This window comes from Sinorhizobium kostiense (assembly GCF_017874595.1).
Taxonomy (GTDB): domain Bacteria; phylum Pseudomonadota; class Alphaproteobacteria; order Rhizobiales; family Rhizobiaceae; genus Sinorhizobium; species Sinorhizobium kostiense.
On sequence record NZ_JAGILA010000002.1, the window covers coordinates 561,841 to 674,420 of the forward strand.

General features: G+C 62.4%; 107 protein-coding genes, 1 pseudogene and 1 riboswitch (2 of these 109 only partly in view). Of the genes and pseudogenes, 44 read left to right on the forward strand and 64 right to left on the reverse strand.

Annotated elements, in window-relative coordinates; genetic code table 11:
- Nucleotides 1-213 carry the end of a peroxiredoxin gene (locus J2Z31_RS09210; protein ID WP_209601597.1) on the forward strand. It extends 273 nt beyond the left edge of the window, so only the last 213 of its 486 coding nucleotides appear in the window; its start codon lies off the left edge, out of view; its stop codon occupies nt 211-213.
- Between the two features lie 77 nt (nt 214-290).
- On the opposite strand, the gene rnhA is transcribed toward J2Z31_RS09210, so the two are convergent.
- From rnhA to coxB, 12 genes are all read right to left on the reverse strand, one after another.
- A complete protein-coding gene (rnhA, locus tag J2Z31_RS09215; protein WP_209601598.1) occupies nt 291-752 on the reverse strand; it encodes a ribonuclease HI in 462 nt (153 codons plus the stop codon).
- Nucleotides 749-1,729: a homoserine kinase gene (locus J2Z31_RS09220; protein ID WP_209601599.1), complete on the reverse strand. Its 981-nt coding sequence runs from the start codon at nt 1,727-1,729 to the stop codon at nt 749-751. Before J2Z31_RS09220 ends, rnhA begins: the two co-directional genes overlap by 4 nt.
- Nucleotides 1,730-1,794: 65 nt before the next feature.
- Complete coding sequence (gene ispH, locus J2Z31_RS09225) at nt 1,795-2,802, reverse strand: 4-hydroxy-3-methylbut-2-enyl diphosphate reductase (protein ID WP_209601600.1); 1,008 nt, start codon at nt 2,800-2,802, stop codon at nt 1,795-1,797.
- A 3-nt stretch (nt 2,803-2,805) separates the two neighbouring features.
- Complete coding sequence (locus tag J2Z31_RS29745; protein ID WP_328243273.1) at nt 2,806-2,919, reverse strand: DUF1304 family protein; 114 nt, start codon at nt 2,917-2,919, stop codon at nt 2,806-2,808.
- Nucleotides 2,920-2,933: 14 nt separating this feature from the next.
- On the reverse strand, nt 2,934-3,716 hold the full coding sequence (locus J2Z31_RS09235; protein WP_209601601.1) for an SURF1 family protein: 783 nt from the start codon (nt 3,714-3,716) through the stop codon (nt 2,934-2,936).
- Complete coding sequence (locus tag J2Z31_RS09240; RefSeq protein ID WP_209601602.1) at nt 3,685-4,068, reverse strand: DUF983 domain-containing protein; 384 nt, start codon at nt 4,066-4,068, stop codon at nt 3,685-3,687. The genes J2Z31_RS09235 and J2Z31_RS09240 overlap by 32 nt, the downstream gene beginning before the upstream one ends.
- Nucleotides 4,069-4,321: 253 nt before the next feature.
- Nucleotides 4,322-5,197: a cytochrome c oxidase subunit 3 gene (locus J2Z31_RS09245; protein WP_209601603.1), complete on the reverse strand. Its 876-nt coding sequence runs from the start codon at nt 5,195-5,197 to the stop codon at nt 4,322-4,324.
- A gap of 61 nt (nt 5,198-5,258) precedes the next feature.
- Nucleotides 5,259-5,864 (reverse strand): cytochrome c oxidase assembly protein, encoded by a 606-nt coding sequence (locus tag J2Z31_RS09250; protein WP_209601604.1) that lies wholly within the window; start codon nt 5,862-5,864, stop codon nt 5,259-5,261.
- Between the two features lie 11 nt (nt 5,865-5,875).
- Entirely contained in the window at nt 5,876-6,016 is a 141-nt protein-coding gene (locus tag J2Z31_RS09255; RefSeq protein ID WP_209601605.1) for a hypothetical protein, read from the reverse strand.
- Nucleotides 6,016-6,972 (reverse strand): heme o synthase, encoded by a 957-nt coding sequence (locus J2Z31_RS09260; protein ID WP_209601606.1) that lies wholly within the window; start codon nt 6,970-6,972, stop codon nt 6,016-6,018. The genes J2Z31_RS09255 and J2Z31_RS09260 overlap by 1 nt, the downstream gene beginning before the upstream one ends.
- Nucleotides 6,973-7,073: 101 nt before the next feature.
- Nucleotides 7,074-8,762, reverse strand: coding sequence for a cytochrome c oxidase subunit I (ctaD, locus tag J2Z31_RS09265; RefSeq protein WP_209601607.1), 1,689 nt, complete (start codon nt 8,760-8,762; stop codon nt 7,074-7,076).
- Nucleotides 8,763-8,782: 20 nt separating this feature from the next.
- Nucleotides 8,783-9,667: a cytochrome c oxidase subunit II gene (gene coxB / locus J2Z31_RS09270; RefSeq protein WP_209601608.1), complete on the reverse strand. Its 885-nt coding sequence runs from the start codon at nt 9,665-9,667 to the stop codon at nt 8,783-8,785.
- A gap of 397 nt (nt 9,668-10,064) precedes the next feature.
- Here coxB and J2Z31_RS09275 point away from each other — a divergent pair, with 397 nt between their 5' ends.
- Nucleotides 10,065-10,595 carry an invasion associated locus B family protein gene (locus tag J2Z31_RS09275; protein WP_209601609.1) on the forward strand — a complete coding sequence of 177 codons (531 nt, stop codon included), beginning with the start codon at nt 10,065-10,067 and terminating at the stop codon, nt 10,593-10,595.
- Between the two features lie 95 nt (nt 10,596-10,690).
- On the opposite strand, the gene ribB is transcribed toward J2Z31_RS09275, so the two are convergent.
- A complete protein-coding gene (gene ribB, locus J2Z31_RS09280) occupies nt 10,691-11,791 on the reverse strand; it encodes a 3,4-dihydroxy-2-butanone-4-phosphate synthase (protein WP_209601610.1) in 1,101 nt (366 codons plus the stop codon).
- A gap of 20 nt (nt 11,792-11,811) precedes the next feature.
- Entirely contained in the window at nt 11,812-12,909 is a 1,098-nt protein-coding gene (gene aroC, locus J2Z31_RS09285; protein ID WP_209601611.1) for a chorismate synthase, read from the reverse strand.
- A 344-nt stretch (nt 12,910-13,253) separates the two neighbouring features.
- On the opposite strand from aroC, the gene J2Z31_RS09290 reads away from it, so the two are divergent.
- Nucleotides 13,254-13,514 carry a DUF1344 domain-containing protein gene (locus J2Z31_RS09290; RefSeq protein WP_209601612.1) on the forward strand — a complete coding sequence of 87 codons (261 nt, stop codon included), beginning with the start codon at nt 13,254-13,256 and terminating at the stop codon, nt 13,512-13,514.
- Nucleotides 13,515-13,553: 39 nt separating this feature from the next.
- Here J2Z31_RS09290 and J2Z31_RS09295 read toward each other — a convergent pair whose 3' ends face one another.
- From J2Z31_RS09295 to J2Z31_RS09310, 4 genes are all read right to left on the reverse strand, one after another.
- A complete protein-coding gene (locus J2Z31_RS09295) occupies nt 13,554-14,138 on the reverse strand; it encodes a histidine phosphatase family protein (RefSeq protein ID WP_209601613.1) in 585 nt (194 codons plus the stop codon).
- 60 nt (nt 14,139-14,198) lie between these two features.
- On the reverse strand, nt 14,199-15,017 hold the full coding sequence (fabI, locus tag J2Z31_RS09300) for an enoyl-ACP reductase FabI (RefSeq protein WP_209601614.1): 819 nt from the start codon (nt 15,015-15,017) through the stop codon (nt 14,199-14,201).
- Between the two features lie 198 nt (nt 15,018-15,215).
- Nucleotides 15,216-16,271, reverse strand: a complete 1,056-nt coding sequence (locus tag J2Z31_RS09305) for a DnaJ C-terminal domain-containing protein (RefSeq protein WP_209601615.1) — start codon at nt 16,269-16,271, stop codon at nt 15,216-15,218.
- Between the two features lie 196 nt (nt 16,272-16,467).
- Complete coding sequence (locus tag J2Z31_RS09310; RefSeq protein ID WP_209601616.1) at nt 16,468-16,923, reverse strand: RT0821/Lpp0805 family surface protein; 456 nt, start codon at nt 16,921-16,923, stop codon at nt 16,468-16,470.
- Between the two features lie 141 nt (nt 16,924-17,064).
- Here J2Z31_RS09310 and pdxH point away from each other — a divergent pair, with 141 nt between their 5' ends.
- Nucleotides 17,065-17,685, forward strand: coding sequence for a pyridoxamine 5'-phosphate oxidase (gene pdxH, locus J2Z31_RS09315; protein WP_209601617.1), 621 nt, complete (start codon nt 17,065-17,067; stop codon nt 17,683-17,685).
- A 14-nt stretch (nt 17,686-17,699) separates the two neighbouring features.
- On the opposite strand, the gene J2Z31_RS09320 is transcribed toward pdxH, so the two are convergent.
- On the reverse strand, nt 17,700-18,749 hold the full coding sequence (locus tag J2Z31_RS09320) for a polysaccharide deacetylase family protein (RefSeq protein WP_209601618.1): 1,050 nt from the start codon (nt 18,747-18,749) through the stop codon (nt 17,700-17,702).
- 326 nt (nt 18,750-19,075) lie between these two features.
- On the opposite strand from J2Z31_RS09320, the gene J2Z31_RS09325 reads away from it, so the two are divergent.
- Entirely contained in the window at nt 19,076-20,326 is a 1,251-nt protein-coding gene (locus J2Z31_RS09325) for a D-alanyl-D-alanine carboxypeptidase (protein WP_209601619.1), read from the forward strand.
- A 52-nt stretch (nt 20,327-20,378) separates the two neighbouring features.
- On the opposite strand, the gene tldD is transcribed toward J2Z31_RS09325, so the two are convergent.
- Together tldD and J2Z31_RS09335 are read right to left on the reverse strand one after the other, a co-directional pair.
- Nucleotides 20,379-21,794, reverse strand: coding sequence for a metalloprotease TldD (tldD, locus tag J2Z31_RS09330; RefSeq protein ID WP_209602282.1), 1,416 nt, complete (start codon nt 21,792-21,794; stop codon nt 20,379-20,381).
- A 73-nt stretch (nt 21,795-21,867) separates the two neighbouring features.
- Nucleotides 21,868-23,067 (reverse strand): winged helix-turn-helix domain-containing protein, encoded by a 1,200-nt coding sequence (locus J2Z31_RS09335; RefSeq protein WP_209601620.1) that lies wholly within the window; start codon nt 23,065-23,067, stop codon nt 21,868-21,870.
- 132 nt (nt 23,068-23,199) lie between these two features.
- Here J2Z31_RS09335 and J2Z31_RS09340 point away from each other — a divergent pair, with 132 nt between their 5' ends.
- Genes J2Z31_RS09340 through J2Z31_RS09360 form a run of 5 tightly spaced genes read left to right on the forward strand, consistent with a single transcriptional unit; the run spans nt 23,200 to nt 27,750 of the window.
- Entirely contained in the window at nt 23,200-23,880 is a 681-nt protein-coding gene (locus J2Z31_RS09340; RefSeq protein WP_209601621.1) for an energy-coupling factor ABC transporter ATP-binding protein, read from the forward strand.
- The gene (locus tag J2Z31_RS09345; protein ID WP_209601622.1) at nt 23,874-24,479 is read left to right on the forward strand and encodes an energy-coupling factor transporter transmembrane component T family protein; all 606 of its coding nucleotides are present in this window, start codon (nt 23,874-23,876) and stop codon (nt 24,477-24,479) included. The genes J2Z31_RS09340 and J2Z31_RS09345 overlap by 7 nt, the downstream gene beginning before the upstream one ends.
- A gap of 32 nt (nt 24,480-24,511) precedes the next feature.
- Nucleotides 24,512-25,075: a biotin transporter BioY gene (locus tag J2Z31_RS09350; RefSeq protein WP_209601623.1), complete on the forward strand. Its 564-nt coding sequence runs from the start codon at nt 24,512-24,514 to the stop codon at nt 25,073-25,075.
- A 4-nt stretch (nt 25,076-25,079) separates the two neighbouring features.
- Complete coding sequence (locus tag J2Z31_RS09355; RefSeq protein WP_209601624.1) at nt 25,080-26,573, forward strand: class I adenylate-forming enzyme family protein; 1,494 nt, start codon at nt 25,080-25,082, stop codon at nt 26,571-26,573.
- On the forward strand, nt 26,557-27,750 hold the full coding sequence (locus J2Z31_RS09360) for a thiolase family protein (RefSeq protein WP_209601625.1): 1,194 nt from the start codon (nt 26,557-26,559) through the stop codon (nt 27,748-27,750). The genes J2Z31_RS09355 and J2Z31_RS09360 overlap by 17 nt, the downstream gene beginning before the upstream one ends.
- Here the strand turns inward: J2Z31_RS09360 and J2Z31_RS09365 are convergent.
- Nucleotides 27,738-28,139 (reverse strand): acyl-CoA thioesterase, encoded by a 402-nt coding sequence (locus J2Z31_RS09365; RefSeq protein ID WP_209601626.1) that lies wholly within the window; start codon nt 28,137-28,139, stop codon nt 27,738-27,740. The two genes, J2Z31_RS09360 and J2Z31_RS09365, sit on opposite strands and share 13 nt — an antisense overlap.
- Before the next feature lie 14 nt (nt 28,140-28,153).
- Here J2Z31_RS09365 and J2Z31_RS09370 point away from each other — a divergent pair, with 14 nt between their 5' ends.
- The 7 genes from J2Z31_RS09370 (at nt 28,154) to J2Z31_RS09400 (ending at nt 35,729) form a co-directional block, all read left to right on the forward strand.
- Complete coding sequence (locus J2Z31_RS09370; protein WP_209601627.1) at nt 28,154-29,122, forward strand: zinc-dependent alcohol dehydrogenase family protein; 969 nt, start codon at nt 28,154-28,156, stop codon at nt 29,120-29,122.
- 63 nt (nt 29,123-29,185) lie between these two features.
- Nucleotides 29,186-30,115, forward strand: a complete 930-nt coding sequence (locus tag J2Z31_RS09375; RefSeq protein ID WP_209601628.1) for a histone deacetylase family protein — start codon at nt 29,186-29,188, stop codon at nt 30,113-30,115.
- Nucleotides 30,116-30,118: 3 nt separating this feature from the next.
- Nucleotides 30,119-30,373, forward strand: a complete 255-nt coding sequence (locus tag J2Z31_RS09380) for an exodeoxyribonuclease VII small subunit (protein WP_209601629.1) — start codon at nt 30,119-30,121, stop codon at nt 30,371-30,373.
- A 241-nt stretch (nt 30,374-30,614) separates the two neighbouring features.
- Nucleotides 30,615-31,538: a pirin family protein gene (locus J2Z31_RS09385; RefSeq protein WP_209601630.1), complete on the forward strand. Its 924-nt coding sequence runs from the start codon at nt 30,615-30,617 to the stop codon at nt 31,536-31,538.
- 168 nt (nt 31,539-31,706) lie between these two features.
- On the forward strand, nt 31,707-33,620 hold the full coding sequence (gene dxs / locus J2Z31_RS09390) for a 1-deoxy-D-xylulose-5-phosphate synthase (protein ID WP_209602283.1): 1,914 nt from the start codon (nt 31,707-31,709) through the stop codon (nt 33,618-33,620).
- A gap of 109 nt (nt 33,621-33,729) precedes the next feature.
- Complete coding sequence (locus J2Z31_RS09395) at nt 33,730-34,482, forward strand: TlyA family RNA methyltransferase (protein ID WP_209601631.1); 753 nt, start codon at nt 33,730-33,732, stop codon at nt 34,480-34,482.
- Nucleotides 34,479-35,729 (forward strand): class I SAM-dependent RNA methyltransferase, encoded by a 1,251-nt coding sequence (locus J2Z31_RS09400; protein ID WP_209601632.1) that lies wholly within the window; start codon nt 34,479-34,481, stop codon nt 35,727-35,729. The genes J2Z31_RS09395 and J2Z31_RS09400 overlap by 4 nt, the downstream gene beginning before the upstream one ends.
- Nucleotides 35,730-35,804: 75 nt before the next feature.
- On the opposite strand, the gene J2Z31_RS09405 is transcribed toward J2Z31_RS09400, so the two are convergent.
- Both J2Z31_RS09405 and J2Z31_RS09410 read right to left on the reverse strand, forming a co-directional pair.
- Nucleotides 35,805-36,557, reverse strand: a complete 753-nt coding sequence (locus J2Z31_RS09405) for a crotonase/enoyl-CoA hydratase family protein (protein ID WP_209601633.1) — start codon at nt 36,555-36,557, stop codon at nt 35,805-35,807.
- An 11-nt stretch (nt 36,558-36,568) separates the two neighbouring features.
- A complete protein-coding gene (locus J2Z31_RS09410; protein WP_209601634.1) occupies nt 36,569-38,350 on the reverse strand; it encodes an acyl-CoA dehydrogenase in 1,782 nt (593 codons plus the stop codon).
- A 301-nt stretch (nt 38,351-38,651) separates the two neighbouring features.
- Between J2Z31_RS09410 and J2Z31_RS09415 the strand changes: the two genes are divergently transcribed.
- On the forward strand, nt 38,652-39,725 hold the full coding sequence (locus tag J2Z31_RS09415) for a glycoside hydrolase family 25 protein (protein WP_209601635.1): 1,074 nt from the start codon (nt 38,652-38,654) through the stop codon (nt 39,723-39,725).
- 107 nt (nt 39,726-39,832) lie between these two features.
- On the opposite strand, the gene J2Z31_RS09420 is transcribed toward J2Z31_RS09415, so the two are convergent.
- Nucleotides 39,833-40,930: a hybrid-cluster NAD(P)-dependent oxidoreductase gene (locus tag J2Z31_RS09420; RefSeq protein ID WP_209601636.1), complete on the reverse strand. Its 1,098-nt coding sequence runs from the start codon at nt 40,928-40,930 to the stop codon at nt 39,833-39,835.
- On the reverse strand, nt 40,927-42,171 hold the full coding sequence (locus tag J2Z31_RS09425) for an aromatic ring-hydroxylating oxygenase subunit alpha (protein ID WP_209601637.1): 1,245 nt from the start codon (nt 42,169-42,171) through the stop codon (nt 40,927-40,929). Before J2Z31_RS09425 ends, J2Z31_RS09420 begins: the two co-directional genes overlap by 4 nt.
- A gap of 104 nt (nt 42,172-42,275) precedes the next feature.
- A riboswitch (cobalamin riboswitch) is annotated at nt 42,276-42,477 on the reverse strand.
- 307 nt (nt 42,478-42,784) lie between these two features.
- Here J2Z31_RS09425 and J2Z31_RS09430 point away from each other — a divergent pair.
- From J2Z31_RS09430 to J2Z31_RS09440, 3 genes are all read left to right on the forward strand, one after another.
- Nucleotides 42,785-43,381, forward strand: coding sequence for a DUF6656 family protein (locus tag J2Z31_RS09430; protein WP_209601638.1), 597 nt, complete (start codon nt 42,785-42,787; stop codon nt 43,379-43,381).
- 79 nt (nt 43,382-43,460) lie between these two features.
- Nucleotides 43,461-44,435 carry an L-threonylcarbamoyladenylate synthase gene (locus tag J2Z31_RS09435; RefSeq protein WP_209601639.1) on the forward strand — a complete coding sequence of 325 codons (975 nt, stop codon included), beginning with the start codon at nt 43,461-43,463 and terminating at the stop codon, nt 44,433-44,435.
- A gap of 16 nt (nt 44,436-44,451) precedes the next feature.
- Nucleotides 44,452-45,885: an FAD-binding oxidoreductase gene (locus J2Z31_RS09440; RefSeq protein ID WP_209601640.1), complete on the forward strand. Its 1,434-nt coding sequence runs from the start codon at nt 44,452-44,454 to the stop codon at nt 45,883-45,885.
- A 17-nt stretch (nt 45,886-45,902) separates the two neighbouring features.
- On the opposite strand, the gene J2Z31_RS09445 is transcribed toward J2Z31_RS09440, so the two are convergent.
- On the reverse strand, nt 45,903-48,212 hold the full coding sequence (locus J2Z31_RS09445) for a DUF1217 domain-containing protein (protein ID WP_209601641.1): 2,310 nt from the start codon (nt 48,210-48,212) through the stop codon (nt 45,903-45,905).
- Between the two features lie 322 nt (nt 48,213-48,534).
- Between J2Z31_RS09445 and J2Z31_RS09450 the strand changes: the two genes are divergently transcribed.
- Nucleotides 48,535-49,101 carry a DUF6101 family protein gene (locus J2Z31_RS09450; RefSeq protein WP_209601642.1) on the forward strand — a complete coding sequence of 189 codons (567 nt, stop codon included), beginning with the start codon at nt 48,535-48,537 and terminating at the stop codon, nt 49,099-49,101.
- A gap of 439 nt (nt 49,102-49,540) precedes the next feature.
- Here the strand turns inward: J2Z31_RS09450 and ubiA are convergent, their stop codons facing one another.
- Complete coding sequence (gene ubiA / locus J2Z31_RS09455; RefSeq protein WP_209601643.1) at nt 49,541-50,500, reverse strand: 4-hydroxybenzoate octaprenyltransferase; 960 nt, start codon at nt 50,498-50,500, stop codon at nt 49,541-49,543.
- 272 nt (nt 50,501-50,772) lie between these two features.
- Here ubiA and J2Z31_RS09460 point away from each other — a divergent pair, with 272 nt between their 5' ends.
- The 4 genes from J2Z31_RS09460 to J2Z31_RS09475 all read left to right on the forward strand — a co-directional run bounded on the left by J2Z31_RS09460 (nt 50,773) and on the right by J2Z31_RS09475 (nt 56,245).
- Nucleotides 50,773-51,813 carry a polyamine ABC transporter substrate-binding protein gene (locus tag J2Z31_RS09460; RefSeq protein ID WP_209601644.1) on the forward strand — a complete coding sequence of 347 codons (1,041 nt, stop codon included), beginning with the start codon at nt 50,773-50,775 and terminating at the stop codon, nt 51,811-51,813.
- Nucleotides 51,810-54,203: a putative bifunctional diguanylate cyclase/phosphodiesterase gene (locus J2Z31_RS09465; protein ID WP_209601645.1), complete on the forward strand. Its 2,394-nt coding sequence runs from the start codon at nt 51,810-51,812 to the stop codon at nt 54,201-54,203. The genes J2Z31_RS09460 and J2Z31_RS09465 overlap by 4 nt, the downstream gene beginning before the upstream one ends.
- A 181-nt stretch (nt 54,204-54,384) precedes the next feature.
- The gene (gene purD / locus J2Z31_RS09470; RefSeq protein ID WP_209601646.1) at nt 54,385-55,656 is read left to right on the forward strand and encodes a phosphoribosylamine--glycine ligase; all 1,272 of its coding nucleotides are present in this window, start codon (nt 54,385-54,387) and stop codon (nt 55,654-55,656) included.
- A gap of 100 nt (nt 55,657-55,756) precedes the next feature.
- Entirely contained in the window at nt 55,757-56,245 is a 489-nt protein-coding gene (locus J2Z31_RS09475; RefSeq protein WP_209601647.1) for a plant virulence effector HPE1-like domain-containing protein, read from the forward strand.
- Between the two features lie 144 nt (nt 56,246-56,389).
- On the opposite strand, the gene J2Z31_RS09480 is transcribed toward J2Z31_RS09475, so the two are convergent.
- The 4 genes from J2Z31_RS09480 to J2Z31_RS09495 form a co-directional block, all read right to left on the reverse strand.
- Nucleotides 56,390-56,881, reverse strand: coding sequence for a DUF523 domain-containing protein (locus J2Z31_RS09480; protein ID WP_209601648.1), 492 nt, complete (start codon nt 56,879-56,881; stop codon nt 56,390-56,392).
- A 165-nt stretch (nt 56,882-57,046) separates the two neighbouring features.
- Nucleotides 57,047-59,209 (reverse strand): glycine--tRNA ligase subunit beta, encoded by a 2,163-nt coding sequence (gene glyS, locus J2Z31_RS09485; protein ID WP_209601649.1) that lies wholly within the window; start codon nt 59,207-59,209, stop codon nt 57,047-57,049.
- Nucleotides 59,210-59,304: 95 nt separating this feature from the next.
- A complete protein-coding gene (locus J2Z31_RS09490) occupies nt 59,305-61,242 on the reverse strand; it encodes a DUF2207 domain-containing protein (RefSeq protein WP_209601650.1) in 1,938 nt (645 codons plus the stop codon).
- Nucleotides 61,243-61,279: 37 nt separating this feature from the next.
- Complete coding sequence (locus J2Z31_RS09495) at nt 61,280-61,828, reverse strand: LemA family protein (RefSeq protein ID WP_209601651.1); 549 nt, start codon at nt 61,826-61,828, stop codon at nt 61,280-61,282.
- Between the two features lie 248 nt (nt 61,829-62,076).
- Between J2Z31_RS09495 and J2Z31_RS09500 the strand changes: the two genes are divergently transcribed.
- A complete protein-coding gene (locus J2Z31_RS09500; RefSeq protein ID WP_209601652.1) occupies nt 62,077-62,268 on the forward strand; it encodes a hypothetical protein in 192 nt (63 codons plus the stop codon).
- Between the two features lie 5 nt (nt 62,269-62,273).
- On the opposite strand, the gene J2Z31_RS09505 is transcribed toward J2Z31_RS09500, so the two are convergent.
- The 5 genes from J2Z31_RS09505 to J2Z31_RS09525 form a co-directional block, all read right to left on the reverse strand.
- Nucleotides 62,274-63,236 carry a glycine--tRNA ligase subunit alpha gene (locus tag J2Z31_RS09505; RefSeq protein ID WP_209601653.1) on the reverse strand — a complete coding sequence of 321 codons (963 nt, stop codon included), beginning with the start codon at nt 63,234-63,236 and terminating at the stop codon, nt 62,274-62,276.
- A gap of 105 nt (nt 63,237-63,341) precedes the next feature.
- Entirely contained in the window at nt 63,342-63,533 is a 192-nt protein-coding gene (locus J2Z31_RS09510; RefSeq protein WP_209601654.1) for a hypothetical protein, read from the reverse strand.
- A gap of 195 nt (nt 63,534-63,728) precedes the next feature.
- Nucleotides 63,729-64,592, reverse strand: coding sequence for a S49 family peptidase (locus J2Z31_RS09515; protein WP_209601655.1), 864 nt, complete (start codon nt 64,590-64,592; stop codon nt 63,729-63,731).
- A gap of 78 nt (nt 64,593-64,670) precedes the next feature.
- Nucleotides 64,671-65,444, reverse strand: coding sequence for a tRNA1(Val) (adenine(37)-N6)-methyltransferase (locus J2Z31_RS09520; RefSeq protein WP_209601656.1), 774 nt, complete (start codon nt 65,442-65,444; stop codon nt 64,671-64,673).
- A gap of 52 nt (nt 65,445-65,496) precedes the next feature.
- Nucleotides 65,497-65,718 carry a putative signal transducing protein gene (locus tag J2Z31_RS09525; protein WP_209601657.1) on the reverse strand — a complete coding sequence of 74 codons (222 nt, stop codon included), beginning with the start codon at nt 65,716-65,718 and terminating at the stop codon, nt 65,497-65,499.
- Nucleotides 65,719-65,815: 97 nt separating this feature from the next.
- Here J2Z31_RS09525 and J2Z31_RS09530 point away from each other — a divergent pair, with 97 nt between their 5' ends.
- From J2Z31_RS09530 to moaB, 4 genes are all read left to right on the forward strand, one after another.
- The gene (locus tag J2Z31_RS09530) at nt 65,816-66,832 is read left to right on the forward strand and encodes a polyprenyl synthetase family protein (protein WP_209601658.1); all 1,017 of its coding nucleotides are present in this window, start codon (nt 65,816-65,818) and stop codon (nt 66,830-66,832) included.
- Between the two features lie 157 nt (nt 66,833-66,989).
- Nucleotides 66,990-68,822, forward strand: coding sequence for a tetratricopeptide repeat protein (locus J2Z31_RS09535; protein ID WP_209601659.1), 1,833 nt, complete (start codon nt 66,990-66,992; stop codon nt 68,820-68,822).
- Between the two features lie 7 nt (nt 68,823-68,829).
- Nucleotides 68,830-69,741 carry a 4-(cytidine 5'-diphospho)-2-C-methyl-D-erythritol kinase gene (locus J2Z31_RS09540; protein WP_209601660.1) on the forward strand — a complete coding sequence of 304 codons (912 nt, stop codon included), beginning with the start codon at nt 68,830-68,832 and terminating at the stop codon, nt 69,739-69,741.
- A gap of 6 nt (nt 69,742-69,747) precedes the next feature.
- Nucleotides 69,748-70,290, forward strand: a complete 543-nt coding sequence (gene moaB, locus J2Z31_RS09545; RefSeq protein ID WP_209601661.1) for a molybdenum cofactor biosynthesis protein B — start codon at nt 69,748-69,750, stop codon at nt 70,288-70,290.
- Between the two features lie 407 nt (nt 70,291-70,697).
- On the opposite strand, the gene J2Z31_RS09550 is transcribed toward moaB, so the two are convergent.
- Nucleotides 70,698-71,231 (reverse strand): glycosyltransferase family 2 protein, encoded by a 534-nt coding sequence (locus J2Z31_RS09550; RefSeq protein ID WP_209601662.1) that lies wholly within the window; start codon nt 71,229-71,231, stop codon nt 70,698-70,700.
- 173 nt (nt 71,232-71,404) lie between these two features.
- Here J2Z31_RS09550 and J2Z31_RS09555 point away from each other — a divergent pair, with 173 nt between their 5' ends.
- Both J2Z31_RS09555 and J2Z31_RS09560 read left to right on the forward strand, forming a co-directional pair.
- Nucleotides 71,405-72,562, forward strand: coding sequence for a PA0069 family radical SAM protein (locus tag J2Z31_RS09555; protein WP_209601663.1), 1,158 nt, complete (start codon nt 71,405-71,407; stop codon nt 72,560-72,562).
- A 136-nt stretch (nt 72,563-72,698) separates the two neighbouring features.
- Entirely contained in the window at nt 72,699-73,349 is a 651-nt protein-coding gene (locus J2Z31_RS09560; protein WP_209601664.1) for a ribonuclease HII, read from the forward strand.
- A gap of 154 nt (nt 73,350-73,503) precedes the next feature.
- On the opposite strand, the gene J2Z31_RS09565 is transcribed toward J2Z31_RS09560, so the two are convergent.
- From J2Z31_RS09565 to J2Z31_RS09615, 11 genes are all read right to left on the reverse strand, one after another.
- On the reverse strand, nt 73,504-73,989 hold the full coding sequence (locus tag J2Z31_RS09565; protein WP_209601665.1) for a F0F1 ATP synthase subunit B: 486 nt from the start codon (nt 73,987-73,989) through the stop codon (nt 73,504-73,506).
- Nucleotides 73,990-74,002: 13 nt separating this feature from the next.
- Nucleotides 74,003-74,617, reverse strand: a complete 615-nt coding sequence (locus J2Z31_RS09570) for a F0F1 ATP synthase subunit B (protein WP_209601666.1) — start codon at nt 74,615-74,617, stop codon at nt 74,003-74,005.
- Between the two features lie 71 nt (nt 74,618-74,688).
- Entirely contained in the window at nt 74,689-74,916 is a 228-nt protein-coding gene (locus J2Z31_RS09575; RefSeq protein ID WP_026612986.1) for a F0F1 ATP synthase subunit C, read from the reverse strand.
- Between the two features lie 83 nt (nt 74,917-74,999).
- Entirely contained in the window at nt 75,000-75,752 is a 753-nt protein-coding gene (locus J2Z31_RS09580; protein WP_209601667.1) for a F0F1 ATP synthase subunit A, read from the reverse strand.
- 57 nt (nt 75,753-75,809) lie between these two features.
- The gene (locus J2Z31_RS09585) at nt 75,810-76,169 is read right to left on the reverse strand and encodes an AtpZ/AtpI family protein (protein WP_209601668.1); all 360 of its coding nucleotides are present in this window, start codon (nt 76,167-76,169) and stop codon (nt 75,810-75,812) included.
- Nucleotides 76,170-76,455: 286 nt separating this feature from the next.
- The gene (locus J2Z31_RS09590; protein ID WP_209602284.1) at nt 76,456-77,598 is read right to left on the reverse strand and encodes a cell wall hydrolase; all 1,143 of its coding nucleotides are present in this window, start codon (nt 77,596-77,598) and stop codon (nt 76,456-76,458) included.
- Between the two features lie 235 nt (nt 77,599-77,833).
- On the reverse strand, nt 77,834-79,735 hold the full coding sequence (locus J2Z31_RS09595) for a potassium transporter Kup (protein ID WP_209601669.1): 1,902 nt from the start codon (nt 79,733-79,735) through the stop codon (nt 77,834-77,836).
- A gap of 408 nt (nt 79,736-80,143) precedes the next feature.
- Nucleotides 80,144-81,301 (reverse strand): iron-sulfur cluster carrier protein ApbC, encoded by a 1,158-nt coding sequence (gene apbC / locus J2Z31_RS09600; RefSeq protein WP_209601670.1) that lies wholly within the window; start codon nt 81,299-81,301, stop codon nt 80,144-80,146.
- A 468-nt stretch (nt 81,302-81,769) separates the two neighbouring features.
- A complete protein-coding gene (locus J2Z31_RS09605; RefSeq protein WP_209601671.1) occupies nt 81,770-82,543 on the reverse strand; it encodes a LuxR family transcriptional regulator in 774 nt (257 codons plus the stop codon).
- Between the two features lie 249 nt (nt 82,544-82,792).
- The gene (locus J2Z31_RS09610; RefSeq protein ID WP_209601672.1) at nt 82,793-83,533 is read right to left on the reverse strand and encodes a helix-turn-helix transcriptional regulator; all 741 of its coding nucleotides are present in this window, start codon (nt 83,531-83,533) and stop codon (nt 82,793-82,795) included.
- Nucleotides 83,534-83,836: 303 nt separating this feature from the next.
- A complete protein-coding gene (locus J2Z31_RS09615; RefSeq protein ID WP_234939395.1) occupies nt 83,837-84,655 on the reverse strand; it encodes an IclR family transcriptional regulator in 819 nt (272 codons plus the stop codon).
- 138 nt (nt 84,656-84,793) lie between these two features.
- Between J2Z31_RS09615 and J2Z31_RS09620 the strand changes: the two genes are divergently transcribed.
- From J2Z31_RS09620 to J2Z31_RS09645, 6 genes are all read left to right on the forward strand, one after another.
- Nucleotides 84,794-85,564 (forward strand): SDR family NAD(P)-dependent oxidoreductase, encoded by a 771-nt coding sequence (locus J2Z31_RS09620; protein WP_209601673.1) that lies wholly within the window; start codon nt 84,794-84,796, stop codon nt 85,562-85,564.
- Nucleotides 85,561-86,481, forward strand: a complete 921-nt coding sequence (locus tag J2Z31_RS09625) for a 2-dehydro-3-deoxygalactonokinase (RefSeq protein WP_209601674.1) — start codon at nt 85,561-85,563, stop codon at nt 86,479-86,481. The genes J2Z31_RS09620 and J2Z31_RS09625 overlap by 4 nt, the downstream gene beginning before the upstream one ends.
- Before the next feature lie 31 nt (nt 86,482-86,512).
- Entirely contained in the window at nt 86,513-87,148 is a 636-nt protein-coding gene (locus J2Z31_RS09630; RefSeq protein WP_209601675.1) for a 2-dehydro-3-deoxy-6-phosphogalactonate aldolase, read from the forward strand.
- Nucleotides 87,148-88,032, forward strand: coding sequence for an SMP-30/gluconolactonase/LRE family protein (locus J2Z31_RS09635; protein WP_209601676.1), 885 nt, complete (start codon nt 87,148-87,150; stop codon nt 88,030-88,032). Before J2Z31_RS09630 ends, J2Z31_RS09635 begins: the two co-directional genes overlap by 1 nt.
- 174 nt (nt 88,033-88,206) lie before the next feature.
- Nucleotides 88,207-89,931: an IlvD/Edd family dehydratase gene (locus tag J2Z31_RS09640; protein WP_209601677.1), complete on the forward strand. Its 1,725-nt coding sequence runs from the start codon at nt 88,207-88,209 to the stop codon at nt 89,929-89,931.
- Between the two features lie 469 nt (nt 89,932-90,400).
- Nucleotides 90,401-91,039 (forward strand): PRC-barrel domain-containing protein, encoded by a 639-nt coding sequence (locus tag J2Z31_RS09645; protein ID WP_209602286.1) that lies wholly within the window; start codon nt 90,401-90,403, stop codon nt 91,037-91,039.
- Nucleotides 91,040-91,202: 163 nt separating this feature from the next.
- On the opposite strand, the gene J2Z31_RS09650 is transcribed toward J2Z31_RS09645, so the two are convergent.
- On the reverse strand, nt 91,203-92,753 hold the full coding sequence (locus J2Z31_RS09650; RefSeq protein ID WP_209601678.1) for a trimethylamine methyltransferase family protein: 1,551 nt from the start codon (nt 92,751-92,753) through the stop codon (nt 91,203-91,205).
- A 90-nt stretch (nt 92,754-92,843) separates the two neighbouring features.
- On the opposite strand from J2Z31_RS09650, the pseudogene J2Z31_RS09655 reads away from it, so the two are divergent.
- Nucleotides 92,844-93,750, forward strand: a pseudogene (locus tag J2Z31_RS09655) (LysR substrate-binding domain-containing protein).
- Between the two features lie 22 nt (nt 93,751-93,772).
- On the opposite strand, the gene J2Z31_RS09660 reads toward J2Z31_RS09655, so the two are convergent.
- Entirely contained in the window at nt 93,773-95,107 is a 1,335-nt protein-coding gene (locus J2Z31_RS09660; RefSeq protein ID WP_209601679.1) for a putative bifunctional diguanylate cyclase/phosphodiesterase, read from the reverse strand.
- Nucleotides 95,108-95,410: 303 nt separating this feature from the next.
- Nucleotides 95,411-97,132 carry a response regulator gene (locus J2Z31_RS09665; RefSeq protein WP_209601680.1) on the reverse strand — a complete coding sequence of 574 codons (1,722 nt, stop codon included), beginning with the start codon at nt 97,130-97,132 and terminating at the stop codon, nt 95,411-95,413.
- A gap of 422 nt (nt 97,133-97,554) precedes the next feature.
- On the opposite strand from J2Z31_RS09665, the gene mutL reads away from it, so the two are divergent.
- Together mutL and J2Z31_RS09675 are read left to right on the forward strand one after the other, a co-directional pair.
- A complete protein-coding gene (gene mutL, locus J2Z31_RS09670; protein ID WP_209601681.1) occupies nt 97,555-99,372 on the forward strand; it encodes a DNA mismatch repair endonuclease MutL in 1,818 nt (605 codons plus the stop codon).
- Nucleotides 99,373-99,485: 113 nt separating this feature from the next.
- Nucleotides 99,486-99,719, forward strand: a complete 234-nt coding sequence (locus J2Z31_RS09675; RefSeq protein WP_209601682.1) for a DUF2093 domain-containing protein — start codon at nt 99,486-99,488, stop codon at nt 99,717-99,719.
- Between the two features lie 28 nt (nt 99,720-99,747).
- Here J2Z31_RS09675 and lpxK read toward each other — a convergent pair whose 3' ends face one another.
- From lpxK to J2Z31_RS09705, 6 genes are all read right to left on the reverse strand, one after another.
- Nucleotides 99,748-100,788 (reverse strand): tetraacyldisaccharide 4'-kinase, encoded by a 1,041-nt coding sequence (gene lpxK / locus J2Z31_RS09680; RefSeq protein ID WP_209601683.1) that lies wholly within the window; start codon nt 100,786-100,788, stop codon nt 99,748-99,750.
- 138 nt (nt 100,789-100,926) lie between these two features.
- Nucleotides 100,927-101,628: an HAD family hydrolase gene (locus tag J2Z31_RS09685; protein ID WP_209601684.1), complete on the reverse strand. Its 702-nt coding sequence runs from the start codon at nt 101,626-101,628 to the stop codon at nt 100,927-100,929.
- A 17-nt stretch (nt 101,629-101,645) separates the two neighbouring features.
- Complete coding sequence (gene waaA, locus J2Z31_RS09690) at nt 101,646-102,959, reverse strand: lipid IV(A) 3-deoxy-D-manno-octulosonic acid transferase (protein WP_209601685.1); 1,314 nt, start codon at nt 102,957-102,959, stop codon at nt 101,646-101,648.
- 40 nt (nt 102,960-102,999) lie between these two features.
- The gene (locus J2Z31_RS09695; RefSeq protein WP_209601686.1) at nt 103,000-103,236 is read right to left on the reverse strand and encodes a DUF4170 domain-containing protein; all 237 of its coding nucleotides are present in this window, start codon (nt 103,234-103,236) and stop codon (nt 103,000-103,002) included.
- A 58-nt stretch (nt 103,237-103,294) separates the two neighbouring features.
- Nucleotides 103,295-104,107, reverse strand: coding sequence for a 3'(2'),5'-bisphosphate nucleotidase CysQ (locus J2Z31_RS09700; RefSeq protein WP_209601687.1), 813 nt, complete (start codon nt 104,105-104,107; stop codon nt 103,295-103,297).
- A 58-nt stretch (nt 104,108-104,165) separates the two neighbouring features.
- Nucleotides 104,166-105,512, reverse strand: a complete 1,347-nt coding sequence (locus J2Z31_RS09705; RefSeq protein ID WP_209601688.1) for a TldD/PmbA family protein — start codon at nt 105,510-105,512, stop codon at nt 104,166-104,168.
- A gap of 145 nt (nt 105,513-105,657) precedes the next feature.
- Between J2Z31_RS09705 and J2Z31_RS09710 the strand changes: the two genes are divergently transcribed.
- Entirely contained in the window at nt 105,658-107,514 is a 1,857-nt protein-coding gene (locus J2Z31_RS09710) for a monovalent cation:proton antiporter-2 (CPA2) family protein (RefSeq protein WP_209601689.1), read from the forward strand.
- Between the two features lie 39 nt (nt 107,515-107,553).
- Here J2Z31_RS09710 and J2Z31_RS09715 read toward each other — a convergent pair whose 3' ends face one another.
- The 3 genes from J2Z31_RS09715 to J2Z31_RS09725 are packed head-to-tail and all read right to left on the reverse strand — an operon-like array spanning nt 107,554 to nt 110,685.
- Nucleotides 107,554-108,438, reverse strand: a complete 885-nt coding sequence (locus J2Z31_RS09715; RefSeq protein WP_209601690.1) for a patatin-like phospholipase family protein — start codon at nt 108,436-108,438, stop codon at nt 107,554-107,556.
- Nucleotides 108,439-108,486: 48 nt separating this feature from the next.
- Complete coding sequence (gene rsmD, locus J2Z31_RS09720) at nt 108,487-109,047, reverse strand: 16S rRNA (guanine(966)-N(2))-methyltransferase RsmD (protein WP_209601691.1); 561 nt, start codon at nt 109,045-109,047, stop codon at nt 108,487-108,489.
- Nucleotides 109,048-109,053: 6 nt separating this feature from the next.
- The gene (locus tag J2Z31_RS09725) at nt 109,054-110,685 is read right to left on the reverse strand and encodes a pseudouridine synthase (RefSeq protein ID WP_209601692.1); all 1,632 of its coding nucleotides are present in this window, start codon (nt 110,683-110,685) and stop codon (nt 109,054-109,056) included.
- An 88-nt stretch (nt 110,686-110,773) separates the two neighbouring features.
- Here J2Z31_RS09725 and J2Z31_RS09730 point away from each other — a divergent pair, with 88 nt between their 5' ends.
- A complete protein-coding gene (locus J2Z31_RS09730) occupies nt 110,774-111,223 on the forward strand; it encodes a nucleoside deaminase (protein WP_209601693.1) in 450 nt (149 codons plus the stop codon).
- A 3-nt stretch (nt 111,224-111,226) separates the two neighbouring features.
- Here the strand turns inward: J2Z31_RS09730 and J2Z31_RS09735 are convergent, their stop codons facing one another.
- The 3 genes from J2Z31_RS09735 to ileS all read right to left on the reverse strand — a co-directional run.
- Nucleotides 111,227-111,703: a GNAT family N-acetyltransferase gene (locus J2Z31_RS09735; protein WP_209601694.1), complete on the reverse strand. Its 477-nt coding sequence runs from the start codon at nt 111,701-111,703 to the stop codon at nt 111,227-111,229.
- Between the two features lie 3 nt (nt 111,704-111,706).
- Nucleotides 111,707-112,327 carry a hypothetical protein gene (locus J2Z31_RS09740; RefSeq protein WP_209602287.1) on the reverse strand — a complete coding sequence of 207 codons (621 nt, stop codon included), beginning with the start codon at nt 112,325-112,327 and terminating at the stop codon, nt 111,707-111,709.
- A gap of 132 nt (nt 112,328-112,459) precedes the next feature.
- Nucleotides 112,460-112,580, reverse strand: partial view of an isoleucine--tRNA ligase gene (ileS, locus tag J2Z31_RS09745; RefSeq protein ID WP_209601695.1) — the final stretch only. It continues 2,789 nt past the right edge of the window; 121 of the gene's 2,910 nt are visible here — the last part of the coding sequence; the start codon falls outside the window, past its right edge; the stop codon is at nt 112,460-112,462.

Below are 112,580 nucleotides of genomic sequence, written 5' to 3' on the forward strand. Positions count from 1 at the left end.
GGCATGGGCAAGATCCACTTCCTGGCCGACTGGAACGCCGCCTTCACCAAAGCGATCGGCATGGACATTGATCTCTCAGCCGGTACGCTTGGCGTCCGCTCCAAGCGCTACTCGATGCTGGTCGAGGACGGTGTAGTCCGGATGCTGAACGTAGAAGACGTCCCCAGTCAGGCGACCGTTTCCGGCGCGGCCGCCATGCTGGAACAGCTTTGATCTAAAGCTCGCATAAAAGCACGCGGGTGGCTGGGGATTTGCCCCTCACCCTACTGCATGTGTTCTTAGATGGATCTCTACTTCACCGCGTCCGAGCGGCGCGCCTTCTTGAACGGCTCCATGCCCTTGCGCGCGAGCTCGTCGGCGCGTTCGTTTTCCGGATGCCCGGCATGTCCCTTCACCCAGTGCCAGGTCACCTGGTGCCGGCCCCTTGCCTCGTCCAGCGCCTGCCAGAGTTCGCCGTTTTTCACCGGTTTCCGGTCGCCGGTTTTCCAGCCGTTGCGCTTCCAGCCGTGAATCCATTTGGAGATGCCGTCCATCACATATTTGCTGTCGGTGTGGAGGTCGACCTCACAGGGCTGCTTCAGCGCATTCAGCGCGGAGATGGCGGCGAGCAGTTCCATGCGGTTGTTCGTGGTCTCGGCCTCGCCCCCGAACATCTCCTTCTCCAAATCGCCATAGCGCAGAACCGCGCCCCAGCCCCCCGGCCCGGGATTGCCCGAGCAGGCTCCGTCCGTGAAGATCTCGACATGCTTCATGCGGAGGCCTCTTCACGCCTCAGGCCGTATTCGCCGCTCGAGGCGACGGCGCGATGGAAGCGAAGCTTCGCCAGGTACTCGAGCGGGTCCTTCTTGACGACCAGCGCGCCGGCGGGCGTCGTCAGCCAGTCGTAAAGGCGCGTCAGGAAAAATCGGAGTGCGGCACCACGCGAAAGCAGCGGAAGCGCCTCAACCTCTTCCGGGGTCAGCCTGCGCACGCTCTCGTAGCCGGCAAGCAGCGCCATCCCCTTGGTGATGTTGTAGGCGCCGTTTTTCTCGAAGCACCAAGAGTTGAGGCAGACGGCAATATCGTAGGCCAGGAAATCGTTGCAGGCGAAGTAGAAGTCGATGAGACCCGAAAGGCGATCGCCCAGGAAAAAGACATTGTCCGGGAAGAGGTCCGCATGGATCACCCCTGCAGGCAGGTCCGTCGGCCAGCGCGCCTCGAGATCGGCCAGTTCCGTCGCGATCTCTTCCCTCAATCCGGCCTGTACCTCATCGGCGCGTGCCTCGGAATTTTGCCAGAGCGGGCGCCAGCCGTTGACGGAAAGGGCGTTTGCACGCGTCAAGGGGAAGCCCCTGCCCGCCTCGTGCATCGATGCGAGCGCCCGACCCACCGCGCGGCAATGCTGTGCCTCCGGCCTTCTCAGCCACACTCCCTCGAGAAAGGAAATTACCGCGGCCGGACGGCCGGAGAGCGTGCCCAACAGGTCGCCATCGGCGCGCGGCAAGGGCAGCGGACAGGAGATCCCCGACTCGGCAAGATGGTGCATGAGCCCTAGAAAGAACGGCAGGTCGTCGGCGTTCACCCGCTTTTCATAAAGCGTGAGAATGTAGGAGCCCTTGGTGGTGTGAAGGAGGAAATTGGAATTCTCGACCCCTTCCGCAATGCCCTTATAGGAGGTCAGCGAGCCCACGTCGTAAGCCGCAAGGAAGCGGATCAGTTCGTCTTCCGTGATATCGGTGTAAACTGCCAAGGCTCGCTACTTTCCTGAAAAATGCACATTCAAAGGTTGGCCCGCCACCGGCGATCGTTCGTCATCTAACCGTTGACGAAGGCCATGTCGGCGTCGGTGAGTTCGACATGGCGCAGTTCCCGGTTAACGAGGAAGTTCTCATGCTCCTCCACGGTGTCGGCAAGCTCAACCTTCGCTGCATAACGCTCCCGGAATGCCTCGATGATCTCGTTGACGATCACTTCCGGTGCGGAAGCTCCGGCCGACAGTCCGACCGTCGAGATATCTCGAAGCGTGCCCCAGTCGATCTCCGAAGCACGCTGGACGAGGACGGCCTGGCGGGCGCCGGCTCTCAGCGCCACCTCGACGAGCCGCTTGGAGTTCGAAGAATTCGGCGCGCCGACGATCAGGAACAGGTCGCAGCCGGGTGCGGCCTGCTTCACGGCCTCCTGCCGATTCGTCGTCGCATAGCAGATCGAGTCGGCAGCGGGCGCCGTCAGGTTCGGGAAACGCTCGTGCAGCCGCTTGATCACGCCGGCGGTATCGTCGACCGAAAGCGTCGTCTGCGTGACGAAGCCGAGATTGTCGGGATCCGGCGGCGTGTAGGCATCGGCATCCTCCACCGTTTCGATGAGCGAGACGGCGCCGTCCGGCAACTGCCCCATCGTGCCGATGACTTCCGGGTGCCCCGCATGGCCGATCAGCACGACGTGCCGGCCTTGCCGGTGGTGACGCATCGCCTGCTTGTGGACTTTGGATACGAGCGGGCAGGTGGCATCGAGATAGAAGAGATTGCGCGCGTCCGCGTCGGCCGGCACAGATTTTGGCACGCCATGGGCGGAAAAGACGACGGGCTGCTTGCGGTGCTCGGGCGGGATCTCGTCCAGTTCCTCGACGAAGATCGCCCCCTTGGCTTCAAGTCCCTCCACGACATAGCGATTGTGCACGATCTCGTGGCGGACATAGACCGGAGCGCCGAACTCCTTGAGCGCCAGCACGACGATCTGGATTGCCCGGTCAACGCCGGCACAGAAACCGCGCGGTCCGCAGAGGCGAATGGTGAGGGGGGATTTTGCTGCCGTGAATAAGGCCATAGGTCAGGAAACCAGTGGAACGATGAGGAGCGAGAGTATCGCCGGGCTTCCCCGCACGAAGAGGATACGGGGCTTGAGCGGCCATGCGCCATATATAGCGGCAACGACCAGGCACACAAGAAAGAAGACCTTCAGGCACCTGACCCGTCGGTTCGTTTACGACGGTAGAGAAAGGCTCCGGTAACGCCTGCAAGGGTGGCGGCGAGCCCGTACCAGGTGAGTGCATACTGCAGATGGTTGTTCGGCAGGTCGAATTGCGTGACGCCGCCGATCGGCAGTCCACCCGGGTTTTGCGAAGCGTCGGCGTCGACGAAGAAAGGAACGAGCGTATCGGCGGCGATGTCTGCCGATCGTGCCATCACATCGAGATCCTTCCAGTAGAAGATGTTCTTTCCGACATCGTTGTCGGGCACGAGCGACGACGGTTTCCCGTCAAGGCGCGGACGCGCGAGACCGGTGATCGTTACGGTTCCGGCAACCTGACCCTCTGGCCGCGTCGAGGGGTCCTTCTTCTCGAAAGGCACGAACCCGCGATTGACGAAGACGGCGCGGCCGTCCACCAGCATTAGCGGCGTGTAGACGAAATAGCCAGTGCGGCCCTCATGGGTGGCGAAGAAGTGGCGCTCCTTGCCATGGTCGTAGACACCGGTCAGGTGCACCGTACGATAATCGATGTCGCCGCCAGCGGCCATGGCCTCGATCTCTTCGAGCGGGACCGGCGGGGCCGACCGCCTTTCAGCGATCGCGGCGATCAACGCTTCTTTCCAATGCAGCCGCTGCATTTGCCAGGTGCCGAGCGAGACCAGGATCGCGAAGGCGATCACGACCAGGGCGATGCCCGTCACCATGCGGAGCCTGCCGCGTGGCGCCGGCTTCCTTTTCTCAACCACGGTCGACTTCGCCCGAGCGCGCATCGTTTCGGTACTGCAGATTGATCAGCACGCCCTTCAGCACCCGCGTCAATCCAAGGCTGAAAACCGTGGCCAAGGGTATCCACAAGAGAAAGTGCAGCCAGAGCGGCGGGTTGATGTTCACCTCCATCCAGAGCGCAGCTCCGAGGACGATGAAGCCGACGATCAGGATGACGAAGACAACGGGACCATCGCCGGAATCGGCGAAGCGGTAGTCGAGCTCGCAATTGCTGCAGGCGGGCCGCACCTTCAGAAAACCGTCGAAGAGCCGGCCCTGACCGCAGCGCGGGCAAAGCCCCTTGATGCCTGTCAGGATCGGGTCGACCGGCGGGTAAAGAGCCTTGTAATCTTTCATGGTGTTCTCAATCACAGTGTTGTTGGGAGCAATACCGCAGATTTCGTCCATCTCGGCATTGGTAAACGGCTATGCAGCCGTGCGTCCGATCGAACACCTGCGTCAATCACGCCAGCCAGGCGAAGTAATCGGGCTGGCAATTGGATCTTGATCTGCGCCCGAATCGACACCCTTTGCCGTAGCCGATATCGCAGTCGAGCAAAAAAGCGGCTGCGTTGCCGCAGCCGCCCGCCAAACTCACGAGCAACCCGCCCTAGTGGGCGATCGGCGCGCCCCAGCCACCCCAGATGTAGATGGAGAAGAAGAGGAACAGCCAGACGACGTCAACGAAGTGCCAGTACCAGGCGGCCGCCTCGAAGCCGAAGTGGTGCTGCGAAGTGAACCCGCCTGCGAGCGCGCGGAACAGGCAGACCAACAGGAAGATCGTACCGACCAGAACGTGGAAACCGTGGAACCCGGTCGCCATGAAGAAGGTCGCGCCATAGATCGAGTCCTTAAAGGCAAAAGGTGCGTGCGCGTATTCGTAGCCCTGGACGAAGGAGAAGAGGACGCCGAGCAGAACGGTGAGCGTCAGACCGTAGACGAGGCCCTTGCGGTCGTTATGCAGCAGCGCGTGGTGTGCCCAGGTAACCGTGGTGCCGGACAGGAGCAGGATGACGGTGTTGTAGAGCGGCAGGTGCCAGGGATCGAGGACCTCGATGCCCTTCGGCGGCCAGACGCCACCCGTATACTCCGCGCGCGCAGCCTGGATCGCTTCGCCCGGAAACAGGCTTGCGTCGAAAAAGGCCCAGAACCAGGCGGCAAAGAACATCACTTCCGAAGCGATGAACATGATCATGCCGTAGCGCAGATGCAGCGACACGACCGGGGTGTGATGACCCTCGCGCCCTTCCTTGATCGTGTCCGACCACCAGCCGAACATGGTGTAGAGAACGATCACGAGGCCGATCAGGAAGATCCACGGATTGGCGAGTTCCAGGCCGAACATCTTGAACGAACCGCCGGCGACATAGCGCATGAGGCCGACACCGCCGAAAGCCATGACGAAGGCGCCGATGGAGGCGAGCAGCGGCCACGGGCTGGGATCGATGATGTGGTAGTCGTGATTCTTCTGATGCGCTCCGGCCATGTCAGTAATCCCCGATAGTCCTCTCTTGTCGCCGTCCGGCATAGCCGAAACGGCGCTCCTGTCAAAGTTTATTCTGATCAACTTCGCCCTTCGCCTTCACCTCTGCGACCGGCTTTGAAGGCTCTCGCGGATAGAAGGTGTAGGACAGTGTCAAAGTCTTGATATCTCTCGTCTCGACCGGCTTGACGATCTCCGGATCGACGAAGAAGACGACGGGCATCTCCATTTCCTCGCCCGGTTGAAGAGTCGTCTCGGTGAAGCAGAAGCATTCGAGCTTATTGAAGTAGGCTCCCGCCTCCATCGGCGTCACATTGAAGGTCGCCTGTCCGGTTGACGGCTTCGACGAAATGTTCTTCGCCCGGTACATGACCTGGACCGTCTCGCCGATCCGGAGGTCGACTTCGCGCTGGACCGGCTTGAACTCCCATGGCAGCCCGGCTGCGGTATTCGCGTCGAAGGTCACCCTGATCTTCTGGTCGAGGATCACGTCGGAAGCCTGCTCGACCCGCTGCGTCGTGCCGTTATAGCCCGTCACCCGGCAGAACATGTCGTAAAGCGGTACGGCAGCATAGGCCATTCCGAGCATGCCTGCCGCGAAAGCGAGGCAGGCACCGACGACGACGCCGTTGCCGCGCTTCTTTCGGGAGCTTTGCGGGGCCACAGTCATCGATCGTCCCTTCAATGCACCGTGCCGCCGCCGAACTTGATCAGCGTGACGACGTAGAAAAGAGCCACAAGCCCTGCCAGCACCACGCCAAGCGCGATGTTGCGCCCACGGCGGGACTTCTTCTGGGCTTCACTGAGTTCAACGGTTTCCATCAGACGACACCTCCGGAACCGAACCACATGCGGACGATCATGTGATCGACCAACAGGGCCGAGAAAATCGCGAAGAGATAGGCAATCGAGAAGGCGAAGAGCTTCTTGGCCGGGACCATCCGCTCGTCGTTCTCCGGCATGCGCAGCACCCCAAGCGAATACCAGAGGAACCCGAGACCCATCGCCGTGGCAAAGGCCCCATAGCCGAGACTGGCAAAGCCGAGCAAGGTGGGACAGATACCGCTCAGCGCCGTCAGCAAGGCGTAGATGACGATCTGTGTCTTCGTCGTCGCCTCGCCGCAGACGTTCGGCATCATCGGCACGCCGACAGCGCCGTAGTCACGCATCTTGAAGAGCGCCAGGGCCCAGAAATGCGCCGGCGTCCAGAGAAAGATGATGAGAAACAGGACTATGCTTTCGATCGAGACACCACCGGTCACGCAGGCCCAGCCGATCATCGGGGGAAAGGCGCCGGCAGCGCCGCCGATGACGATGTTCTGGGGCGTAGAGCGCTTCAGCCACATGGTATAGATGACCACGTAGAAGAAGATCGTGAAAGCGAGCAATCCGGCTGCGAGCCAGCTCACGGCGAGACCGAGGATCGTCACGGAAAATGCCGAGAGCGTCAGGCCGAAGGCGAGCGCTTCCTGCGGCAGGATCTTCCCGGCGGGGATAGGCCGCTTGGAAGTCCGGCTCATGACCGCGTCGATGTCGGCGTCATACCACATGTTCAGCGCGCCGGAGGCACCGGCGCCGACAGCGATGCAGAGGATCGCAATGAAGCCGATGACGGGATTGATTTGTCCTGGCGCAAGGACGAGGCCGACAAAGGCCGTAAAGATAACCAGCGACATGACGCGCGGCTTCAACAGCTCGAAATAATCGCGCGCATAGGCTTCGGACAGGCGCGGCGCGCGTTCCATGCCGAGTGCTTCGCGATTGTTTGTGAGCGCCATGTCTCGTTCCTGGTTTCGTTGCGGTCGGAAAGACCGCATCCTGCCGGTTAGCCGGCGGTGAGAAGCCGCCGAAAAGACCGGCGGCTTCTGTTCGTTGGCCGTCACCTGATCCGCGGGAGCTGTTCCCACTGGTGGAACGGCGGAGGCGAGGAGAGCTGCCATTCGAGCGTATTGGCGCCCTCGCCCCACGGATTGTCCCCAGCGACGCGCTTCCTCGCGAAGGCTTCGGCAACCCCGAAGAGGAAGATCAGCACGCCGACGGCGGCAACGTAGGAGCCGTAGGACGATACCATGTTCCAGCCGGCGTAGGCATCCGGATAGTCGATGTAGCGACGCGGCATGCCGGCGAGCCCGAGGAAGTGCTGCGGGAAAAAGATGAGGTTCACGCCGACGAACATCACCCAGAAGTGCAGCTTGCCGAGGAACTCGGAATACATATAGCCGCTCATCTTCGGGAACCAGTAGTACCAGGCCGCAAAGATGGCGAAGACGGCGCCGAGCGACAGCACGTAGTGGAAGTGGGCAACCACGTAGTAGGTGTCATGCAGCGCCCGGTCGAGGCCGGCATTGGCGAGCTGGACGCCCGTCACGCCGCCGACGGTGAAGAGGAAGATGAAGCCGATCGCCCAGACCATCGGGGTGGTGAAGCGGATCGAGCCACCCCACATCGTTGCGATCCACGAGAAGATCTTCACACCAGTCGGAACCGCGATGACCATCGTCGCGAAGACGAAGTAGCGCTGCGTTTCGAGCGACATGCCGACCGTATACATGTGATGCGCCCACACGATGAAGCCGACGGCGCCGATCGCGACCATGGCATAGGCCATGCCGAGATAGCCGAAGATCGGCTTGCGCGAGAAGGTGGAAATGATGTGGCTGACAATGCCGAAGCCCGGCAGGATCAGGATGTACACTTCGGGGTGACCGAAGAACCAGAACAGGTGCTGGAACAGGATCGGGTCGCCGCCGCCCTCGGGGGCAAAGAACGTCGTGCCGAAGTTGCGGTCGGTCAGCAGCATGGTGATGCCGCCTGCCAGAACCGGCAGCGAGAGCAAGAGCAGGAAGGCGGTGATCAGCACGGACCAGGCAAACAGCGGCATCTTGTGCAGCGTCATGCCAGGCGCGCGCATGTTGAGGATCGTGGTGATGAAGTTGATCGCGCCGAGAATCGACGATGCGCCGGCAACGTGCAGACCAAGGATCGCGAGGTCCATGGCCGGACCCGGCATGCCGGATGTCGAGAATGGCGGATAGATCGTCCAGCCGCCGCCGGCACCATAGGCGCCCGCCGGACCTTCGACGAACATCGAAAGCAGCACCAGCAGGAAGGCCGGGACGATCAGCCAGAACGAGATGTTGTTCATGCGCGGGAAGGCCATGTCCGGAGCGCCGATCATGATCGGCACCATCCAGTTTGCAAAGCCGCCGATCAGCGCCGGCATGACCATGAAGAAGATCATGATGAGCGCATGCGCGGTCGTGAAGACGTTGAACATGTGCTTGCCGCCATCGATGGCAGCATCGCCCTCGAAGCCGTAGACCATCTGCGCCAGACCGTGGAAGATCTGGATACCCGGCTCCTGCAGCTCCGCACGCATGAAGACCGACAGCGTACCGCCGATGATGCCGGCGACGATCGCGAAGATCAGGTAGAGCGTGCCGATGTCCTTGTGGTTGGTCGACAGGAACCAGCGCTGGAAGAAGGTCAGCGGCTTGTGTCCGTGGTCGGCGTGGGCATGATCGGAGTGATCATGGCGTTGATCGTGTTGAACGGCTGTTCCAGCCATGGGTCAAGCTCCCCTTCCGATTACTGTGCGGCGTTTGCGGCGACGTCAACGGTCTTTGCCGCGCCGTCGATTGACGCCATGAGCGCCCTGTTCGCTTCGCCGAGATTGGTTGCCGCGGCGGCGAGCCAGGCATCGTATTTCTCCTGCGAGACTACGCGAACGGCGATCGGCATATAGGCGTGATCCTTGCCGCAGAGCTCGGAACACTGGCCGTAATAGAGGCCTTCGCGATCAGCCTTGAACCAGGTTTCGTTAAGACGGCCAGGAACGGCGTCGATCTTCACGCCGAAGGCCGGCATGGCAAAGGCGTGGATCACGTCTGCAGCCGTGACCAGAAGGCGGACGGTCTTGCCAACCGGAACGACGACTTCGTTGTCGACGGCGAGGAGACGCGGATAAGCCCCCTTGTCTTCCTTGCCGAGGCTCGCACGATCCTCTTCCTTCAGGAGAAGGCTGTCGAAGGACAGCGGGTTTTCGCCGATCTCATATTCGTAGGACCAGTACCACTGGTTGCCCGTGGCCTTGACCGTCAGATCCGGATTTTCCGGCGGCGTCAGCTGTGCCGTCAGAAGCTGGAAGGAGGGCACGGCGAGAAACAGAAGGATAATTACCGGGCCGACGGTCCAAATGACCTCGATGAGGGTATTGTGGCTTGTCCTTGAGGGAACCGGATTGGCGCCCTCGCGGAACTTGACCACGACGACGATCAAGAGCAGGAGGACCAGGAGCGTGATCGGAACGATGAACCAAAGGGTATATTGCTCAAACCACGCAATGTTCTCCATGATGCCGGTTGCGGCCGGCTGCAGACTCGTCTGCCAGTCGACAGGCTTGTCGGCAAAGGCGCTCGAAGCAAAAAGCAGACAGGCAAGCGCTGCCAGAACTGCGTAGGCCTTGTTCTTCACAATTACGTCTCCCCAATGCGCTTGATCAGGATCAAACCCGGAACGCAGAATCCCTGCGATACTGCAGCGCTTCAAACCACAGTTTGGTGAGCGCCGCAACATCTGACCGGTAGACCCCATGCGGCATTTTTGCGCAAAGCGGGGTTTTTTCTTACAGGCGGGCTCATGCTGCACGCGGAAGCTTTCGAGCCCTGCGCCCTCACTGCCGGTGCGCCCGATCCCGCTTTGCCGGAGACGGCAGCCGAAAGTCGCCTGAAAATTAAGCGCCGACCTCCCTCTTCGCAGGAGGTGGAGCCCAATTTCGGCCATATGGCACTGGAATGTAAGTGCCCAGGGCTTTTCATTTGCGCCTCTGCGCTCAAGAATAGCCCGATTGATTCGACGTTTTGAGGTTTACATGGGCCTGTCCCTTTTCTCACGGCTGCCCGTCCTGGCCGTTCTCGGAATTGGCGCCTTCGCCTTCCCCACAGCAAGCATGGCCCAGCAGTCCGGCGGAGCGCCGGGAACGGTGAAGTCGAACCACGGCGCCTGGTCGATCGTCTGCGACAAACCGGCCGGCGCATCGACCGAGCAATGCGCGCTGATGCAGAACGTGATCGCCGAGGATCGCCCTGAGGTCGGGCTTTCCGTAGTCGTGCTCAAGACGGCGGATCGAAAAGCGAAGATCCTGCGGGTGCTTGCGCCACTCGGCGTGCTTCTGCCGAACGGCCTCGGGCTCAATGTCGACGGCAAAGACATCGGCCGCGCCTATTTCGTGCGCTGTTTCACCGACGGCTGCTATGCCGAAGTCGTGCTCGAGGACGAACTCTTGAAGACCTTCCGTGCCGGCGCGACGGCAACCTTCATCGTCTTCCAGTCACCGGAGGAAGGCATCGGTATTCCGGTCGACCTCAAGGGCTTCGGCGAGGGCTATGACGCGCTGCCGTGATCGATGACAGTCGGTTTCAGAAAGCCGCGCTCCGTCTCGGATGCGCGGCTTTTTTTCATGCCAGGCTCAAGCAGAGGGCTGTGTTGCTCTTTTCTTCAGAGGATCTCGGTCGCGGCAATGTCGATGCCGAAGCCTTCGAGGCCGACATAGTGACGCTCGCGCGATGAGATGAGCCGGATGGAGGTGATGCCGAGATCCTTAAGGATCTGGGCGCCGAGGCCGATTTCCAGCCATTCGCTCTCGCGTGCCTGCGCCTCAAGATGGGCTTCGCCCTCGTGCTTGCCCTTGCGCGCCGTCTGCGAAACACCGACGCCGACGGAACCTTCGCGCAAGTAGACGATCACGCCCCTGCCCTCCGCGGCGATGCGCCTCATGATCTCATCGATCTGGCGGTCGCTGCCGAAGACGTCGGACCCGACATTTTCCAGATGGAGGCGGACCGGAATGTCGACGCCATCGCGGATGTCGCCGAAGACGACGGCCAAATGCTGCATCGGATCCCAGGGTAGCGAATAGGCGTGGCCCTTCGCCTTGCCATAGGGCGTCTCGATGTCAAAGCAATTGCCTTTTTCGATCAGCGTTTCCTTGCGCTGCCGATAGGCGATGAGATCGGCGACGGAGACCTGCTTGAGCCCGTGCGTCTCGGCAAACGCCTCCACCTGCGGACCACGCATCACCGTGCCGTCGTCATTGACGAGTTCGCAGATGACGCCGACCGGCGGCAGGCTGGCAAGCCGGCAGAGATCGACTGCCGCCTCCGTATGGCCGGAACGCATGAGCACGCCGCCTTCGCGCGCCACCAAAGGGAAGATGTGGCCGGGCCGCACGAAATCGCTCGGCCCGACATTCGGATTGGCGAGGTTCCTGACCGTGAGCGTCCGATCGTCGGCGGAAATGCCGGTCGTGGTTCCATGCTTGAAATCGACGGAAACCGTAAAGGCGGTCGTATGGGCTGAGTCGTTCTCCGCCACCATCGCATTCAGATTGAGGCGTTTTGCCTCGTCCCGCGGCATGGGGGTGCAGACGATGCCCGAAGTATGGCGGACGATGAAGGCCATCTTTTCCGGCGTGCAATGCACGGCCGCGACGATCAGATCGCCTTCGTTCTCGCGGCCGCCGTCGTCGGTGACGACGACGATCTCGCCGGCCTCGAAGGCGCGGATGGCGTCGACGACACGCTTCTGGTCATAGGACATCTTTTTCTTCTCTCCCCAGATTACTTCAGTCGGCCCGTCTGGCCCCGGTCGCGCAAGTAGTGATCGGCGACCGTGCAAGCAAGCATGGCCTCGCCGATCGGCACGGCCCGGATCCCGACGCAGGGGTCGTGGCGGCCTTTGGTGCGCACATCGACCTCGTTGCCGTCACTGTCGATCGAGCGGCGCTCGGTCAGGATGGAAGAGGTAGGCTTGATCGCGAAGCGGGCGACGATCGGCTGACCGGTCGAAATGCCACCGAGAATGCCGCCGGCACTGTTGGAGAGGAAAACCGGTTCGCCCGCGGGGCCGATGCGCATCTCGTCGGCGTTCTCCTCGCCGCTGATCTCGGCCGCGGCGAAGCCATTGCCGATCTCCACGCCCTTGACCGCATTGATCGACATCAGGTTCGAGGCGATGTCCTGGTCAAGCTTGCCGTAGATCGGCGCACCGATGCCGGCGGGCACACCCTCGGCGACCACCTCGACGACTGCGCCGATAGACGAGCCGGCCTTGCGGATGCCATCGAGATAATCCTCCCAGACCGGAACGATCGCCGGGTCCGGAGAGAAGAATGGGTTGTTGTTCACTTCCGCCCAATCCCAATTGGCGCGGTTGATCTTGTGCTTGCCGATCTGGACGAGCGCGCCGCGCACGAGAACGCCCGGCACGACCTTGCGGGCAATGGCGCCGGCCGCGACGCGCGCGGCGGTCTCGCGCGCCGAGGAGCGACCGCCGCCGCGATAGTCGCGAATGCCGTATTTCACGTCATAGGTATAGTCGGCATGGCCGGGGCGGTACCGTTTGGCGATTTCGGAATAATCCTTGGAGCGCTGGTCGGTGTTCTCGATCAACATCGAAATAGGGGTGCCGGTGGAGACCATTGTCTCGCCGTCAGCCTCGAGCATGACACCGGACAGCACCTTGACGAGATCGTCCTCGCGGCGCTGGGTCACGAAGCGTGATTGCCCGGGCTTGCGCTTGTCGAGCCAGGCCTGAATTTCGGCGAGCGTGAAACGAAGGCCGGGCGGGCAGCCGTCCACGACGCAGCCAAGCGCCGGACCATGGCTTTCGCCCCAGGTGGTGACTCGGAAGAGATGACCGAAGCTATTGTGCGACATGACGGCTACCGATGTTGAGCCGGCGCGGGATCTGGGAGAGTTCGCACTCTCATCCCCGCCGGAGACCGCGCGAAACGCGCGCCCTCTCTTACTGCATGATTTTCAGAATCGGAACCGATTTTGAGATTGAAATCGACCCACGCTTCAAGCGGCAGCCGCATTTCCGGCAGTTTGCTTGATGGCAGATGCGTTCACCATTTGGTTCGCTTGAATTTCACCGCAGCCGCATTCACTCTCCGCCACCAGCCATGTGCAAGGCGCTGGACAGAGGCAACTTTTGCCACAATCGAGGACCAAAGGTGATTACAGGAACGATTGCAGAATTATCGAAGAAGGTAGCTAGGATGCGTTTCGTCATCGCCGCGCTCATGGCCGCAGCAGGCTTGCTCTCGCCGCTCTCCGCCGAGGCCGAAAGTGGCGACGTCGAGGCCGTGATCACCAAGATCGATACGGAGCATCTGAGTCTTTCGCTCGACGACGGCCAGAGCTATCAGGCGCCTGAGGAGTTCAATTTCGAGGGCCTGAAAGCCGGGGTCAAGGTCGTCGTCTTCTACACCGAGGTCGACGGCAAGCGCGTCATCAATGACCTCGAGGTCGTGCAATAGGCTTCCAGTGAAGCGGACCTGCACGGTGCCGCGCGTCGCTCAAAGCCAGCCGATGGAGCCGTCGACGACCTTTAGAATGCGGTCCTGTGGGATTGCCGCCGCAGCCGCCTCGTCGGGCTCCATCTCTCCGAGAAGCTTGAACAAGGCCCGGATGACGCCGCCGTGGCTCACGCAGATGGTGGGTTTGCTGACGTCCTTCAGCCAGGCCCCGACGCGCCAGGAAAGGATTTCATAACTCTCCGCGTCCGCACCGGGCGGGATGAAGTCCCATTTGGCCAGTCGCCGCGCGGCGATCCGCTCCGGGGCCTGGCGCTTCAGTTCCGGCAGCGTGAACCCCTCCCAGGAACCGAAAGAGACCTCCTTCAGCCGTTCGTCGACGCGATATTCGAGCGGATCAAGGTCCATCGCCCGCCGCAGGCGCTCCATCGTCTCACGCGTCCGACCGAGAGGGCTGCTGACAAAATCGAAGGCGGAGGCATCCCGCCCGAGCATCCTGGCCAAAGTGGCGCCGTTCTCGGTCGCCTGTCGGCGACCGGTCTCATTGAGGGGAATGTCCTTTTGCCCCTGCAGCCGGCTCTCGGCATTCCAGTCGGTTTGGCCGTGGCGAACCATGTAGATGAGCACAGCGTTCACTCCGGACACGATATGCCGTCGCTCGGCGCCGGGCGCCTGTCGGGGGACGGATCAGTCCTTCAGAACGGAGATGTCCGGCGCATCGACGGCCTTCATGCCAATCGTATGATAGCCGGAATCGACGTGGTGAACCTCGCCGGTGACGCCGCTCGAAAGGTCGGAGAGGAGATAGAGCGCCGAATTGCCGACCTCCTCGATCGAGACGGTGCGCTTCAGCGGTGCGTTGTACTCGTTCCACTTCAGGATGTAGCGGAAATCGCCGATGCCGGATGCGGCCAGCGTCTTGATCGGCCCGGCCGAAATGGCATTGACCCGAATGCCACGATTGCCGAGGTCGACCGCAAGATAGCGCACGCTCGCCTCAAGCGCCGCCTTGGCGACGCCCATGACGTTATAATGCGGCATTACCTTCTCTGCACCGTAATAGGTGAGCGTCAGCATCGAGCCGCCGTCATTCATGATACGCTCCGCGCGTGCAGCAACCGCGGTGAACGAGTAGACGGAAATGTCCATCGTTCGGGCGAAATTGTCACGGCTCGTATCCAGGTAACGGCCGGTCAATTCGTCCTTGTCGGAGAAGGCGATGGCATGCACGACGAAATCGATCTTGCCCCACTTCTCCTCGAGGGCCGAGAACACGGCATCGACGGTGGACAGGTCGGTTACGTCGCAATGGCCAGCCATGAAGGCGCCGAGCTCCTGGGCCAAGGGCTCGACTCGCTTCTTCAGGGCATCGCCCTGCCACGTCAGCCCGATCTCAGCGCCGCCCTCCGACAAAGCCTTGGCAATGCCCCATGCGATCGAGCGATTGTTTGCGACGCCCATGATGACGCCGCGCTTGCCATTCATCAGACCCGATGCCTGAGCCATGGAATGTCCCCAATACTGTCTGCCGGCACCGGCCGAGCCGGCGCCTTGTTCCCGAACATCAATGACACCGCACCAGCAGTGTAAGATGCAGCAAATTGTCGAGCTTTGCCTATGGCATAGCAGCCACAGCCGTTCAAGCGCGGCGCGGATCAGGAACTGTTAGTCCCCGTAATATTGGTTCAGTTCGTCAGAAAAGCTTCACAAATAGAGCCCGTCGCGCCGGGATCGCATGAGATCCGTGATCCTGTCGTCAGGCTTCTCACGCAGAACGAGCCGCAATTCCACGACGAGGTCGCCGTGTTCCCCGTCGGCGCCCCGCATGCCCTTTCCCGGAACGCGGATCGCCTTGTCGGAGCCCGACCAGGCCGGCACCGCGACGGCAACCGGTCCGTTCGGCGTCTCCATCTCGATCTCGCAACCGAGGACGGCATCCTGGAGCTCGAGCGGCAAGGTAGTCACAAGGTCCAGACCCTGGGTCCTGAATGGCCCGTCCTCAGCAATGCGCAAGGTCGCGACCACATCGCCGCGCGTCATGCCGGCCACTCGATAGCCCTGCTCCTTCAGTCGAATCACGTGCCCGTCGGTCGCGCCTGGCGGAATTGCGACCTTGACCGTCTCACCATCGGGAAGCACGACCGAAACCCGCGCGCGCGACATCACCTCGGCGACACTGACGGGCACGTCCACAACGAGGTCCGGAACTTTCTCCGCCGTTTTCGTAATGCGATCACGAATGCGGCGAACAAGGGCTGCGACCAACTCCGCCCCAGGTGCTGCGGAACGCCGAGGCGACGTCGGCTCCGATGTCGCGCTCTCCTGTTTCGCCTCGGTGACCGGCTCCGGCTGCGGCTCTGTCGCCGGACCAGCTTTGTCGGCCTGTCGTGTCGCCGACGCTCGTGCCCTGGACGCTGCCGCGCCGGGCTGTGGGGAAACTCCGAAAATACGGGAGACTGCCTCCTCCGCGGTTTCGGAGCCGACCGGCTCCTCGCTCGGCGCCGGTCCGCGCATTTTCTCCTTCATCGCCTCCATGCGGCGCAGTTCCGCCTCGCGCCGCGCCCAGTCGTAGCGGCTCCTGCGGACGGGATCGCGCAGGAGCTCGTAGGCCTTGCCAGCTTCTGCAAAACGTTCGGTCGCCAAAGGATCGTCCCGATTGTGATCGGGGTGGATCGCCTTTGCGACGGAGCGCCAGGCGGCCTTGATTTCCTCCTGCCCGGCATTTCGTCTCACACCGAGAATTGCATAGGGATCGCGCATGGCTTGTCACCATCTTCTTTGAGCGGCGGCGGCCTTCCCAAGGTGCGTGATTGCCAGCAAGGGAGCCCGAGTTTGAGGGCGATCATTCCGGGGAAGTTGCTAAATATCGGTTAGCCGGCGGCAGCCGTCGCCGGTCGCGAGGCCCGTTCGCCACGCCATTCCCTTGGTTTTGCGAAAACGTGGTTAACCGGCCATTTCAGCTGCGCGGGCCGAAGCTCGTGAGATACCATTCGCCGTTGTCCAATCGGCAGGTTCGGCCGTCGAACTTTGCAATGCCCTCGAAAGAGTGCCGGGTCGTGGTGAAGCGCCGGCAAAGAACGCCGGATGCATGGTCTTCCTCTATGCTGCTGATGACGCCGGCGCTGCCCGAGGCGGTATTCGCCCACGGAATGGCACTCGTGCCTCCCTGGCTGATGTCGGCGGTGGAAACGGCGTTGCGCACCGCGACGGCATCTGAAAGGCCGTCCGACGTCTTGGCGACCGGTACGGTTCCGGTCGCCACCGAGCGGTCGACGCTTGAAGTCCCGAACACACCAAGACCCGCCCCCATGCACCCCTGGAGCACGAGCATCGTCAGGCAAACCGCCGCAGGGCGCAGCCATGCGGAGGAAAAACCCTTCTTGCAATCGATCCACTTTGCTATGTCTTGCACGGCAATCCTGTCAGAGTCGCCAGAGCCCAACCGATCCCGATAAATTCGAAGGCAGGCTCTGACATCATTCGATACGGAAACACCAATCGGACTCATTCCGAACTGTTTCCGGGCCAGATACACGAGCATTGGAAGATAATAATGACGGCGAATGAGTTAACAAGCGGTGACTTCACGGAAACAAATGAGCCCTTTTCCCTTTTCGGCACATGGCTGAAAGACGCTGAGAAGAGCGAGTTGAACGATCCCAACGCCGTCGCTCTCGCGACCGTCGATCCCGACGGCATGCCCAATGTGCGCATGGTGCTGCTGAAGGGGTTCGACGAACGCGGCTTCGTCTTTTACACGAATTTCGAAAGTCGCAAAGGGTGCGAGCTACTGGCGACCCGCAAGGCCGCAATGTGTTTCCACTGGAAGTCGCTGCGCCGACAAGTGCGCCTGCGCGGCCCGGTCGAAATCGTGTCGAAGGAAGAGGCAGACGAGTATTTCAGGAGCCGGCCGCGCGGCAGCCGCATCGGCGCCTGGGCTTCCAAGCAATCTCGCCCGCTCGAGAGCCGCTTCGCCTTGGAAAAGGCCGTCGCCGAATATACGACGCGCTATGCGATCGGCGAGATTCCGCGCCCGGAATACTGGTCCGGCTTCCGCATTGTCCCGACCTCGATCGAATTCTGGCACGACCGGCCCTTCCGCCTGCATGACCGCATCGAGTTCCATCGCCCGGCGCCGGAAGGCGGCTGGATGAAGGTGCGGATGTATCCCTGAGGGAAGCGTACGGCCTATATGGCCGCAATGCGAAACGGGATTCCGGATGCAAGCGCCGAGACGTAGCGCGGGCTCTGGAAGTGCCCATTGAGCGAAATCCGCGGCAAGCCGTGCAAGTTAGGCGAGGATGACAGCGTGCCCGGCTCCGTCGTGACCGCGATCCGGAGACCGAGTTCGGCGGCGAGGCGGTGGTCCCGCGGCGAAACGGTCGACCGGAAGCCATAGGGATATGCGAAGCTCGCAGGACGACGGCCAGCGATCTGCTCGACGCGCACGATCGACGCCATGATCTCGCGCCGCGCCTCCTCCTCGCTAAGCTGCGCCAGGCCTCGGTGGCTGATCGTATGGGCGCCGAGGCTTGCAAGTGGGCTTTCGAGTAAAGCCCGGAGACCCGTCTCGTCAAGCGTAAGTCTGTCGGTGATGGCGAGCGGATCGATGCCGTGCGAGGCTACGGCATGGTTTAGCACAGCAACCGCGCGTGCCTCGTCGCCACCGTGGATATGAGCGGCGATGCGATCGAATGCCGCCTGTTTCTGCACGAGGCCTGCGGTCGCGATGGCTTCTTCCCCCGCTCCGAAGTCAAAGCGGATTTCCCGGCTTGAGGAAAGCCAATCGGCTAACGTTTCCCACCAGAGCGTGTGGGTGCGATCGACGTATCCGGCCGTGACGAAGACGGTGAAGGGAACGCGATGGCGTTCGAATATCGGAAGCGCGAATTCGAGATTGTTGCGATAGCCGTCGTCGAGCGTGAAACAGGCGAGCGGACGGGGATCGGCAGAGTTCAGATGCGCAGGCAGATCCTCGAGCGCGACGAAGCGATGGCCGTCGCGCCGCAAGGCCTGGATCGCGCTTTCAAGGAAGTCGGGTGTGATCTGCAGATGCGCGTTGGGGTCGAAGACGCGTTCGCGCCTGGGGCGGACATGGTGCAGGGTGAAGATCGCGCCGCGCCCGCGCGCGTAGGGCAGCAATCCTGAACGCGCGACAAGGTGTGCGGCTTCGAGCCCGCCGGCGATGGCGGCCCGCCTGACGTGATTGCGCACGAGCCGCCCCAAGCCCTGCTTCATCTCTTGTAACAACCCCCCACTGGATCCGATCGTTTGCTCCGAAGCACCGGCGCGCGATCGCTCCCGACAAAGACGCAGCACACGGGCGGGCGGTCCAAACCAGCGCCGCCGGCGACAGCGTATTGGCGGCGGGTTAAGCCTTGTTGAATCCCCTGCCTCTCAGCTGCACGGGCACTGAAGCGAGGAAACTCGGGCCTCTCGAATAAAAATCACCGCTTGGACCGGTTTTCGGCCGCAATGTTGCTACAATGGGGCGGACTGTCACATTATGAAACATGCGCGCCGCAGGCCGCCGTTGCTTGTTTGCGGGTCAAATGGGGGACTGGATGAAGAATTTGCGACTCGCCTTGGCCACTGCGATGGCATTCCTCGCTGCCACCGCATCGGCACTTGCCGGCAGCGCCTCTCTCGTTCTCGACGTCCAAAGCGGCCGGGTGCTTGCAGCCGAAAACGCCGACGATCTCAATCATCCGGCCTCGCTCACCAAGATGATGACCGTCTATCTCACCTTCGAAGCCCTACGACGCGGGCAGATCGGCTGGGAGACACCCGTGCCGATGTCGAAGGAGGCCGCGCGCAAACCACCGACCAAGTTGCGCGTCAAGGCGGGTGACGCGATCACCGTGAGGGAGGCGGTGAACGCGATGATCGTGTCCTCGGCCAATGACGCCGCCGCGGCCATGGCCGAAAAGCTCGGCGGTTCCGAGGCGAACTTCGCCCGAATGATGACCGCGAAGGCCCGCAGGCTCGGCATGTATCGCACGGTCTTCATCAATGCATCGGGGCTACCGGCAAGCGCACAGGTGACGACTGCGCGCGACATGTCCAGGCTCGCCGTCGCGCTGATCAGGGATTTTCCATCAGAATACCGCCTCTTCTCGACCCAGAGCTTCGCCTTCCGCGGCCGCACCATCCGCGGCCACAACAACCTCATGTATCGCTACGACGGCATGGACGGCATCAAGACCGGCTACACCAATGCTTCCGGCTTCAATCTCGTCAGCGCCGTCAGGGACGGCAATCGCCGCATTATCGGTGTGGTCCTCGGCGGGCGTACGGCAAAAAGCCGAGACAACAAGATGGCCGCCCTTCTCGACCAACATCTTGGAAGAACGTCGTCGCCGAAGGTAGCAACGATGGTCGCCGCCGCGAAGTCGAACAATACGTCCGAGGTACCGACATTGCCCGGTGTTTCGTTATCCTATGCGGGTGAAATCAAGCGGGTGGACAGGGCCGAGTCGGCGATCATGGCGGCAACCGCCACCGCGATCCCGCGGGAAAGGCCGACCCCTGTAAGCGAAGTCGCGAGCGCGGATCGGCCAACCGGCAAGTGGCAGATCCAGATTTCGACGACGCCATCGGCAGAAGGTGCGCGCCGGATTCTCATCGAAGCCCAATCCGCCGGCGGCGCGGCACTCTTAGGTGCTTCACCCTACACGGACGTGAAGGGAACCGGTTCGGCCGCGCGTTACAGGGCGCGATTCGCCGGCTTCCCCACTCGCGAGGCCGCCGCGTCTGCTTGCGACGTCCTGAAGAAGCGTTCCTACGACTGCCTGCTGCTTCCCGGCCGCAGCTAGATGTGAGCTTGCGCGAGCGTCTCTTCCGCGCAGCGGACCTGCTGACGCCGTCCTACGCCTGTGTTCCGCCGACGGTGATCTGATCCATCCGGAGATGCGGCTGGCCGACGCCAACCGGCACCCATTGCCCGCCCTTGCCGCAATTGCCGATGCCGGTGTCGAGCTTCATGTCGTCGCCGACCATCGTGACCCGTTTCATCGCCTCCGGGCCGTTGCCGATCAGCATAGCGCCCTTTACCGGCGCGCCGATTTTGCCATCCTCGATAAGGTAGGCCTCGGTGCAGCCGAACACGAACTTGCCGGAGGTGATGTCGACCTGACCGCCACCAAAGGAAACGGCATAGAGGCCCTTCTTCACCGATGCGATGATTTCCTGGGGCGTGCGGTCGCCGGCAAGCATGTAGGTGTTGGTCATGCGCGGCATCGGCACATAGGCGTAACCCTGACGGCGCCCGTTCCCCGTCGGTGTCATGCCCATGAGGCGTGCGTTCTGCCGGTCCTGCATGTAGCCGACGAGCTTGCCGTCTTCGATCAGCACGTTATAGCCCGAGGGCGTGCCCTCGTCGTCGACCGAGATTGAACCGCGCCGCGCCTCGATCGTGCCGTCGTCGACGATGGTCACGCCTTTGGCGGCCACCTGCTCGCCGAGCAGACCCGCGAAGGCGGACGTCTTCTTGCGATTGAAGTCGCCCTCCAGGCCATGGCCAACCGCTTCGTGCAACATCACGCCCGGCCAGCCGGAGGCGAGCACGACATCCATGGTGCCGGCCGGCGCGTCGATCGCGGTGAGATTGACGAGCGCCTGCCGCAATGCCTCGTCAGCGCCGCGCTGCCAGTTTTCTTCCGTGACGAGATCGCCGAAGCCGCGCCGGCCGCCCGTGCCGAAAGTTCCCGTTTCCTGCCGATCGCCCTCGCCTACCACGACCGAGATGTTGATGCGGGTCATGGGGCGCACGTCGTGAACGCGGTGCCCGTCGGCCCTCAGGATATCCACCACCTGCCAGCTTGCCGAGATCGTCGCCGTCACCTGGCGGACCTTGGGCTCCTTGGCGCGAAGATAGGCATCGATTTCCTGCAGCAACTTCACCTTTGCATCGAAGCTCGGTTCGCCGATCGGGTTCCCGTCGCCATAGAGTTTCTTGTTGGTGCGCTGCGGGGCGGCGGCGTAGGAGCCCGAATAGCCACGGGTCACCTGCCCCACCGCGTCGGCGGCCCTCTGCAGCGCAGCAAGCGACAGTTCTCCGGCATGAGCATAGCCGACCGCCTCGCCGGCAACCGCACGCAGGCCGAAGCCCTGATCGGTATTGAAGCTGCCGCCCTTCAATCGTCCATTATCGAAGGTAAGAACCTCCGCCTGCGCATGCTCCAGGAAGAGCTCGCCATCGTCGGCGCCGGAAAGCGTCTTGGAGAGAACCTTGCGGACCGTGGCCTCGTCCGCATCGAAGAGGCTTGCCAGATTGGTGTCCATGGTTCTGCTCCGCGTCATGAAGGTTTTCTGCTCCATTTAGGGAGCACGGTGCTGCAAGCCAAGAAAAAATCCGTCAGGAACCGACGTTGTTCCAGCCATCGAGCAGCTTGACCCCCTCCACCCCGGCGAAACGGGCGATCCGGTCGAGTTCGGCTTCGAGCTTCTCGATTCGCCCGGAGGAGGCCTTGATACCGGGTTCCAGCCACAGGCGCCGCACGTCAAGGCTGCCGCGCTTGCGATCGGCCTTCATGTCGATGCGGCCGATCAGCCGATCGCCTTCGAGAAGCGGAAAGACGTAATAGCCGTATTCGCGCTTCGGCTCGGGAACGAAGACCTCGATGCGGTAGAAAAAGCCGAAGAGGCGTTCCGTGCGGTTGCGGTCGCGCAGCAAGGGATCGAAGGGGCTCAGAACGCGAACGCGTGCCGGAGCATCGGGAATGTCGCCGAGAGCGTCCGGAAAGCCCGCAAATGCATAGCACGGGCGCGGCTTGCCGCCGTTGGCTGTCTCGATCGAAACATTGCAGAGTTCGTCCCGATGGGCCGCCACCCAGGCCCTGGCCTCGTCCGGCGAAACGAGATCCCAGAAGGCGGCTACCTCACCATGGGTCGCAAAACCCAGCCGCTCGAGCGCGCTGCGGCATGCCCAGTCGACGAACTGCTCATGCGTCACCTCGCCCTCGTAATGATGGGCGGGGATGACCCGCTCAGTGAGGTCATAGACCTTCTGGAAGTTCACACGGCGGGCGATCGCAAGCCGGCCCCGGCGCCACAACACCTCGAGCGCCGTCTTCGACGGATGCCAGTTCCACCACCCGCCGGACTCGTGATCCTCCTCTTTCAGGTCGCGCGCCATCACCGCGCCGTTGCTCGCGATCCGCTGATAGGTCTCGTCGCAGCCCGAGTCGAAGCCGTCCCCGCGCCACTTGCGCCAGCGCTCCCTTATCGTTTCCTCTTCCCATTTGAAGCGGTGTTTCCAATAGATGAAGAAGCGGCTCGGAATGATCGAGGCGTCGTGAGTCCAATGTTCGAAGAGTTCGCCGTCCTCTTCCAGGAGTTCGGTGAGGTGCTCGCGCCGATAGGTCTGGTTTCGGGAGAAAAGGATCTGGTGATGGGCGCGCTCGACGGTGGCGATGCTGTCGACCTGCACGAAGCCGAGATCGTGGATGAGGTGGAGCAAGCCCTCCTTGCCGAGCGAGCGATGCGGCGCGGCCGAGAGCCCCTGCTTGGCGATGAAGATGCGGCGGGCGTCGTGGTTGGAGAGGCGAATCGTCATGACGGGAAGGATAGGCTTTTATTCCCAAATTTCCAATGCCGCTCCAGCGCAGAGCCTACCGGCAAAGCCGCATTGCCCTTGTCGACCGACATGGCCTATAGAGCGATCACGAAACGTGCGAGGGCACAAGGCTTGGATATCCGCTTTACCGATTGCTCGGTCAGCTTCGGCGAACGGCTCGCGCTTCATCCCCTGACTCTTGTGCTCAGCGAGAGGCGCATCGGCGTTATCGGCCTCAACGGCTCGGGTAAGACGACCTTCGCGCGGCTGATCAACGGTCTCGTGAAGCCCACCAAGGGACGTGTCGAGGTCAACGGTCTCGACACGGTCAAGGACGACCGTGCCGTGCTCGCCGAGGCGGGCTTCATCTTCCAAAATCCGCAGCACCAACTGATCATGCCGATCGTCTCCGAGGATATCGCCTTCGGCCTCAAAAATCGCGGTCTGCCGGCCAAGGAGATTTCGCTCCGAACGGAGGCGCTGCTGGCCCGTTTCGGCATCAGCCATCTCGGCAAGCGGCGGGTGCACGAGCTTTCGGGCGGCGAAACACAACTCGTGGCAATGGCGAGCGTCCTCGTCACCGGACCGAAAATCCTGATCCTCGACGAGCCGACCAACCAGCTCGACCTGCGCAACCGCCGCATGGTCGCGGAAACGATCGATGCGCTCGACGAGGACACGATCGTCATTACCCACGATCTAGGACTGGTCGAAGGGGTCGAGCGCCTCCTGCTCTTTCACGAGGGCAAACTTATCGCCGACGGCGCTCCGAGCGAGACTATCCGGCGCTATCATGAGGTCGCCGGATGCTGACGAGCCTCTATGTCGAGGGACGGAGTTGGTTTCACCGGGTACCGGTGCGGGCGAAGCTCATCGCGCTCCTTGCCCTCAGTATTGCGCTCTTTACGACCAATTCGGTCCTCCTGCTGCTGCCGGCCTTTCTCGTCTGCGGCGGGCTCTATTTCTCGCTCGGCCTGACGCTTCGCCAGGCCTCGGCACGCATCGGCTTCATCTTCTTCACCATCCTGGTGCTCGCCGCCGTCAACCTCTTCCTCGTCCCGTTGCCGCAGGTCGTCGCTCTCGTGCTCAGGCTTATGGCGCTCGTTTTCTTCGCCGCCGCCGTCACGGCGACGACCACCATCGGCGCCTTCATGGACGAGGTGACGTTTCTTTTGAGCCCTTGCGAGCGCCTCGGATTGCTAAGGGCGGCCGATGTCAGCCTCGCACTCGGCCTTGTCCTGCGCTTCGTTCCCGATATCTTCGCGCATTACCAGGCGATCAGCGAGGCCCACCGCGCCCGCGGCTTGCCGATCCGGCCGCTGACAATCATTGGACCGTTGATCATCCTAACGCTGAAAGATGCGGATACGATCGCGGCAGCCATTGACGCCCGCGGATTTCGCCGGCAATGAATTCGCGATTCCTAATAAAAGGATAGGACCCCGTGAACACCAGAGACCTCGTCCTCATCGCGCTCTTCGCCGCAATCGTCGTGGTGCTCGGCTTTATCCCGCCGATCACGCTTGGCTTCATCCCCGTTCCGATCACGGCTCAGTCGATGGGCGTGATGCTCGCCGGCTGCATCATCGGTGCAAGGCGCGGCGCGCTCTCCTTCTTGCTTTTCGCACTGCTGGTCGCGATCGGCCTTCCGGTCTTGTCCGGCGGTCGCGGCGGACTTGCCATCTTCGCCGGCCCGTCCGGCGGTTTCATCCTCGGCTGGGTCGTCGCCGCTTACGTCACCGGCTTGCTCGCCGAGCGCATCATCCGTCCCGGGATTTCGGAAGGACGGCAGTTTATCGGCTTCTTTCTCGCTTCGGTCATCGGCGGCATCCTCGTGCTCTATGCAATCGGCGTTCCGTGGCTTTCCGCGGTCACCGGAACACCGCTCCTCGCCGCGGCAACCGGTTCGCTTGCATTCATCCCCGGCGACTTTTTGAAGGCGGCAATCGCGACGCTTGCGGCGCGCGCCGTCTACGCCGGCTATCCGCTGTTGCCGGCGCGCGCCTGAGGCGATGCCGCTTGCCAGCGCGATTGCGCTCCACGCGGGTGAGCGCCCGCATGCCCCGGCTTTCCGCATGGAAGGCCGGGTTTTCAGCTATGGCGAATTGGCCGCGCGATCCGGCCGTGTCCTGCATGCAATCGAAAGTTCGGCCGCGCGGGCGATCGAGCGGAGCGTCCTTTCCGGCCGCACGCGGCTGATCGCGCTCGAAACCGGGAACGATCCGCTGTTTGCGGCCGCCTTCATTGCCGCGACCGCCGGCGGCAATTGTGCCGCGCTCATCGACCCGCACCTGCCACAAGCGAGCCGCGAGCGTATGAAGGCGCAGTTGCGCCCCGAGATCGTGGTCCGCGCCGACGGCGATTTGCTGCACCTGGATGTGCCGTCGACTGGGCAAAGCCTCGCACTGGATGCTTTCGACGGCTCCTCACCGATCAGCGTCGGGGATGGTGACGAGCCATTCCTCGTCGTCTTCACCTCCGGAACGACCGGTGAGCCGAAGGCGATTATCCGCGACCGGCGCTCCTGGCGCGTGAGCCTCGCCACCGGCCAGGGCTTTTTCGGCATCGGGCGGGAAACGACGACCTATGCGCCCGGGCCGCTGGCGCACGGCTTGACGCTCTACGCGCTTGCCGAGTGCCTTCATGCCGGAGCCGAATTCATCGGCGCCCGGCATTTCGATCCGGCGGAAGCGCTGAACGAGATCTCAACGTTCGGTGCCCGGCGTCTCGTGCTGGTGCCGACCATGCTCAGGCGACTGTGCGAGCAGGCGGGCGATCCGACATATAGCGCAGTTGAAAAGATCACAGTCGCCGGCGCCAAGTTGACGACGGCGGACCGGGAGATGGCAGCCCGCGCTTTCCCTGGCGCCGAAGTGACGGAATATTACGGCGCATCGGAACTTGGCTTCATCACCGTCTCCCAGGCTGCCGACAAGCAAAGCCCGACCGCGGTGGGCAAGGCGTTCCCGGGCGTTCGGCTGTCGGTTCTCGACGACGAGGGAAATGCCTTGCCGGCCGGAGAAACCGGGACGATCTTTGTTGAAAGCGAGTTGATAGCGGATGGATACATCTCCGGCGACGACGGCACGGGATTTTGTCGGCGAGGCACGCTCGCGACCGTCGGCGATCTCGGTCATCTCGATCGCGATGGCACTCTGCATCTTCTCGGCCGTGCCGGCGGCATGGTGGTTTCCGGCGGCAACAATATCTACCCGTCCGAAGTGGAACTGGTGATCATGGCCGCAGCCGGCGTCGACGCGGCTCTCGTCCTAGGCCTCGATCATCCCGATCTCGGCAGCGAACTGGCGGCGATCATCCAGCCGAATGGCACCTTCGAGGAGGCTGCGCTTGCGCGCCATCTTGCTGACGCGCTGCCCCGCTACAAGCATCCGCGGAAGATCTGGCTCTGCCGGCGTATGCCGCTGACCGCCTCCGGCAAGATCGCGGCCAGGGAACTCCGGCAATGGATCGCGAAGGAGGACCCTGCCCTTGAACGCCTCGTCTGATCCGTCCCGCACACCTGTCGTCATTGCCGCCTTTCGCACGCCGATCGGGCGCGTCAATGGCAGCCTTGCGGCGGTGGAGCCCGCGAGTCTTGCCGCCCTGCTGATAGAAAGGATCATCGACGATACCGGTCTCGACCGTGCCGAAATCGACGATGTGCTTCTCGGCAATGCCGCCAACAGCGCCGGCAACCTCGCCCGTCTTGCCGCGCTCGAGGCCCGCCTGCCCGTCGCCATTCCCGGCGTGACCGTCGATCGCCAATGCGGTTCGGGGCTCGAGGCGATAGTGCTGGCAGCGCGGCAGATCCAGGCCGGGGCGGGGCGCTTCTATCTCGCAGGCGGCGCCGAAAGCGCGAGCCGCGCCCATATCCGGCTCCGGCCCCCGGTTGCGCGCGGCGACGAACTGCAGCCAGTGAAGCGCGCACGCATGGCCCCGGATTTCATTGGCGATCCGGATATGGGTGTCGCGGCCGAAAATGTCGCCGCCGCCTGTGGAGTGTCACGCGAGCGGCAGGATCGGTTCGCGCTCGAAAGCCATCGCCGCGCCATCGCCTCGGAGGCTGCGGGCCGGTTTGCCCGCGAGATCGCGCCGGTGCCGACGCCGTCCGGTGCGGTCGCCAAGGATGAATGCCCCCGCGCCAATGCCTCAGCCGAGACGCTCGCCCGGCTGAAGCCGGTTTTCGTCAAGGGCGGTACAGTCACAGCTGGCAATGCCTGTCCCATCAATGATGGCGCTGCCATGGTGCTGGTGACGAACCTCGCCGAGGCGCGCCGGCTCGGAGTTTCGTTCGCGCTCGAATTCGTCGACGCGGCGACGGCCGGGGTCGATCCCAACCTGCTCGGCCTCGGGCCCGTTCCCGCAATGGCGAGACTGCGCGGCCGCAATCCGGGGCTCCACCTCGGCGACATCGATTTCATCGAATTCAACGAAGCCTTTGCCTCGCAGGTTCTCGGCAGTCTGGACCAGCTCGAAATCGCGCCCTCGCGCGTCAATCGCGATGGCGGCGCGATCGCACTCGGCCACCCCTACGGCGCTTCCGGGGCGATCCTCGTCGTCCGGCTGTTCTCGCAGATGCTCGAGGCCGCATCAGCTAGCCAGGGCCTTGCCTTGATGGGAGTGGGGGGCGGCATGGGCATGGTGGCGCATTTCCGCAGTGTCGGGGCAGATCAGCTGGCGTAGCCGGCAAGCCAGTCTCGCGTCGGCGCCGGCAGCGGCACCGGCTGCCTGCCGGCAGGGTTGACGGCGACCCAGACGACCTCGAGTTCGGCGGCGAGCGCATCGCCGGTCTCGACACGAACGGTAAAGGTCACGGAACTGCCGCCGAGCTTGGCGACAGTGACGGTAAACCGGGCAGCATCGTCGAAGCGCAATCCGCGATGAAAGGTGCAGGCCGAGCGGCGCACCAGATAGGCCGGCTCGTTTTCAACCACCGGTCGGTGTCGCCAGAGACTGGCGAGCGCCGCCTCCGCATGCGCGTAATAGGCTGCATTGTGCATGTGGCCATGCATGTCTATATCCCGAAACGGGATGCGGATTTCCGTGACATTCTCCCGCTTGATGCCGTCCATGCCGAGATCCTCCCATGCGCTCGACCCTCGTTAGACAGTTTGGCGACCCCGAACAAGTGATCGAACTCCTGGATGCCGAACGCATCGCCCCGGCCGCCGGCGAGGTTGAGATTGAAGTCTCCCTCGCAGCGATCAATCCCTCGGACCTCATCCCCGTCACCGGCGCCTATCGGGCCCGCACCGAACTGCCCTTCGTGCCCGGCTTCGAGGGCGTCGGCGTGATCAGCCGCGTCGGCAAAGACGTCGTCGATCTCAAACCGGGCGATCGCGTGATGCCGATCGGCGCGAGCGGCCTGTGGCAGCAATTCCTGGTGCGTCCAGCGAACTGGTGCTTTCGCGTCCCGGACGATATCAGCGACAGCCAGGCAGCAATGAGCTACGTCAACCCGCTGACGGCGCTTCGGCTCGTCGAGGAACTGCGCATGCATTTCGGCTCTCTGGAGGGCCGGGCAGTCGCTGTCACCGCGGGGGGCTCGGCAATCGGCGGCATGTTGATGAAGCTCATCGAACGCGAAGGCATGGTGCCGACGGCGATCCTCCGCAGCAAGAAAAGTCTTGCCCGCTTCGATGCGCGCCAATGGATCAGCATCACCGACGGCAGCGATCTTCCTCCGGCAACGACGTTCGATGCCGTGCTCGATGCCGTCGGCGGCACGCTTGCCGGAGCACTGATCCGCCAGTCCATTCATCCGGGCGGCATTCTGATCCAATACGGCGCCTTGAGTGGCGTTCCGGTGCCGCAAGAGGCAATCGCCGCCCGCGCCGATGTCCGCTTCGCCTTCCTTTGGCTCAGGACCTGGATACATTCGGCCGGCCGCGCGGCGATCGAGGCTGCCTTCGCCCGAAGCTTTGCGGGCCTGCGCGACGGGCTCTTCGCAAGCCCTGTCGCGGCGACCTATCCAATAAGCCGACTCGCCGACGCGCTGGCGCATCAGGCCGATCCGCGTCGGGACGGCAAGATCCTCATCTCTCCGCGCTGTTGAAAATCGGCAGAATTGCCGCCGCTGCCATGGATTTTGACAGGTTCGCGCACTAGCTTTGCGCAGATGACCACGCAGCTCTATGAAAACCCGATCTTCCTGGAACACATTGTTCCGGAGGGACATCCCGAAAGGCCGGATCGGCTGAAGGCGCTGAACCTTGCACTGGAGCACCCGACTTTCGCCGAGCTCACGCGGGTCAAGGCATCGAGGGCCGATGAGGATCTGGTCCTTCTCGCCCATACCGAAGATCATCTGCACTCGATCAAAAAGTGGATCCCGGAAGAGGACATCAACCAGATCGAAGCAGATACCTTCGCGAGCCCCTTGAGCTTCGACGCCGCATTGACGGCCGTCGGCGCCGCTGTCGCGGCCGTGGACGCCGTCCTCGCCGGCGAGGCGGACAATGCCTTCGTCGCCGCGCGCCCACCCGGCCACCACGCGGAGAAGGACAGGCCGATGGGTTTCTGCTTCTTCAATACGATCGCGATCGCCGCGCGCCATGCGCAACGAACGCACGGGGTCGAGCGGGTGGCGATCGTCGATTGGGATGTGCACCACGGCAATGGCACGCAGGACATTTTCTGGCATGACCCGTCCGTACTTTTCTGCTCCACGCACCAGATGCCGCTCTATCCGGGTACTGGCGCCAGGGAAGAGACGGGCGTCAGGAACAACATTGTCAACGCGCCGCTATCGCCCAACAGCGGCAGCGAGCATTTCCGCGACGCGTTCCGCACGCGCATTCTCGCTGCACTCGGCAATTTCCGCCCGGACCTCGTGCTGATCTCCGCCGGCTTCGACGCGCATTACCGCGATCCTTTGGCCCAGCTCAATCTGATGGCGGAGGACTTCGACTGGGCGACGGGACGCCTTATGGAAGTCGCCGGCAAGAGCTCAGGCAACCGCGTCGTCAGCATGCTCGAGGGCGGCTATGATCTTGAGGGCCTTGCCGAATCGGCGGCCATGCACATCCTGAGACTGATGAGGGGGTAATTGATGAACACCAGCACGCAACCGGACGTTTCCGCCCTCTCCTTCGAGCAGGCCGTCGAGGAACTGGAGCGCATCGTCTCGGCGCTCGAGCGCGGCGACGTGGCGCTCGACAAGTCGATCGAAATCTACGAACGCGGCGAGGCCCTGAAGAAGCACTGCGAGGCGCTCTTGAAGGCCGCCGAAGACCGTATCGAGAAGATCCGCCTCGACCGTGCAGGAAGGCCCCAGGGTGTCGAGCCGCTGGATGCGGAGCAATGAACGACGATCGGGCCGGTTTGCCGAAACCTGCCCCTCTTCCGCCTGCCGCCGATGTCCCCCTCGCCCGCTCGCGCGGAGAGGACTAGTCCTCGGGTTAGACCCGAGGAGAGTGGCCTTCCCTTCAAATTCGCGCTTCGGTCATTGAACCGGACGAGAAACGCTGCGTCTCATGGTGGCAACTACCCGGCCAATGGGATCGGGGATAGTCTCAAGCGGATGCCAACCAAACGGAGCGCGTTCCATGTCTTTCTTTCCCGGTCCCGACCCGCTCGCCGGCGACAAGCCGGCCTGTGATGCGATCGAACATCTGATCATTCCGCGCACCAGCGATATCGGCGGGCTCGCGGTGCGGCGCGCCCTGCCAACGGCGCGGCGGCGACTCGTCGGACCCTTCATCTTTTTCGACCGCATGGGCCCGGCCCTCTTGCGTGCGGGCCAAGCGATCGACGTGCGCCCGCATCCGCATATCGGGCTCTCGACCGTCACCTATCTCTTCGACGGGGAAATCAAGCATCGCGACAGTCTCGGTACCGAGATGGTGATCCGGCCGGGCGATGTGAACCTGATGACGGCCGGGCGCGGCATCGTCCATTCGGAGCGTTCCCCGGAAAACCAGCGCGGACACGAGCGCTCGCTCTCCGGATTACAGACCTGGCTGGCGCTACCCGACGAAAAGGAGGAGATCGATCCGATCTTCACCCATACCGAAGAGCGGATGCTGCCGCATCTCGCCGACGGCGGCCTGCGTGCACGCGTCGTCATCGGCCAATTCGAGGGTGAAGCTTCGCCCGTCTCCGTCTTCACCGATACGATCTATGTCGACCTCAAGATCGATGCCGGCAGGAGCGCGCCATTTGCCGCGCAATGGGAGGAGCGTGCATTGTACATCCTCTCGGGCGAGGCGGTCATCGCAGGCGACCGTTTTGCCGACAACCAGCTTCTCGTCTTCCGCCCAGGCGACGAGATCACCATCACGGGCGGTCCCTCCGGTTGCCACGTCATGCTCTTCGGTGGAGCGGCGCTAAGCTCGCCGCGCCACATCTGGTGGAATTTCGTTTCCTCGTCCAAGGAGCGGATCGACAAAGCCAAGGAAGAGTGGCGCAGCGGCCGATTCGATATCGTTCCAGGGGATGAAGAGGAGTTCATCCCTTTGCCGGACAGCTGATTTTCGTTAAGCTCCGAGCGCCAAAACCCTGGATGGAGGCCGCAGGAATGCCTAATTTTGCATTCAACGGCGATTGCATCTAAGAACCGTCTGACGGAAAACATCAACATTGGCGCACCTTCCGGCGCGCATGAGGCACGCAGCGTGACACAATTGCCAACCAATCCGATGCCGGCGACACCCTTGCTCGACAAGGTCAATGTCCCCGACGATCTAAAAAAGGTCGACGACCGGGATCTGCCGCAACTGGCAAGCGAAGTGCGCGCGGAAATGATCGACGCGGTGTCGCGCACCGGCGGCCATCTCGGCGCCGGCCTCGGCGTCGTCGAACTGACGATCGCCATCCACAAGGTCTTCGACACGCCGAACGATCGGCTGATCTTCGACGTCGGCCATCAGTGCTATCCGCACAAGATCCTGACTGGGCGGCGCGATCGGATCCGCACGCTACGCCAGGAAGGCGGGCTTTCCGGCTTCACCCGGCGCGCCGAAAGCGAATACGATCCCTTCGGTGCCGCGCATTCCTCGACCTCGATTTCAGCCGGGCTCGGCATGGCAGTTGCAGCCGACCTCGACGGCAAGAGCCGCAACGTCATCGCCGTGATTGGCGATGGCGCGATGTCGGCCGGTATGGCCTATGAGGCGCTCAACAATGCCGGAGCCCTCGACGCCCGCCTGATCGTCATCCTCAACGACAACGACATGTCGATCGCGCCGCCGACCGGCGCCATGAGCGCCTATCTCGCGCGACTTGCCTCGGGGCGCACCTATATGGGCATCCGCGAGGTTGGCAAGAAGCTGACGGCCTATCTCGGCAAGACGGTCGACCGGGCGATCACCCGTGCCGTGGAGCATGCGCGCGGCTACGTCACCGGCGGCACGCTGTTCGAGGAGATGGGCTTCTACCATATCGGACCGATCGACGGTCACTCCTTCGACCACCTGCTGCCGGTGCTTCGCAACGTTCGCGACAATGGCCGCGGGCCGGTGCTGATCCATGTCGTGACCCAGAAGGGCAAGGGGTACCCGCCAGCGGAGGCGGCCGTCGACAAGTATCACGGCGTCAACAAGTTCGACGTCATTACCGGTGCGCAGGCCAAGGCGAAGCCGAATGCGCCCGCCTACACCTCGGTCTTCGCAGAGGCGCTCGTCCAGGAGGCGAGCCTCGACGACAAAATCGTGGCGATCACCGCCGCCATGCCGTCCGGTACCGGGCTCGACCGGTTCGCGGCCGTGCACCCCTCGCGCTGCTTCGATGTCGGCATCGCCGAGCAGCACGCGGTGACCTTCGCCGCCGGTCTGGCGGCGGAGGGCTACAAGCCTTTTGCGGCGCTCTATTCCACCTTCCTGCAGCGCGCCTACGACCAGGTTGTGCACGACGTGGCAATCCAGGGCCTGCCGGTGCGTTTCCCGATCGACCGCGCCGGCTTCGTCGGCGCCGACGGACCCACCCATGCCGGTTCCTTCGATACCACCTATCTCGCCTCTCTGCCGGGCTTCGTGGTGATGGCGGCGGCCGACGAGGCGGAGTTGAAGCATATGGTGCGCACCGCCGCGGCCTATGATGAAGGCCCGATTTCCTTCCGCTATCCACGCGGCGAAGGCGTCGGTGTCGAATTGCCTGAACGGGGCGAGATCTTGCCGATCGGCAAGGGCCGCATCATCAAGGAGGGCACGAAGGTTGCGCTGCTCTCCTTCGGCACGCGGCTTGCCGACTGTCTGGTGGCTGCAGAGGATCTCGACGCCGCGGGTCTCTCGACAACGGTCGCCGACGCGCGTTTCGCCAAGCCGCTCGATCAGGACCTGATCCGCCAGCTCGCGCGCCACCACGAGGTCCTGATCACCATTGAGGAGGGCGCAATCGGCGGCTTCGCCAGCCATGTCTTGCATTTCCTTGCGGAAGAGGGCCTGCTCGACGGCGGTCTTCGGGTGCGTCCGATGGTGATTCCGGACATCTGGATGGAACAGGCGAAACCCGAGGCGATGTATGCCCGCGCCGGCCTCGATAGCGCCGGCATCGTCTCGACGGTGTTCAAGGCGCTCGGCCAGAAGCACTCGGTCGGTTTCGGCGCGGCCGGCTGAGAAGTGCCCTTCTAAAAGATCGCTGGCAGGCCAGAGGGGGTATTCGGCTGCCGCCCTCATACCTTGCAGCACCCCTTGCATTGCGTCGCCCGACGCGCGATGACGACCCATGTCCAACGAAACACAAATGATGCGCCTCGACCAATTGCTCCTGAGCAAGGGGCTTGTGGCGAGCCGCGCCCGCGCCCGCGATGCCATCCAGCGAGGCACCGTGAAAGTCGACGGCCGTCCCGTGACCAAGCCCGCCGCCGCCTTTGCCGAAGATGTGGTGATCACCATCGACGATCCGGCGCAAGCCTATGTCTCACGCGCGGCGCTGAAGCTCGTCGCCGCACTCGACCATTTCGGCTTCGATCCGGCAGGGCAGGTCTGCCTCGATATCGGCGCCTCGACCGGCGGCTTTACCGAGGTCTTGCTCGAGCGCGGGGCCACCCATGTGGTTGCCGTCGACGTCGGCCATGGACAGATGCATCCGCGCATCGCCGGCGATCCGCGCGTCACCAATATCGAGGGCTTGAACGCCCGGGCAATGACGGCGGACGACATTGGCAACCGCGTGGTTACTTTCGTCGTTTCCGACGTCTCTTTCATTTCCCTGAAGCTGGCGCTGCCGCCGGCGCTCTCGATCGCCGAACCCGGCGCGCAGTGCATCCTGCTCGTCAAGCCGCAATTCGAAGCGGGGCGCGACGCCATCAGCAAGGCGGGGTTGCTCAAGGATCCGGAGAGCGCCCCGGCAGTCGCGGCCGACCTGCAGCGTTGGCTTGTCGAGGACATGGGCTGGCAGAGCCTTGGCCTCGTCCCCTCGCCCATTTCCGGTGGCGACGGCAACAAGGAGTTTCTTCTCGCGGGGCGGAAGTCATGAGCACCGAGATCGTGAGGATCAGTCGCCTTGGCGCGCAGGGCGACGGTATCGCGCAGACCGATACCGGCCCCCTCTACGCCCCCTTCGCCCTGCCAGGAGAAACTGTGGCGCTTGCCGTCAACAAGAACCACGGCACGCTGATCTCGCTGAGAGAGGCTTCTTTGGAGCGCGTCGAGCCGAAGTGTCGTCATTTCGGACCGGACGGATTGAACGGCACCTGCGGCGGCTGCAGCCTGCAGCACGCATCCGACGCGCTCTATCACGCCTTCAAGCACAATCTCGTCATCGACGCCTTGAAATCAAAAGGGCTGACGCCCGAGGTCGCACCGTTGGTGATCGCCCATCCGGGCGAGCGCCGCCGCGTCGTGTTCACCGCCCGGCTCACGGAAAAGGGACTGCTGCTCGGCTATAACCAGGCTGCCAGCCACCATATCGTGACGATCGAGGAGTGTCCGATCGCCAGCCCCGGCATCGTCTCGCGGCTCGCCATTATCCGCAAGATAGCCGCGGCGATGGCTTCGACTTCCGATCCGTTCCGCATCACCGTGCTCGAAACGGAGACCGGCCTCGATCTCGCCTTCGAGGGACTTAAGCTGAGCGACCGGCAGCGTCGCTCGACCGTCGAGGCGGTTCTCGGCGAGCGGGGCATCGCCCGCGTCAGCCTCAACAGCGAAATCGTCATCGAGCCTGTCAAACCCGTCATCGATTTCGGCGGCGTCGCCGTCTCGCCGCCGCCCGGCGCCTTCATGCAGGCGACGCGCCCGGCCGAGGAGGCGATGGCCAAGCTCGTCATCGACCATGTCGGCAAGGCGAAGCGCGTCGCCGACCTCTTCGCCGGTATCGGCACCTTTGCGCTCCGGGTGGCGCGCATCGCACGGGTCCATGCCGTCGAAGGCGAGGACAAGGCATTGAAGGCGCTCGATTTCGCCGCGCGCAACACGCAAGGGTTGAAGCCGGTGACCGTCGAAAAGCGCGACCTCTTCCGCCGGCCCATGATGGCACAGGAGCTCAAGGTCTTCGACGCCGTCGTCTTCGACCCGCCGCGCGCGGGTGCGGAGGCGCAGTGCCATGAACTTGCCCGCTCCGGCGTGAAGAAGATAGCGGCGGTCTCCTGCAATCCGACGACGCTTGCCAGGGACCTCTCGATTCTCGTCGCATCCGGATACCGCATCACGTCGGTGACACCGATCGATCAGTTCCTCTGGTCGGCGCATGTCGAGACGGTGGCGACGTTGGAAAAAGGATGAGAGGCGAACAGTTCCACCTAGTCCATTGAGTTCGCACAGCGGTGGTCTGATCGACTACCAAATCAAGCATCACGATCAGCGACGCATGAAGGCCTCGAAGGCGGCGCGTGCTTCGGCGCTCTTCAGCCGAGCGGCAAAGTGCTCAGCTTCCTCCTCGATGCGGGCGAGGATGTCCCTGTGGTCGCCGCGGATGAGGTCTCGGGCGATGCGCAACGCCTCCGGCGGCTTCCCGGCAAGGCGCGTTGCGAGCGACAGCGTCTCCTCCTCGACTTTACCCTCATCGACAATCTTCCAGATGAGTCCGGCCGACAGCGCGTCCGGCGCTTCCAGCGGCTCGCCTGCGGCAAGGAGAGCAAAGGCACGCTGGTGCCCCATGAGGCGCGGCGCGATCAGGCTCGAGGCCGCTTCCGGAACAAGTGCGAGGTCGACGAAGGGCGTTTTGAAGACTGATCGGGCGGAAGCGACGGTCAGATCGCAGTGGAGATGAATTGTCGTGCCGATCCCAATCGCCAGGCCATCGACGCCGGAGACGATCGGCTTACTCGCACTTGCAAGTGCCCGAAGAAAATCCAGCACCTCCCGCCCCATGCTCCCGCCCATGGCTACGGCCAGGAAATCCGACATGTCATTGCCGGCAGAGAAACAGCCTTCCGTTCCCAGGAACGCCGTGACCCGGATCGCCGGATCCGCTTGCGCGACGGTTAGCGCAGTCGTCATTTTCGCGTACATATCGCGCGTGATGGCGTTCTTCTTTTCCGGCCGGTTGAAGCGGATGACCTGGACGCCAGGACAGGCTTCCGGGCGTTCGACGAGGACGTGGTTGGTCATTGGCAGCCCTTTCAGCCGAGAATGGCGCGCGCCGCCGCGAGGCTGGCCGCTCCGTTAACGACGCTGTCCCTGAGCGCCGCCGTTTCCGCAAGCAGGTTTTCCGCGGCGAAGCGGCACAGTGCAATGCGCGACAGCTGCTTTCCGTCGCCCGTATCCGCGAGGGCACCCTTGGCGAGGTAGACGCCGGTCAGCGTGAGACCAAAGAGGCGCTGGTAGGCCGTGGCGCCGGCGAGCGCATCGACTTGCCTGCCGTCGCCAAGAGCCGTCTGCAACCAGTCGGTCGCCTCCCCGAGGGCGGCGATGGCCGCGTCGAGACATGCGGCAGTCTGGCCAAACCCTTCATTGTTCGAGGCCCGGACAGCAGTCGCGACCTGCCGGAGCTCGTCGATGAAGCCGTGGACCTGGGCACCGCGGGAAAGTGGCAGCTTGCGGGTGACGAGGTCGATCGCCTGAATGCCGTTGGTGCCTTCATAGATGGGCGCGATACGCGCGTCGCGCAGATAACGGGCGGCTCCGGTCTCCTCGATGAAGCCCATGCCACCATGCACCTGGATACCCATAGAGGCGACGTCTACGCCGACATCGGTCGCAAAGGACTTGGCGATCGGCGTCAACAAGCTCGATCGCTCTTGCCAGTGTCGCGCCTCGTCCCCCTTCGCGGCATGCGTCATGTCCACCGCATGGGCGCAGGCATAGGCGATGGCACGCGCCCCTTGCGTCAATGCCCTCATCGTCAGCAGCATACGGGCGACATCCGGGTGCTCGATGATCGGGCTCATGCCATCGCCGCTCCAGCCCGGCGCCAGCCCCTGGGTGCGTTCCCTGGCGTATGCGATCGCCTTCTGCGTCGCGGCCTCGGCGATCGCGACGCCCTGCATCCCGACCGCAAGCCGGGCGTTGTTCATCATCGTGAACATGCAGGCGAGCCCGCGGTTTTGCTCGCCGACGAGGTAGCCGATCGCGCCCCTTTCCTCGCCAAACTTCCCGTCGCCATAGATCATCGTGCAAGTGGGCGAACCGTGAATGCCGAGCTTGTGCTCGAGTCCATGGCAGAAAAGGTCGTTGCGGGCGCCGAGCGAGCCATCTTCATTGACGAGGAATTTCGGCACGAGGAAGAGCGAAATGCCTTTGGTGCCGGGCGGCGCATCCGGCAAGCGCGCCAGCACGAGATGGACGATATTGTCGGTGAAATCGTGCTCACCCCAGGTGATGAAAATCTTCTGGCCGTAGATGCGGTAGGTGCCATCCGCGCGGCGCTCAGCGCGGGTCTTGAGCGCGCCCAGGTCCGAGCCCGCATGCGGCTCGGTGAGGTTCATCGTGCCCATCCACTCGCCTGAAACCATCTTCGGCAGGAAGGCCGCCTTCAATTCGTCCGTGCCGTGCTTCTCCAGCGCCTCGACGGCGCCCATCGTCAGCGTGGGCCCAAGCGCAAAGGCCATCGAGCCGCTGTTCCACATCTCCATGGCGGCCACGTGCAGCATGTGTGGCAGGTTTTGACCACCGAAGGCCTCCGGCGCCGTCAGCCCGTTCCAACCGCCGGCGATCCAGCCACGATAGAGATCGGGCCATCCATCGGGAGTCTTGACCGATCCATTGACGAGGCGCGATCCCTGCCTGTCGCCGACCTCACCGAGCGGCGCCACCTCCTCGGTCGCAAAGCGGCCGGCTTCCGAGAGGATCGCGTCGACGAGATCCTCGCCGAGTTCGCCGAACGTTCCCAAATTCAGAACGTCGTTTAGCCCGGCCACATGCTTCAGTGTGAACGCGATCTCTTCAACCGGTGCCTTGTACATGATGCTCCTCCTCGCGCGGCCGCAGGCCAAGCCTGCCTCGCTCGCTTCTCAACCGAGACTATTGATTTTTACGTAAACGTCAACTTCGCATGTGCGGGCCATGCATGATCGGACTGGCTTTATCATGGGACCCTGTAGCCCTTTACCTGGAAGCGCGGCCGGAGCCACTTCACACAATCATGAGCCGAGCAGGGCATATGATTACCTCCACAGGGCAGTGTACAGACGCGGCAGTCTCGCGCAGGATGCCGCCGGGGCTGGGATTTACGACCTTTTAACCCTAAGGCGGCAATCTCAGAAAATGGAAAAGCGGGGACTCTCGATTTCGGGGATGATCTTGCGCCTGGCGGCCTTGATGGGCCTGACCTTCGCGGCGGCGAGCGCACGCGCCGGCGATCTCGAACCATGGAAAAATCAGCAGAACGCCATAATCGTTGATGCATACGAATTGAACAGCATCGAATGGGAAGCGATGCTGAAGGACAAGCGCATCGCAGGTTTCATCGCCAAGGCCTCGGATGGGCTGCCGGAAAGCTTCACCTGCACCGGCGATCACGGCGGCGACACGGTCGCGCATTGCAAGACGATGTGGCGCAAATATGCGGTGAGCCGGGAACTTTACCAGACGCGCCGCATGATCGCCCGCTCCCATGGGCTGCTCTGGGGTGCCTATCACTTGGCGCGGCCCGGCAATCCCGTCGATCAGGCCAATCACTTCCTCGATTACGCCAGCCCCCGGGACGACGAATTGATGGTCCTCGACATTGAGGGAATCGATCCGGAAAACTACATGTCGCTCGAGGACGCGGCGATCTTCGCGGGGCACATCAAGGCCCGCACAGGGCGCTATCCCATCCTCTACACCAATCACGTAACGGCGAAACACATTGCCGACAACCGCTTCAAGCATCGGCTGCTTTCCCGTCTGCCGCTCTGGTATGCGCGATACAAGCCAGACATCCGAAAGGTCTTTCCGATGGGAAATTGGGAGAGCTACGCTCTCTGGCAATTCTCCTCGGATCACAATTGCGGCAAGAAGCGCTGCCCTTACCGCGTACCCGGCACGCTCGAAGACATCGACGTCAATGTCGCGGCGATGAGCGCCGCCACATTGAAGCAGATCTGGCCCCATGGGGCCCTTCTGCCTGAAAAGCCGCCGGTCCTGACCGTCATCGCCTCGGCGGGGGTGGGCATGGCGCCGGCAGCCAGTGCCGAGACCGCCACGACGCTGTCGCAACCTTTGCTGATCAGCGAAGCTGAGGCCGAGAGCGGCTCGGGAACTGGCGTCGACGGGGCCGTGGATACGACGGTCACCAGCACGATTGACATAAAGGCGGCGGAGGCGCGGCTGCCCTATCGGACCGAGCGGCGCTAGCGCATCAACCAGAAATCGGGCCCGATTCTCGGTAAGCACGCCTCGCAGGTTCAAAGACCTACAGCGCCGCGCGGCGCTGTAGAATCCAAACAGGTCGGCTGGCTCGGCTACGCCTCGATCTGAACGTCGCCGAGCGGCCGTGAGCAGCAGGCGAGGATGTAACCCTCGTCGATCTCGTCGTCGAGAATGCCGCCATTGTGGATCATCTCCACATCGCCGGCGATCTTCAACACCCGGCAGGTGCCGCAGATGCCGCCTTCGCAGGCTGCACCGATCCTGACCCCATTGGCGCGCGCCGTCTGCAGGATCGTCTTGCCCGGCACCGCTGCCACCTCCTTGCCGCTCATGGTGAAGGTCACCTTCGCCGTTCCCGCTTCCGAACCGGTCGCGCCGGCGCGGATGGCAAGCTCTTCGGCAGCGGGGGCTGCGCCCGGTTGGAAGCTCTCCTGATGGTAACGGGCCATGTCGAATCCGACAGCCTGGAGCATCTCCCGGACCCCGCGCATGAAGGGCTCGGGACCGCAGCAGAAGACCGTTCGTTCCAGGAAATCCGGTGCCAGCAGTGGCAGCTTCGTGGCGTCGATGCGGCCGCGCAGCCCGTGCCAGCCATGGCGCGCATCGTGCCCTTCCACCAGGAAGCCGAGATTGAGACGCGGCATCTGCCTTGCGAAGGCTTCCAGCTCCGGCTTGAACAGCAGATCCTCCGGGCGCCGCGCGCAGGAAATGAAGGTGACATCCGTGTCCGGCGCGCAATCCGCCATCCAGCGCGTCATCGACATCATCGGCGTGATGCCCGACCCGGCGGAAATGAAAAGATATTTCTCACCGGGATGGCGGACGAAGCTGAAATCACCGAGCGGGCCAAGGGCCTTCAGCACCATGCCGGGCCTCAGATTGGCAAACATCCAGCGCGTGCCGATGCTGTCCTGTTGCGCCTTGGCAGTGATCGAGACGGAGAGCGGACGCGACGGAGAGGACGAAAGCGTATAGGTGCGCATCACCGCCTCCTCCCCGACTGGCAATTCGAGCGTCACGAACTGCCCGGGTAGGTAACGGAACCATGCCGGCTTGTCGGAGCGGAAGGTGAAGGTCATCACATCCGCGGTTTCGGCGACCACCGATATGCATTCAAGCATGTGCTGGCGGTCGATCCAGGGATTGAGCTCGTCGAAATGATGGAAGGAACGGGGCATTTCCATGATCATGCCACCCGCGAAAGAGGCGCTGCCTCGCGCTTCAGGCGCTCCAGCATATAGCGCGAATACCAGTCGACGAATTGCATTACGCCGCCCTCGTGCTCGACCGAATAGGGCCCCGGCTGGTAAGCCGGCGAGCGAATGCCGAAGGCGTTCTCCTCTACGATCTGCCGGTCCTGATCGTTGGTCTCGGTCCAGACATGGGTGAGTTCTTCGAGCGTGTAGTCGACGCCTTCCACCGCGTCCTTGTTGACAAGCCACTTGGTCGTAACCTGCGTCGTTTCGGGGCCGAGCGGCAGCACGCGGAAAGTGATCGCATGGTCGCCGAGAATGTGGTTCCACGTCGTCGGATAGTGGAAGAGAAGCAATGTGCCGATGCCGCTTGTCGCCGCGTCGGCCGAAAGCGGTTTGCGCACGGCATTCTGACCGGACATGGTGTAGCTCTCCGCACCATCGATCAGCGGCATGCGGGTCATACGGAACTGTCCGGTGGATCCGATCCTGAAGGCGCTCGGCAGGCCCGCCGCCTCGCATTTTGCCCAATGCGCACCGATCTCGGGGTCGTTCATCGCCCCATGAACCCCGGTCACCGTCGGCGCTTCGGGATAGGTGCGGCAGAGTTCGGGATGGTTCGCCGCGCAATGATAGCACTCGCGGTTGTTCTCCCATACGAGCTTCCAGTTGCCCTTCTCGACGATCGTGCTCTCGAAGGCGACCTTGGTCTCGCCGAGACGATGAGGCGCGAGATAACCGGAAACCATGTCGCGAAACGGCTGGAAAGCCACCGGTACGTCGGCAAGACTGATGAAGATGTAACCACCGACCGTCTCACAATGCACCGGCTTCAGGCCGTGCTGCGCACGATCGAAGCCCTCGGGCATCTGCCGCGCGAAAAGCAGACTGCCATCGAGCTCATAGGTCCATTGATGGTAGGGACAGACGAGCTTGGCCGACGACCCCTTGTGCTGCGTGCAGACGCGCGAACCGCGATGGCGGCAAGAATTGTGCAGCGCCCGGATCGTACCCTGGCGGTCGCGAACGATGACGATCGGATAATCACCGACCTGGACCGTGAAATAATTGCCGGCCCGCGGGATTTCGCAATCGTGGCCGATGAAGAGCCAGTCCTTGTACCAGATGTGCTCCAGGTCCTGGCGATAGTAGTCGGTATCGATATAGAAGTCCCGGTCGAGGCTGTAGCCCTCGCGACGGGTCTCCAGCTTGCGCAGCATTTCACTCTGAATGTCCATGCCCATGTCCTCGTTCGCCATGCTTCGGATAGGCAGGACAGAAGCCGCCCGCGGCAATATGCCTACGGCCTGTGGCTCCGTCCGGCTGCCCGCCGCAACCCATTACGGTCGATGTGCTCGAGGCTGGTTTCCGGGCTCTGGAGCCGTCCCGTAAAGGGCCCGCCCCGGCGCCTTCCCGGACATTTCACGTCCAGTGGCCTTTGCCGCGGCTTCACTCCACCACCGTTGCGGGGGCAGCGCCGGGATCTGACCGGCTTTCCAATTCTCCGCCGTTGCGAAGGCGGCACCTCGAGTGTCTCCATCTAATCGGTCAGGAGGTCCGCGCAAGTGCCGATATACGACATTCCATTCCGGAAAGACGACAGCGATTGCACCGCGCACCGGTACGGAGACTACGTCTTATTTTTCATAATAAACAAAGCGTTAGTTGATCTGTGCAGCCATTGGATGATTTTCTGCATAGCGCCGTCTCCACTGCGAAAACGAGCATCCAGATTGCGACGCATTCGGCAAGCGGGTCGATCGCCAGAGGCATGAAGAACGCTCTGTTAACCCTAATGATTTAGCGTCCACCAAGGTTCAACCCATTCTTTGCGAAGGCGCGCAGGGGTCGATGGCAAAGCTCAGATATTACGACGCCTCCGAGAAGGCTCCGGAGCCGTTGCCGAAGGTCGTGGCGCACACGGAATTTCTTCGTACCGGCCGCATCGACCGGCGCCGCAACACGCCCGAGCAGCGGCGGTATCTGAGCTATGAAGAGGTGGCGGAGAAAACCGGCCGCCGGCTCGTTGCCGCGGGCGAAGCGACCCACAAGCGGATCAACAGCTTTCATACTTCGATCAAGTTCCCGAAGATGATCTTCCATCGGACGCTCGCCGCGAGCCCGCATCTCGGCTATTGCCACGTTACCGCCGCGACGACACGGCTCGCTCGATCGTCCGAGGTCACCTGGTCCTTCTACTTCGCCAACTTCTTTTCCGAATTCGGCGACGAAACGCACTTTTTCGATCGGATCCAGACCGGTTATTCACGTATGTATTTCGCCGTCGCCATCGAGCCTGACGCCGGAGAAGGGCGAATGGTCATCAATCGCAACGTCAGGGGCAATGGCCTGATCTTCCGCACACAGGACCCGAAAGTGGCGCTCAAGAACGTGCTGATGCTTGGCGCGCGCGACGAAGCGCTGCGCAGGATCATTCGCGCTCTCTGAAGGCCATAGACGGCCCGCAAAGAAAATCGTTCTGTTTTCCCCGCCTGTCCGTTAATGAAACTGACGGAAAGGAAGACGGATGGCCGAAATCATCGACACGCGCATCGAACCGGACCGGGCGATTGAGAGCGCCTGCGCCGTCCTTGCCACGGGCGAGCCGGTCGCGATCCCGACGGAAACGGTCTACGGGCTTGCGGCCGATGCGACGAATGCCGCGGCGATCACCCGCATTTACGAGATGAAGGGCCGGCCCCGTTTCAATCCGCTGATCTGCCATGTCTCCGACATGGCGATGGCAGAGGCCCATGTGATCTTCGACCCCATCTCTCGGCGATTGGCGGAGGCCTTCTGGCCCGGTCCGCTGACGCTGATCCTGCCGCAACGCCGGGAAAGCCGCGTACATCCGCTGGCCTCCGCAGGCCTCGACACGCTCGGCATCCGCATGCCCGAGGGCTTTTCCCGGCGGGTGATTGCTCGCTTCGGGCGGCCTCTCGCGGCCCCGAGCGCCAATACCTCGGGCAAGATCAGCCCGACCTGCGCAGTTCACGTGCAAGACGATCTCGGGCCGAAATTGAAACTCATCCTTGATGCTGGCCCTGCCGAGATCGGCCTTGAATCGACGATCCTCAAGGTCGAGAGCGGCAGGCTGCGTCTGCTCAGGCCGGGCGGTCTCGACGCAGCAGAGATCGAGGCGCTGACAGGGCTCCCGGTGGAACGCCCGGACGCTGCCGGCGCGACGATCGAAGCGCCCGGCATGCTCGTGTCGCACTACGCACCGGGGGCAGCTGTCAGGCTCAACGCCGTGGACGTGCAAAAGGGGGAAGCCCTCATCCGTTTCGGCAACATACCGCTTCCCGGCGAGAGCCATGCGGCGGTCGTGCTCGACTTGAGCCCGGAAGGCAATCTCCGCGAGGCGGCGGCCAATCTTTTCGACTATATGAAGAAGGCGGACGCGAGCGGTGCAGCCACCATCGCTGTCGGGCCGGTCCCGAGCGGGGGGCTCGGCGAAGCGATCATCGACCGCCTGCAGCGGGCGGCCGCGCCAAGGGGATGACCAGCAAGGCAAGGCCATGGTGAGCGTAATTCCTTCTCCCGAACTGATCGCCTCCTTTGTCGACATCGTCGGCGCCGGCAACGCACTGACCGGCGCAGAAAACACAGCGCCTTACATCCTCGAATCGCGCGGGCTCTATCGCGGCACCACGCCGCTCGTGCTCAAGCCCGGCTCCGTGGGCGAGGTCTCCCGGATCATGCGGCTCGCGACGGAAACCCGCACTGCGATCGTGCCGCAGGGCGGCAATACCGGACATGTGGCGGGCGGGGTACCGCGCGAAGGCAAGGCTGATATCGTTCTTTCCCTCGAAAGGTTGAACCGGATCCGCGACATCGACCCAGTCGGCAATGTCGTCGTCGCCGATGCCGGCTGCATCCTCGCGGATATCCAGAGGGCGGCCGACGCCATCGACCGGCTGTTTCCGCTTTCGCTCGGATCGGAGGGTTCGGCGCAGATCGGCGGCAATCTGTCGACCAATGCCGGTGGAACGGCGGTGCTCGCCTACGGCAATATCCGCCAACTCTGCCTTGGACTCGAAGTCGTGCTTCCGACCGGCGAGATCTGGAACGGTCTGCGACGGCTCAAGAAAGACAATACAGGTTACGATCTGCGCGACCTCTTCATCGGCGCGGAAGGGACGCTCGGCGTGATCACCGGTGCCGTCCTCAAGCTCTTTCCGAAGCCGCGCGGCCATCAAGTGGCCTTTGCGGGGCTCGCGAGCGTCGAGGATGCGCTCACGCTCTTCGATCGGGCATCGGACCTCTGCGGCCCGGCGCTCACCGGTTTCGAGCTGATGCCGAGACTCGGCATAGAATTCACCACGCGGCATATCCCGGGGGTGCGCGACCCGATGGACACGGTTCATAAGTGGTATGCACTGATCGACATTTCCACGTCGGATTCGCCGGAAAGCGCGGAGCGGATGGTGCAAAGCCTGCTCCAAGCGGGCATCACTGACGGGCTCATCGAGAACGCCGTCCTCGCCCAGAGCGAAGCGAAAAGCAAAGCGCTCTGGCACATGCGCGAAAGCATGTCTCCGGCGCAGAAGCCCGAGGGCGGCTCGATCAAGCACGATGTCTCCGTGCCAGTGTCGAGCATCCCCGCCTTCATGGCGGAGGCCGACGCGGCCGTCCTGAAGGCAATGCCCGGCGCACGGATCTGCGCCTTCGGCCACATGGGCGACGGCAATATCCACTACAACATCTCACAGCCGACCGGCGCCGACACCCGCGCTTTTCTCGATCGCTGGCGCGAGATGAACGCCATCGTTCACGCTATCGTATTGAAGCACGAGGGTTCGATCTCGGCCGAGCACGGCATCGGCCAGTTGAAGCGCGATGAACTCGCGGCGATCCGCGCTCCGATCGAGATCGACTTGATGCGGCGGGTCAAGCATGCCTTCGACCCGGCCGGGATCATGAATCCGGAAAAGCTATTGCGGCCGGACTGAATCCGGAGCACCCGTGCTTATCCGCCAGTCCGAAGCTGTGACAGGGTAAAGAGCGTATCGGCGCTGATGCCGACGCTGCCGCTGCTGCCCGCGAGCACCGAGACGATCGGATCGACCGCCGTGTTGTTCTCCAGATCGTAGAGCACAGCAAAGCGCGCCAGAAGCTTCTTCAATTCAGCCGGGTCGCTCAGCTTCTCGAGGTCGAGATTCTTGTCGACGAACTTCGCCTGCTGGTCGATGTCCATCGAGCTGAACTCGTCGGGCAGGCCGAAGACGGTTCGGAACACCTCGGCGAGCGCATCGTCGGCCAGCAGGTCGTAGGCGTCGACCAGCGAGCCCGCCTTTCGCTCGAAATAAAGCGCCAGCCGAACACCCGGATTGTCCACGCCCGACTGCTCCTCCAGCGTCTGATGCAGATATTGGTCGAGCGTCTCATAGAATCCCTGTCGGGTGACAATGGCGTCCTTCTCCTGGCGCTGCAGATTTCCGTCGATGTCGAAATTGAAGGAGGTCACCAGCGAGACATAAGCAGCGGAATTCGCCTGCTGGTTGATGACGCTTTCCGGATCGTCAAGATCGGAGGTAAATATCTGGCGAAGAACGTCGACGGTCACGCTATCCGGATCGATGCCGTTCGCCTCCAGTGCGAAGCTCACCAGACGGGTATCCGCCAGGAAATCATCGAGAGAGGAAAGCTTCGCCACCTCGGCTGTGTAATAATCGCTTTCCTCCTCGGCCGCGGTCTTGTCGTCCTCTGACCCAAAACGAGACTTGTTGACGATGTAGCTCTTTGCCGTTTCCTGAATTTGCATCTCGGATTGGGCAAGCGCCGGAACGCCGATTTCACCCTGTGTCGTAAAGTTGAACAGTTGGGCGAGGGTCAAGTATCGCTCGTCCTTGAGAGAGTAGACGAAGCTTCTCGGATCGGCGAGGTTGCTGGTCAACACCCGCTTGATGGTACGCGCACTTTCCTTGTCGGGATCCAGCCCAACGGCCTTCAATGCGAGATCGTAGATCGAAGCGGTGTCGACGAAGTCGTCTACGGAGGTCAGGTCGGCGACCGCGGTCTTGTAGGCACTGATCGCCTTCTCATCCGCTAGATCGTCCTTGTCGTTGTAGCGCGTCATGTAGCGATTGGAGGTGAGTGTCGTCTGCGCTACAGTCTGGGCCGTGTCGCCGACGGCAAGAGTCCCGTCCTCCTGGAACTTGAAAGCATTGGCGAGCGCTATGTAGTTCTCGTCGCCACCGCCGATCGTGTTTATGTAGCTGCCCGGATCATCCGGGTCGCTCGTCAGAATGTTCTTGATCGTCGCGGGAACGATCGTGACACCGGTAAGATCGAAAGCGGTCCTGATGTAATCATAGAGGCGCGCATCGGCAACGAGTTCATCGACGGTGGTGATGTTTGCGATCGTCGCTTCGAAATAGGCTTTGTTGAGAAGAGCCGCCTGCGGCGTGACGCGGGAACTGCTGGATATGTAGAGCTCGTTCGTGGTTTGCTTGTTTTCAGCCGTCTGCGCCGTCCCTGCCGCAACTGTCCCGTCCGCATTGAAATCGAACGCCGCTGCCATCGTCAGATATTTGCTGACCGTCGCGATCGAATTATTGTAAGTGATTATTTTCGCTTGGAGTTCCTGCCTCTCGGAGGCAGTCACGTCGCTTTCCTGAAGCCTCGCCTGTGCGTCAGCCTTGGCTGCCTGAAGCTCCGAGAGCCTGGGGGAAAGCACGGTTTTCTCATAGCTGTCCGGATCGTCGGAATTGCTGGAGAGAATGTTGCGGATCGTCTGACGGGAATAGGTGCTTTCGTCAATGCCGAAAGCGGTGAAGACGTAGGCCCGCAGGCGGTCGTTGTTCAGGAGCTGATCGACGCTGGTAACCTTGTCGATCATGACGTTGTAATAGCGGGTTTCCTCCTTCTGGGTCTCCCCGAGATTGGCAATACCGGTGTTGTAAAGGCCGATGAGTTGGTCGAGCTGCGCCTCTGTCTGCGTAACGGCGGTCCCGCCACCGAAGCTGTAGGCCATCGCAAATTCACGATAGCGCTCGTCAGTCAGCTTGTTGGCGAAACTGTTCTCGTCGGAGAGGTCGCTTTCAAGCACCTTGCGCATGAAGGCGACCGAATCGATCATCTCGCCCAGCCCAAAGGCCGTCATCGCGTAAGAGTACAGGCGGAAATCGTCCAAGAATTCATCGACAGAAGCCACTTTGCCGATGTTCTCTTCGTAATATTGAGAGTCGCGGGCGACGATCGTCTGTTCCGATACGCGCTTGAGACTGAGCTTCATGTCACGCGCGATGAGATTGTAGTCGAGATAAGTCGAAACCATGCGGCGCCCGCCAATAAGGATCGGGGACGGCCGGCGGGCGCCGGCATCCCCTCTTCAAACGGGCTCAAGATGCCTGAGAACGCTTGTGCGGGGCTTTTCCTACGGCATGCTTCCTTGATGTGCAAAATCAGCCGGAATTCGTTCATGAACGAGAAACCCTGGTGGCTTGGTTTTTGCTAACCATCGGACTTGGCAAAGTTTTTTTAACCGCGATTCTTAAGCCGCCCGGAAGAGGCGCCGACTAATCTCCCGCCCATAGAGGACGACAAGTCCCGAAGAGAAGACCGGCACCCGGCTCTCAAGGAAAACAAGGGCGATGGAAATGGGCAATACTCTCTCTCAACCGGCCTGGGTCGACAACACGCTGCGTCTAGACCCGAAATGCTTCCCGCAGCAGGCAAGCTATGTCTTGCGCGGCGATGTTGGCAATGTCAGCATCAGCCTCGACCGGCGTGGCGCTGTCCTGCGCAAGGTGCTACCATCCAGCGGGCTGCCGCTTTCAATTGCCCTGCCTGCCCGCGCCTTCAGGGGCGTGGCGGCGCGGGCCATCGACCATGGGGACGGGGAGGTTACAGTGACGCTTGAGCTCCACCACGACGATCCGGATCTTTGTATTCCGCTGCTTGTCGCACATGACCTGTCCGACATCGCGGCCGATTGGCGCGCTTGGGCAGAGGCGTACCGGATCCCGATGCTGATGGTCGAGGCGGACGGAATGGCGCGACCGCTGGAAGAACACCTTGGCGATGTCCGCACCGCGCCGGCAAAGCCGCGCCGCCGCCATTCCTACTTCGCCGAACGCCGCCCGCGCTTTCTCGTCCGCCGCTCCACCGGCAAGCTCGGCGTGCACATGAAAATCAACGGGCGGGAAATCATCGCTCGGCATTGACTCCAGGTTCCGTCGCTCTCGACATGGCCGGCCGCCCTCCGCGGCCGGCCTCTCTCGTTCAGAACGCCGACTACTTGCGCGCCGCGACTGTTCCTGCGGGAACTGTCCAAAGCCCTCCTTCCTGTCAGAAAGCGATCCACTGCCAAGGACATCGCTTGAAGGAGGCACCATGTTCAGACTGTTGCTGGCCCCACGTGCCGCCATCCGGCTTCTTCGCAATCGTTTCGCCGCAAGACTGCTGAGAGCGGACTCCGACTTGAGCTGGGCTTGAAGGAGAAAGAGGCGTCGCGGGCGATCTCCCGAAATGCGTTGGAGCGGATACGCTCATATGCATTCGCACCGCCGCCTTGCCCCCTTTGTTGTCAACGATTGGCGACATCAATGATTCCACCCGGGTGCAAAATGCCTTAAGCGGGCCTCCTCCGCACCTGGGGATCTTTCAGGCCAGGCGCACGAGAAGCTCCAGCGCGAGACCGGCAAACACGACCAGGCCGATGACGCTGTTGAATTTGAAGAGCGCGAGACATTGCAGCGGATCATGTATGTCGAGCGCCAGAATTTGGTAGGCGAGCATCACTGCCGCAACTGCCAGTCCGAGATAGGCGATGAAGCCGGCGCCGGCGGCGAGAAACGCAATGAGCATTAAGACGACCGTCAGTGCATAGAGGCCGATCAGCCATGGCCTCGGACTGTCGCCGAAGCGACGCGCAGTGGAACGGACGCCGATCAGCGCGTCGTCCTCCCTGTCCTGATAGGCATAGATCGTGTCGTAGCCGATGGTCCAGACGATGGCAGCGGCATAGAGGATGACCGCGGCGAGCGACAAGGTTGCAAACTCCGCCGCCCAGCCCATGATCGCCCCCCAGGAAAAGGCGAGACCGAGAAAGAATTGCGGCCAGTCGGTGAACCGCTTGGCAAAGGGATAGATCGCCACCAGCGTCAGGGAGACGAGACCGAGAAAAATGGTGAACCCGTTGAACTGCAGCAGTACGAGGAGGCCGGCTAGGGCCTGCAGGATCATGAATGCCTTGGCCTGGGCGCGGGTCACACGGCCGGAAGGCAGTGGCCGCGAGCGCGTGCGCGCCACTTCCATATCGATGTCGTGGTCGACGAGGTCATTGTAGGTGCAGCCGGCGCCGCGCATGGCGATCGCTCCGGCGGCAAAGAGGAAGACGTGGAAAAGGAAACGGCCGGGAGAAAAACTGCCGAGGCTCACGGCCGTCCCCCCGGCCAGCGCGGCGGACCAGAGACAGGGCCACATCAGCAATTGCCAGCCAACCGGCCTGTCCCAGCGGGCGAGTTGCGCATAGGGCCAAAGAGCGCGCGGCACCGCGCTGTAAACCCAGTTATTGGACGGCGCGTCATGGACGCGGTCGGAATCGACGGGTGAGCTATTCATACTCCCTGTTTGGCCCCGCAAGGTCGAGCGGTCAAGCTTACGCCAGCCCAGCCGACCACATCCGGTGACGTTTACAGCTGCGCGTCCTTCAGACGTGCAAAGGTCGCTGTGGCCGCTTTGATTCGCTGCATGTCTCTTACATGGGGTTCGGTTCAAGTGGAGTAGATCGGCTGGCATTTGGAGTGGAAGCTTACTGACAGATGCCGCCCCCGTAAGCATTCTTCAATTATTGCCGTCTACCGTCAGCATGAGGGCTAAGTGAGGGGTTGAGCATGAGAGGGTGCGCGGCGATTACCGTTTTCCTGGCCACGCTCATCGGAGCGACGGCGAGCCACGCGGAAACGCTTAACCTGCTGATCTGGGAAGCCTATATAGACCAGGCTCTCGTCGATCGCTGGACGGAAAAGACCGGCGTTACCGTCCATCAGATCAATTTTGACAGTGACGACGCCCGCGACGACATACTTGCCGCTGGCGGCAGCAATGTCGACGTTGTGATCGTGGACGAGAACGGCGCAGAGCTTTTCGGCAATAAGGGCGTTCTCGAGCCGCTCTCGCCGGGCAATCTCCCTGTGCTAAACGACTACGCGCCGGCGTGGGCCGATCGCTGCGCCGGATATGGCCTCCCGTACTTTTCGGGTACTGTCGGCATCCTCTATCGCTCCGATGTCGTGAAAGAGCCGCCGACATCCTGGCGGGATCTGATGAGCCCGGCGCAGGGCCTCAGAAAGCACATTTCCATGTTCAGCGATCACGACGAACTGTTCGTTCCGCCATTGATGCTGCTTGGCGCGTCCATCAACGTCAACGATACCGAGACTTTGAGGGCCGCCTTCGGGATCTTGAAGGCACAGGCGCCATTCGTGCTGACTTACAACTATGTCATTACCGCCATACAGGACTCTGCCATCAGCAAGGAGATCCACATGGCACTCGGTTACAGTGGCGATCAGCACGTCCTCAACGAAAAGGTCGGCAAGCCGAGCTTGTGGCGCTATTCGGTTCCGGAGGAGGGCACGCTCTCCTGGCTCGACTGCGTGTCGATCATTGCCGCTTCGCCGCAAAAGAAGCGAGCGCTGGAGTTCCTGAGTTTCATCGGCTCGCCGGAAGGCGCCGCCGCCAATGCCTTGTCCATGACAATGCCGACCACAAGCACACAAGCGCTGAAGCTACTGCCGCACGAGGTACGCTCCAACCCTGAGATCTACCCGCCGGCGGAAGTGCTGGCCAGGAGCCAGTACCTGGAGCAGCTGTCGATCGAATCGGTCCAGGCGCGCAGGCGCATCATCAGCACATTGGCGAATTTTCAGTGACACTTGGCAAGCGCGCACTCCTCCTGATCTTTCCCGTGGTGCTGGCAGGCTATCTTCTTGCAGCACTTTCGGTGCACTTCGCCGAGAAACGATCCATTCGCGCGCTCGAACAGGCCAAGCTTTCGCAGCGCCTTGAGCACGTCGCCGCCGTCTTCCAGAACGAGATTCAGCGCAGCAAGGGTTTTCTCACTGCCTTGCTGAACAGCAATGTGCTGCGCCAATTCGTATCCGAGACCGACGAGCGCTATCGCTTCGCCGCACACGGCGTGCGCCTGCAGGAGAGCATAAAATCGCTGTCGGACGATCCGATAGCGTTCATCTCCTTCAGCGTTCTCAACTCGCGAATGGAAGTCGAATACTATTTCGAGAACAGTTGGGATCCGTTTGCCGAGATCGACAGGCCCCAACGCGAGCTTGCAAGACGATTGATCGCCGGCAAACGGCTAAGCGACTTGACCTATCTTGAACCCACTGGCGAGCGGCCCCGGATCGTCTATTCCGTGTTCGTCGATCCGGTTACTTTCGGCCGTCCGATGCCGAGCAATAAGTCCGGCGCGCTCTTGATGCAGGTAGCCGTACTGCCGGACCGCTTCCTGGCGATGCAGGCGGCGCTGAAGAAGGAGTATGGAGCCGACATTGTTCTCCAGCCATGGCCGCTCGCCGTCACCGACACGCTGTCGGCGAGCGTGCCCCTCGGTACGCAGCTTTACGCGACGATCGTCGTGCCGGAAGCGCATTTCGAGGCACAGATGCTGCAGCAGAAGATCCTGCTCGGTCTGGGCGCACTCGCAATGAGCCTACTGTCGATCTGGCTGATCGTGCTCCTGATCAGGCGCTTTATCACTGGACCAATCGCAAGGCTGGACGCGAATGTGACTGCGGTCATGACCCGTGAGCATGATGAGATCACGGGCACGGGTGCCGTCGGCGAAATCGGGCGCCTGACGCAGAACATCCGCGAGCTTCACCGCCAATCCCTCGAGTCGCTGCGGCTGGTCGAGCAGAACTCCTGGACCGACACATTGACGGGAATCACCAATCGCGGCCGTTTCAATGCAGCTGCCGCGGGGATCGTCGACAACGTGCTATCTTGCGGCGACAAATGCAGCCTGCTGTTCATCGACATCGACAACTTCAAATTCGTCAATGACAAATACGGCCACGACGTCGGCGATGATCTCCTGAAGAGGCTCGCTGCCCGCATCACCGAATGCGTAGAATTGATCAGTAAAAGACGGGGGCAGCAGCCGGCCCTCATCGCCCGCCTCTCAGGCGACGAATTCGCGGTCCTCGTGCGCTCGCAAACCGGGGACGGGACCCTACGCGAGATGTCTTCGGCGATCCTCGCTCTCTTCGATGGCGGCTTTGAGGTGTCGGGCACGCGTTATCCGGTTACGGCCAGTATCGGCGTGGCCATCTGCCCTGACGATGCGGTGACGGTTGCCGAATTGATCTCCAACGCCGACGCCGCCATGTATCAGGCCAAGACCGGCGGCAGAAACCGCTCCGCCCGATTCTCACGCGCCCTCAAAGACAGGCGGACGAGACAGAGCCAGATCCAGGAGGAACTGCGCGCCTTGGATCCGAATGAGCAGTTTCACCTGGTCTACATGCCGATCGTAAATGCATATGGACAGGTCGTCGGCTGCGAGGCGCTGTTGCGCTGGCAGTCGCCCGTTCTCGGCAACGTGACGCCGGACGAATTCGTACCAATTGCCGAAAGATCCGGACTCTTCGCCAAGATCGATTGGTGGGTCATCGACAAGGCAATGTCCGATTGCCACCAGTTGAAGGCGCTCTTCGGACCCGAGACGGTGCTTGCAATCAACATATCGTCCGCCGAGCTGCATTCACACGCGATCAACGACCATTTTTCCGAATGCGCCGAGCGCCACGGGCTCGAGCCGCAATCCATCGACATCGAGCTTACGGAAACATTCGCCGTCAAGGTCAGCGATCATCTCAGGGAAAATATCGAACAACTGCGGCGCAAGGGATTCCGTCTTTCGATCGACGACTTCGGTGCCGGCTATACTTCGGTGCAGCAAATCATCGATTATGCCGCTGACACCATCAAGCTCGACAGGGTGCTTGTTTCGAACCTGACGGCCTCGCATGCGCTACCTGTTCTGAAGGCAGTCGTGGCGCTCTGCCATGCAAAGGACATGGCCGTCGTCGGCGAAGGCGTCGACACGCCGGAGAAGCTTGCGATGTTGACGGCCGCCGGCTGCGACCGTTTCCAGGGCTACCTCATCAGCAAGCCGCTTGCCCTCGAGGATCTGGCGATCTGGGCTTTGAGCCGAACGGTGCGGCATCAAGAAGAAAGGCGCAGTCCAGGCTCTCTACCCCGGACCGCGGGCATGGCAAGCGCCGAGAATTTGCGGGCGTGACCGCTTTTTCCTTGACCTCGCCCCGCCTCACGTCCTAACCGCAGCGCATCTAGCGCATCGGCCCCGAAAATCGGAACCGATTTTCCGGAAAGCACGGTGCTTAGATTCAAAAACTGGCAGCGTCCTTTGTGCGTCCTGAAGGACCGCACGGCGCTGTAAAAGCAGCTGGCGGGGACCGGTGATGAAAGTTCTTCTGATTGGATCGGGCGGACGCGAACACGCGCTTGCGTGGAAGATCGCGCAATCGCCGAAGCTCACCGCGCTCTACGCCACGCCCGGCAATCCCGGCATTGCCGAGGAAGCAAAGATTGTTGCACTAGATACCGACGATCATGCAGCCATTGCCGATTTCTGCCGCAGGCAAGGGATCGATTTCGTCGTTGTCGGACCCGAGGCGCCGCTGGTCGCGGGCCTCGCGGACGTGCTTCGCGCCGCCGGCATCCCCGTCTTCGGTCCCTCGGCGGCAGCCGCCCAACTCGAAGGCTCCAAGGGCTTCACCAAGGACCTCTGCGCCAGATACGGCATCCCGACCGGCGCCTACAAACGATTCACAGCGGCCGAACCGGCCAGGGCCTATGTCCGCCAAGAGGGCGCTCCGATCGTCATCAAGGCGGATGGGCTTGCCGCCGGCAAGGGCGTGACGGTCGCCATGACCCTCAAGGAAGCGCTGGCCGCCATTGACGACTGTTTCTCAGGCGCGTTTGGCGACGCCGGCGCAGAGGTAGTCGTCGAGGCTTATCTCGACGGAGAGGAGGCGAGCTTCTTCTGCCTCTGCGACGGGATGACCGTGCTGCCGCTCGCCTCTGCTCAGGATCACAAGCGCGTCGGTGACGGCGATACCGGACCGAACACAGGAGGCATGGGCGCCTATTCGCCGGCGCCGGTGATGACCCCGGAAATGACCGAGCGGACAATGAGGGAGATCATCGAGCCGACGGTTCGCGGCATGGCCGATAGCGGCCACCCGTTCACGGGCGTTCTCTTTGCTGGCTTGATGATCACGGAGAAGGGCCCGGAACTCATCGAATATAATGTCCGCTTCGGCGACCCGGAATGCCAGGTGCTGTTGATACGCATGAAGAGCGACCTCCTGGAGCTCCTCTACGCGTCGGCAACAGGGACACTCGGTGGCATGAAGGTCGAGTGGCGCGATGAGTCGGCACTGACGGTCGTGATGGCGTCCCGGGGCTATCCCGGTGCCTACGAGAAAAACACGCCTGTCGCGGCCCTGCCCGAGCCCTCCGCAGCAACCAAGGTGTTCCATGCCGGTACGGCAATCAAGGACGGCCGCCTGGTCGCCACCGGCGGCCGCGTGCTGAACGTCACCGCCATCGGCGAAACAATCGGCGAAGCGAAAGCCGCTGCCTATGCCGCCGTGGAAGCCGTTTCGTGGGAGAACGGGTTCTATCGAAGCGATATAGGCTGGCGGGCGGTCGCGCGCGAGAACCCTTAACCCACGCAATTTTGCCGTATCATTCAATTTTTACCAATTCTCCTGACCGGAAGGTAAGGGAAAGCTCATATTCTCGCCTCGAATGTTCGAGGAGATACGGATGCGCTGCCTGCTGATCATCGCCGCTCTTTTCCTTGCTGCCGGAACGGCGGCAGCCTCGTCCATCGAGAACGTGGCTTCCGGAGTGGCCGTCAATTCCAGTGTAGCCACAATCCCGTGTACGCAATGTCCGCCATTGCAACCGAAGAGGAGCTCCTCCTATGTGGTGCCTGCGCTCGAGTTCGGAACGGATCGGGTCGAGCTCAAGGAAATCGATGGGGAGATCAAGTCCGTCCGAACGGAGGCGTGGCTTGGGGGATCGCCGGTCGTATTCGTCACCAAAGCATCGGACGAGGCGATCAAGGCCGCGGCGGTGAAATCGGATCCGGTTGCACTGGCACATGCCCCCGCGGCACCGCTTTCCCCGGCGGTCGACGAGACGAAGACATCCGCTCTCGGCATCTCCGGGGTCGAGCCGGTCGGCGCATCCATGGCCGGCACCACCTCACGGAAATTTGATCCGTCTGGCTTCGCACTTCGGCTAGATTAACACCATATTATCAAGGTTCCCTGCCCCACCGGCCAGGTTCAAGGGCCGACGGGCATTCGCTGCAATGGCGAAAGGTTGCGCCCCTGAGAGAAGCAGGGGCGTAATCTTTTTGGCCCGTGCGCATGTCTTTCCGCCAAAGCCGTATCAAGCTTCGCCGAGCCTCTTCGCCAGCATGTCGATCTCGCCATCGGAATAGATCTCGATGCCGTTCCGGCGGAGAAGCGCTGCGGTGACGCCCTCGCCACGGACACGCTCGCCACTGAAGGTTCCATCATAGATAAAGCCGGAACCGCAGGACGGGCTGCCATCGATCAGCAACGCGAAGCTGCAATTCGTCTCGAGTGCAAGCGCAAGGGCGTTTTCGGCCGCGCGGCGGAACGCCCCCGTCACGTCCCCACCGGTCTTTTCCAAGACACGGGCTTTCCCCTTGAGGACTTCGGCACCAGTCCTTGCCTCCTCGATCTCAGCCGGTGGACGCGGAACCGGCATGCCGGCCGAAACCTCGGGACAGATAGCGACTAGCCGCCCCTCCTGGCGCCAGCGCTCGATCGCCGGATGAACCAGCGGCTTCGATCCGCCGTCATAGCGCACACTATGGCCCATGAGGCAGCCACTGATGAGGATTCTTGCAGTCATGCTCCTGCTCGGCAGTTCGTCGCCACTGCACGGCGTTCCGTATTGGTGACACTACTGCGTGTCTCCGTAAATCGACCTCGACGACAAGACAGGCAGCGCTTGAAGGCGTTACGGCGAGCTTTGCGCGGCTGATAAGACGCGCAAAGCTGTAGGTGCGTCCGCCGGCTACCCCGCTATTTTCGAAAAATCGGCAACTTCGCCCGTCGCCGTGCGGATCAGGCCGAGCAATGCCAGGCGGTTCGCGCGGATTGCTGCATCCTCGTCATTGACCAGCACGTCATTGAAGAACACGTCGACCGGCTCGCGCAGTCTGGCAAGCGCCTCCATGGCCGAGCGGAAGTCTTCCTTGACGATCGCCTCGCGTGCGTCGTCCGAGGCGAGCTTGATGGAAGCGTGCAGCGTCCGCTCGGCGTCGAGATTGAAGAGCTTCTCGTCTACCGCAGCGGCGACCTCGGTGCCCTTCTTCTCCTCGGCGGCGAGAATCTGCGTCGCGCGCTTTGTTCCGGCAAGCAGGTCCTTGCCCTCTTCCGCCGTGATGAAGGCAGTCAGCGCCTCGACGCGGCGGGCGATCATCAGCAGGTCGTCGGCGTCCGGCGTCAGCACCGCATCGATCAGGTCGTAACGTGCGCCGAGATCGCGGAGATAGACCTTCAGGCGATCATGGAAGAAGGCAAGGAGATCGGCGACGTCGCCGCCGAGACCGGGCCGCTGGGCCTTGAGGCCGGCAAGTGCGATGTTGAAAAATGGCAGCATCGACAGGCGGGCTTTGCCCTCGAGCACGAGTCGGATCACGCCAAGTGCGGCGCGCCGCAACGCATAAGGGTCCTTCGAACCGGTCGGCTTTTCGTCGATCGCCCAGAAGCCGACAAGAGTGTCGAGCTTGTCGGCGAGCGCAACCGTCACGGCTACCGGATCAGTCGGCACCCGGTCAGACGGGCCTTGCGGCTTGTAGTGATCCTCGATGGCGTTGGCGACGGCGGCGTCCTCGCCCTGCAGCGCGGCATATTTGTGGCCCATGATGCCTTGCAGTTCGGGAAACTCACCGACAGCCTCGGTGCGCAGGTCCGCCTTGGCGAGTACGGCCGCGCGATCGACGAGGGCCGGGTCGGCGCCGGTGACCTTGGCGAGCGCGGCGGCCAAGGCGCGCAGACGGGCCACACGCTCGCCTTGAGTGCCGAGCCTGGCATGAAAGGTGACGTTCAAAGCGTCGAGCTTCGCCATGCGCTGGTCGAGCGGTTTCTCAAGATCAAGGCCGAACTTCTCAGCCGATGCCGTCAGCGTCTCCAGATCCGGCAGATCGCCCTGGTCGCGCCTCCAGAAATGCGCCGCGTCCGACAGCCGGGCCCGCACAACTTTGCCGTTGCCGTGAATGATCTCCTTCCCGCCGTCGCTCGCCTCGATGTTGGCAACGAGAATGAACTTGTTCGAAAGCGTGTTTGCACCGGGTTCACGCGTGACGAAACACTTCTGGTTGGTCTTGATCGTCAGCCGGATGATCTCTGAGGGGACGTCGAGAAACGCCTCGTCGAAACTCCCCATCAGCACGCGCGGCCATTCGACAAGGCCAGCCACCTCCTCAAGCAAGCCCTCGTCTTCGACGAGCTCGAGTCCGTTGGCGAAGGCGATGTTGTGGGCATCGGCATTGATCATCTGCTTGCGGCGCTCTGCGTCAAGGACCACCATTGCTCTTTCGAGCTTCTCCGCATAGTCGGCGAAGCGGCGCACAGTGATTGCCTCCGGCGCATGAAAACGGTGGCCGTAGGTGACGTTGCCGGCGACGACCCCGTCGACCTCAAACGGTATCGTCCTCGTCTCCTCGGTTTCCGCGCCAAAGGTGCAGACGATCGACTGCAGCGGTCGCACCCAGCGCAGACTGCCGGGTCTTGCGGACGCGGCACCAGAGCGCATGGATTTCGGCCAGGGAAAATCGCGAATGATCCCCGGCATCACCTCCGCGATGATGTCTTCGGCCGCTCTACCGGGCTTGACGATATGCGCGACGTAGAATTCGCCTTTCTTTGGATCGCTGTGGACATGCGCATCGCTGATCGACGAAAGGCCGGCAGCCCGCAGGAAGCCCTCTATCGCCTTTTCATTCGCATCTGTACGCGGGCCCTTGCGCTCCTCGCGAATGTCGGCGGAGCGGGCATTCAGGCCGCGAATGTCGAGCGTCATCCGGCGCGGGGTCCAATATTCTCGCGCGCCCTCGTAGCTGAGACCGGCCTCGACAAGTGCGTCCGTCACGAGCTTCTTCAGGTCGCCGGCTGCCTTGCGCTGCATGCGGGCGGGAATTTCTTCGGAGCGCAGTTCGATGAGAAGATCGGGCATGAATTCGAGACTTCGTTTCTGTTCCGGAGGGCTGGCGCGGGACTTAGCAAGCTCTGGCGAAAATGTCATCACGCCGGTCAAGGAAATTGGCGGTCCTACCAACCTCCGCCGCCACCGCCGCCACCGCCGCCGCCTGAGAAGCCGCCGCCAGAGGAAAAACCTGAGGACGAACTTTTGGGCGGAGGCGGCAATGAGGAGGCGATGGTATCAGCCATCGATCCGGCGAAACCGCCGATCGTGTCGGTGAAGGAGCCGGGAGCAAAACTATCGCCATGGTACCAGCTTGGCTGGTATGTAGCCGCAGCGGCACCGCCTGCCGCCGCCAGCAGCCATCGGTCGAAGGTCTCGGTCCACGGTTTCTCGACGCCGAGCGCCACTGCATAGGGCAGCAGCGTCTCGAAGTGGCGGGGCGACATTTCCGGCGCACCCTGCATGTTCATTCGATCCTTCTCGGCAAGTGTCAAATACTGCCTCAGACCCTCGATCCCATCCATCATGCGCCTGCCGAGCGGCGTCGGCGCACCCATCAGGAAGAAAAAGAGCAGATTGACGAGCACGATCCCGCCAACAGCAAAGAGCAGCGGTAAGTGGTCCGGCTCTGTCGCCGAAAAGACGAGGACGGCAAGGATGCTGGAGAAGACCGTGAAAAGTACGAAGCCGACAAAAGCGATTACGACGATCGACAGGATGCGGCGCGCGAGGCTCGCACCGGGCCGGAACGATTTGCCGAACGAAACAGCCAAAATCGAGATAAAGACAGCGAACATGACGGGCACGATGACAAGCGGGATCATATCTTCGCTAAGATCACCGAAGACGAACAGTGCCGCCAGTGTCGCCACCGAGAGAACGACGCCGCCAATGATGTAGCCGGCATTGGCGCGGTAGTATTTGTCGCGATGTTCGCGCTCCATCGCCCGACGGAAGCCGGAGCCTGCCGTCTCGACCGTCTTGCCGTTCGCCCGATCGATCGTGAGCTTGCCGCCGGAAGATTCAAGCGCCTTCATCAGCGTCGCCTCACCCGTCGGCAATTTGTCTCCTCCATCTTTGCCGGTGGCTGAGACGACGATGGCGCTCTTCAAATCAGCGAGAACCACGTGCCCCTTGACCGCGAGGTTGAGCACGGCCGCAGAGAGTGCGGTCCACCCCTCGCCGGCGAAGCCCTTGTTGTCGATATAGTTGACGAGGGCGGGCGAAATACCATCCGGAGGGTCCCATCGCGGCACCATAATACCGCGGGCGGGGTCACGACCGACCCCAACCCAGGCGCGGCCGTAATAGAGTGTCACGATGACCAGCCCTACGCCGGCAATGACCAATGCGAGGTGGTCGCGAAGCCACCAGATGTTTTCCTGCGCGGCAGTCGGCCGGTCGATGCTGCCCTTCGGCAGCTTGATCGCGACGGTTAGACCCTCCTGCGGACGAAGCCTGCGCGTGGTGGCGAAGAAAATCTCGCCTCCTTCCTCGATCGCACGCGCATCCTTGCCGGTAGCCCCGTAGCCGCCGGTGAAGACGTCAAGGCCCTGTGCCCTGACCCCATCCGGCAGTGTGACCGTTGCAGTCGCCTCCTCGATCGGGAAGGGCCACTCGGTGCCAGTCACGTTCCAGTAGAGCTCATCATGATCGTCGAAAAAGCGGACCTGCCGCCCGGTCTCGTAGGTGATCTGAAACGTGTGTTCGCCATGCGGTAGGAAGACGTCTGCTTTGCCGGTATATATCCGAACGCCGCCGTCGATCGGTTCCGTGCGGTATTCCTCAGGCTCGCCGTCGCGCTCGACGGAAACAACGTTGAAGTCCACCTTCGCCCTGCGGCCGCTCTCGTCAAGGAAGGTCAATGGGAAATCGCGATAGATGCCGCGCCGGATTTGCTTGCCTTCGACCATCGCTGTGATCGTTTCGGTGACCGATAGCGTGCCGTCCTTGGCAAGGTCGACCACGGAATGATAGGCGGCAATGATCTCAGCCGCAGCGGCGACGAGCGGTGAAGCCATGATAAAGAGAGCGATCGCCAACGTCGCGACAAACCGACTCATCGCACCCCCTCCCCGAAACGGCTTCGAAATCGAAACATTAGAACCTGACCGACGGCACCGCACGATCCGCTTCGTTGGTGATTTCGAAATAGCTGGCCCTGGCAAAACGGAAAACGCTGGCCACAAGATTGGAGGGAAAGCTCTCGACCTTCACGTTGAGATCGCGGGCGGCGCCGTTGTAATAACGGCGCGACATTTGGATCTCTCCCTCGATCGTCTCGAGCGACCGCTGCAGTTCCGCGAAATTCTGGTTGGCTTTCAAGTCCGGATAGGCCTCCGCAAGCGCGAACAGGCGCCCGAGGGCCTGGCTGAGCGCGCCCTCCACGGCGGCCCGCCCGGCAACGTCGCCTTCCGGCACGGCCTGCGCCCGATTGCGAAGCGTGACCACTTCCTCGAGCGTGGACTTCTCATGCGCCGCATAGCCCTTCACCGTCTCGATGAGGTTGGGGATGAGATCGGCGCGTCGTTTCAACTGCACGTCGATACCCGACCAGGCTTCCTGGGTCATCTGCCGTGCCCTGACCAGGCTGTTGTAAACGAAGATCAGATAAAGAACCACGGCGACGCCGATTGCCAGCCCTATCATGAATGCCCCTCCTTTTTGACCTGGCGGAGCTTACTGCATGATTCCTCAAATCGGAATCGTTTTGAGCAAAAAGGAAGCGGCAATTCAATGCACTAGGCGGTCGTTACCGGCACCGGAGGCGCCCCTACGCGTTCGGTGCTGGCCTTCACGAGATCACCGGTCGCTTTCCCTGTTTCCCCGGTAACCGCGCCAAGATCGCCGATGAAAGATAGTCGATCCATCGACAACCACACGACGCAAGGCAAACCATGAGACCGCTCGCATCCTTCCTCAACGTGATCGCCTTTTCGGCGCTCTTCGTTGCCTATGCGAGCGTCGGAGAGGTCGAGAAGCCGGATGGTGTCCGGCGCGCGCTGGAGACCTATGATAGGGCGCTAAAGACCAGCGCATCGTCCCTGCTGAAGCCAGCCTCGAACATCGGGAGAGATCGAACAGTCTGATCGGTTCAGGCCGCTTCCTTGTTCCAGTTCGCGCCGCCCGCATCGGTCAGCAGGAAAGCCTCCCCGCAGGCCTTGGCAAGGGTGCGCACGCGCAGGATATAGCTCTGGCGCTCCGTCACGGAAATCACACCGCGAGCATCGAGAAGATTGAAGACGTGGCTCGCCTTGATGCATTGATCGTAAGCGGGGAAAACGCATTTGTGCAGGCCGTCGTTACTTTGGTCACCGGGGGCTCCGGCGGCAAGCAGCGCCAGGCACTCCTTCTCCGCATCGATGAAATGCTGGTGGAGCATGGCGGTATTCGCGTATTCGAAATTGTGCCTTGAATATTCCTGCTCCGCCTGCAGGAACACGTCGCCATAGGTGATCTTGTCGTCACCGTCACGGCCGTTGAAATTGAGATCGTAGACATTGTCGACGCCCTGAACATACATTGCCAGGCGCTCCAGCCCATAGGTCAGTTCGCCGGAAACCGGCGAGCACTCGAGGCCGCAGACCTGCTGGAAATAAGTGAACTGCGAGACTTCCATGCCGTCGCACCAGCACTCCCAGCCGAGCCCCCACGCGCCGAGAGTCGGACTTTCCCAATCATCCTCGACGAAACGGATGTCGTGCAGCAGCGGGTCGAGGCCGATCGCCTCCAGCGATCCCAGATAGAGCTCCTGCAGGTTGGACGGGTTCGGCTTCAACAGCACCTGGTATTGATAATAGTGCTGGAGCCGGTTCGGGTTCTCGCCGTAACGGCCGTCGGTCGGGCGACGCGACGGCTGGACATAGGCAGCACGCCATGGCTTCGGCCCGAGCGCCCTTAGCGTTGTCGCCGGGTGGAAGGTGCCGGCGCCGACTTCCATGTCGTAGGGCTGCAGCACCGCGCAACCTTTGGCCGCCCAGTAGTTGTGCAGCGTCAGGATCAGGGCCTGGAACGAGCGCTTCGGGTTCATGTGGTCCGGGAGAGATGCGGTGGTCATGGTATCGTCCGAATTCTCGAGAATTTGCGGGGACAGGTGCCATGCCGGAGAACGGGGGTCAAGCGGCTTGGACGGTTCCACTTGGCCAGGCGGAAGTGGCAATCCTCAGTCATCATCGCGCTTCAGACGGTATTCACCGGTCTTCGGGTCCTTGACAAGGGTTCCGTCGGCACCGGTCGCGTGCTCCCGGCGCAGGCGCTCACGCTGACGCGTAAGCCGTTCGGCGTCTTTGACGAACTTGCGGTAGCCGATCCAGGCAATGAGGGCGATGATCAAGAGCAGGATGATCTGCGGCATGGTTCCTCCTCTGCTCCTCCCGTTCAAGGACAAGGAGGTGCAGCACCTCGGTGTTACAGCGGCTTTGCGCTCTACTGCATGTCTCCCTAAACCGACCTCGATTCAACGACAAAGACAGGCAGCCATTCATAGTGCTACAGCGACCTTTGCGCGTCTGACAAGACGCGCGGCGCGGTAGGCCAGATTATCGCCGACTCAAAGACCGAAGCGTGCCCAGAGCGCCCTCTCCTCCATCGCTTCCACGAGCTCCGCCGCCGATGCCGCCAATGGGCCGGCGATCGCGCCCGCCACCGCCGCGCCCGGCTGGCGGCGTCCGAAAAGGCTGCGGCTGGGCTGGATGAGCTCGAGGCTGGCCTTTTCGCCGTAGCGCTTCTTCACCTCGCCGCGCATGTCGCCGAGCGTGTCCACGAGGCCGAGCTCCTGCCCGCGCCGCCCCGTCCAGAAGAGGCCGGAAAAAATATCGGGGTGATCGGCAAGAAGCGAACCGCGCCGTGCCTTGACCATCTGGATAAAGGTAGCATGGATGTCGAGCTGAAGGCTCTTCAAGAACTCGACGTCGCGCTCCTTTTCCGGCTGGAACGGATCGAGCACGACCTTGTTCTCGCCGGCGGTATAGACGCGCCGCTCGACGCCTATCTTCTTCAAGAGTTCCGGGAAGCCGAAGCCGCCGGAAACGACGCCGATAGAGCCGACGATCGAACTCGGATCGGCAATGATCTCGTCTCCCGCAAGCGCGATCATGTAGCCACCCGAAGCGGCCACATCCTCGATGAAGATCAACACGCGCTTCTTCTTCTCCTCGGCCAGGTCGCGAATGCGCTGGTAGATCAGGCGCGACTGGACCGGCGAGCCGCCAGGCGAATTGACCGAGATGGCAATGGCGGGCGCTTCCTTTGCAGAGAAAGCCTTCTCAAGCAACGGCGCCACGGTAGCAAGATTGAGAGCGGGACGGAACTGGCTGCCGCCGGTCATGATAGCACCGTGGAGCCGGATTGCCGGGATGGTCACGCCGTCCTTACGAAAACGTCTCGGCAATATTTTCTTCAAGAACCCGGCCATTTCAACTCCTGCCCTGTGAGAAACTGCTCCTGCATGTATGCACTCCCGCTGCAAACGCAATGCCATTCCTGCCGTTTGTCAGCGCCGCCCGTACGCCGCGCGACCGTTGTTCAGGTCGTCGACCTCCGGGGAGAAGCGGTGGGATCCCTCGCCGTGCATCACAAGCGGCGCACGCAGCACCAGCCGCTTGCGGCTCTGCTTTATCGCGGTCACCAGGATGCGCACCGCGTTTTCCCCCGCACGGGGCAGAAGCGGCGTGATCTCGATACCGCCGAAACGGCGGCCGCAGGCAGCGATGATCTCGGCGATCGATTCCGGTCTGGCGATCAGCGAAAGCTGGCCTCCGGGCTTCATGATAGCGCCTGCCGTCTTGATCCACGCCTCGAAGAGATCGTCGCTCATAGAGTGGGCTTCGGCCCTCAGGCCATCCGGCGTCCGGCGGTCGGCGGCATCGTTGAATGGCGGGTTCATGATCACGTGATCGAAGCAATCGTCAACAAGGCCCGCCGCGACGCGCGCCTTTCCGTGCAGTGCAACGTCCGCCTCGAGTACTGCGACACGCGCGGCGAAGCCGGCGTTCTCGGGTAAGGCCAGGCTACGGCGGGCGAAATCCGCCATGACCGGCGAACGCTCGACGAGCAGCACCTCGGCCGTGTCGATCCGTGAGGCGACGGCAATGCCGGCCGCCCCCGCGCCTGCGCCGAGGTCGGCGACGCGGCAGGGCCGCTCCGAGGAAACGAGCGAGGCGAGCAGCATCGCATCCATGCCGGAGCGATGGCCCTGACCGAGCGGCTGGATCAGGTGAAACCTGCCGCGGTGGAACGCGTCCACCGTTTCCGATGGCACTCTCATTACGCCGTCCATCCCGCGCTCGATCCGGGCGCGTATTGCGTCGGCCAACCGATCACTGCCGCAATTCCTTCTCGAGACCGGCGTCGATCAGGATGCGCCGGGCCCTGTCGGCATCCTCGTCGGCCACAAGAAAGCGACGCGGCAGCAGGCCGAGCGAGCCTTCGAGGATGCTCATGTCGCGATCGGCTACAAGGCAGGTAATGCCGGCATCCTTCATCAGACTTTCCGCAAAGGAGAGAAGGACGGCGTCGTTGGTGCGGATCAGTTCCTTCATGACGGCCTCAATTTACAAAGGGGAGGCAATTCGCCTCTTGCCGCCCGTGGCCCCACTTTCTATTGTCCAATCGACGACGAAACAGGAGTCCGGGGCGTTGGGCGTAGTGATACCGCTGGAAGACAATAAAAACAAACAGGCGTCCGTGCAGCCGCTTGTCGGGCTTACTTCGTCCGACATGGAGCGAGTCAACCAGCTCATTCTCTCCAAGGCGGGCTCCGACGTCCAGATGATCCCGGAGGTTGCCAATCACCTGATTTCCTCGGGCGGCAAGCGACTGCGGCCAATGCTGACGCTCGCCGCCGCCTCGATGTTCGGCTACGAGGGCGACGCCCATGTCAAGCTCGCAACCAGCGTCGAATTCATGCACACGGCTACGTTGCTCCATGACGACGTGGTCGACGAGAGCGATCTCAGACGCGGCAAATCCACGGCTCGAACGATTTGGGGCAATCAAGCAAGCGTTCTCGTCGGCGATTTCCTGCTTGGCCAGGCTTTTCGCATGATGGTCGATGTCGGCTCGCTCGATGCGCTCGACGTGCTGTCGACGGCGGCGTCGGTGATCGCGGAAGGCGAGGTCCTGCAGCTTTCGGTGGCCAAGAACATGGAAACCACCGAGGACGACTATCTGCAGGTCATCCGCGCCAAGACCGCTGCCCTCTTTGCGGCCGCCGCCGAGGTTGGCCCGATCGTCGCTGGCGCGAGCAGGGCCGACCGCAACGCGCTCAAGTCCTACGGCATGAATCTCGGCCTCGCCTTCCAGCTCGTCGACGACGTACTCGATTATGGCGGCTCGTCGAGCGATCTCGGCAAGAACGTTGGAGATGATTTCCGCGAGGGCAAGATCACGCTGCCGATCATTCTCTCCTATCGACGCGGCACGCCGGGGGACCGGAACTTCTGGCGCGCAGCGATCGAGGGCGGCGCGAGCGACGCGGCCAATCTCGAGAAGGCACTCGGGCTCATCCGCCGCTATGGCGGTCTGACCGACACCATCGCGCGGGCGCAGCACTACGGCACGATCGCGCGCGATGCGCTCGCACCTCTGCCGGCTTCCCCCTGGAAGGCGGCGCTGATCGAGGTGATCGATTTCTGCATCGACCGGGTGAGCTGAGATCGTTGCGCCGGGAGATTCCGGGGGGAATTTCTTGCCGCGCTGCGCCAAAAAAGCCATTCTATTCATCAATACTTGCGTCGGGCCCCCTCCGATCGACTGCGAAGCTGACAGCGGTAGCGCGACGCGCCGGACAATCGGCAACGAAAGGTTAGATATGCGGCAGAAAGAACTTTTACGCCTTCTCAGCGGCGCGGCGATGCTCGCCCTTCTGGCGTTGACCGGCAGCCACCATGCCTACGCTGAAGATGTTGCGGCTGTCGAGGATGCCCAGCCTTTCGACGTCAGCAGCGTCAACACCTTCGCCGGCGCCTTCCTGGCGGCGCGAACGGCCGATGTCGACCGGGATTACGAAACGGCGGCTGACCTCTACCGGATCGCACTGCAATTCGAACCGGAGAACAGAGAGGTGAAGCAGCGGCTGATGATTACGCTGCTGATCAGCGGCAAGTTCGACGGCGGCGCCAAGGTTGCGGAGGAACTGAAATCCGATCGGGCCGTCGAACGGATCACGACGATCGTCCGCGCCGTCGAGGCAATTCGCAAACGCGAGTACCGCAACGCCCAGAAGCTCCTGAACTACGAAGGGCCGAACGATCTCGACCGGCTGATGAGCACGTTGCTCTCGGCCTGGGCGAAATTCGGCCAAGGTCGGCCCAAGGAGGCGCTGGCGCAGATCAGGGCGCTCGAAGGGCCGGAATGGTTCCGGGTGTTCAAGAACTATCATGCCGGCGCCATCGCGCTTGCCGCCGGCGACAAGGCCACGGCCCGCTCTCGGCTGAACGACGCTATTCTCGACCGGGAGGGCGGCAGTGCCGCGCCTGACACCTTCATGCGTGCGGTCGAGGCGCTGGCGCGCTTCGAAGCTCGCGAGGGCAATAAGCAAAAGGCGCTGGATACGGTCGCCGTGGGCGAGAGCCTCGTCAACAACTATACCCCGCTCGAAGCGCTCAGGAAGAGCATCGAAGAGGGCAAACCCCAGGAGCAGCAGGTGCGCACCGCCGTACAGGGAGCAGCGGCCGTGCTTTTCTCGATTGGCGGTGCGCTCAACCGCGAGGGCGCGGAAGACATCGTATCGCTCTATCTGCAGACGGCGCGCCGGCTCGATCCGGAAAGTGCCGACATCCTCGTCATGCTGGGCGGCATCGCGGAAAACCTGAAGAAGCAGGAAGAAGCGATCGCACTTTATAAAAGCGTGCCGGAAAATTCTCCGATGCGTCGCATCTCCGAGCTTCAACTGGGCCTCGCGCTTGCCGGCATCGGTAAAGTCGAAGAAGCGAAGAAGCACTTGCGGGCGCTGATCGACCTCGATCCCAAGAACATCCGCAACTATCTCGCCTACGGCAGCGTGCTTTCTGACGCCAAGGCCTATAAGGAGATGGGGGAGCTCTACGACCGGGCCGTCGAGGCCATCGGTCCGGTACCGAAGCGCAACGACTGGACCGTGTTCTTCCAGCGCGGGATCGCCTATGAGCGGCAGAAGCTCTGGGACAAAGCCGAACCGAGTTTCCGCAAAGCACTGGAGCTCAATCCTGATCAGCCGCAGGTGTTGAACTATCTCGGCTACTCCTGGGTCGACATGAACATAAACCTCGAAGAGGGCCTGGAGATGATCCGCAAGGCCGTCGAGCTCAAGCCCGACGACGGCTACATCGTCGATTCACTCGGCTGGGCCTATTTCCGCATGAATCGGTTCGATGAGGCGGTGGTTGAGCTCGAACGTGCGGCGGAGTTGATGGCCGGCGATCCGACGATCAACGACCATCTTGGCGACGCCTATTGGCGGGTTGGGCGCAAGCTCGAAGCAGTGTTCCAGTGGACGCAGGCATTGGAACTTAAGCCCGAAGAGCCGGAAATCCCCAAGATCAAGGCGAAGATCGAAAACGGCCTGCCGCCGCTCAAGGAACAGGTCCCGGCGGCAGCGGACGCCAAGGAAACCCTGCCGAAGAAGGCCAATCCTGAAACTGCGGCGCCGGGCAAGAAGTCCTGATGGCCGCATGCAGGCAGATGACATCCCCGGCTTCGCGCTAACCTGTCCAGCGCCGGCCAAGATCAACCTGGCGCTCCATGTCGTCGGCCTGCGCGCCGATGGCCATCACCTTCTTGAAAGCCTCGTCACCTTTGCCGATCACGGCGACAGGATTGCACTGGCGCCGGCCGAGGTGGACCGGTTCACTGTGACGGGCCGTTTTGCGCAGGATTTGCCGGTCTCGGCGAAAGACAAGAGCGGTAATCTGGTGCTGCGCGCCCGCGATCTCTTGCGGCGCGAGGCGACCGCACGGGGCTATGAGGCAGGGCCGGTCCACCTGCATCTCGAAAAGAACCTGCCGATTGCCTCCGGCATCGGGGGCGGCTCGGCCGACGCTGCAGCCACGCTTCGAGGATTGCTTGCGCTCTGGGAAGCAAGGATAGCGCCCGCAAGACTGAAAGAGCTCGCACTTGAACTCGGCGCCGACGTGCCGATGTGCCTCGATCGGAGGCCGCTCCTCGCAAAGGGGGTCGGTGAAGAGATCAGCCCAATATTCAAGCTGCCGTCTTTTTCGATCGTCCTTGTCAACCCCCTCATCGCGGTCTCGACGCCGGCGGTCTTCCGCGCGCTGACCAACAAGACCAATCCTCCGCTTGCCCTGCCCACGGGCATCGAAACCGCAGAGGAGTGGTTGGCGGCGATGGCCGGCATGCGCAACGATCTGGAGCCGCCAGCACGCGTGCTCGAACCTGTCATTGAAAAGGTATCCGACGCCCTCAGGGCGGCTGGGGCCGGCCTTGTGCGCATGTCCGGCTCGGGTGCCACCTGCTTCGGCCTGTTCGACGACGACGAAAGCGCAGCTGCGGCCGCACAGCGCATTTCCGCCACGCATGCGGGGTGGTACGTTCTAGCCACCCGCACCACCGGAAAGAGAGGATAACGCGACATGCCCGGCATAGACGAGACGCGTCCGTTCATTCCCGTCGGCATTGCCGTGCTGACCGTCTCCGACACGCGCACGCGTGCGGACGACAAATCCGGGGATACGCTCGAGGCAAGGATACGCGAAGCCGGCCATCGGCTCGAGGCACGCGCGATCGTTCCCGATGACAAACAGAAGATCCACGAGCAAGTGAAGGCCTGGACACTGGCTCCCGACATCGACGTCGTCATCACTACCGGTGGCACGGGTTTTACCGGCCGCGACGTGACGCCCGAGGCGCTCGAGCCGCTGTTCGAAAAGCGCATGGAGGGCTTCTCCGAGGTGTTCCACCGCATTTCCTACGACAAGATCGGTACGTCGACGATCCAGTCGCGGGCAACTGGCGGCGTCGCCAATGCCACCTTCATCTTCGTCCTGCCCGGCTCACCCGGAGCCTGCAAGGATGCCTGGGACGGCATCCTGAAACAACAGCTCGACTACAGGCATATGCCCTGCAACTTCGTCGAGATCATGCCGCGGCTGGATGAGCACTTGAAGCGCGGCTGAACACCCCCTGTTCCTTTTGGAACAGTCCGCCACAGCCAAAGCGGCTACACTGTATCGGTCAGCTTTGCGCGAAGCGGTCACGGCAGCAGGCAGCGTTTGGGCCGCTTATTGGATGTTTCCTTCGATCGCAGCCGATCCAGGATGAGAAACATTGCAGCGCTACAGCGACCTTTGCGCATCTCAAAATCCGCGCGGCGCTGTAGAGGGTGAGGCATGACGCCTCTCTCCCCGGAAATATTGGGGAAGAGGGAATTTACGACATGCGGCCCATGGGAAAGGGCGGCCGGCATGGAAGGAGATTTTGCAAAAAAGGAAATTTGAGTGTTGTTGGGGGGTGCCGAAAGGCACACCCCCTATTAACCATGTTTTCGCACACGGCGCCGCGTCCTTGACGCGCAAACGGCGATTCAGGCGCGCTCTGCCGTCCGGTGACTGGTCGCCACCCAAGCCGGAATTAGCTCGGTCGCAAGCTTGCGCGCCGTTCGAGCCTTGACAATGTCGCTTAACCGCATGTCGGCACTTGCCAAGGCAATGGCATCGCGCTTGCGCATCAAGAACCCGGTCTCAAGCGGCGCTGCCCTCTGCGAAAGGCGCTTGAGGAGTGGCCGCTTATGTATTCTCGATGGCGAAAACCGCGCGGGCCCTTTGTTGAGGGCGATATATTCCAGGAGTTCGTCCACCCAGCGGCCGAGCGGACGGGCTCCGGGTTCGAGCAGCATCAGCCATTCGCCTCTCGCGGAACGTAGGATCTCGCCGAGGTTCCAGTTGGCGCAGAAGCGGCAACCGGCCGCGTCGGCCACCTCCATCGAGCCGTCCTTTGAACCTTGATCGAGGATGATCACGTCGCTGACGAGCCCCTCTATGGCGCCCGCGACAAGCGCGGAGAGCGTTTGCGCCAGTTCCGCCTCGTTGTCCCTTGTCTCCATTATGACCGTCAGCATGGCCGTTCCTACCGCATTGCAACAGCAAATGCCATAAGATTGCACGGGTAAGAGCCCTCGCCTCGCCCGAATTCCAAAGCGTCAGAAGATTTGTTCTTGCTTTGTTCGCATTCATGAGCTAGGAAAATAATCAAAGCGGAACAGAGTCGCCAATCAGTTCCGAGGAGATTTCCATGAACGAGCTGTCTCAAATCAGGCAGGGCGCCTTTGCGCCAGGCAATAGCGCAGAGATCGCCGATGCGATCGTCACCGGAACGGGCATCAGAATTGACGCCGATCGTCGGCGCGGGCGCGGTGCCGGCCTCAATATGGCGGGCCGTTTCGAGCCGCTCACACGGGAGGTCTTCGATGATGGCTGGCAGACCATGGAGGAGCTGCCGCCGTTCAAGACGGAGGTCCAGCTCGAGAAGCCCCGATCGGTGATCACGCGCAACGAATCGCCGGACATCCCCTTCGACCGCTCCATTAATCCTTATCGCGGCTGCGAGCACGGCTGCATCTATTGTTTCGCCAGACCCACCCACTCCTATATGGGGCTTTCGGCAGGGCTCGATTTCGAATCCAAGCTTTTCGCCAAGCCAGATGCTGCCCGTCTTCTGGAACGAGAACTGGCGCGGCCGGACTACAAGGTGCGGCCGATCGCGATCGGCACCAATACGGATCCCTATCAGCCGATCGAGAAGGAGTGGCGCATCATGCGCCAGATACTCGAAGTGCTGAAAGCCGCCAATCACCCGGTGATGATCGTGACCAAGTCGGCCATGGTGGCGCGCGACATCGATCTGTTGGCGCCAATGGCCGAAAAGGGTCTCGCGCGCGTTGGACTTTCGGTGACGACGCTCGACCGGAAGCTCGCGCGTGCCATGGAGCCGAGGGCCTCCACACCCTCGAAACGACTGGAGGCGATCCGAGCGGTTTCCGAGGCCGGCGTCCCGACCTCCGTCCTCGTCGCGCCGATCATTCCGGCCTTGAACGATCACGAGATCGAACGCGTGCTCGACGCAGCCAAGACGGCCGGCGCCTCGGAAGCAAGCTACGTTCTCTTGCGCCTGCCGCTCGAGGTCAGCCCGCTCTTTCGGGATTGGCTCTTGAGGAACTATCCGGACCGCTACAGGCATGTGATGTCGCTCATCCGCTCAATGCGTGGCGGCAAGGACTACGACGCCGAGTTCGGCAAGCGGATGAAGGGTGCCGGCCCTTACGCCTGGCAGATAGGCCGGCGCTTCGAACTCGCCGCAAAGCGACTCGGTCTCAACCTGACGCGCCGCCAGTTGCGCAACGACATATTCGTTCCTCCGCTCGGCATGGGCGTGCAGCTGTCGTTGCTTTAGAGCTGTCAGCTCGTCGACAGGAACTCGGTTCCAGCGCCCTCCCCACCTAACGATGGCGCTGGTTTTCCCCCGGTCACCGCCGCACTCGAACCGGGGGGCTTGAAGGGAATCGGGCGAATATGCGAGGGTCCCCCGCATGTCACGTCGCAACCCGCCCGATTCCCCGCTTTTTTCGCTCGATCCGATCGCCCCGGACTACGCTCTCGAAATAGCCGCCCGCCGGGATGGCTTCTGGCCGGTCGCTGGAGCGGATGAAGCCGGCCGCGGCCCCCTTGCCGGCCCGGTCGTCGCCGCGGCGGTCATCCTCGACCCCGACGCGGTGCCGGATGGTCTCAACGACAGCAAGCTGCTAAGCGCCGAACAACGTGAAGCGCTGTTCAGCGCCATCATGGCGACTGCGACGGTCTCGATCGCCTCCTCCTCAGCGCGGCACATCGACACGACGGACATCCTGAAGGCCAGCCTCGATGCCATGCGCCGCGCCATTCATGGGCTGGCAACGACAGCTGGTTTTGTCCTGATCGACGGTCGTGACATACCTCAAGGCCTTTCCTGCCACGCAAGAGCGGTCGTCAAAGGCGATTGCCGCTCGGTGTCGATTGCTGCCGCCTCCATTGTCGCGAAAGTCACACGCGACCGCATGATGGCGCGCGCCGACGCAAGTTTCCCCGCCTATGGCTTCGCGATGCATGCTGGTTATGCGACGGCGAAGCATCGCGACGCGATCGGCAACCACGGTCCGTGCCCGCTGCATCGCATGAGCTTCCGCCCATTTCGGGACGTCTGACAGCGGCAAGGTAGGTCTGGCAAGGACGGCGTGAGCTCCAATTGATCTGACCGGAGCAATCGTGTGTCGTGGCAAGACGCGCCGCGCCTCGCATCCCAACAAAAAAGCCCCGCCGAAGCGGAGCTCTCGAACTCGTTTGCAGGGATTGCAGACCTCAGTTCAGGCGCCCCTTAACCTCGCCAAGCGCCTTCCTGAAGAGCGCCTCCTGAGCGGTAGCGTCGGCCTTGGCCGCCAACACCTTTTCGGCCGCACTGATCGCCAGGTCGACTGCAGCCGCGCGAACGGCGTTGATCGCATCGCTTTCAGCCTGCTTGATCTTCTGCTCGGAAAGTGCCGCGCGGCGGGCGACATATTCCTCGGTCTTCTGCTTCGCTTCAGCAGTCAGCATTTCCGCTTCGCGCTGTGCGGCGGCGACGATGCCGGCAGCCTCGGCCTCCGCATCCTTGCGCTTGCGCTGATACTCGGCAACCAGGCTCTGCGCCTCTTCGCGCAGGCGCTTGGCTTCCGCAAGCTCGTTGCTGATCTTGCCGGCGCGAGCGTCGAGAGCGCTGCCGACCATGGCCGGCACCTTGAGGTAGACGATCAGGGCGAAGAAGAGAACCAGGCCGACGAGGGCATAGAAAGTCGCATCAAGAGCCATCGTTTTCTGCTCCTCAGTTGCCTGCCGATGCCTTGACCGCAGCAGCGATCTCGGCCTTGGTGGCGGTTCCGCCGATCAGTTGCTTTACGACTTCGGCCGCCGTCTCCTCGGCGATCGCGCCGACGTCGGAAAGCGCCTTCGCCTTGATGTCGGCAATGCGCGCCTCTGCCGCGGCTATCTTCGTTGCGAGATCCGCTTCGACGGCGGCACGGTCGGCATTGGCCTTGTTCTTGGCGGCCTCGCGGGCGGTGTCCGCAATCGAGTGACCCTTCGCTTTCGCGTCGGTCAATTCCTGCTCGTAAGCGGAAATGGCAGCATCGGCTTCGCCTTTCAGCCGCGACGCCTCGTCGAGATCCTGTGCAATGCGGTCATGCCGCGTCTCGAGGATTCCGCCAATGCGCGGAATGATGACTTTCGACATCAGGAGATAGAAGAGGCCAAACGTGATCGCAAGCCAGAGCAATTGCGATGCGAAATGGCTCGAATCGAAGGGCGGGAACACACCGGACCCATGCTCGGCTTCGTGGGCCACACCCGTTTCGGTGTGCACCTCACCGGCAGCAGCGGCATCGTGCGCTTCGGCGCCTTCGGTGGTGGTTGACTGGGCATAGGCCGCTGTCACAAACATGCTCACCTCCAGGTGCAAGAATGTGCGCGGCCGCGGCTCTCGGAGCCGCGGCCGCAAACGTCTGCCGAATATTAGACGGCGAAGAGGAGGAGGAGCGCTACGAGCAGCGAGAAGATGCCCAGAGCTTCCGTAACGGCGAAGCCGAATACAAGGCGGCCGAACTGGCCGTCAGCAGCCGACGGATTGCGCAGAGCGCCAGCCAGATAGTTGCCGAAGATGTTGCCGAGGCCGAGAGCCGTGCCGGCCATACCAAGGCATGCAAGACCTGCACCCAAGAACTTTGCTGCTTCCGCGTCCATGATTGACTCCTTCGAATGGTGTTGCGGCTTAGGATTTGCGCTCCGGCGGCTCGAGCCGACCAAAAGCGAGCGACTGTTATTCCTTAGTGGCTTCCAGGGTGAACGGCGTCATTGAGGTACATGCATGTCAGCACCGCAAAGACATAGGCCTGGAGGAAGGCGACCAGGAATTCAAGACCGGTGAGAGCGACGGTCATGATGAGCGGCAGGATCGCGCCACCAATGCCGAGCGCGCCAAAAGCGCTGAGCGAGGCGACGAAGCCTGCGAAAACCTTCAGCGTGATATGGCCGGCCAGCATGTTGGCGAAGAGACGGACCGAAAGGCTGATGGGGCGAGAAAGGAACGAAATGACTTCGATCGCCACCACCAGCGGCAGAAGCGCGCCCGGCACGCCGTGCGGCACGAAAAGCTTAAGGAAGCCCAGGCCGTGCTTATAAAAGCCGTAAAGGATGACCGTACCGACAACGAAGACAGCGAGCGCGAAGGTCACGATGATCTGGCTGGTGACCGTGAAGAAGTAGGGAAACATGCCGAGCAGGTTCGCCGTCAGGATGAACATGAACAGCGAGAAAACCATCGGGAAGAATTTCATTCCCTGGCTGCCGGCACCCTCGCGAAGCATCGAGGCGATGAACTCGTAGGACATCTCCGACACCGACTGCGCACGCGTCGGGATGAGGCCGCGCTGAGAGGTGGTCAGATAGAGAAAGCCTGCAGCGGCACCAACGGTCGCCACCATGAACAGCGATGCATTGGTGAAGGAAAAGTCAATTCCGCCAATTTCGATCGGGACAATCTTGTTGACCAGGAACTGATGGGTCGGATCGTTTGACACCGCGCTTCTCTTTCGTTCTGCCCGCCCGCAAGCGGAAACCGTGTTCCGGACGACGCCTCAGGCCTCGTCCCCGTCCTTCTTTTCATTTCCAGGGCCGCCTCCGCGCTGGTCGGGTGTCGCCACCAGATCGGCAGAACGCAGCACGTTCAATACACCGGCACAGAAACCTAGCAGCAGAAGGACGATCATGCCCCACGGCCCTGTACCCGCAAAATGGTCCAAAAGATAGCCCAGAAACGCCCCGACCACGACGCCGGCAATGAACTCGCTCGAAAGCTTCATCGCCTCGGCGTAGCCTTTGCGGCTTCCTGCTCCGCGCACCTCCTCCTTGTCGGAAACATCCGCCCGTTTGGACGCAATGTCTTCGCCAAGGCGCTTCAGCCGCGCCTCCAGACTCTCTTCCGGCTTCTCCGTCACATGGCTCCCCTTTGCAGCCCACGCGGTTTAAACGCGATCACGGTCATACAAACGGCGGCATTCAAGCCACGTTCGGCCCTTTTGAAGTCGCGCGCAACATAGTTTTAGGCATCGGCATAGTCAAGGCGTGCAGCGGCATTGAGCGTGCACAATATTAAGCAGCTTTTTCAATGGTTTACTCGATAATCTGCGGCACCTGCGACAAAGCTGCAACGGGAATCGCCCGACCTTGGGGGCTCGCACCGCCCGCGGGTGCCAATCTGCAAGCTGGAATCGATGGCGCAGGTCAACTCCAGCCGCCGCCATAGGTCCGGTAGAAGATGTGCAGCCCGATCCGGCCCACTCGCTTCATCGTCTTTGCCCAGGCCGGATTCACATAGGTCGCGTGATAGTGCGTCGCCGAGCCCACTTCGGGCAGCCAGATCTTGCCGGCGGTCACTGCCATCGCCACTTCCTTGGCGGTTCTCCAATGCGCACGCGAATAGATCAGATCGCGGATCATGTCGCAGGCGAAGGAGAACTGGCAGCGATTGCGCCACTGCTTGTTTTGGTAGACGACGCCGCAAATCGTCTTCGGATAGGTCGGGTTGCGGACACGATTGAGAATCACCTGCGCGACTGCTGCCTGCCCCTTCAGAGGCTCGCTACGGGCTTCGAAGTAGATGCCCTCCGCAAGGCAGGTCTGCTCCTCCTTGCTGAAGACCGTTGGCGGCAAGGCTGTCGCCGCCCAGGTGTGGTCGTCAGGCGCAATGTCGGGAATGAAACGTCCGCCGTGCTGGTCTTCTCGCAGAATCGAGTCGAAAGGCGATTCACGCGCATAGTCCGGTTTGGGCCGGACATAGGCAGTCGCGAGAATGTCGGGCTTTTCATTGGTCACGAGCTTGGCGAGCATCGGCGAGACGCCGGGGTCCGGCTTTGGCGGCCGTGTGCGGTAGAACGCCGTGGCGATCTCGATTTCCTTGCCTTTGATCTTCGGCTTGGCGAACACCATCTTTTCGGCGCCGCCGACATCAGGCTCCATCAGCGAGCTTGTGCGCTGAAGGATAGAGCCGGCGCTGAAATCCTTGGGTGGCGTCACCGGACTGACAGCGACGATGCGGCCCTTCTTCAATTTGCGGGTGACGCGATCCTCGTCGGGCGTTCCGTTTTGATGCTTGGTTTCGGCCGTCAGTGCCACACGACTGCCATCGGCCAAGGTCATGCCGGCGCCGCCGTCAAGTGCACCGGTCGTGATCGGATCGGTGAAAACCATCTCGATATCATGCACCGAACCTGCCGGCGAAGGCGTTAAATAAGTACGCCAGCGCTCTCCGCCCCGATTGATGCCGGACAGAAAGGTGGCAATGTCGGCATAGGCGGCGGCCGAGGGGAAGGCTAGGAAAATGGCGAGCCCGATGATCGCGGGGGCACGCCAGGCCAAGAGCGACATACGAAACTTGCGACGCGGCTTCTTACTCTCACGCACGACACGGCTCCACGCAACTCTTAATCGCACACGCGTTCTCGCAAGCCGGCCCAATGGGCCGACGCCGGGTTTTCCACGCAAGACGCTAGGGTTACGAAGCGGTCAGGCGGTTCACCGTGCCCGCTTCCTTCGAGCCTGAAAAATGAAGCATTAACCTTGATGTTTGGTTAATGCGGAACGGCGGGTATTGCGCATGCGATCAGATGATCACATGCGAGCCAAGTTCGACGACGCGGTTCGTCGGCAGGCGGAAATAGTCCGAGGGATCGATTGCCGCATTGGCAAGGGCGATGAACAGGCGGTCCTGCCAATGCGGCATGCCGGACTGTGCATCGGGCACGAGCTTGCGGCGCCCGAGATAGAAGGACGTGGACATGATGTCGAACTTCAGACCGGACTTGCGGAAAAAGCCAAGCGCCTGGGACACGTTCTGAGTCTCCATGAAGCCGAACTTCATTTCGAGCAGGGCAAAACGCTCGGACAGTTGCCGCACGCTGACGCGCTCTTCCTTCGGCACCTTCGGCGCGTTGGCGGTGCGGATCGTCAGGATGAAGTTCTGCTGATGCAGCACGTGATTGTGTTTGATGTTGTGCAGAAGCGCGGCGGGCGTCGAATCCGGGTCACTCGTCAGGAAGATCGCGGTGCCAGGCACGCAGACCGGTGCGTGCTCGCTCTCGCGCTCGATCGATTTGATGAAACTCGCCAAGGGAATGTCGATATGGCGCGTCTTGGCGTGGAGGATTTCCGTACCGCGCTTCCAGGTCCACATGATCACGATGAAAGCCGCAGCGATCAGGATCGGAACGTAGCCGCCGTCGTGGATCTTGAGCAGATTGGCGCCGAGAAAGGTGAACTCGAGTGCGAAGAGCGGCAAGAGGACCGCCGCCGCCCCCAAGGCAGACCAATTCCAACGGACACGCAGGAACTCGAAGGCCAGGAACGACGTCACCACCATGGCGCCGGTCACGGATATGCCATAGGCGGTCGCAAGAGCCTCGGACGAGCCGAAGACGAAAACGAGGGCCATCACGCCGAACATCAGAAGCGCGTTGACGTTCGGCAGGTAGATCTGCCCCGTATGCGTCTCGGACGTGTGGAAGATCGCCATGCGCGGCAGGAAGCCGAGGTGGATAGCCTGGCGCGTCAATGAAAAGGCGCCGGTGATCACCGCCTGGCTGGCGATGATGGTTGCCGCCGTCGCGAGAATGACGACGGGAAGCAGCGCCCATTTGGGGAACATCAGGAAGAACGGGTCGGACATTGCCTCAGGATTGTCGAGGATGAAGGCCCCTTGGCCGAGATAGTTCAAGGTGAGTGCCGGAAAGACGATGCTGAACCAGGCCCATTGGATCGGGCGGCGGCCGAAATGGCCAAGGTCGGCGTAAAGCGCCTCTGCGCCGGTAACAGTCAGGAAGACTGCGCCCAGCACGACGATGCCGACAAACCCTTCATTGATCATGAAGGTAGCGGCGTGGAGCGGATTGAAGGCAGCGAGAATCGACAGGTCGTCGGCAATATGCGCGAGACCGATCGCGCCCATGACCAGGAACCAGACGAGCGTAACCGGCCCAAAGAAGTTCGAGACAGCTCCGGTCCCCATCGACTGTACCGCAAAGAGCGCCAGCAGGATCACGACGGCAATCGGCACCACATAATCGGTTAGCGCCGGCGTCACGAGCTTCAGGCCCTCGACGGCAGAGAGAACCGAAAGCGCCGGCGTGATCATCGCGTCGCCGATGAAGAGTGCGGCGCCCGCTATCCCCATGAAGAACAAGAGCGCCGTGTGGCCGCTGGCGGACTTCATCAGCAGTGCCAGCAGCGAGAGAGTGCCGCCTTCCCCCTCATTGTCCGCCCGGAGCAGGAAGAGCACGTATTTGATCGTCACGATGATCGTCAGCGACCAGATCATCAACGAGATCAGCCCGATGATCTCCGCGTCGGTAACGCCGTCATGCGCAACCGGACGCAGCGCCTCACGAAAGGCATAAAGCGGGCTCGTGCCGATGTCGCCGTAGACAACGCCGACGGATCCGAGCGCCAGCGCAAGCAGGCGGCGCGCGTTCTCGGGCCGGTTTACCGCAGGGACGGTCAGTTCAGACATGGGTGTCCAACAGGCTCTTAAAGCCAGCCTTTCCAACAAAAAGGGAGGAGAGAATTTGCCGCATGCGCCTGCGGATTGCTGACGTGCCACGCGCTTTCCGGCACGTTACCGGCCGTGGCGGCGTTTGGAAATGCCGGCGGCTGTGGCCTTAAGAGAGCGACAGCCTCGCCGTCGGGGCAATATCCTGTGACCATTTAGCCGCCTTTGACATGCGACCGACGAGATAGGCACTCGGGTCGCGCTCGCGCGAGCGGCAAGCCATATGGCGCAGCCTTCGCGGAAAATCAATGCGCTTTCGCTGCGCTGCAGCATTCCCTCGCGCGGGAGTGCCCGGGCCAGACGGCTCGCCGGACCTTTGTAGCTGGTCACAAATCAAGGACTTACACCAGGGACGGCGGACCGAAAGGTCTACTCGAAAATTATGTTGGGCATGGCTCGGCTCTTGCCCTGATGGGCCGCCGAGAGCTGTTCCCAAACCCGCGCGGCAACATCGCGGTAGATTTGCGCCACCTCGCCTTGCGGCTCGGAGACCACCAGGGGAGTTCCGGCGTCCGAGGTTTCGCGGATGCCGATGGTCAGCGGCACTTCTCCAAGGAAGGGCACGCCGATGCGTTCGGCCTCCTTGCGCGCCCCGCCGTGACCGAAAATGTCATAACGCTTGCCCGTGTCGGGAGCGATGAAATAGCTCATGTTCTCGACAATGCCGAGCACAGGAACCTCGACTTTGCGGAACATCGCCAGGCCCTTGCGGGCGTCCACGAGCGCCAGATCCTGAGGAGTGGACACGATAACGGCTCCGGCGAGCGGCACCTGTTGGGCCATTGTCAGTTGCGCGTCGCCAGTGCCAGGGGGCATGTCGACGACAAGGACGTCGAGTTCGCCCCAGGCGACTTCACGAAGCATCTGCAGGAGCGCCGACTGGATCATCGGGCCGCGCCAGATCATCGCGACCTCCTCGTCGACGAGGAAGCCCATCGACATCACCTTCAACCCATAATTTTCCATCGGCCGGATGAGCCGCCCTTCGATCTGCTGAGGTCTGCCCGAAATCTTCAACAGCCGCGGCATGGAGGGGCCGTAAATGTCGGCATCGAGCAAACCTACTTTCAGGCCGTTTGCCTGAAGCGCCAGCGCGAGGTTCACGGATGTCGTCGACTTGCCGACACCGCCCTTGCCGGACGCGACCGCAATGATCGCGTCCACTCCCGGAATGCCCGCCTTTCCCGGCGCGCCGCCCGCCGGCCGGTGGCCTTGCGGCTGCCCGGAGGGGGGCGCGGGGCGCGGCTGCTCGACGGGCTTTGCCTGTGGGGCTGCCTTGCGGTCGGCCGTCAGCGCGACCATGGCGGCCTTCACGCCTGGAATGTCGCGTACCACCCGCTCCGCGGCGGCCCGCATCGGCTCTAATTCCTTCGCCCGCTCGGCCGGCACCGTGATCGAGAAATACGCCTTGCCATCCGAGATGAAGACGTCCGAGACCAAACCCAGGTCGACGATGTTGCCTTCCATGTCCGGCCCGCGAACGCTCCGCAGCTTCTCAAGAACCATTTCCCTGGTTACGTCCGGCATGCCGCCCTCTCTCGTCGCTTGCTGTGAACAGCGCCTGGCCCTCGGCGCGCCGCGGCAGCTGTAACTGTGACTCCTGCATCCTCAAATCCAACAGCGATCTAAGGATCCAAGCAACAGATAATAGAGGCGGAGCGGCTCGCCAATGCGATAGATGAGAAACAGACGAGAAATTGAGGGCCGCCAGCCAATTACCCCGATCCGTACACCCCGGATCACAGGTAATCGGCGGCGGCCCTGCTTGTTCGCAACCTTCGTGGGCGCTGTCTTTTTTGGTCCCCTCTGGACACGAGAGCGATTATGCAGGATGCGTGCCAATATCGGCTCGGCACAAAAACCCAGTCTTTCGTGGTTTTGGACTCATACCCGCAGCTGCACGGGAATTGGTGTTGCTCAAAAATAGGGCGTGACCACCGGTTGAGCAGTCGCTTTGTTGAGCAGAAGGGCCGGTAGGCCCTTGGTCGCCCAGTGCTAGCTGATATAGCCCTTCTTCATCGCCTTCACGACCGCCTGCGTCCGGTTGACGGCGTCGAGTTTCTTGGTGACGTGGTTGAGGTAGTGATTGACGGTGTGCTCCGAGAGACCCAGGATTCCGGCGATTTCTGCGCTTGTCTTGCCAGCCGCAGTCCAGCTCAGGCACTGGATTTCACGTTCCGAGAGCGTTGTGCCGGAGTTCTTCCAGACCGAGCCGATCTCGGCCAGGCGATTGTAGACGTGAATGGCAATCATCTGCAGCTCCATGGCCGCCGTCATCGGCAAATCCGCCTCGGGCCCCATGAGAATGACCGCGCCGCGACCACCCTCGGCATCGTGAACGGGAAAATAGTTTGCCTGGAAGATGCCGTTCTCACGCAACATGGCAATGTACTCCGCCGCCGAAGCCGGTTTTCCGCTCTCCTGCTCCCAGTCGTCGAGCGTGACCTGGAACGGCATCGTCGTCTCCCGCAAGCGCCGCACGCCCGTGCTGAAGCGCAACATCGAGAGGCTGTCGTACTTATTGAGAAGCTCGGCCGGCATATTCGAGATCACGGTGGCGGCGGAGAGCCGGTCCATATCGATGGCCGGTATCGAGCAAATGAGAAATGTCTTGAAGCTGAAAATCTGCGTGATTCGCCGCATGTAGCGGATGATATCGAACTGAGTCTCGAGCGCCGCGATTTCGGACGCGAAATCACCGCCTCGGGGCAGATCGACGTCAGTGATCCCGGCCGTCATCGTATCTTGCATTCGCCCGTTCCATGACATTTATCAATTCTCAAATAGCCCGAGCCGCCGGCCAATGCCAACAGTGGTATCGGCAATCATCCCCTTCATTCGCAAAAGACTGTGTATTTCCCCATGGCGCCGAACACATCCCCCTTTTCTAGGGGGCCGCGTTGAAAAACGCGGTCGCAATCCACTCGATTCATCTTCGCCCAGCCCATGGAATCGCAGGGAGGCCAACACGGCCGACCTTGGTCGAAGAATAATCCATTGGCCTTGCCGCATCCCGCGCTAGTTGATCAGCCCGGCACGAATCGCCTTGGCAACGGTCTGGACGCGATTGACGGAATCCAACTTGCGGGTCGCGCGGTTCAGATAATGGTTCACCGTATACTCGGAAAGCGCCATGATCCTGGCCATCTCCACAGTCGTCTTGCCGGCGGCCGCCCAGCGTAGGCACTCGATCTCGCGCCGAGAGAGGCTGCCCGGCCCTCGCCGATCGCGCCTCTTGGCGAAGGCCCAGCGGCTGTAAAGGAGACCTGCCCAAAGATTGAGGGCCTGCAGTTCGTCATTCGAAACGACGGGCCTGTCGCCGCCGAAGGCGATCGCCCCGCGGTTCCCCACGGCATCGTGCACCGGCAGGTAGACGCCACGTGGAATGTTTGCCGCCTCGAAGACGCTGACGCAGGCATCGCCCTTGCCGTCCAGGCGGCGGCGCGCCAGTTGGTGCGCATCGTAGGTGAAGGGGATCGTGCTGCGTCGCAACCGCTCAATGACCGGACTGCCTTGTATCAAAGAGGCGCCATCATAACGACTGTAAAATTCCGCCGGCCAGGTCGTCAGTTGCGTCTGCCCGGCAAGGTTGCGGCATCCGGAATCCGGCACGGACAGCACCATGAAGCCGCGGAAGCCATAGGCGTTCGATACTTGCTCAAGGACATGCTTGACCTGGTCCTCGCTGTCGAGCGTCCCAGGCACCGAACGGCCGTTGGGGAGGATCAGCGAAGAAATGTCCGAGTTGAAATCCATCATCTTGCACCCGCCTCTGCTCCCTGCCTCCTTTGCGGGAGCGCAGACCGCCTTCGCCGTCAGAAGCTGTCATTGCTTCCGCCTTCCGCCGGCCCCGAATCGGTCCGCCGTCAGAAAATCATGCATCCGTTTCACCTGCCGCAGCGATCCGCTCAAAGGCCGCTGCAGGACCCAATTCCGCTCGATCGTGCAACCAGTCGGTGTCGAGTCTGTCGACCGGAAACTATCGATCTGCAGCCGTTTCGTCCAGTCGGAACTTCTAATTTACCGTAGGCTGTCCAGGAAGGACCTGGCGTCAGCGAAGCGCTAGGCTCCTCCCCGTCCGGGCCCGAGCCGGATCCTGAGTTCCTCCTCGATGTCGTTAGCCGCCTTGCGCACATCTGCCGACCAGCCCGCCAGTTGCGTCGTGCTGACGCGATAGGAAGGGCCGGTTACGGAGATGCCCCCGACAAGTTCGTGTTCGGGAACGGCGATCGGTGCAGCAACGCAGCAGATCTCGGCTTCATGCTCCTCGCGGTCGAAAGCATGGCCTTGACGCCGAATTTCTTCGATTTCTGCAAGCAACGCCGCGGCTGATCGGTGGGTGCGCTCGGTAAACGGGTGGAACTGTATTCTGGCGGCGATCCGCTCCACCTCGGGCTCTGGAAGCGAAGAAAGCGCCGCCTTGCCGATCCCCGTGCAATAGGCCGGTGATGCCTTGCCGATTTGCGAACTCATACGCACCGTCTGCCGACTTTCGACTTTATCGACATAGATGATCTCCGTATCTCGCAGGACCCCGAGATGGACCGTCTCGCCGGTCATTTCGTGAAGGCGCAGGAGGTATGGCGCGGCAATGTCGCGGAACCGGTTGCCGGACCACGAGCGATAGGCAAGCTTCAGCAGGCGCAGCCCCGGCTCGTAGGAAAGATCCCCCCGCTGCACCAACAGCCCCTCCTCAACGAGATGGCCGAGCAGCCGGTGCAGCGTGCCGCGCGGCTGCCGGACCGAGCGGAGAATATCGGTGAAGCGCTGGGGCCGATCGGCCGTCGCCACGGCCTCCAGCACGGCCATGGCCTTCCCGAGCGTACCGGTCCCCGCCCCTTCCCTCTCGAGATAGCCGTTTTCCTCGGGGGTCATTTCCATTGGGGTCATTCCACCTGCTCTCCGGCGTCGCGCCACCTTGACAGATTAAAGCTACCAACGCGATAATTCCAGAAAATAAAAAGCTGTTCCACATGCTGGAACTAGGTTGCATCCGCGGCCTTCGGGAGAAGCCCACTCATGAGCTTACCTACTAGCCAGTTCCCCGACCTCGGCAATCGCGGCGTGCTGGTCACCGGCGGTGCATCCGGCATCGGGGCCGCGCTCGTCGAAGGCTTCCTGCGGCAAGGAGCGCGTGTCGCTTTCATCGATATCGCCGAAGAGGCGAGCCGCTCGCTTTCCGAAAGACTTGCCTCCGAAACAGGTCGGAAACCCGAGTATTTTGCCGCCGATCTCCGAGACGTCGCAGCCGGTAAGGCAGCCGCGGAGGCGGCCATCGCCTCGCTCGGTTCAATCCACGTCCTCGTCAACAATGCCGCGCGCGACGATCGCCAAGAACTCGAGGACGTGACCGAGGCAAGCTGGGACGAAAGCCTTTCCGTCAATCTCAGACATTTCTTTTTCATGAGCCAGACGGTGGCGCCGCACATGCGCCGGGAGGGCGGCGGATCGATCATCAACTTCTCATCCATCGCCTTTATGCTGAACATGTCCGAGATACCGGCCTATGCCACGGCGAAGGCGGGAATTATCGGCCTTACGAAATCGCTTGCGGGAAAACTCGGTCCAGACAATATCCGCGTCAACGCCGTTCTGCCGGGCATGATCGTGACTGAGCGGCAGAGGCGGCTATGGCTTAGCGACGAAGCGATCGCTGAGATGCAGGAGCGGCAGTGTCTGAAGCGCATGTTGACCGCCGAAGACCTCGTGGGGCCGTGCCTCTTTCTGGCCTCTGATAGCTCGGCGGCAATGACGGCCCAGACCATGATTATCGACGGAGGCGTATTTTGACGAGACGAGGCTATTACGCCGCGGTGGACTGGGGAACCTCGAGTTTCCGGTTATGGATCATCGGCGAGGACGGAAGTGTGCTTGCCGAGCGCCGCAGCGGGGAAGGCATGACCACAGCCGCGAAAACCGGCTTCCACGCAGTCCTCGACAGCCATCTCAGCGCCGTTGACGCCCCCCCTCACTTGCCGGTCGTCATCTGCGGCATGGCTGGCGCCCGACAGGGCTGGAAGGAAGCCGGCTACGTCGACGCGCCGGCCGCGCTTGCGGCGATCGCCGGTAAAGCAATTGCGGTCCCGGACGTCGACCGCGACATACGCATTCTCCCAGGCCTGGCCCAGCGTGACGGGCGTTGCCCCGACGTCATGCGTGGAGAGGAAACGCAACTTCTCGGCGCCACAGGAATGCTCGGTCGAGGACGCTATCTCGTCTGCATGCCCGGGACCCACAGCAAGTGGGTCCGGCTTTGCGATGAAACGGTTGAAGGCTTTTCCACTTTCATGACCGGCGAATTGTTCGAGGTCATTTCGCGCCACACGATCTTGAGCCATGCGGTGGCCGATGCCGAAGCCATCGAAGCCGATGATTCCGCTTTCCTCTATGCCGTGGCACGGGCGAAGGATTCCCCTGCTCTAGCGACGAACATGATCTTCGCCGTCCGGGCGGGGCAGCTGCTCCACGGCGTGAGTGCCGCCGAAGCCAAGGCGCGTCTGTCAGGTACACTGATCGGCCTCGAAATCGCGGGAGCGCTCGCCTCGGTGGAATCCGTCGACGGCATCTGCCTTGTGGGCTCCGGGCGGCTGGGCGCGCTCTATCGCGCAGCCTTGGAAAGCCAGGGTTTCGCTCTGCAGCTCGTCGACGCCGACGAGGCGGTTCGAGCCGGACTCTCGGCCGCGGCCCAGACAATTTGGCCCGTGTGATGATCGGGCCGCTTCGATGGAAAGAACAAGAATGAACCGCATTCCCTTGCCCCCAATGAAACATCCGCTGATCGCTATTCTTCGAGGCTTGAAGCCGGAGGAAACGGAGGGCGTGGTCGGCGCCCTCATCGAAACGGGTTTCACGGCAATTGAGATTCCGCTCAACTCGCCAGATCCGTTCCGATCGATCGAAACCGCAGTGAAGATGGCGCCGGCTGGCTGCCTCATCGGCGCGGGCACTGTCTTGACGACGGCACAAGTTGACGAGCTTGCCAACGTCGGCGGACGGCTGATGGTCAGTCCCAATGTCGAACCGGCGGTCATCCGGCTGGCGACGGCCAAGGGTATGGTGACGATGCCGGGTGTCTTCACCCCGACGGAAGCACTGGCGGCGGCGGATGCGGGCGCGAGCGGGCTCAAATTTTTCCCGGCCAGCGTGCTCGGTCCGTCTGGGATTCAGGCGATCCGCGCCGTGCTTCCGAAGGATATCGAGATCGCCGCCGTCGGCGGCGTTTCGGAAGCGAATTTCGCCGCCTATGCGCAGATCGGCGTCCGCAGCTTCGGCCTCGGCTCAAGCCTCTATAAACCGGGTATGAGCGCTGCTGAGGTCAGGCAGCGGGCAATCGCCACGCTTGCAGCCTACGACGCTGTCTATGGAGCCGCCTGATGTCCGAGCTCATTCCCTTTTCCGGCCGCGTACTCTGCGATTTCGCGTCCGAACTCGGTGAGGGCCCGACTTACGATCCACTCACCGGCACAGCCTGGTGGTTCAACATCAAGGGGCAGGAACTGCACGAGCTGCACCTTGAAAGCGGGCGAAAGACCATCCATCCCCTGCCCTTCCTCGGAAGCGTGCTGGCAAACATCGATCCGGGCCGGCAGCTGATCGCATCAGACCAGGGGCTCTTCATCCGCGACACTGCGGGTTACCAGCTCAGCCCGTTCGCGGCCATCGAGGACAAACCGGGCAATCGATCGAACGACGGCCGCGTCCACCCTTGCGGCGCGCTCTGGATCGGCACCATGGGGCGGAAGGCCGAGAAACATGCCGGCGCGATCTACCACGTCGCCGGCAACCGCATCACGAAACTCTTCGGCAACATCACGATCCCCAATGCGATCTGCTTCTCGCCGGATGGCGCCACCGCCTATTTCACAGATACCGACGTCAACCACCTGATGCGCGTCGACATCGATCCAGCGAGCGCGCTCCCGACGGGCGAGCCCGTCATTCTCTCAGACGAGAGCACCGCACCGGGCGGTGTCGACGGTGCGGTGTGCGATGCGGACGGGCTGATCTGGAACGCCCGCTGGGGCGCCGGCGCGGTCGAGGTTTACAAGCCCGACGGCCAGAAAATCGCTCGGTACGCTGTACCGGCGACGCAGCCGAGTTGCCCCGCTTTCGTCGGTCCGAAGGCCAGTCGAATGCTCGTGACCTCTGCCTGGCAGGACCTTGATGACGCCGCGCGAGCGGCCGATCCAAACGCAGGCAAGACCTTCGACCTCGGAATCGAGGTCAAGGGCCGCCACGAGCCGGGGTTCCTGCTCTAGCACAGAACGATACGGGGCGGGCGGAATGCGGGCGGAACGCCTTCTCCTCATCCCGCTCCAGGCGTTGATCCTCGCAATCCTCCATCCGCATTCAACAAATGCTGGCGCGACGCCGAGAAAAAATCATACAATTAGGTAAGGCGAGGAATCGCTCATGGAAAAGGGAGTGCGCGGATGAGCGAGAAGAAGAAAGAATTGAGAAGCCGCCACTGGTACGGCGGGACACACAAGGATGGTTTCATTCACCGGTCCTGGATGAAGAACCAGGGCTTTCCGGACCATGTGTTCGACGGACGGCCGATCATCGGCATCTGCAACACCTGGTCCGAGCTTACCCCCTGCAACAGCCATCTGCGCATTCTCGCAGAGGGCGTGAAGCGCGGTGTCTGGGAGGCCGGCGGCTTTCCCGTCGAATTCCCGGTCTCGTCACTCGGCGAAACACAGATGCGCCCGACCGCCATGCTCTTCCGCAATCTTCTAGCGATGGATGTGGAAGAGGCGATCCGCGCCCATGGCATCGATGGCGTCGTGCTGCTCGGCGGCTGCGACAAGACCACGCCCGGGCAACTCATGGGTGCGGCCTCCGTCGACCTGCCGACGATCGTCGTCTCGTCCGGTCCGATGCTCAACGGCAAATGGAAGGGCAAGGATATCGGCTCGGGCACCGACGTCTGGAAATTCTCGGAAGCCGTTCGCGCCGGTGAAATGAGCATGCAGGAATTCATGGCGGCCGAGAGCGGCATGTCGCGCTCGCCCGGCGTCTGCATGACCATGGGCACGGCGACGACCATGGCTTCGATCGTCGAGGCCATGGGCCTGTCGCTTCCGACCAACGCGGCGCTGCCGGCGGTCGATGCCCGCCGCATGGCGCTTGCGCATATGACCGGCAAGCGGATCGTCGAGATGGTGCACGAGGATCTGAGATTGTCCAAGATCCTGACGAAGAAGAACTTCGAGAACGGCATCGTCGCCAATGCCGCGGTCGGTGGCTCCACCAATGCCGTGGTGCATCTGCTGGCGATTGCCGGACGCGCCGGTGTCGATCTCTGTCTCGACGATTTCGACCGCGTCGGCGGCCAGGTACCTTGCATCGTCAACTGCATGCCTTCGGGCAAGTATCTGATCGAGGATCTCGCCTATGCGGGCGGACTGCCGGCGGTGATGAATCGCATCCGGCACCTCATGCATGCGGATGCGCCGACAGTGTTCGGCGTGCCGATCAGCAAATACTGGGAGGGCGCGGAGGTCTATAACGACGACGTCATCCGACCGCTTGACAATCCGCTCCGCGCCGCTGCCGGCATTCGCGTGCTGAAGGGCAATCTCGCGCCGAATGGTGCGGTGATCAAGCCCTCTGCAGCGAGCGAACACCTGCTCTCGCACGAAGGCCCCGCCTATGTCTTCGAGACTATCGAGGAACTCAAGGCGAATATCGACGATCCGGACCTTCCGGTGAGCGAAGATACGATCCTCGTGCTCAAGGGCTGCGGACCGAAGGGCTATCCAGGCATGGCGGAAGTCGGCAACATGCCGATCCCCCGCCGCCTGGTCGAGAAAGGGGTTCGCGACATGGTGCGCATCTCCGACGCGCGCATGTCCGGAACGGCCTTCGGCACCGTGGTCCTGCATGTCAGCCCGGAAGCCAATGCCGGCGGCCCGCTCGCGATCGTCAGAACCGGCGACCGCATCCGGCTCGACGCGCTGAAAGGGGAATTGGAACTGCTGATCAGCGAAGAGGAATTCGCCAGCCGCATGGCGGCCTGGCAGCCGCCGGAGCAGAAATGGCAGCGCGGCTACTACAAGCTCTATTACGACACGGTTCTGCAGGCCGATAAGGGCGCCGATCTCGATTTCCTCGTCGGCAAGAGCGGCAGCGAGGTGCAGCGCGAAAGCCATTAGATATCACATCGGATGGGAGCGAGAATCCCGATGTGACCGATCCTGAGAGCTAACGCATCGGCCCGAAAATCGGAACCCGGTTTTCGAAAGGCTCGATGCGCAGAAACAAAGGGGTTACAGCGACCTCGCGCGTCTGACAAGACGCGCGGCGCTGTAGGGGCATGCGGGCGGGAGGGCCCGCTTTTTCTCATGTCGTTTCTGCATGTGTTTTGGGGCTCTTATTGCGCGTGCAGCAGCTGCCGCCTCGAACGCCTCGTGCCGGCTCGAGACGGGTGTCCTTCGCCAATTGCTTCCGTCCCGTCCACCCTCTCCTTGTGGTTGAAGCGGCCCGAATGAGAGACAATTCTCGGCTTATAAAATCGACTTTCTCCGGAACCGTTTTCGCTGCCGCGCGTTGCTGTGAGTGTCATCGGCGTAGCATTGCCAGGGCTGCGCCGTGTTCGACAACGTCAACGAAAGGCAGTCTGAGATGACCAAGATTCTTACATCTTCCGTTGCCGCTGGCGCACTTCTCGTGGGCGTTGCCATTGCCCCGATAAGCTTCGCACAGGATACCACGACGCCGCCAGCGCCCGAAACCCAGCAGATTGAACCGGCTACGCCAGCGCCGGTTGATCCGGCACAACCGCCGGCCACCGGCGAGCAGGCCCAGACCCCAGCTCCAGCCGATACGGACACCACGGCCACAGCCGAGGCGGACGCCGGTTATCTGACCGAACAGGGTGAGGATGCGATTTCCGCAAGCACCTACATCGGGCAGACCGTCTACAACGCCAATGATGAGAATATCGGCGAGATCAACGACCTGATCATCAGGAAGGATGGTGGCGTCGAGGCCGCCGTGGTCGGCGTCGGCGGTTTCTTGGGTATTGGCGAGAAGAACGTCGCGGTTCCCTTCGAGAAGATCGAAGTGAGCGAGCAGGAAGACGGCATGACGCTCAAGCTGATGACCACTGAGACGGCCGATTCGCTGAAGGCCGCGCCGGAATTCAAGACCAGGTCGCAGCTGATGGCCGAGCGCGATGCACAGCAGACCGATCCCGCAACCACGGGTGGGGTAACGCCGACAACACCGGCACAGCCGGAGCCCGCGCAGCCTCAGCAGTAAGCTGATCGGCTAATCCTGTTACCATTCCCGCGCACCCCTCGGGTGTGCGGGAATTTTTTCGCCCTGTACCATTTGCAGTCAGGCGGATTCGGCGGTGCGAACGCCTGTGAGAGCGTCCCGCTCTACCCGTGTCTCCGTAGACCTCGCGCGGGCCTGCAGCGGATCAATACCAGGCATCCGGCATCTCGCTCTTACGCCGGCTGACGTAATCCGTCAGGGCTTCGTCGATCGCCACGTCGAGCGGCGGCGGCTCATATTCCGCAAGCGTCTTCTTCCACTGGCGATTGGCGCGCAGCGCCATGTCGGTTTCACCCTGTTCGGCCCATTTCTCGAAAGGTTCGTTGTCGGAGACGGCACTGTCCCAGAACGCAGTCTGGTAATTGCGCATCGTGTGGTCGCAGCCGAGGAAATGATTGCCCGGCCCGACTTCGAGGAAGGCGTCCATGGCGAGCGTGTTGTCATCGACGACGACGCCGGCGAGATAGGAGTGGAGCGCACCGCAGAAATCCGCATCCATCACGAATTTCTCGTAGGACATGGCGAGCAGACCGTCGACGAAGCCGGCCGAGTGCAGGATGAAATTGGCGCCGCAATGCACGGCGGAAAGCATCGACATGACGCCCTCCTGCATCGCCTGGGCATCCGGCCGTTTCGAATTGGAGAAATTGCCGGCGCAACGCAGGGGTAATCCGAGCCGGCGCGCGAGCTGGCCGACGACCATGCTGCCGATCGCCGGTTCCGGTGTCCCGAAGGTGGGCGACCCGGACCGAAGCGACATCGAGGAGAGGAAATTTCCGAAGATCACCGGCGCTCCCTTGCGCTCGAGCTGCGTTAGCGCGCAGCCGGCAAGTGTCTCGGCATAGGATTGGGCGATCGCGCCCGCATTGGTGACCGGTCCCATAGCGCCGCCAAGAATAAAGGGCACGACAACCGCGGCTTGGTTGGCGCGTGCATAGGCCCGCAGCGATTTCGTCATCGTCCCGTCCCAGACGAGCGGCGAATTGACGTTGACATTGCCGAGGATGACGCAGTTGCGGTCGACGAAATCGGCGCCAAAGAGAATCCGGGCCATCTCGATCGAGTCCTCGGCTCGCTTCTCCGCCGTGATCGACCCCATGAAGGCGCGGTCGGAATATTTGATATGGCTGTAGACCATATCGAGGTGGCGCTTGTTGACGGGCAGATCGACCGGCTCGCAGATCGTTCCGCCGGAGTGATGCAGCCACGGGCTCGACTGGGCGAGCTTTATCAGGTTTCGAAAGTCCTCGATCGTGCCGTAACGGCGGCCTTGATCGAGGTCCATGACGAAAGGTGAGCCGTAAGCGGGTGAAAAAACAACATTGCGGCCGCCGATCTCGACGCTTCGGGCGGGATTGCGGGCATGCTGGGTGAATTGTGCCGGCGCGGACCGGACGATCGCTTGCAGCATGCCGGGCTCGAAAGTAACGCGAGCACCGTCGATTTTCGCGCCCGCCCGCCGCCAATGGTCGAGCGCCACCGGATCGTCGCGGAATTCGATACCGACTTCTGCAAGGATGCGCTCGGCCGTCCGCTCGATTCGCACGAGGCTATCCTCGCCGAGAATGTCGTAGGCCGGAATGTTGCGGACGATGTAGGGGACACCAAGGCTCCTTGCGGCGCCATCCCGCCGTTGCGGCCGCCCGCTTCGCAGCCGCCTCGTGGTGCTTCCGGTCGCCTCGATCGCCCCTGCCATCACTGATCTCCCATTATTTGAAATGATCGTATTAACGTGGAAGGTGCTTGTAACGCTGGAAAAATTCAGGAAATACGATAAGCCTGGATTATGGAAAATCTGCGCCGCCTTCTCCCCTCTGCCGCAAGCCTCGTCGTTTTCGAGTCGGCCGGCCGCCACCAGAACTTCACCCGCGCCGCCGCCGAGCTCGGCATGACGCAGGCTGCGGTATCCTATGCGGTCCGCGGCCTGGAGGAGCAGCTCGGAGTCGCGCTCTTCAATCGCGTACACCGGGCAGTCGAGCTGACGGAGGCCGGCGAGAAATTCCATGCGGACGTCTCCGTCGGCCTGTCGCGTCCGGAAGTCGGCGGAGGACTTACGCGCCAAGGGGCGCGAAACAAACGTCACGCTCGCCGCTTCGACGGCATTCGCCTCGATGTGGATGCTGCCGCGGCTCAACCGGCTGCGCGAGGACCTGCCGGAGATCGACCTTCGCATCCAGACGAGTGTACGCGATCTCGATCTCGACCAGGAGCCGATCCCCTTGGGAATTCGCGGCGGTGATCCCAGCCATTGGCCGCGTTATCACGCAGCACTGTTGGCTGAGGAAGTGGTGAACGCCGTGGCGACCCCCGCCTATGTCGAGGCGCGCGGCGTGCCTAAGACGCCGACGGATCTCCTGCGGCACAACCTCATCCATCTCGAAGAGCCGGTCAGACGCGCCTGTGACTGGACCGAGTGGTTCGCAAGCGCCGGCCTGGCCTATCCCGTCCAGGGCAAAAGGCTGGCGATCAACGACTATGTATTGGTGATCCAGGCGGTGCTGGCTGGGGAGGGCATCGCGCTCGGCTGGGAGCACCTGATTTTACCTCAGGTTCGTTCCGGTGCCCTCGTGCCGGTCGGCGGGCACGTGCTGCGTACAGGGCAGGCCTTCTACATCGTCTGGCCGCGATCGCGCGAACTCAACAGTCAGGCGCGGCGCATCCGGGACTGGCTCTTAGATCAAGGTCGATCCTAATAATGACGAGCAGAACCTCGCCTCAGCGCAGCTCGGAGACGTCGCTATAGCGGTCGGCGAGATAACGCATCGTCGCGACGGCGTCTGCGGGCTTGCCGTAGAAGAAGCCCTGGCCCATGCCGCACCCGAGCGACTTCAGTTTTAATGCCTCGGAAGGGTGTTCGATGCCTTCGGCGACGACTTCCAGTTCCAGCCCCTCGCACATGGATACGATTGCCTTCACGATATGCTCGGAAGCACGATCGGCCGAGATGCCGGAGACGAAGGCGCGGTCAATCTTGACTTTGTCGAAGGTAAAATCCCGCAAGCGGCCCAGGCTCGACTGTCCGGTGCCGAAATCGTCGAGCGAGACGCGCACGCCCGCAGACCTGAACTCGGCAACGATCTTCTGAGCCACGTCCGCGTCCGCCATCACCGCGGTCTCGGTGATCTCGAGTTCAAGACGTCGAGGGTCGAGCCCGACCTGATTGACGATTGTCAGGAGACGGCTGCTCGTCGACATGTCCGTCAATTGCGCGGAAGAGAGATTGAACGAGAGGAACAGCTCCTTGGGCCAGGACAGGGCCGCCTGGGCGGCCTTGCGGAGAAGCATTTCCGCCAACGCATCGATGAAACCCCGCTCTTCCGCCAGCGGTACGAAGATCGCTGGAGAGACATAGCCGAGGTTCGCGTCGCACCATCTGGCGAGCGCTTCAAATCCGACCACGTCATCGTTGCGCAGTTTGACGATCGGCTGAAAATGGACGTCGATCTCATCGGCGATGATCGCATTGCGCAGCGCCTGCTCGAGCTGCGTTGCCCGCTTCATCTCTTGGGCGATCTCGTGCGAATAGACGGTTATTTGACCGCGGCCGCGCCTCTTAGAGCGATATAGAGCTGTGTCTGCGCTCTTCGACAGCTCTTCGAAGGCGTCGCCGGCGAACGGATAAACGGCGAAGCCGAAGGAGGCCGAGAGCCTGACACTGCGATCTCCAAGGTCGAACGGAGCGGACAGCGCCTCTCTCAGCAGCTGTCCGATCTTCTCCGCACCCTTGCGCTCGAAGACCAGCGGCAAGACAATGCCGAATTCGTCCGAAGCAGTGCGTGTCACCGTTGCGCCTTCTGGCACGCAAGCGCTCAAGCGGTGCGCGACCTGGCAAAGGATCTGATCGCCGGCCGCCGGGCCGAACAAATCATTGATTGGCTTGAATCCGTCGAGATTAACGAAGGCGATGGTGAACGGAGCCGGGTCGGCCGCACGCTCGGCAGCTAGCTCGCAAACGCTGCGCCGGAGCTGCTGCGCGTTACCAAGGCCGGTCAATGAATCGACGAAGGCAGTTCTATCGAAATTGCGGCTTTCGAGCTCAGCCGGCATCATGGCGGCACGCCCCCGCCTTGCTCCCACAGATGTGCACGGCGTGGCGCGCAAGCTCGCAGCACCACCGTCCGTCCGCAACGAATATCGGGCGTCCCGCGATAAAGGTGCTCGGCTGACGCGTTCATTCCAGTAATGCCCTCCGCCAGTCTCCACCTACGGCGCCATAGCCCTTAGAGAGGCACACTGGTGCTGCAGCTCGGCGCAGCACGGATCGCCGCAACTTGCGCCGTTCGCCACGCCATTCTGAGGAAGATGACGATCGAGGGTTAATAATCCGATAGCGCTCGACCGTCAGAATTATCATCAGCCGGCCGCGCGCAACCGGCCGGTCGGAAGATATTGTCTGAGTACGGCCTCGATCATGTCCGGGCTGATCGGTTTCACGATGTGATCGTCCATACCCGACGCCCTGCATCGATCGAGATCGACATCGAGAGCCTGGACCGTAACGGCGATAATGGGCGTACGGACTCCGGTTCGTTTTTCGGCATCGCGAATGGCCATCGCAGCTTCGCAGCCGTTCATCACCGGCAACGAAACGTCCATCAGCACGATCGCCGGGTGGAATTTCCTCCACAATTCCACCGCCTCTTTGCCGGTAGCAGCGATGCGGTAGGAAACGCCAAGGCCCTCGAGTATCTGTGTGAAGACGAACTGGTTGACCTGGTTGTCCTCGGCGACCAGCACGTCCACTTCGGACGAGGCCGTTGCGCCCGCGCCGCAGTCCTCGAAGGATATCTCGAATTCTGCTTGCGGAAACTGCGATCGCGCCGGCCGCGGCCCGGCGCAGGCGCGGAAGATCTCCGCCAGAAGGCAGCCCGCATCGGTCGCCGACGAGACCTCGATCAGTGCGCCGTCCCGCCACGAGGCAAGAATCACGTCCCTTCCGCCGAGCGCCTCGTCGATGAGCAGTGCATCGAGCTTCACGCTGCAGCTCTCGGCGGCGGCCGTAAAAGCTTGGAACTCCTCTACGTTGCGGACAGCGCAAGCGTCCAGGCCCGAGCCGCGCAGGCGGGACACGATCCGCCCCTCCATCTCCAAATCGGCCGTCATCAGGAGCACGCGCAGTCCCCGTGCCGGCAATGTCTCGATCATCGATCGCGTGTCGACGAGTTGCTGGACATTCAGAGCGTGGAACGGATCGTAGAAGTTCTGGCCGGGCGTGAAGATGCTGTAATCGCGTATTTGCAGACCGGAACTGCCGCCGTCGCCGACGCCGTGATACCAGGCCGCGATGTCGGTGACGTCGTTCATGCAGGTGACGACAAAATGCCGACCGGGCATGCCGACACGATACTTGCGGGTCACGACCCAAAGGTCGCTGCCGTCTGCCCGCACGATGTGCTCGGCCTCCGCATGGGGCATGCCGGTCGCCAGCACCTGCCGATCCGACTGCTCGAAGCGCTCTGCTATGTCGCCATCCAGCAGGTCCCACGCCGATCGCCCGAGGATCGCCTCCGCCGGCAAATCATGAATGACGCAGAAGGCCTTGTTCACCGCAATGTAGTTCAGGTTGCGATCCTTGACGCAAATCGGATTCGGCTGGGCATCGAGAATCTGCTCCGTGAGCTCGACGCGCTCGATATCGCCCTGGATCTGTTCTTCGCGCTTTCTCTGTTCGGTGACGTCGGTGAGCGACAGGATGCCTATGCCGCTCGGCAGGCGGCGCTTGCGCAAGCAAATCCATCGGGTGCGGCCCGCCCGCTCGACACTCTCGTAGCGCTCGCGCCAGTGGAGCGCCATGTGCTCGGCAATCCAGTCCTCGCGGTTCGCGCGGCGACGGCTGTTTTCCGGCAGGGTACCGGGGCGCACGCCGGTATCATATACCGCGCCGAGGAAATCTCGGAGCCGCGTGCCAGGCTTGAGCAGCCGGGCGGGAAGGGGGAAGAACTGCACGATCGAAGCACTGGCAAAGAGAATCGTGTCGTCGCGGCCGCAGACGAGAAGCGCCAGGCCTAGCGCGTCGCAGCTCGACTCCAGAACGATCCCCATGATGTCCGCGCCGCCCGGCGCCCCATCGTCCATTGCCCTGCCCTCGTCTCGGCCACGCCATGGCCACGACAGACCATACGCGGCGCTCTAGATCACGGTGACTTCAGTCTAGGCGACCTGAAATCATCGAAGTGATTGAAGTTAGAGCGGGATGCGGGCGGAAAACCGCGCACACTTTTTCTCATCCCGCGCTAGCGGCCGTTTTGATTTGGAACATGCTGGCCACCGAGGACGGCATTTCTTCGGGCTCATGCGCGCAGCGTCCAGCACCGCTGCGATACTCCAAAGAACAAAACCCGTGATCATTCAGGTCGTTGTGGAAAATCGCAGCAGAACGTTAAGGCGGGATTAAACCGGCAGGCTTCGTGGCGGAACGTCCGTGTTTTTGAGGACCTGCCTCGCTGCAGGGAAGAGAAGCCCCTTTCCCTTGGTCGCCGAATCCTTGAAAATGAGTCATGACCATCAAGCAACTTTCCGAAACGCTCATCAACCAGATCGCCGCCGGCGAGGTCATCGAACGACCCGCCAGCGCCGCCAAGGAACTGATCGAGAACGCGCTCGACGCCGGCGCCACCAGGATCGAGATTGCGACGGCCGGCGGCGGCAAGACCTTGCTGAGGGTCACCGACAATGGCAGCGGCATGCCGCCTGCCGACCTGGAACTTTCGGTTCGCCGCCATTGCACGTCGAAGATCAGCGACAGCCTCATCGATATCCGCACCCTCGGTTTCCGCGGCGAAGCGCTGCCTTCGATCGGATCGGTCGCGCGTCTGTTGATCACCACGCGGGCGGCCGGCGCAAAGGAAGGCGCTGCGATCGCCGTCACCGGCGGCAGGGTTGAGGCGGTTCGTCCTTCGCCCGGCAATACCGGCACCGTAGTCGAGGTGCGCGACCTCTTTTTCGCCACGCCCGCAAGGCTCAAATTCATGAAATCGGAAAAGGCCGAAGCGGCAGCGATTTCCGAAGTTGTGCGGCGAATGGCCATCGCTTTTCCGAACGTGCGATTCGTGCTTTCCGGCTCCGACCGCTCGACGCTGGAATTTCCGGCGACGGGTGACGATTGGCTGGCACGGATGGCTCAGGTGCTGGGCAAGGATTTCCGCGACAATGCAATCGAGATCGATGCGGAACGCGAGGGGGCGCAGCTTACGGGATTTGCCGGCGTGCCGACCTTCAATCGCGGCAATTCGCTGCAGCAATATGCTTTCGTCAACGGCAGACCGGTGCAGGACAAGCTGATTCTCGCGGCTATCCGCGCCGCCTATGCGGAAACCATACCACGGGGGCGCCATCCGGTTGCCGTGCTGGCGATCACGATCGATCCCGCCCTCGTCGACGTCAACGTCCATCCGGCAAAATCGGACGTGCGCTTCCGCGACCCTGGGCTGATCCGCGGGCTGATCATTGGTGCGGTGCGCGAAGCGCTCACGCGTAACGGCGATCGGGCGGCGACAACCGGGGCGCACGGGCTGATGCAGGCCTTTCGCCCGCAACCAAATCGGCCGGATTTGCCAAGGCCGCAGACGCCCTGGACTGCTGCTGCCTCGCCGTATCGCCCGATGCATTTCGACGAAGGCCCCACGGGCTTTGCAGAACCACCGCAGGCTGCCTTCGCCGCATTCGCAGAGCCATCGGCGCGTGCCACAGCCACGGCAGCAGAGACGCCGACCACGGACGGTGCCCTCGAACCCTCTTTCCCGCTCGGGGCCGCCCGCGCACAGCTTCACGAGAACTATATCGTCGCCCAGACCGAAGATGGTCTCGTCATCGTCGACCAACACGCCGCTCACGAACGTCTCGTCTTCGAAACGATGCGGCAAGCGCTGCATTCACGCCCGATGCCGGCGCAGGCACTGCTCATCCCCGAGATCGTTGACCTTGCCGAGGACGACTGCGACCGATTGATGGCACATGCGCAGGGGTTCGCGCGGCTCGGCCTCTCCATCGAGCGTTTCGGCCCCGGGGCGATCGCCGTGCGTGAGACACCGGCAATGCTCGGCGAGATGGACGCAAACGGCCTGGTGAAACAACTCGCTGACGAGCTTGCGGAATGGGACACGGCAAACGGCCTTGCCGCTCGGCTCGAATATCTGGCCGCGACCATGGCCTGCCACGGCTCCGTCCGCTCTGGTCGCAGGTTGCGCGTGGAGGAGATGAATGCGCTGCTTCGCCGGATGGAGGCGACCCCCGGCTCGGGGCAGTGCAATCACGGGCGACCGACCTATATAGAACTGAAGCTCGCCGACATTGAGCGGCTGTTCGGCAGGAGTTGAACGGAACGCGTGAGGCATGGCGAGGGTATCGACATGGCGGTTTTGCAGTTCCCCTGGTCATTTCCCGTGGGCCGGGATAGATCGAAAGCAACAGCACTCAAAAAGCAGGCACAATGATGAACCGTTTCGACGGAAATTCCTCTCGCGAGGCCAAGATTCGCTACCTCGACGGCGATTTTCAGATCGTGCTGGCCGGCTCCTATGTGGTCTGCGCCGTGACTGGCAAGCCGATACCGGTGGATGAACTTCGCTATTGGAGCGTCGCCCGCCAAGAGGCCTATATTGACGCGGCAGCTTCGCTCGAAGCCGAACGGCGCGCCGGGACGCTGGCGACGCAGCAACGCTGAATGAGAGCAGGAAACTTGCAGTCCCCTGCTATGGGGTTTTGCCCCGGCGGAGTTTGCGTGACCGCGCGGCATCGAGCGTCGCCTTGATGATCTTGCCCGGCGCCGAGGGATCGTCGAAGCGCACTTCGATTTCGATCACCCTGCTCTTTTCAGCCAGTTCCGCAGATCGTCCGTGACCGGGTTCCAGGCGCACGATGTCCTTGGCCGTGGTCACGAGCGTATAGCCATGGCTTTCGGCTCGATCGAGCAGGTCGGCAATCTCGTCCTCGGAAAAATGGTGATGGTCGGGGAAACTCCGCGTCTCCTCTATAATGGCGCCCGCCTCGCGAACCGTGCGGTAGAACTTCTCCGGATCGGCAATCCCCGCCCAGGCAAGCACCTTGAGACCGGCAAGCGAGCCAGCGTCGAGCCGCACGGTGTCCGCAACATGGACCGGCTTGCCGGCCCGCGCGGCGCGGCGGATCAGCGGGTCGGCAGCTGGCCCCTGGCCGAGCTTCAGAAGGGCCGAGGCGTGGCGGAGCTGATGGCCGATTGGCGCGCGAATCGGACCGGATGGTACGAGATGGCCATTGCCGACGCCGCGGAAGGAATCGATCACCAGAAGAGCGAAATCGAAGACCAGGCGAGCGCTCTGGAAGCCGTCATCCATGATGATGATGTCGGCGCCCTCGGCGGCAAGCTTGCGGGCACCGTCGACCCGCCGCCGGCAAATGACGGTCAACGCCTCGCGCGCCAGCAGCAGCGGCTCGTCGCCCACGTCCCGCGCGCGATGGTGGTCAGGCTTCACCACCGTCGTGACGTCAAGCGAGCCGCCATAGCCTCGACTCAAGAATCCGGGAGTCAGTCCCTTCGCCTTGGCTGCCCGAGCAAGGGCGATGGCCGTTGGTGTCTTGCCGGCTCCGCCGACAGTGAAGTTGCCGACGCAGATGAGCGGCACGGGCGGCATGGCGCGACGTGCACGGTCCATGCGCAGCCCGGCGATCGCGCCATAGAGCCGGGACACAGGCCAGAGCGTATAGGCGCGCCAGTCCGCGTTGGTCCACCAGAAGGGGGGCGCTTCCGATACCATTTCTGACGTGCCGCCTCCGCCGCTTGCCGACCCCTGACGATTGCCGATCAACCCGCCATCACCGCAAACAAGGGTCGTTGTTGCCACAAAAAACGTCAGAATGGCGAAAAAGGCAAGTCGATCTGCGGGACCGACGTTTCAAAGAACGGCTTCGAGCTCGGTGATGTTCATCAGGCAATGATCCGATGCTGCAGCGAGGGACTGGCGAGAGCCCGTCCCGCTCAGCACGGCAACGGTCATAGCAACGCCGGCGCTGCGCCCCATGTGCATGTCGTGGTTATTGTCTCCGACGACTGCCACCTGGTCGGGCGTAAGCCCCGTAGCCGCACAGAAACCGAGTACCATCCCCGGCTCCGGCTTGACACCGTAGCCGCTGTCGTAGCCGGCGACGTAGTGCAGGTAGCTTTCGAAACCGAATCGCTTGGCTGTTTCCCGGATCGAGCGCTCGTTGTCGCTCGAGGCGACTCCAAGACGATATCCCTTGGCGTGCAATGAGGCAAAGAAAGCAGCCAGATCAGTGACCGGCACGGCATAGTCCACGGAACGCGCGAAGAGGCCATCGAACAGCGCCGTCAATTCGTCGACGCTAAACGGCGCACCGGCACGCACCATTCCGGTCGCGATCTCCACAGTATTGCCGGCGGCAAGCAGGCTGTCGGGCGCGACCTGGCCGGTATCCGGATCCATCCCGCCTGCCTGGAGAAGTATGCGCGCAAGGCCCTCGTCGCTCCTGGCCGCGATCCGCGCCAGCTCATAGTTCACCGGCACCCAGCTCTTGGCGTAGTCAAGGAGCGTACCGTCCTTGTCGAACAATATGCCGGCGATGGCCTTCCTTGTCATGGTCCTATCCGAGTGTCCTAAGCTTCCGCGCGAGGGGCAAGCCGCGCCTTCACAACGAGCGGATTGACGTAGGGCTCCAGGCCTTTCAACGTCGCCGTCAACGCACCGCGCATCTGTTGCACGGATTCGAGGCCGGCGTCGATCATCGAACGACGCATATCGTCGTTGACCAGCAGGTAATTGACACCCTTCGCCAGCATTTCGACGTCGCGTACGATCTTGGCGCTGCCGTTCTTCGCAAGCAGCTGGTAGGTGTCACGGAAATTCTGGACATTGCCGCCGGAGAGTACCGCACATCCGAGCATCGCCGGTTCCAGCGGGTTCTGCCCCCCTTCGGCAAAGAGCGAGCGGCCGACGAAGGCGACCTCCGTCAAGCGGAGATAGAGGCCCATTTCGCCGATCGTATCACCGAGAAAGATGTCAACATCGGGCGTTAGCGGATCGCCGCGGGTGCGCCGCGCGACCTTGAGGCCCTTTGCGGTCAACGCCGCCTCGACGGCGTCGCAGCGCTCCGGATGGCGCGGTACGACGATCGTCAGAAGACCGGTCCTCTCCTTCAATGCCCCGTGGACGGTGCCCGCTGCGTTCTCCTCACCCTCGAAGGTGGAGATTGCAGCCCAGGTCTTGCGGCTACCGATCTGCCGGCGATATTCACCCAATGCCTGCGGATCGTGCGGGGGGAGATCGGTGTCAACCTTGAGATTCCCGGAAACCATCACCGGCAAGGCCCCGAGCACCCGAAAGCGCTCCGCATCGACCTCGGACTGCGCGATCACAAGGGCGAGATTCTCGAAAAGTGCGTCGGCGAGCGACGGCCGCTTCTTCCAGCGGGCGAAAGTGCGGTCCGAGAGGCGGGCGTTGACGAGGACCTGAGGAATGTGCCGCCGGCCCAATTCGACGATAGTCATCGGCCAGATCTCCGATTCGGCGATGATTGCCAGGTCCGGCTGCCAATATTCGAGAAAGCGGCTCACAGCCGGCTTAAAATCGAGCGGCACATATTGGTGCAGGACGATCGAGCCCAACCGCTCGGCCGCCACCCGTGCCGACGTCGTCGTTCCGGTGGTCAGAACCACGGCGATGCCGCGGCGTCGGATTTCCTTGATCAGCGGGGTCACAGCAATGGTTTCGCCGACGCTTGCCGCATGAAACCAGACGAGCGGTCCTTCGGGGCGCGGCGCGCTCGCATAGCCGTAGCGCTCGCGGCGGCGCGCCGGGTCCTCCTTGCCCTTGGTTGCCCTGAGCGCGAGATACGGTCCGACCACGGAGTAGACCGCCGTTCCCACCCAGCGATAGGCGGAAAGCGCAAGCCGTGCGCGAAGGCCACTCATGAACGCGCGCCCTCTCCGTGAGCTTCACGCCTTTCCGGCATTACTCGTTTTCCGGGTCGAGCAGGCGATGCATATGAACGATGAAATAGCGCATGTGAGCGTTATCGACTGTCATCTGCGCCTTGGCCTTCCATGCAACATGGGCGCTCTCGTAATCCGGGAAAATACCGACGATGTCCAGCTTGTCGAGATCGCGGAAGTGAACCTCCTTGAGTGTCGTCAACTCGCCGCCGAAGACGAGGTGCAGACGCTGTTTCTTTTCGGTGTCGTGAGCCATCTTGTTCCCATTTTTCCTTGAACGGTCGGCGTTGATTTGCGGCATTCGCCCCTAAAGGTCAATGGGCGAGCGGCCGGGAAGCGGCGAGCAGCGCGGGCAGGGCCGCTCCGGATGCAGCGCTCAGGAATCCATGGCTGACAATCGGGCGATTGTAGGACAGGGGCATGCCGTCGAGCCCGCAAAGCGTTCCGCCCGCCCGCGCGAGGATGAGGTCGGCGGCAGCCAAATCCCAATCATGCGAATTCCGTTTGATGATCGTGCCGTCGATGCGGCCATCCGCGATCATCGCCAGCCGATAAGCGAGCGACGGCACATGCGGCACGCGCGCGATGCTTTCGCGATAGGGGGAAATCAGCTTACGACTAAGATCCTCGGCCACCGCTACCTGCAGCTTCTCGTTTGGGGCGGGCTCACGCACCGCGATCGGCTCACCATTCATGCGCGCCTCGCCATCGTGCGTCGCCTCGAAGAGTTCCCCAAGCGCCGGTGCATAGAGCACCCCGGCTGCCGGCAGGCCGCGATGGACTATGGCGACGCTGATGCACCAGAGCTCCTTGCCCGCGATGAAGGCGCGCGTCCCGTCGATCGGATCGACGACAAATACCGTATCGCGTGAAAGGCGGGTTTCGTCGTCGTCGGTTTCCTCAGAAAGCCAGCCGTAGTCAGGACGCGCCCCGAGTAGCCGGGCCTTGAGGATGTCGTTTGCGGCAAGATCGGCCTCGCTTACGGGCGAGCGGCCTTCATTCTTCCAGCGAACGTCGACCGTCCTGCGGAAATATCCGAGCGCCGTGTCCCCGGCCGCGACGGCGGCGGCGAGGATCAGCGCCAGATCCTCATCCCAGCGATTGGTCGGGAGGGATTTCTCTGACATTCAACTCCTTGACGCGCGGCCACGGGCCGGCGTTCACCATAGCGGCGTCTGCTCGCATTCAAGATCCGGCGAGCGTCATGCCTTCGATAGCAAAAGTAGGCGCGGCGATGCCGAACTTCCTGTCGATGTCGTCTGCAGGCGTCAGCGCCATGAACATCTGCTTCAGATTGGAAGCGATCGTCACCTCGGAAACCGGGAAGGTAATCTCGCCGCTCTCGATCCAAAAGCCGGATGCGCCGCGGCTGTATTCGCCCGTCACCATGTTGACGCCCTGGCCGATCAACTCGGTGACGTAGAACCCGGTGCCGACGCTTCGGATCAGGTCGTCGCGGGAAATGTCGCCCGGCTCGAGGGCGAGATTGGTGGAGGCCGGGTTGACCGTAGGGCCGCCGCGGACACCACGCCCGTTCGTCCGAAGCCCGAGTTCCTTCGCCGCCGAGGTCGAGAGGAACCAGTGCTTGAGAACGCCATCCTCGACCATGGACAGTTTCGAGCCGGTTACCCCTTCACCATCGAAGGGGCGCGAGGAGGCGCCGCGCGGGATCAGCGGATCGTCGGTGACGGCAATGCCGGACTTCATGATCTGCTTGCCCATCATGTCGCGCAAGAAGCTCGTCTTGCGTGCGACCGAAGCCCCGTTGATGGCACCTGCAAGATGCCCGAGGAATCCGCGGGCGACACGAGGATCGTAGACGACGGTCACGTTCTTTTGGGTCGCGACCCGACGCGGGTTGAGCCGCGCGACTGCCCTTTCGCCGGCGACCTGGCCGATATTCTCGGGCGTGCGCAGCTCGTCCAAATAGAGCCGGCTGTCATAGTCATAGTCCCGCTCCATCTTTGTGCCTTCTCCGGCGATCGCACTGACGGACCGGCCGAAGCGCGTCGCCATATAGGAGCCGGAAAAACCATGAGAGGTGGCGAGCACCAGCCCGCCCATGCCGGCGCTGGCGCCGGCGCCACTTGAATTCGTGACTCCTGGCACTGACAGCGCTGCCGCTTCCGCGGCGAGCGCCGCCTCCGTCAGCGCCTCCGTCGAAACCTCACGGCCGTCGAACAGGTCAAGGTCGGGATAGGATTTTGCCAGTCGATCGGGATCGGCAAGCGACGCATAAGGATCCTCAGGCGAGGCCTTCGCCATCGCGACCGCGCGCTCGGCCAGGAGCTGCAGGTCGAAGCCCGGATTTGCAGAGACGCTGGCCACACGCCGACCGACGAAGACCCTGAGGGAAAACTCGTCGCTTTCGGAGGACTCCGTCCCCTCCACCTTGCCGAGCCGCACGGAAACCGAGCGGGAACGCCCCCGAACGACCACGGCGTCGGCGGCATCGGCGCCCGCCTTCAGCGCGCGATCGACAAGCTCGGCGGCGCGATCTTCGAGGAGGGCGGAATCGATCGTCTCAGACATGATTAGACCTTTCATTCCTGTCCCATTTATTGTGCACTGAAGCATCCATCAAGGGCATCGCCATGATTCCCGTCTCCGCATGGAAGTAATATCCAGCGAGATGCACCCTCAGGAAGGCGGCGGCCACCAGCATGAAAGCGTGAGCATGGAAACGACACCGATCATTTACACCGAGGCGCTGATGCTGCTCGGCGGCGCGGTCCTCGCGGCTCCGCTTTTCAAGCGGCTTGGCCTTGGCACCATCCTCGGCTACCTCGCCGCCGGCATTGTGATCGGTCCGATCGCCCAAAGCATCACCGAGGGCGAAGAAATCCTGCATGTGGCCGAGCTGGGGATCGTCTTCCTGCTGTTCATCATCGGCTTGGAGCTGAAGCCGTCGCGGCTGTGGAAGATGCGCCGCGACATCTTTGGGCTCGGCACCGCGCAGGTGGTGTCCACCGGCCTCATCCTGTCACTGATTCTTACCTTCTTCGATCTTCTCGACTGGAGGGGGAGCATCATTACAGGCTTCGGCTTGGCGCTATCTTCGACGGCCTTCGCCATGCAAATTCTCAACGAGAACAACGACGCGAATACGCGTTACGGTCAGCGCGCCTTCTCGATCCTACTCCTGCAGGACCTGGCAATCGTTCCGCTGCTCGCCTTGATCCCGCTATTTGCGGCGCAGACCCCGGAGGCAACGACCACGCCGCTCGAAAACTTCGCGATCGCGATCGCAGCCATCACCGCCCTTTTCGTCGCGGGCCGCTATTTGCTCAACCCTCTTTTTCAGATCATCGCCCGCACGGGGGCCCGCGAGGTCATGATCGCCGCCGCCTTGCTCGTGGTGATGGGGGCCGCGACGATGATCCAACTCGCCGGCCTTTCGATGGCAATGGGCGCATTTCTTGCCGGCGTGCTGCTGGCGGAATCCTCCTACCGGCACGAGCTCGAAGCGGATGTCGAGCCGTTTCGCGGTATCCTGCAGGCGCTTTTCTTCATGGCGGTCGGCCTGTCGCTGCAGCTGGGGGTGGTCGCAGCGAACTATCTTCTGATTCTCATCGCCGTCCCGGTGCTAATGGCGGTAAAAAGCCTTGTCCTCTACGGCCTCTGCCGGGCAACGGGTTCCGCCCACAACGACGCGGTACGGATCGCGTTGCTCCTGCCGCAGGGCGGTGAATTCGGCTTCGTGCTCTTCACCGCCGCGGCCGCCGCAGGCATATTCTCGCAGGGCGTTGCGTCCCTGCTCGTCGCAATCGTCACGTTGTCCATGGCGCTGACGCCCGTTGCCGCGCTCATGGCAAAGCGTCTCATGCGCGATCAGGACGACATCGAAGACGAGCTGGAAGAGGATTTCGAGGGCGCCGGCGCTGACGTGCTGATGATCGGCTTTTCCCGCTTTGCCCAGATTGCCGCGCAAATACTGCTCGCAGGCGGACGCGACGTCACGATCATCGATCATTCCGCCGCGCGTGTGCGCCAGGCGGCGACCTTCGGCTTCCGGATCTATTTCGGCGACGGCACGCGGCTAGACGTGCTGAGGGCTGCCGGAATCGAGAAGGCGAAAATCGTCGCCGTTTGCACGCAAAAGAAGGAGGTCACGGATCAGATCATAAGCCTCGTTCAGGCCGAATATCCAAATGCACGCCTCTTCGCCCGCTCCTATGACCGCCTGCATACGCTGGAACTGCGCGGTAAGGGCGTCGAATACGAGCTGCGCGAGACCTTCGAATCGGGCCTGCTCTTCGGCCGCAAGACGCTCGAGGCGCTGGGGGTCGGCGGCGAGGAGGCGATCGGCATCATGGACGACATCCGCCGCCGCGACGAGGCGCGGCTGGTCCTGCAGGAAGCCGAGGGTATCACCGCCGGCCGCCATATGCTGCATTCGAAACCGGTGCGGCCCGAGCCTCTGGTCAAGCCGAAGCGGGACGTGAATCACACCGCTGAAACGGAAGAACGGATACTGTCCCGGCTTCCAGCCGATGGCGACCGCCCGGGCGAAGCGCTGGCGAAAGCGGATTGAACCTCTTCTGCGGCCGCCAGGTCCATCAGCTCTTTAGCGTCAGTTGCCCGCCTGCCAGTGACGGATGCGGTCGCAAAGGGCCTGCTTCATCTGTTCCTTGGCAGACGCCGTGGCAGCCAACAGTTCCTGTGCCCGAAGGAAATCGAGCACGCGAAAACGGCCGACGTCGGGGCGCAAGAGAAGGTCGGGCGCACCGGCCTTCATCTTCATGGCGATAATCGACTGCATCATCAGCTGACTCGCGCCAAACAGGCTGTCTATGCGGCTCGGGATGGTCTTGCCGTCGCCGTCCGGTCCACCGACGACATCGACGGCAATCACGATGTCGGCTGCTCCCCGCAATTGGTCGAAAGGAATGGGATTGTAGATGCCGCCGTCTATCATCACCCGGCCGTCGATCTTCACCGGCATGAACACCGCCGGCAGGGCGCAGGACGCAGCCAGCGCCTTTCGCAAGTCGCCGCTGTCACAGACCCGCTCCGTCTGCCCGTAGTAATCCGTGACCATAACCTTCAGCGGGATCTCAAGATCGGAAAAGCGGGCCGGGATTGCCTCCGGCAAGAATGCCTTCAGTACCTTCTCGATGTTGAGTTGTCCGAAGCGTATTCCGCCGGCCATGGCCTCCGCGAGGCTGCTCGGCCTCAACTGCCACAGCCGGTTCAGCACTTCGCCGCGATGGCCGACGGTCGAAAGCGCGTAATTTCGGATTTCCAGACCGGTCATGCCGGCGGCCATGCCAGCCCCCATCAGCGCGCCGATTGACGAACCGGCAATTGCAACCGGCCGAATGCCCAATTCGTTGAGCGCCTCGATGACATGGATGTGAGCGATACCGCGAGCACCGCCACCGCCTAGGGCGAGCGCCACCGTCGGCTCACCTTTCCTGGTCGGTGATTTTGATCGTGTGGATGCGTCCTGCTCCATAAGGCATCCCCGTTCCCGCAGGTCTATCGAATTACACTCCAGGGTAAATCAGTCAGTCAGAAATCGGTAGAAATGCATCCGCGTGTCACCAAAAGTGCGGACATCCAGGGGATCGAAGGCCACGGATAAGCTCGGTTCCACATCCGCACGCTCTTCCAACACCACCAAGGCGCCGCGCACGAGCCACCCGCCGGCGGCGGCCGCCTTCAGCGCTCGTTCTCCGAGGCCCTTGGCATAGGGGGGGTCGACGAAAACCAGGTGGAAAGGTTCGATCGTCCCGATCGGTCCGAGATCTGTCGCATCGCGCCGAAAGATCTTGGCGCGTCCTTGCAGCCCAAGCGCTTCGATATTGACGCGAAGCAGCCCGCGACCCTCGACCCCCTGCTCGACGAAGAGTGCCTGGCGGCAGCCGCGCGACAACGCTTCAAGCCCGACTGCGCCGGTGCCGGCGAAAAGGTCAAGGACCCGCGTGCCGTCGAGCGCCTCGGGATAGCTGTGGCTCAGTATATTGAACAGGCTCTCGCGCGTCCGGTCGGTGGTGGGCCGGATATCGTTGGACTTGGGCGTGGCGAGGGTACGACCACGAAATTCACCGCCGACGATGCGCACGGCCGATTACTTTCCCTTGTCGCGCGGCTTGCCGCCGCCGGGACGGCCGCCCGGCTTGCCGCCAGGCTTGCCTCCGCTCGGCTTACCTCCACCCGTTTTGCCGCCGCGAGGGCCCGAAGAGCGCGGCACTGAGGACTTCGTTGCCGATGGCTTGCTACCGGCAGGCTTGGCGCGCGGACGATCACCGGAGCGAGGCTCGTCCGCGCGGCGCTGCGGGCGCCCGCCCCGCGACTGCTCACCTAAGTCGCGACGCGGCGGCCGTTCGCCGTGGTCGCGCGATTTCCGCTCCGTACCCTCGGCAGAGCGGCGGCGGTCGAAACCGCCAGCGGTTGCCTCGCCCTTTCGGCGCGCGGCCTTGTCCGCGCGGCCCTTCGCGGCCGAGTCGTGACCGCCCAATGCCTTAGCAGAGGCGCCGGTCTTGGCACGGCCGGTGCGCTTCGGCTCCAGATTCTTGTTCCCAGGCTTGGATTCCGCGTCCTCCTGCGGGTTGGGCTTCTTGGCGGCAACCGGACGGGCGCCCGGCGCCATCCACACATTCGCCGCGCGACTGCGGCGCAGCGTCGGGCGGACCGGGCGGTCCTCGGACCTGCCGGGTCCACGCTCGCTGCGCTCACGCGAGCTGCTTTCGGCGCGACGCGTATCGAGGCGCGCCAGCGCGCGTTCCCTCTTGTCCTCCTTGCGGGCCTTGCCGCGGCCGGGCTGGTCGTCAGCCGTTTCCTCGTGGCGATCCTCCGCTTCACGTGCGGCCGGCTGCTCGTTATAGAGCGGCGCCTCGAAATTCGCCTTCGCTTCTTCGATCAGCCTCGGCCCAAGCTGTTCTCTGAGCGTCCGACCACGAATTTCCTGCACCTCTCCCTCCGGCAGATCGCCGAGCTGGAACGGGCCATAGGAAATGCGGATCAGTCGATTCACGTCGAGACCGAGCGCGCCGAGCACGTTCTTGATTTCGCGGTTCTTTCCTTCGCGCAGGCCCATGGTGATCCATACGTTCGACCCCTGGACCCGGTCGAGCGTCGCATCGATCGCGCCGTAGAGCACGCCGTCCACGGCAATACCCTCCCTCAGCCGGTCGAGCGCGGCTTGGTCGATCTCGCCATGCGCGCGGACGCGATAGCGGCGAAGCCAGCCGGTCGAGGGCAACTCGAGCACACGGGCGAGCCCACCATCATTCGTCAAGAGCAGCAGGCCCTCGGTGTTTATGTCGAGACGGCCCACCGAAAGCACGCGCGGCAAGTCCTCCGGCAGGTTGTCGAAGACCGTCGGCCGACCTTCGGGATCGGCATTGGTCGTCACCAGACCGGGCGGCTTGTGATAGAGCCAAAGACGGGTGCGTTCGATGCCGCGGATCGGCCGACCATCGACCTCTATCCTGTCGGCAAGGGTCGCGTTGACGACGGGTGTCTCGAGCACCACGCCGTTCAACTTCACGCGCCCTTCCATGATCATCCGCTCGACATCCCGCCGAGAGGCGACGCCGGCGCGTGCCAGCAGCTTCGAGATGCGTTGCGGCTCGTCCGCGTTGAAGGCTGCCGCTGCGACGCCGTGCTTTGCGGCGCCGGGCTTCTTGCCCCCGGAAGAAGATTTGCCGTCGCGGCCTTTTGGCTTGCCCGGCCTTATGGGCTTGTCTTTGGATGTCATTTCTATTGCCTGCCTTTTGCGGCTGTCCTATCAGGTCGAAGGCCCAGGGTTAAGAGAAATTTGGGTTAAGAGAGATTATGGGCAGGTGATGGCGGAAACGGCAGCCTTCATGGATGCGGCACTCGCGGAGGCACGCAAAGCGGGTGCGCGCGGGGAAGTGCCGATCGGCGCCGTCGTCGTGCTCAATGGCGAGATGATTGCCGCTGCGGGGAACCGCACCCGTGAACTCCACGACGTCACTGCCCATGCGGAGATTATCGCGATTCGCCAGGCGGCCGCCGCTGTCGGCGACGAGCGACTTTCGGGAGCTGATCTCTACGTGACGCTGGAACCCTGCACCATGTGCGCGGCGGCCATCTCCTTCGCCCGCATACGCCGCCTCTATTACGGCGCCGAGGACCCGAAAGGCGGTGCGGTCGAGAATGGCGTCCGGTTCTATACCTCGCCGACCTGCCACCATGTGCCGGATGTCTATTCCGGACTCGCCGAGCGAGAGGCCGCCGATATTCTGCGGGACTTCTTCGCTGCCCGGCGTTGACGTTCAATCAGCAGCCAGAGCTTCCAGTTCTTTCCCCGTAAGCCGGTAGCGCGTCCATTCCGACAGCGGTTCGGCACCGACCGCCTCATAGACCCGGATGGCCGGCTCGTTCCAGTCGAGAACGCTCCATTCGAAACGGCCGCAACCCTCGGCGAGCGCGATCCGCGCCAAATGCTTCAGGAGCATTTTTCCCGCACCCGAACCGCGAAACTCGGGTGAAACGTAGAGGTCCTCGAGATAGAGACCCTTGCGTGCCTGCCAGGTGGAATAGTTGTAGAACCAAATGGCAAAGCCAGCGGGCTCGCCATCGATCTCGCAGATGACGGCCCTCGTGACCGCCCCGGGACCGAAAAGCGATTCTTGAAGAAGCTCTACGGTCGCCTCGACCTCGTGCTCCGCCTTTTCATAGATAGCGAGTTCCGTGATGAAACGCAGGATCGTCGCCGCATCGGCAGGAACGGCGTCGCGAATGCTGATCATGACTTAGAATGGCCAGTACCATTTGCTGCCGCTGTTGGCGATCTGCGCGTCCTTCCTGCGCCTGCGCTCCTTGTCCTTTTCCGGCTCGCCGAGATCCATCTCGGCACCTTCCGGCAAGCGGCGGTATTCGAGCGGCGGGTCGCTCAGGTAGCGGCGTTTGTCGGAATAGGCGCCCTGTTCGATCTTGCGGGCCTCGCGATAGGCCTGCTGCTGCTCCTTGGCGGAAAGCCGGCGGCCGTTGGCACTCGCCTTGGCCAGCGGCGAAACATAGTTGGGATTGTTCTTGTTGGCGTCGGCCTCTTCCCGCAAGCGTTCGCGCGCTTCCTCGGGAGACTCGATCCAGTCCGGATTGTTTTCGCGGCTTGCGAGCGACTGCTGCGGCTGGATCAATGCAGCCTGCTGCTCCTTCGGCGGCAGCACCAACGCCGGACGCGGCTGATACTTGACCGGGTCCCGTTTCGGCGGAGCCAGGCTAACGGCGCTGCCGAGATCATCGAGCAGCTGTTCGCCTGCCGTTTTGTCCGTGCCGTAGGTCGGACCGCCGACGCAGCCCGAGACAACAAGGCTGCCTGCCACGACCGCGGCAATGCCGGCAAACAATCGCAACTCTCGCGTCATTCCCATGAGATTCCTTCCAGCCAGCCCCACCGCACCCCTCGCGGTCATTCAAGCGCCCCTTGGCGGAAAAATCCGCCAAATTTCGGGCAGGTTGTACCGGATGAACGGCTCAAGCGCAATTCATCCGGTAAACATCGGTTACGCTTTGAAACCGAGCTCCCTCAGTGCCTGAGCGTCCCGGGCGGACACGTCGGGATAGAGCGGGTCGGACCCGACATCCGACGTGATGCGCCAGGAGCGGGCGCATTTGCGGCCCTCG

What these genes read in the sequence shown, in the direction of transcription:
- J2Z31_RS09500 (WP_209601652.1), top strand. Translation starts at nt 62,077, where the DNA reads ATGAGACCGCTCGCATCCTTCCTCAACGTGATCGCCTTTTCGGCGCTC.
- J2Z31_RS09370 (WP_209601627.1), top strand. Translation starts at nt 28,154, where the DNA reads ATGCGCTCGACCCTCGTTAGACAGTTTGGCGACCCCGAACAAGTGATC.
- moaB (WP_209601661.1), top strand. Translation starts at nt 69,748, where the DNA reads ATGCCCGGCATAGACGAGACGCGTCCGTTCATTCCCGTCGGCATTGCC.
- glyS (WP_209601649.1), bottom strand. Translation starts at nt 59,209, where the DNA reads ATGCCCGATCTTCTCATCGAACTGCGCTCCGAAGAAATTCCCGCCCGC.
- J2Z31_RS09260 (WP_209601606.1), bottom strand. Translation starts at nt 6,972, where the DNA reads ATGGCGCTCACAAACAATCGCGAAGCACTCGGCATGGAACGCGCGCCG.
- J2Z31_RS09660 (WP_209601679.1), bottom strand. Translation starts at nt 95,107, where the DNA reads ATGATGCCGGCTGAGCTCGAAAGCCGCAATTTCGATAGAACTGCCTTC.
- J2Z31_RS09400 (WP_209601632.1), top strand. Translation starts at nt 34,479, where the DNA reads ATGAGCACCGAGATCGTGAGGATCAGTCGCCTTGGCGCGCAGGGCGAC.
- J2Z31_RS09450 (WP_209601642.1), top strand. Translation starts at nt 48,535, where the DNA reads ATGGGCAATACTCTCTCTCAACCGGCCTGGGTCGACAACACGCTGCGT.
- J2Z31_RS09735 (WP_209601694.1), bottom strand. Translation starts at nt 111,703, where the DNA reads ATGATCAGCATTCGCGACGCCGTTCCTGCCGATGCGGCGACGATCCTG.
- J2Z31_RS09415 (WP_209601635.1), top strand. Translation starts at nt 38,652, where the DNA reads ATGGAAAAGCGGGGACTCTCGATTTCGGGGATGATCTTGCGCCTGGCG.
- J2Z31_RS09505 (WP_209601653.1), bottom strand. Translation starts at nt 63,236, where the DNA reads ATGACCACCGCATCTCTCCCGGACCACATGAACCCGAAGCGCTCGTTC.
- J2Z31_RS09710 (WP_209601689.1), top strand. Translation starts at nt 105,658, where the DNA reads ATGGAAACGACACCGATCATTTACACCGAGGCGCTGATGCTGCTCGGC.
- J2Z31_RS09700 (WP_209601687.1), bottom strand. Translation starts at nt 104,107, where the DNA reads ATGTCAGAGAAATCCCTCCCGACCAATCGCTGGGATGAGGATCTGGCG.
- J2Z31_RS09380 (WP_209601629.1), top strand. Translation starts at nt 30,119, where the DNA reads ATGAACACCAGCACGCAACCGGACGTTTCCGCCCTCTCCTTCGAGCAG.
- ribB (WP_209601610.1), bottom strand. Translation starts at nt 11,791, where the DNA reads ATGTCCTATGACCAGAAGCGTGTCGTCGACGCCATCCGCGCCTTCGAG.
- J2Z31_RS09540 (WP_209601660.1), top strand. Translation starts at nt 68,830, where the DNA reads ATGCAGGCAGATGACATCCCCGGCTTCGCGCTAACCTGTCCAGCGCCG.
- J2Z31_RS09605 (WP_209601671.1), bottom strand. Translation starts at nt 82,543, where the DNA reads ATGTCATGGAACGGGCGAATGCAAGATACGATGACGGCCGGGATCACT.
- ubiA (WP_209601643.1), bottom strand. Translation starts at nt 50,500, where the DNA reads ATGAATAGCTCACCCGTCGATTCCGACCGCGTCCATGACGCGCCGTCC.
- fabI (WP_209601614.1), bottom strand. Translation starts at nt 15,017, where the DNA reads ATGGCTCAGGCATCGGGTCTGATGAATGGCAAGCGCGGCGTCATCATG.
- J2Z31_RS09255 (WP_209601605.1), bottom strand. Translation starts at nt 6,016, where the DNA reads ATGGAAACCGTTGAACTCAGTGAAGCCCAGAAGAAGTCCCGCCGTGGG.
- J2Z31_RS09630 (WP_209601675.1), top strand. Translation starts at nt 86,513, where the DNA reads ATGAACCGCATTCCCTTGCCCCCAATGAAACATCCGCTGATCGCTATT.
- J2Z31_RS09705 (WP_209601688.1), bottom strand. Translation starts at nt 105,512, where the DNA reads ATGTCTGAGACGATCGATTCCGCCCTCCTCGAAGATCGCGCCGCCGAG.
- rnhA (WP_209601598.1), bottom strand. Translation starts at nt 752, where the DNA reads ATGAAGCATGTCGAGATCTTCACGGACGGAGCCTGCTCGGGCAATCCC.
- waaA (WP_209601685.1), bottom strand. Translation starts at nt 102,959, where the DNA reads ATGAGTGGCCTTCGCGCACGGCTTGCGCTTTCCGCCTATCGCTGGGTG.
- J2Z31_RS09560 (WP_209601664.1), top strand. Translation starts at nt 72,699, where the DNA reads ATGTCACGTCGCAACCCGCCCGATTCCCCGCTTTTTTCGCTCGATCCG.
- J2Z31_RS09535 (WP_209601659.1), top strand. Translation starts at nt 66,990, where the DNA reads ATGCGGCAGAAAGAACTTTTACGCCTTCTCAGCGGCGCGGCGATGCTC.
- J2Z31_RS09715 (WP_209601690.1), bottom strand. Translation starts at nt 108,438, where the DNA reads ATGGAGCAGGACGCATCCACACGATCAAAATCACCGACCAGGAAAGGT.
- J2Z31_RS09325 (WP_209601619.1), top strand. Translation starts at nt 19,076, where the DNA reads ATGAAGAATTTGCGACTCGCCTTGGCCACTGCGATGGCATTCCTCGCT.
- J2Z31_RS09595 (WP_209601669.1), bottom strand. Translation starts at nt 79,735, where the DNA reads ATGTCTGAACTGACCGTCCCTGCGGTAAACCGGCCCGAGAACGCGCGC.
- lpxK (WP_209601683.1), bottom strand. Translation starts at nt 100,788, where the DNA reads ATGGTATCGGAAGCGCCCCCCTTCTGGTGGACCAACGCGGACTGGCGC.
- J2Z31_RS09725 (WP_209601692.1), bottom strand. Translation starts at nt 110,685, where the DNA reads ATGACATCCAAAGACAAGCCCATAAGGCCGGGCAAGCCAAAAGGCCGC.
- J2Z31_RS09430 (WP_209601638.1), top strand. Translation starts at nt 42,785, where the DNA reads ATGGCAAAGCTCAGATATTACGACGCCTCCGAGAAGGCTCCGGAGCCG.
- J2Z31_RS09665 (WP_209601680.1), bottom strand. Translation starts at nt 97,132, where the DNA reads ATGGACGATGGGGCGCCGGGCGGCGCGGACATCATGGGGATCGTTCTG.
- J2Z31_RS09365 (WP_209601626.1), bottom strand. Translation starts at nt 28,139, where the DNA reads ATGGACGGCATCAAGCGGGAGAATGTCACGGAAATCCGCATCCCGTTT.
- dxs (WP_209602283.1), top strand. Translation starts at nt 31,707, where the DNA reads ATGCCGGCGACACCCTTGCTCGACAAGGTCAATGTCCCCGACGATCTA.
- J2Z31_RS09475 (WP_209601647.1), top strand. Translation starts at nt 55,757, where the DNA reads ATGCGCTGCCTGCTGATCATCGCCGCTCTTTTCCTTGCTGCCGGAACG.
- J2Z31_RS09235 (WP_209601601.1), bottom strand. Translation starts at nt 3,716, where the DNA reads ATGCGCGCTCGGGCGAAGTCGACCGTGGTTGAGAAAAGGAAGCCGGCG.
- J2Z31_RS09550 (WP_209601662.1), bottom strand. Translation starts at nt 71,231, where the DNA reads ATGCTGACGGTCATAATGGAGACAAGGGACAACGAGGCGGAACTGGCG.
- ctaD (WP_209601607.1), bottom strand. Translation starts at nt 8,762, where the DNA reads ATGGCTGGAACAGCCGTTCAACACGATCAACGCCATGATCACTCCGAT.
- J2Z31_RS09520 (WP_209601656.1), bottom strand. Translation starts at nt 65,444, where the DNA reads ATGAGAGTGCCATCGGAAACGGTGGACGCGTTCCACCGCGGCAGGTTT.
- J2Z31_RS09565 (WP_209601665.1), bottom strand. Translation starts at nt 73,989, where the DNA reads ATGGCTCTTGATGCGACTTTCTATGCCCTCGTCGGCCTGGTTCTCTTC.
- J2Z31_RS09355 (WP_209601624.1), top strand. Translation starts at nt 25,080, where the DNA reads ATGCCGCTTGCCAGCGCGATTGCGCTCCACGCGGGTGAGCGCCCGCAT.
- J2Z31_RS09385 (WP_209601630.1), top strand. Translation starts at nt 30,615, where the DNA reads ATGTCTTTCTTTCCCGGTCCCGACCCGCTCGCCGGCGACAAGCCGGCC.
- J2Z31_RS09730 (WP_209601693.1), top strand. Translation starts at nt 110,774, where the DNA reads ATGGCGGAAACGGCAGCCTTCATGGATGCGGCACTCGCGGAGGCACGC.
- J2Z31_RS09290 (WP_209601612.1), top strand. Translation starts at nt 13,254, where the DNA reads ATGCGTTTCGTCATCGCCGCGCTCATGGCCGCAGCAGGCTTGCTCTCG.
- J2Z31_RS09675 (WP_209601682.1), top strand. Translation starts at nt 99,486, where the DNA reads ATGATGAACCGTTTCGACGGAAATTCCTCTCGCGAGGCCAAGATTCGC.
- J2Z31_RS09490 (WP_209601650.1), bottom strand. Translation starts at nt 61,242, where the DNA reads ATGAGTCGGTTTGTCGCGACGTTGGCGATCGCTCTCTTTATCATGGCT.
- J2Z31_RS09320 (WP_209601618.1), bottom strand. Translation starts at nt 18,749, where the DNA reads ATGAAGCAGGGCTTGGGGCGGCTCGTGCGCAATCACGTCAGGCGGGCC.
- J2Z31_RS09240 (WP_209601602.1), bottom strand. Translation starts at nt 4,068, where the DNA reads ATGAAAGATTACAAGGCTCTTTACCCGCCGGTCGACCCGATCCTGACA.
- J2Z31_RS09575 (WP_026612986.1), bottom strand. Translation starts at nt 74,916, where the DNA reads ATGGACGCGGAAGCAGCAAAGTTCTTGGGTGCAGGTCTTGCATGCCTT.
- J2Z31_RS09460 (WP_209601644.1), top strand. Translation starts at nt 50,773, where the DNA reads ATGAGAGGGTGCGCGGCGATTACCGTTTTCCTGGCCACGCTCATCGGA.
- J2Z31_RS09245 (WP_209601603.1), bottom strand. Translation starts at nt 5,197, where the DNA reads ATGGCCGGAGCGCATCAGAAGAATCACGACTACCACATCATCGATCCC.
- aroC (WP_209601611.1), bottom strand. Translation starts at nt 12,909, where the DNA reads ATGTCGCACAATAGCTTCGGTCATCTCTTCCGAGTCACCACCTGGGGC.
- J2Z31_RS09335 (WP_209601620.1), bottom strand. Translation starts at nt 23,067, where the DNA reads ATGACGATTCGCCTCTCCAACCACGACGCCCGCCGCATCTTCATCGCC.
- J2Z31_RS09645 (WP_209602286.1), top strand. Translation starts at nt 90,401, where the DNA reads ATGACCAAGATTCTTACATCTTCCGTTGCCGCTGGCGCACTTCTCGTG.
- J2Z31_RS09525 (WP_209601657.1), bottom strand. Translation starts at nt 65,718, where the DNA reads ATGAAGGAACTGATCCGCACCAACGACGCCGTCCTTCTCTCCTTTGCG.
- J2Z31_RS09250 (WP_209601604.1), bottom strand. Translation starts at nt 5,864, where the DNA reads ATGACTGTGGCCCCGCAAAGCTCCCGAAAGAAGCGCGGCAACGGCGTC.
- tldD (WP_209602282.1), bottom strand. Translation starts at nt 21,794, where the DNA reads ATGGACACCAATCTGGCAAGCCTCTTCGATGCGGACGAGGCCACGGTC.
- mutL (WP_209601681.1), top strand. Translation starts at nt 97,555, where the DNA reads ATGACCATCAAGCAACTTTCCGAAACGCTCATCAACCAGATCGCCGCC.
- J2Z31_RS09515 (WP_209601655.1), bottom strand. Translation starts at nt 64,592, where the DNA reads ATGGCCGGGTTCTTGAAGAAAATATTGCCGAGACGTTTTCGTAAGGAC.
- J2Z31_RS09275 (WP_209601609.1), top strand. Translation starts at nt 10,065, where the DNA reads ATGGGCCTGTCCCTTTTCTCACGGCTGCCCGTCCTGGCCGTTCTCGGA.
- J2Z31_RS09435 (WP_209601639.1), top strand. Translation starts at nt 43,461, where the DNA reads ATGGCCGAAATCATCGACACGCGCATCGAACCGGACCGGGCGATTGAG.
- J2Z31_RS09635 (WP_209601676.1), top strand. Translation starts at nt 87,148, where the DNA reads ATGTCCGAGCTCATTCCCTTTTCCGGCCGCGTACTCTGCGATTTCGCG.
- J2Z31_RS09480 (WP_209601648.1), bottom strand. Translation starts at nt 56,881, where the DNA reads ATGACTGCAAGAATCCTCATCAGTGGCTGCCTCATGGGCCATAGTGTG.
- purD (WP_209601646.1), top strand. Translation starts at nt 54,385, where the DNA reads ATGAAAGTTCTTCTGATTGGATCGGGCGGACGCGAACACGCGCTTGCG.
- J2Z31_RS09495 (WP_209601651.1), bottom strand. Translation starts at nt 61,828, where the DNA reads ATGATAGGGCTGGCAATCGGCGTCGCCGTGGTTCTTTATCTGATCTTC.
- J2Z31_RS09440 (WP_209601640.1), top strand. Translation starts at nt 44,452, where the DNA reads ATGGTGAGCGTAATTCCTTCTCCCGAACTGATCGCCTCCTTTGTCGAC.
- ispH (WP_209601600.1), bottom strand. Translation starts at nt 2,802, where the DNA reads ATGGCCTTATTCACGGCAGCAAAATCCCCCCTCACCATTCGCCTCTGC.
- apbC (WP_209601670.1), bottom strand. Translation starts at nt 81,301, where the DNA reads ATGCCGGACGTAACCAGGGAAATGGTTCTTGAGAAGCTGCGGAGCGTT.
- J2Z31_RS09375 (WP_209601628.1), top strand. Translation starts at nt 29,186, where the DNA reads ATGACCACGCAGCTCTATGAAAACCCGATCTTCCTGGAACACATTGTT.
- J2Z31_RS09555 (WP_209601663.1), top strand. Translation starts at nt 71,405, where the DNA reads ATGAACGAGCTGTCTCAAATCAGGCAGGGCGCCTTTGCGCCAGGCAAT.
- J2Z31_RS09570 (WP_209601666.1), bottom strand. Translation starts at nt 74,617, where the DNA reads ATGTTTGTGACAGCGGCCTATGCCCAGTCAACCACCACCGAAGGCGCC.
- J2Z31_RS09410 (WP_209601634.1), bottom strand. Translation starts at nt 38,350, where the DNA reads ATGTACAAGGCACCGGTTGAAGAGATCGCGTTCACACTGAAGCATGTG.
- J2Z31_RS09395 (WP_209601631.1), top strand. Translation starts at nt 33,730, where the DNA reads ATGTCCAACGAAACACAAATGATGCGCCTCGACCAATTGCTCCTGAGC.
- J2Z31_RS09305 (WP_209601615.1), bottom strand. Translation starts at nt 16,271, where the DNA reads ATGCGCGATCCCTATGCAATTCTCGGTGTGAGACGAAATGCCGGGCAG.
- J2Z31_RS09740 (WP_209602287.1), bottom strand. Translation starts at nt 112,327, where the DNA reads ATGGGAATGACGCGAGAGTTGCGATTGTTTGCCGGCATTGCCGCGGTC.
- J2Z31_RS09650 (WP_209601678.1), bottom strand. Translation starts at nt 92,753, where the DNA reads ATGGCAGGGGCGATCGAGGCGACCGGAAGCACCACGAGGCGGCTGCGA.
- J2Z31_RS09445 (WP_209601641.1), bottom strand. Translation starts at nt 48,212, where the DNA reads ATGGTTTCGACTTATCTCGACTACAATCTCATCGCGCGTGACATGAAG.
- J2Z31_RS09615 (WP_234939395.1), bottom strand. Translation starts at nt 84,655, where the DNA reads ATGGAAATGACCCCCGAGGAAAACGGCTATCTCGAGAGGGAAGGGGCG.
- J2Z31_RS09610 (WP_209601672.1), bottom strand. Translation starts at nt 83,533, where the DNA reads ATGATGGATTTCAACTCGGACATTTCTTCGCTGATCCTCCCCAACGGC.
- J2Z31_RS09590 (WP_209602284.1), bottom strand. Translation starts at nt 77,598, where the DNA reads ATGTCGCTCTTGGCCTGGCGTGCCCCCGCGATCATCGGGCTCGCCATT.
- J2Z31_RS09420 (WP_209601636.1), bottom strand. Translation starts at nt 40,930, where the DNA reads ATGATCATGGAAATGCCCCGTTCCTTCCATCATTTCGACGAGCTCAAT.
- J2Z31_RS09405 (WP_209601633.1), bottom strand. Translation starts at nt 36,557, where the DNA reads ATGACCAACCACGTCCTCGTCGAACGCCCGGAAGCCTGTCCTGGCGTC.
- J2Z31_RS09640 (WP_209601677.1), top strand. Translation starts at nt 88,207, where the DNA reads ATGAGCGAGAAGAAGAAAGAATTGAGAAGCCGCCACTGGTACGGCGGG.
- J2Z31_RS09620 (WP_209601673.1), top strand. Translation starts at nt 84,794, where the DNA reads ATGAGCTTACCTACTAGCCAGTTCCCCGACCTCGGCAATCGCGGCGTG.
- pdxH (WP_209601617.1), top strand. Translation starts at nt 17,065, where the DNA reads ATGACGGCGAATGAGTTAACAAGCGGTGACTTCACGGAAACAAATGAG.
- J2Z31_RS09510 (WP_209601654.1), bottom strand. Translation starts at nt 63,533, where the DNA reads ATGCCGCAGATCATCCTGCTCTTGATCATCGCCCTCATTGCCTGGATC.
- J2Z31_RS09345 (WP_209601622.1), top strand. Translation starts at nt 23,874, where the DNA reads ATGCTGACGAGCCTCTATGTCGAGGGACGGAGTTGGTTTCACCGGGTA.
- J2Z31_RS09425 (WP_209601637.1), bottom strand. Translation starts at nt 42,171, where the DNA reads ATGGACATTCAGAGTGAAATGCTGCGCAAGCTGGAGACCCGTCGCGAG.
- J2Z31_RS09695 (WP_209601686.1), bottom strand. Translation starts at nt 103,236, where the DNA reads ATGGCTCACGACACCGAAAAGAAACAGCGTCTGCACCTCGTCTTCGGC.
- J2Z31_RS09685 (WP_209601684.1), bottom strand. Translation starts at nt 101,628, where the DNA reads ATGACAAGGAAGGCCATCGCCGGCATATTGTTCGACAAGGACGGTACG.